Raw genomic sequence first — 115343 nt, forward strand, 5'->3', positions numbered from 1 at the left:
TTGGCAGAATGTGAAAGTCGCATAGGAGACTGCATTTTGGCAGGGTGTGTCGTCGTGATAATGCGTCGTGACGCAATTACGCTACTTAAGCAGATTATCTGTCGCGATACTGCCCGCCAATGAGTTGGTATCCGAAGCAGGCTCAACACTCAGGAGATACGGAAAACCTGTGTCCTGAAAGTAGCCCGCGGGTGAACTAGGCCGAAGGAAGCGCGAAGAGGCGCTTTGCTTCCGATCTGTTGAAGAGGAATGAAAAATGTCAGCATTTCCTGACAAGGCAAAGGTCGTCATCGTCGGTTTGGGTGGCATTGTCGGAGCGTCGGTGGCGCACCACCTCATCGAACGCGGTTGGGACGACATTGTTGGCATCGACAAGTCCGGCGTTCCGACCGATATCGGTTCAACGGCGCACGCCTCCGACTTCTGTTACACGACGAGCCATGACTATCTGACCTGCTGGACGACCCAGTATTCCATCGACTTCTTTGACAAGATGGGTCACTACGCGAGAGTTGGCGGTCTTGAAGTCGCGCGAACAGGCGACGATGTCTGGATGGAAGAAATCAAGCGCAAGGTGACTTCGGGCAAGGCGTTCGGCACTCGCATCCATCTTGTCAGTCCCGCTGAGATCAAGGAAAAGTTTCCACTGATCGAAGAGGACATGGTGCAGGGCGGCATGTTCGATCCCGACGCCGGTCTGGTGGTGCCTCGTTCGCAGACTGTTGCCGGCAAACTTGTCGATGCCGCCGAAAAGACCGGCAAGCTGAAGGTTTTTGGCAACACGCCCGCCCAGTCGCTTCTTGTCGAAGACGGTCGCATCAAGGGTGTCGTGACCCATCGCGGCACGATCCTGGCCGACCACGTCATCGTTTGTGCCGGTCTTTGGGGGCGTCTGATTGCAAACATGGTCGGTGAAGATCTGCCTGTCATGCCCGTCGATCACCCGCTGACTTTTTTCGGTCCCTACAACGAGTTTGAAGGCACCGGCAAGGAGATCGGTTACCCGCTGATGCGCGATCAGGGCAACTCCGCATATATGCGCGACACCGGTGATCCGAAAACGACCGAAGGCGGTCAGATCGAGTGGGGCTACTACGAGCCGACCACACCGCGCATGTGCCACCCGCGCGACATTCTGGAAAAAGAAGAAGCTCGCCTCTCGCCTTCGCAGCGAGATCTCGAGATGGAGCAGGTAATCGAGCCGCTTGAGCGCGCAATGGAACTGACGCCGATACTCGGTGAACTCGGCTACAACGAAAGCCACTCGTTCAACGGCCTCTTGCAAGTTTCAGCAGCTGGAGGTCCATCCTGCGGCGAAAGCCAGAAGGTGCGCGGTCTATGGTATTGCATCGCTATCTGGGTCAAGGATGGTCCTGGATTCGGCAAACTGATTGCAGACTGGATCACGGATGGACGCACTGAAATCGATCACGCGTCAATCGACTATTCGCGATTCTATCAGCATCAGTTGACGGAAGACTTCATCGAGGGCCGTTGTGGTGAGGCCGCAGAGAAGATCTATTATCCGGCAATTCACCCACGTGAACCCTATTTGACAGGCCGCAACATCAAGCGGTCGCCATTCTACGAGCGCGAAGTTGAGCTTGGCGGTTACTTCATGGAGCTGGGCGGTTGGGAGCGTGCTCATGGGTACGCGGCCAACGAGCATCTGCTGGAAAAATACGGTAACAAGGTTCCGGTTCGTGAAAACGAATGGGACAACCGCCATTTTTGGCGTGTCTCGAATGCAGAACATCTGGCACTGAGTGAAGACTGCGGTATCATCAACCTGTCGCATTTCTACATGTTTGATGTCGAAGGTCCGGACCATGTGGAGCTGATGGAATGGCTGTGTGCCGCCAAGATCGGTGGCGACAAAAACATCGGCAAAGGCATCTACACCCACTTCCTAGACGACGAAGGCAATGTTCGTGCAGATTTGACCGTGATCCGCATGGAAGATCGTTGCCGTGTGATCGACGGTGCCGATGCCGGCCCGCGCGACTTCCACTATGTACGGCGTGTTGCCGAGGACAAAGGCTTCGACGTCACCGTCACTGATGTGAACGAGGAATACACGACAATAGGTATCTGGGGCCCGAACGCCCGCGAGAACCTGAAGAAGGTTGTTTCTGATCCGGCTGCTCTGGATCCGGAAAACTTCCCGTTCGCTGCAATCCGGCAAATTGAAATTGCCGGCAAGGAAATTACGGCCCTTCGCCTTTCCTATGTCGGCGAGCAGGGATGGGAGTTGCATATGAAGTATGAGGACGGGCTTGCCGTCTGGGATGCTCTGCGTGCAATCGGTGTTATGGCAGTTGGCGTTGAAACCTATGCCAATTCGCGCCGTATGGAAAAGAGCCTGCGGTTGCAGAACGCCGATCTTCTCACGCAGTACAATCTGTATGAAGCAGATCTGGCTCGTCCAAAGGTGAAGGAAGCCGATTTCCGGGGCAAGGCAAAGCATCTTGAGTACAGGGCTCGCGAGCAACAACCTGCAATGCTTTGTACTTTGGTGATGACGGAAGATACCGATGCCAATGGCGTTCGTCGCTTTCCGGTCGGTACGATGCCCGTCATGGATCCGGAGACAGGCGAAACGCTCGTTGATAGTCTTGGCCGCATCTCGTACACGACTTCGGTCGCTTATGGTCCAACGATCGGCAAAAACATTGTGCTTGCCTATCTGCCGCAGGAATACTGCCAGGTTGGTCGCAAGCTGAATGTCGAGTACTTCACCGAAACTTATCCGGCGGAAGTGGTTGGTGTTGGCTATCAGCCACTCTACGATCCGGAAAATCTGAAGCCGAGAACGTAATTGGAGAAACCCTGGCGGGATTTTGCCGCCAGGGATTTTGTACACTGAGGCTGTTCTTCAGAGACACAACCTCAATCGGGGAGCTGAATCAGGATCGGCAATTTCTCTCTTGTCGGAGTGAAACGCCAACCCTCAATTGAAGTGGATACCGCGCTCCAGCTTGCTGAAACGAATAAGACCCGCGTAGACATCTGCGCGGGGTCTGCTATTGCAGGCAACGCACCAGAGTCGTGGTGTTGAAGCCTCAGGAAATGAAAGACCGCTGCATGTCCAAACTTGAAGACCTTCTTGCCCGTAAAGGGGCTCTCCTTGCAGACGGAGCAACGGGTACCAACCTGTTCGAGATGGGACTTGTGTCCGGAGACGCTCCCGAACTGTGGAACACGGACGAACCGGAAAAGATCAGGGCACTGCATCAGTCGTTTGTTGATGCAGGATCGGACATTATTCTGACCAACACCTTCGGCTGCAATCGCCATCGCCTGAAGCTCCATAATGCGCAAGGGCGGGTCAAGGAACTGAATATTGCGGGCGTAAAGCTTGCCCTTGAAGTTGCCCAGACAGTTGACAGGGAAGTTCTTGTCGCCGGATCAATCGGCCCGACTGGTGAGTTGTTCCAACCGCTAGGCGCCTTGAGCTATGAGGAAGGTGTTGCGGCCTTCAAGGAACAGATGGAAGGGCTCGTGGAAGGTGGCGCCGACATTCTATGGGTTGAAACCATGTCGGCCGTTGAAGAGATGAAAGCTGCTGCCGAAGCGGCTCAGGATTTTGACCTTCCACTCGTGATTACCGCCAGTTTCGATACGGCCGGCAAAACCATGATGGGGCTGCCGCCGAAAGGACTTGGAGAGTTGCAGTCACAATTCGCATGTACGCCGGTTGCCATCGGCTCGAATTGTGGTGTCGGTGCTTCAGACCTGCTTGCTGCGATCATGGAAATCACGGAAGCGTTCCCCAACGCAATTGTGGTTGCCAAGGGCAATTGCGGCATTCCTCAGATCCAGGGCGATGAAGTTGTCTACACGGGAACACCGGAACTCATGGCCAGATACGCGCATATGGCTCTCGATGCCGGAGCGCGGATCATCGGCGGGTGTTGCGGCACGTCTCCGTCTCATCTTGTCGCCATGCGCGGCGCGCTCGATGATCACAAGGCTGGAAAACGTCCGACGCTAGAGGAAGTTATTTCCGAGATCGGGCCGTTGGTTTCGCCTCCCAACAAGGAGGCGGATGCTGCCCGGGCGGAAGGCGAAGGAAGCAGTTCCGGTCGTCGTCGCGGACGCAGGCGCGGCTGATCCTGAAGATTTCGATGAAAGGGCTCCCCGCATTCGGGGAGCCTTTTTCTATTCTGGGGGCATTTTGTCAGTCAGACGAGCAATTGTCCGGTGTCACCTTGTCGAAGGGATCGCCTGTTTCTTTCAAGGTCGCGGAATTGATCCCCATAGGCTGATAGGGAGGGTCGGTCTGCATACCGATATTGGTCATATGGATCTGATAGCACCCGACAAAAACCTTTGTGGTTCCATCCGTTTGCTCTGCTGATATTGCGACCGGCAGCGCCCAGTTGATCTGGCCCGCACCCGCATCCGGTTCGGTCGGACCGAACTTGACGATCACTTTCTTTGTGGACGCATATCCTTCAGACCATTTATGAAAATCCTTTGGTTCCCAGCCTTTGGAAAAGTAGCTGTATGCCTGAGTGTATAACTGGTTGCTGATTGCGTAATAGTAGCTTTGCACGAGCTTCTGAGGCGTGGAGCGGTCGTCGATGTAGTCCCAGCTTCCCGCCATGCTTCCTGAGGGAAACTGCAACCCACTAGTCAGGGCAACAGCGGCACTGAGATGGAAGAGTTTGTGTGAGATCATCTTTGGCAAACTCTCTCTACGAGTTCGGGGCTTGTCACGGCAATCAGTCCGGTTTCCTCTTCCGACCTGAATTTCTGCTGATAGCGGCATTCAAAGTCCCTCTATCTGTTCCGGAGTGATGATCTTGACGTCCTTCTTCGTGATCAGCGGTTTGGCGGCAATGCGCCAGGCGGCCAGGTGCGGGGAGGCGAAGTGCTTTTCCAGAACATCCCGGTTTTGCCAGTGTTCGACGAAAACAAAGGTTTGAGGATCTGAGATACTTTGGTGAAAATCGTAGGACAGGCATCCTGGTTCCTTGCGCGTTTCGGCAATGCAAAGTCGGGTTGCCTCGACAAGGGCGTCTCGGTTTTCCTGCGTTGTCTTCATGGTCGCGATGATAAAGATCATAAGAAATTCCGGAGAGGATTAGGTCGGTTGAGCGCCTCAAGAGTTACACGTTTTGCGGCGTGTGGCATCGGAAAATTCTGAAAATCTATCGAAAGTTTATTGAACTTACTCCCTTTGTTGATACCCAAAGCTGGCCGATTCTGATCGGGACGGTGCTTGAGGGACAGCTTTGGAGAGAGCGTTGCGGATTATCGGACTTGTATTGATCGCGGCTGCGTGCCTGGTGCCGGTTTACTGGTTCATGCCTTTGGCCGCGACAAGAGACCCCCTGGCGGTCTTTAGCCAGTATCTTGGTTCCGCAGCACTTGTTTTGATGGGCATCAACCAGTTCATCGCAACGCGCCCGCCGGGTCTGGAAACTGTATTCGGATCTCTGGACCGCATTTATGTGCTGCACAAATGGCTTGGCGTTGTGGCTATGGTGGCCCTGGGGCTTCACGATATCGTCGATGCAGAAATGAACGGACTTCGGGGCGGCCCCCTTTCCGGTATCGCGGAAGATATCGGTGAAGTCAGTCTCTACGGGCTTTTGATTCTGGCGCTGGCGTCGGTGATCACGTTCATTCCTTATCACTTGTGGAAATGGAGCCATCGGCTCATTGGAATTTTCTTCTTTCTCGGAGCGTTCCACTTTTTCTTCATCGAGAAACCGTTCTCGAATTCGGATCCGCTCGGGCTCTATATTTCGGCATTCTGTCTTCTCGGGATCTTTAGTTACCTCTGGATGTCCCTGTTGAAGCCGTTGGCGCCGCGCGGACACCCTTATGCCGTTTCTTCCGTGAAACACCTCGGTGGTTTGACCGAGGTCGAGTTGACGCCAAAGGGGCGGGGCTTGAAGCACAAAGCGGGTCAGTTCGCATTTTTGTCGTTTAAGGGAAACGGACTGACAGAAGAACATCCCTTCACGCTCAGCTGTGCGCCTGCGCAAGACAGAACACTAAGGTTCTCGATCAAGGACCTTGGCGACTACACTCGGCGTTTGCGCCAAGGTGTGCAGGTGGGGGCTGAGGCATTGGTTTCCGGCCCTTATGGACACTTTTCCATGCCATCGGGGCGTGACCCGCAGGTGTGGGTCGGCGCAGGGGTCGGCATCACTCCATTTCTTGCGTTTGCGGAAAGCCTCAAGGGAAAACAGACCGGGCCGGTCAAGCTCTATTACTGCGTGCGCGAACGCGACGACATTCCCTACGCTGTCGACCTGGAAAAGATTGCAGAAGAAGTTGGCAACCTTGAAGTTATCATCGTCAATTCAGCGGAAGGGGTTCGTCTGACGCCCGAACGCATCATAGCTGATCTCGGTGGAAGTGTTTCGCAAGCGCACCTGTTCTTCTGCGGGCCTGTCGCCATGCGCAAGGCCTTGAAGAGCGGACTGGTCCTGAAAGGACTTCGCGCGAGCCGGTTTCATTTTGAGGAATTCCAGATGCGAACCGGGATCGGCTTGGCAACTCTGGCTGCCTGGCTGTGGGACCGGGGCATTTATGCCGTTGAAAAGCGCCGGGCAGAGAAGCCGCAAGCCGCTGAATAGTCCCGGCCCGCATCGGCTGTCGATCAAGCGAGAATTCAAAAGGACGATTTCTCGACAGGAACCGGCTTGCCTTTCAAAGTCTTTTGACGTTTACGTAAAAGCAAGCCGGATATGCGGCGCATTTTGAAAACCATAAGGGAGCGCCGATGCAGCCACTAATGACTGGTCAGGAAATCATGGAGCTGCTGGACAAGGAGTTCCCGCAGATTCATGCCGGTGGACGTGTGTATTCCATTGACAGTGTGTCGCCAGGCGAAGCAGTTGTTCGATTGAGCGCAAACGAGCTTCATTTGCGTCCCGGAGGGACCGTGTCGGGACCTTCCATGATGGCATTGGCGGATCTGGCGGCGTATGTTGTGATCTTGGCCCATATTGGGCCGGTCGCCCTGGCGGTGACAACAAATCTCAACATCAACTTTCTCCGCAAGCCCGAGGCGGGGGACCTGCTGGGAACGTGCCGGTTGCTCAAGCTCGGAAAGCGACTTGCGGTCGTGGAATGCGGGATTGCAGGAGAAGGGGATGAAGACCTTGTTGCGCACGCGACGGCGACCTATTCGGTGCCGCCGCGATGAAGGCACTGTCTAAGCTGGAACCTTCGTTTCCTTTTGGCTGAACAAGCTTTCCAGATCTTCCGAATACTCAACGACGCGATTTCTGCCCTGCCTTTTGGCTGCATAGACAGCAAGATCGGCACGGTGCAGCGCCGATTGCCGGGTGTCGGCCCCGGAAGTGACGTACGCCCCAACACTCAGGCTGGGAACATAATCGGTGTTTTCGCGTCGGCACGGCTCGTTGGCTGCCTCCATGACATGCCGGTAAAGGCGACGTAACTCCCCTGGCGTCGTGTTCGGAAACATGATTACGAACTCGTCTCCGCCGAATCGACCGACAATGTCACTCTCGTTCCTGGTGCTTGAGCGTAGAATGTCGGCAACATGTTTCAGCAGCTTGTCACCGCACGCGTGCCCGAACTGATCGTTGACCTGCTTGAAGTGGTCGACGTCTACAAAAAGAATGCCAAGGTTTCCGTTTTCTGTTTCGTTAGCGAAGTGTTCGTCCAGAAATTTCGACACGCTTTCGCGGTTCAAAACACCTGTCAGGTGATCGTAGCGGGTCAGTTCAAGCAATTGCTTGTCCTTGCGCATTAATTGACGCGTTCTGCGTACATAGGCCAAGGCAGGCAAAAGCAGGACGGCGATTGTGCCGACGATAAGATAACCGCTCATCCACTGAAACGACTCTTCCAGCGCTTCCTCAAAGTCGCTCACATCGACATAGACCTCGAGGGCGCCGATCCGTTCACCGGACGGCAGGTCGGCGGGCAGGTAAACCTCAACATAGGTATCGACGGTTTCTGCCGAGGCCTCTTCATCGTCGTGGTCGTGAAAGAACACCGCGGATTGGCCGGTCTCAATGACGCCTAACGCCTTGGCATTGAAGAGCTTGGTCGGTTCAAGGACGCCTGAATCCGACAGCAGGGTTTGCATTCCGTCCTTGTTGAACATGACAAACCGAATGACGCCGACCAGCGCAAATGAATCTTTGAACCGGTTGATTTCCGAAGGCGTCGCAATGCCCTTCTCGACCATGCGCCGCGCGGAAGGAGTTGTTTTGAGAAAATTGCTGGCCCAGGACTGCGCGCGAATTTCCGCGCTTTTTCGAAGGGCAACCTGTGCCTGCCAGTCTATCAAGGCGTCGAATGCGACGGTAAACAGAAACACAAGCGCCGATGCGCTGGCCAGAGCAAGCAGAAGGGGATTCCTGTATTTGGGTTTGAGGCCCGCTAGACCCATATGCCGCTCCATCGCACCAAAGTGCCGTGAAATGTAGCGCTCAGGATTTAAATCTGAGTAAAGCAACTGCCCCGTGTTGATTTGTGGGATGCAGCTTTGAGGCGGAGAAGAGGGCCCATAAAAGCGAACAAAATTGTGGTAATATAATACCGTTTTTGTAAGTCGTTGAAATATATAAGGAAAGTGTTAGAATACTGAAAAATTGCTTCTTGACCAGGTTTTTGGGTGAGCGTATAAGCTGCCTCGAACGAATTTGAGGTCCGTTCGCTGGCTTTATCAGCCGCGCGGGCCTTTTCTTTAACGTCCAGAAACGGATCAGTCTCATGAAGACCTTCTCTGCCAAGCCGGCTGAGGTCGAGAAAAAGTGGATCTTGATCGACGCAGAAGGCATGGTTGTCGGCCGTCTCGCCGCATACATTGCCAATCACCTGCGCGGCAAGCATCTGCCGACCTACACGCCTCACATTGACACCGGTGACAACGTCATCGTCATCAATGCTGACAAGGTTGTGCTCACCGGCCGTAAATACGACAACAAGAAATACTACTGGCACACCGGTCACCCGGGCGGCATCAAGGAGCGCACCGCGCGTGCAATCCTGGAAGGCCGTTTCCCGGAGCGTGTCCTGGAGAAAGCCGTTCAGCGTATGATGCCGGGCGGTCCGCTGTCCAACAAGCAGCTGAAGAACCTCAAGGTTTACGCTGGTCCGAACCACCCGCACGAAGCTCAGTCGCCGGAACTCGTCGACGTGAAGGGCCTCAATGCAAAGAATGACGGCAAGAGGGCTTAACAATGGCTGAGCTGCAATCCCTGGAAGAACTGGGCGGCGCGGTCGAAACCGCAGCCCCTGAAGCTCCGGTCCATGTCCAGAAGCTGGACGCACAGGGCCGTGCATACGCTACCGGTAAACGTAAAGACGCGATCGCTCGCGTCTGGATCAAGCCGGGCACTGGCAAGATCATCGTCAACAAGAAGGACTTCACCGAGTATTTCGCTCGTCCGGTTCTTCAGATGATCCTGCAGCAGCCGATCATGCTGACTGATCGTGCTGGCCAGTATGACGTCATCGCGACCGTTACCGGTGGTGGTCTGTCCGGTCAGGCTGGTGCTGTGCGCCACGGCCTGTCCAAGGCTCTGACCCACTACGAGCCGGAGCTGCGTGCCGTCCTGAAGAAGAATGGCTTCCTGACCCGCGATAGCCGCGTTGTTGAACGTAAGAAGTTCGGTAAGCGCAAGGCTCGTCGGTCCTTCCAGTTCTCCAAGCGTTAATCGCTGGACCAACTGGTACTCCAAATTCGAGAAACCCGCTGGAGCGATCCGGCGGGTTTTTTGCTGGCGAGGTGTAAATCGCAGAGGAGTTCAAGGCTTCTGCAACGAAATGATTTCCGGTATAGCGTTTCGTGAAAACCTTGAAACAAAGAGCATTGCCCATCGTGTTGAAATCTCTGATTTCAGATAGCGATAGCTGATCCTGTCTTTTAACTAAGTGCTCTGGCAAGTCCTCCTCTAGCGAGGCAGATTTCAACAACCCGTTGGTCTCGTCCGGGACAGAACGGCCAAGATCAATCAGGTGGAAATGAGCCAGGCGAAGTTTCTCGAAGGCAATCTGTTCAAGCATGTCAGCGTGATGTCGTTGACGGCATCTGTCGGCCTGATGGCGATCTTTGCAGTCGATTTTGTCGACATGATTTTCATATCGATGCTTGGCAAGGACGAACTGGCTGCAGCCGTCGGCTATGCGGGCGCCATCCTGTTTTTTACAACGTCCTTCAACATCGGTGTTGCGATTGCGGCTGGAGCTCTGGTTGCCCAGGCACTAGGGGCAGGGGACCGATCCAAAGCTCGCAAGAGGGCGTCGAGCGCTCTTACCGTTGGGATCCTGTTTTCTTCCGTATTTGCGCTGTTTGTCTGGCTCGGGCTCGGGCAGCTGGTCTCGCTGATCGGAGCGCGAGGTGTCACTCATGAACTGGCAGTCCACTATCTTGCGATCATCGTCCCGACATTGCCTTTACTTTTGCTGGGAATGGCTGGCGGCGCGATCCTGAGAGCGCATGGTGATGCCAGGCGCGCGATGATTTCAACGATTGTCGGCGGTGTGGTCAACGCGGTTCTGGATCCCATCCTGATATTCGGTCTCGACCTCGAACTCACCGGGGCAGCCCTTGCAAGTGCTGCCTCGCGTGTCGCTATCGCGGCCTACGCGCTCCTTCCCATTTTCCGCTATCACGGCGGGCTCAGTCTGCCGCGCCCCAAAGATCTGGCAATGGATCTGCCTCCGATATCAGCCATTGCTTTTCCCGCCATCCTGACGCAGTTGGCAACACCCGTCGGGCAGGCCTGGGTCACAAGGTCGATGGCCGAGTTCGGAGAAGATGCCGTTGCCGGTATGGCAATCGTCGCGCGTATGACACCGCTTGCCTTCGGGACGATCTTTGCTCTCTCCGGAGCGGTTGGTCCGATAATCGGCCAGAATTACGGGGCAGGGCAATATGACCGCGTGCGGGGTACGCTCCGGGAAGCTCTGCTTTTCACTGCCTTGGTGGTCGGTTTTGCCGCGCTTGTACTGTTTGTCCTTCGAGAGCCGATTGCACGCCTCTTTGAAGCCGATGGCATGGCCCTGACCTTGATCTACCTGTTCTGCGGTCCTCTGGCGTTGGCCTTCTTCTTCAACGGGATGCTCTTTGTTGCCAACGCGTGTTTCAACAATCTTGGGCGGCCATTTTATTCCACATGGATGAACTGGGGCCGGCACACGCTCGGAACCATTCCATTTGTCTGGTTGGGAAGTTCGCTTTATGGAGCTCCGGGCGTCCTGATCGGACAGGCGGCAGGTGGCGTTGTCTTCGGTATTGCAGCCATTCTGCTGGTTCGAGTGGTGATCAAGGATGTTGAGGTTCATCACGAGGTGCCAAAGCGCCCCGGACTATTCCAGCGGCAGGCCCGTCAGGTTATCCTGTTCTTTTCCAGGAGGTGAATTGGCTTCGCTAGCCAATCGCCTTGCCTGTAGATCCCTTTTCATTTCGAAGTCGGCTGCTCAACCGAAGCATCTTTCGAAATTTCGGGCATTCCATGTGCGATGGAGCCGGACATTCGGCAACATGATGGATCAGGTCCCGCAGGTGTGAGAGCCGTTCAATCTGACGGTCGAGGTCGTCAGCCTTGTCAAAGAGCACTTGTCGGGAGAGGGCGGGGCGACCGTCCGGGCCAAACATGCCCTTTACTTCATCAAGAGAAAAACCGGCAGCACTTCCAAGCGTGATGAGTGCCAGCTGGTCGAGGATTTCCGGCCCAAACAGCCGTTTCAATCCGCGCCGGCCGACAGAGGTGATCAGCCCTTTTTCTTCGTAATGCCGAATGGCCGACGCAGCGATACCTGTTTGCTGCGCCACTTCTGAAATATCCAATAATTTCATCTCTTGACCTCAAGTCGACTTGAATTTGTAGGCTGGCCGTCATGGTTCAAAAAGGCAAGGGAAATATCGTGTCGGATACATCACAAAGACATCGTCCGATCTGGATGGACGTTGCGGCTATCGGTCTGCTCATGACGGCGACGTTGAAGATCATGGCGAATGCCACAATCAGTCCCGCTCTGCCGGCACTGGAAGAGAGTTTTGCAGGCGAACCGGGGGCAGCTTACCTCACGCGGTTTCTGGTCTCGGCACCATCTCTGACCGTGGTTCTGGTTGCACCGCTTGCTGGCGTTGCGGCTGATCGCTATGGCCGCGGTCCGTTACTGATTGCGGGCATTCTGCTGTTCGTAATGGCCGGTACGGCAGGTGCATATTTGCCGGACCTGACGTCGATACTCGTCAGTCGCCTGGTGCTCGGTGTTGCCGTGGCGCTGGCGATGACGGCGCAGGTTGCGCTTGTTGGGGATCTGTTCAGCGGGTCCCGGCGGAGTGCCTTTATGGGATTGCAAACGACCGCAATCAATTTGTGCGGGCTCTTGTTCATCGGACTGGCCGGATATCTCGCCGGTCTGTCTCCAAGGTTGCCGTTTCTGGTCTACGCATTGCCTGTTCTGGCGTTGCCGTTTCTCTTGTCGATACATCGGCGGGAGGATCATTCTGGTCAGGGGGAGGCCGGGAAAGGCGATGCAGGTTTGCCGCTCGCCTCGAGGGCGCATTGGTTGATGCCGGCTCTCCTTGTCGGGGCGCTGACAACGGTCACGGTCATGTTGTTCTTTCTCATGCCGAGCCAGTTGCCATTCTATCTGGATGCAAATGGGTTTGACAGTGCAAGCGCGACAGCGATTGGTCTTGGTACCTTGATGTTGTGCGGCGCGGGTGTGGCGATGACGTTCAAGCGTTTGAGCGAAAGTCTTGGGTTGGCGTCCACTCTGGCTGTCGGCTACGCGATGATGGCGGCGGGATTTGCCGTTCTGGCGCTCGAGGTAAGCTGGCTGTTCGTGTTGACTGGGGCGGGAGCAATCGGCGCAGGCTACGCGCTGGTTCAACCGGGCTTCCTGTCTCTTGCTCTTCAAGTGGCGCCCGTCGAACGACGTGGGAGCGTGTCGGGAATCGTGACGACGAGCATGTTCCTTGGACAGGTCATCTCTCCATTTGCGCTGACACCGTTCATTCAGACGGTCGGATTTGCCTATGTCTACTTTGGCACATCGCTGTCTTTCGTCTTGTTGGCTCTGGCTGTTGTCCTGTTGATGCTGCCTCGTGCCCGGCCGCAACGGGAAGTCCGTTAGGCTTGGTAAACTGCATGTCGAACGTTTTCCGAATGGAAGAGCGGACGCAATGTTCTCGCTTGCTGTCTAGTTTGGAAACACCAGTATCTTGACTGGAAGCAGCAGTGACTGTGCTCGGATCACGATGGCATTGGCGATCCCCATGCCATCGACGATCCGGGACAGAAATGCGGAAAAGCCGGATATTTCGCCCGCCTTGATTGCCTTTTCGTGACTGGAATAGGCGACGCCGATGCACCGGCTGCCGGGTGGCACGTGGTCCGCATGACCAGCGTATAGCGGCTCAATGATGGTCAGGATCGTTCCCGGCCTGGCTCGGTCCTGTATGTCGATCAACTGGTCGGAAGGGCGAAGCTGACCGGAGGCGATGACGGCCTGGACCTCAATGACTTTCATCGGAATGACGCTGAGCGGTTTTGAAGCGCAGGTGATTTCAACGATGGTTCCGGGATGAAGCACCTGTGCCGAAATCTGACCGAACCCTGCCTGAAAACGGCCTCGTCCCGAGCCTTCGGGTATGAGAATACCCGCTGGACGAAGAATGGGATTGACCAAGTCTCCCGGTTTCAGTTTGAACTGCCTCACTGTCCCGTTGGTTCCGGCATAAACCGTTGATTTCTCGATTTCGGTTTGAGCCTGGGCAAGAGCCGCTTCCGCGCTGGCTCTTTGGGCCGGAAGGAGCGTGTCCAGCCTTCCTGCGATCGCGTCCCTTTGTGCTTTGCTTGCCTGCAGTGTTCCCTGAAGCCCTTCGACTGTAAGGCGCAGACGTTCGATTTCCTGTTCGCTTACGACATTCTGGTTGCGTTCTGAAAGGCTTTGCCGGCGATTGAGCTCATCTTCTGCCTGGCGCAACTGGCTTTCAGCCGCTGTGATGTTTCCTTCTGCTGCCAACAACTCGGATCTGGCAACGGTCACAGCGGCGTCGACCTCCGCAATGCGCCGGCGGGCGGTTTCGGCGGCGGCGCGCTGGCGCTGTGTGTCGAGACGGAAAATGGCATCACCAGCGCGCACAAATTCATTGTCCGAAACATAAACTTCTTCAACCCGACCGGGCCTGTCGCTGAGAATGGAGACCGTCCGGAACAAAGACGTGACGTTTGAAGTGGTCGGGTGGAAATAGAAGATGATGGTAAGAAGAGAAATGGCCAGCACCGCGCAAGCCGTGATCCCCCAGCGCAGTTCGTACCAGACCGTAAACAGGTTGATTTCGTGGCCGAGCCGTTTGCCCTGCTTGTGTCGGCGGTAGAGATAATCCGGCACGATGGTGACCAGAGCGCTGAAGAAAAGTTCAAGCATCGCTTTGCCCCGGCTTCTTCAATCGTCTCCTGAAACTTCGAATATGTACCGGAACAACGATCTTGGAGAGTGGTATGGCTGCCAGCAGAAGGGCAGCAATCCAGAAGGCGTTGTTCATGAAGAACAGCGAGAGAAGTCCCAAAATGCCGACAATCTGCAATTGGGTTTTACCCAGTCCGGACGCCATTCGATCCGGAAGAGCCTGAATTGTGAAATAGAGCGCACCGAACCCAAGAAGAATCGCAACCAGGGCAAATGCGACGGCGATGAAGAGAAGATCGGTCGCTCCAGGTCCCGTGACGAAAAAGGGTGCCGGGTCGGGTTGAATATCGCTACTTAGAAATTCCATATCGCAATGCCTCGATATGTTCGAGCATCGCGATAGTAGACAAGGTTGGGAAGAGCGAGACAATTCGCATTTTTTGCGAGTTTTCCTTGAGACTTACGCTCGCACACCGTTTCGAGCAGTACCTTATGTGGGTTTGGAGGCTTTTCCAGCCACGTAGGTTTCAACTACGGCCCGGTCATCGCCCAGCGTCTGCAGCACGAAAAGTTCCTCGGAAAGGGAAGTGGCCGTTTCCATGCGAAGAGCCATTGTTGGAGTTGCTCTGGAATTCAAAACGACGAGGTCGGCATCGGTTCCGACGTCCAGCGTTCCAATCCGGTCAGAAAGGGAAAGTGCCTTGGCGTTGCCCAGTGTCGCCCAGTAAAAGGTGATAAGCGGATGCAGGCGTTGACGTTGCATCTGCAGCACTTTGTAGCCCTCGTCGAGGGTTCGTAGCATCGAGTAGTTGGTGCCACCGCCAACATCTGTCGCTATGGCAGTGCGAACTCCGGCAATTTCAAGGCGGGCCTTGTCGAACAGGCCGCTGCCGAGAAAGAGATTGGACGTCGGGCAGAAAACGGCGACTGACCCCGTTTCCTTCATGACGCCGAGCTCACGCTCATTCATGTGAAGACAGTGTCCGAGCAACGTCTTGTGACCCAACAGACCGAAGGTCTCATAAACATCCAGATAGTCATCCGCTTCCGGAAAGAGCTCCCTGGTGAAGGCGATCTCGTTGTGGTTTTCGTTGATGTGCGTTTGCAGGTGACAATCAGGATGTTCCTTCATGAGCGTTCCTGCGGCTTCCAGCTGAGCGGCCGTCGACGTGATCGCGAAGCGCGGAGTGACGACGTAATGAGCACGGCCCTTGCCATGCCATTTTTCCAGCAAGGCCTTGCTGTCGTCGTAAGAGTTCTGTGCGGTATCACACAGGCCGGCAGGGGCGTTGCGATCCATCATGGTTTTGCCACCCAGCATCAACATGCCCCGTAGTTCGGCTTCTTCGAAATAGCTGTCGACTGAATTCGGATGGCTGGAGCAGTACGCGCTTGCTGTGGTTGTCCCGTGGGCGAGCAGGGCGTCGTAGAACTCTCTGGCGATTCTTTTGCCGTGATCTTTGTCGGCAAACTTCATTTCTTCCGGGAATGTGTAGTCGTTCAACCAATCCAGAAGCTGGTCCGCCCATGAAGCGATGACCTGAGCCTGCGGAAAATGAATGTGCGTGTCGATGAAACCGGGCAAAAGCAGATGAGGCCGATGGTCGACAACTTCTATGCCTTCCGGGGCCACTGCAGTGATTTCGGCAAAGGACCCTCGTTCAATGATCCTGCCTTGTGAGACGAGCAGTGCCCCATCTTCCTCATAGGTGTAGGCGGCTGTGTCTTCAGGGCCCTCGGGAGCCGATGCGAAGGTGAGCAGCCTGCCGCGCAGGATCTTGGATTTCAGGTCTGCCAAAGGTCGATGTCCTTGTTATTTGATCAGCGGTCGCCGAGAGGTAGGGTCAATTTGGTTTCTTGAAAAGCTAATCTCAAGTCAGAGACAAACGCTCAGCGGAGAAGAAGCCGCTTGGGGCGAGGTTGTGACAATGACTTGGCCGATCCTTGCGCAGGCTGTGTCAATCGGGTCCCGGCATGCTTGAACTCGCATCAGGCGGAGGTGAAGCCGGATCGGAATGCGAAGACATTTCGATGGTCACATGCCCGATTCCATGCACTGCCTTCAACCGCGTACGCATCTTTTGCACGATTGCCGGGGACTGGTCGTCGGCAAGAACAACCGCATGCATGGTTGCGTTGACCTTGCCTTCGGCCAGAGACCACAGATGAATGTGATAAACATCTTGAAGTTCAGGAATTTCGGCCAGCAGATCCCGCCGGATCTCCTCGCGATCGATTTGTGCAGGTGCGCCTTCCAGCAGGATGTGAGCGGACTGGCGCATGACGGTGACGGCTGAGCGGACAATGAGAAGGGCGACAAACACCGACAGGATCGGGTCGATCGGGTACCAGCCTGTGAAATAGATTATGACCGCTGCGGCGATCGCGGCGACGGAACCGAGCAGATCTCCCAGCACATGCAGGATCGCCGACCTCATGTTGAGCGATCCGTCGCCACCTCGCTGGAGGATCAGGAAGGCGCCGATATTCACCAGGAGGCCCAGAACCGCGATAGTGAACATCGGTCCTGCAAGAACGGTCTCCGGTTCCATGAGCCGCCCTGCAGCTTCCACACAAATCCAGATAGTGACGACAAGCAGGAAGATTGCATTGGCAAACGCAATCAGAACAGGAAGACGATCACGGCCATAGGTCAGGCGGGCATCTGGCGGTTTCTTGGATTGCTGAAAGGCCCACCAGGCAAGTCCCAGTGACGCGGCATCGGTGACCATGTGGATGGCATCGGCCATGAGTGCCAGCGAACCGGCAAGCCACCCGCCGATGAGCTCGGCAAACATGAAGCCTGCAATCAGAAGCCCGGCCCATGCAACGGCACGCGCATTCTTGTCCGTTACCTCGGGTGTGTGGTCATGATCGTGCCCGTTCTCATGATCATGAGCAGCCTCTGGGCTGCCGGCGCGTGGTGAAGAAAGATGTTCTGAATGGGACATTGATCAACTCGATTTCTTCAGCAGCGCCTCTGCGCAGGTCTGATTTCCGTGCCGCGTTGTTTGTGCGATTGGGACCAATCGGCAGACAAAGTGCCTTGGGGCGTTCTTAGGAACTGACAGACCTCCGGTTCCTCTGATAAGACCAATTCCGTTTTAACATTTGGTGTTTGTCCTTGTGGTTGGAACAAGCTGCAACCTGGTGTTTTGCAGTTGACAGGCAGACCCACTCGAAACCGGGGAACAGTTGATGTCAGCAGACTTACCGCGCTCTACCGACAACGCGTTTTTGGGAACATCCGTCAAGGGCGGATCGCATGAACCGACATATGCCGGCGCGCTGTCTTTCATGCGACGCAGATACAGCCGCGATCTTGAGGGCATCGATCTTGCTGTCTGGGGCATTCCGTTTGATGCTTCAGTGTCCAACCGTCCAGGTGCGCGTTTCGGTCCGCAGGGTGTGAGGAGGGCGTCGGCAATTTTCGACGGGGACCCGCAATATCCATTTCACATGGACCCGTTTGAAACACTCGCCTGCGTGGACTATGGCGACTGTGTTTTCGATTACGGGCGAAATCCGGATATTCCCGGACATATCGAAGCCCAGGCCGCAGATATTCTGGCAACCGAAACACACTTGTTCTCAATCGGTGGCGACCATTTCGTCACTTACCCCCTCTTGAAGGCGCATGTTGCCAAACACGGGCCGGTCGCCCTCGTTCAATTCGATGCGCATCAGGATACATGGTCGGATGAAGGAGATCGGATCGATCATGGAACTTTCACTGGACGAGCCGTTCGTGAAGGGCTGATCGATCCTGAAAGGTCCATTCAGATCGGGATACGCACACACGCGCCGGAGACCTGTGGGCTGGAGATCATTTATGGCCACGAGATGGACGATCTCGGAATAAGGGGTGTGGTTGAACGGATCAAATCAAGGGTGGGGGCAGGGCCTGCCTACATGACATTCGACATCGATTGTCTCGATCCGGCTTTCGCTCCTGGAACCGGGACACCGGTTTCCGGAGGTCTCTCGTCCCGAGAAGCGCTTTCGATTCTTCGGGAATTGGGTGATCTTGACTTTGTTGGTGGAGATGTCGTTGAAGTGGCGCCTGCCTATGACCACGCGGATATCACATCCATCGCCGGTGCCAGCGTGGCGCTGACCTACATCGGACTTCTGGCCGAGCGACGCAAACGCTAGTTTCGCTGCCTGGCTTGCCCATGCATGATCTGCTTCGGTAAAAAGGGGCAGATCTTCAGGGTTTTCTTTTGCGGATCAGTTTGTTGTCGTTGACTGGTTTTTCTGTCCAGAAACGATAGAGCGGTGCCTTGTCCTTCATCTCATTGTAAAGGCCAATGAGTTTTCCCAGACAAACAGCCTGAGCGGCATATGCAACCAGCAGACCGGTTGCCGTGAGCAGCAGCGAAGACGATACCGCTCCAAGCATTGCAATCAGTGTGCCCGTCCAGAACACCAGATACAGGATTGTGATTTTCTGATTCACATCTGCCGGAATGGGAATGAGCAATCTGTTTAGCCAGATCCGTTCTCCGTAGCTTGCACGTCGGGCCCAGCTATCGGCCTGTTGCTTCCCGGAAAGCAAACTTGGCAGTTTGAAAAGAAGCAGTAAGACGCCGGCAAGCAGCACCACCGAAAAGAGGCCTCCCACAAGAAGCTTTGCCCAGATTGCAGCCGACAAAAGGGCAGGCGCGACAATTTTGGCATATGTGGACACGGACCCGACCGGGCCGGCAGCACGGCTTTTCAGAAGCAGCAAGGGCGTATTGATACCGGACGCATCATTTTGCGTGACATGGGCGTTGGGCAGTTGGTGGCGTTGTGTGATTTGCATGATCTGATTTGTGCTAACGGGTATCTCTCGATCATACCCGTGTGGGGCGGGCATTGGCAAATGTATACTGCGGGCCCTGCTGGTAAGAAATATTTGAAACAACCTGTGGGAAGTATCGGTTTGATTAGTAATTAAACCAGTATCAATCAGTACTTCTAAAACTTTAGTGGGGGTTGTTGGGTGATCGAGCTTAGTCGCGCCTGAATATTCAAAAATAGATGTGAACTCAACGTAATTTCAGGTTGTATTAAGGGTTGATTAGTTTGAAGTTGGCAAAAATATTTTGTTTTTCGTTGATCGTTTAAAGAAAATCGAGTCGGGGCATGATCTCAAAATGGGGCAGGGCTGCTGGGGATGACTGCAAAAATGATAATGAAACATCTCTCGCGGACGAGCTAACCCGTCTGAACAGGACGGTGCACCTTCAAAGGGATGACGAGCTTTCAATCAGTGGTGAATGGCTTCAGACCCTGGTGAATCAGGTTTCGGACTACATCTTCGTAAAAGACAGGCAGTTCCGCTTTGTGATGGCAAACCAGCAGGTTGCCCGCGAGTTCGGAATTGAGGATCCGGCCGAACTTATCGGCAAGACCGACCTTGATTTGCACCCGCTCAAGGCCGGAATGAGGTTTCAGGCCGTCGAAGTGGAAATCATCGCTACTGGAAAGCCCAGGATCGACTTTGAAGAGTTTTCCTTTCTGTCGAACGGAAAGCGAAGATGGGTGTCGTCTTCGAAGTATCCAGTTCTGGGAAAAGACGACGAAGTGGTCGGAATTGTCGGAATCTCTAGAGACATAACAGAACGAAAGAAAGCCGAACTTCTTCAGGAAGGGCAGAATAAGGTCCTGCAGGAGATTGTTTCGGGAAAGTCGCTCAATGACGTTCTGGAAACACTTGTCCTGACGATCGAGAGCCAGCTTGATGGCGTAATGGGTTCTGTCATGCTGGTTGACGAAGCCGGCGCATGTCTAAGGTCTGCCGTTGCTCCGAATTTGCCAAAGGACTTTTTTGAAGGGGCAGACGGAATACCCATCGGGCCGAAAGTCGGGTCTTGTGGCACTGCGGTCTTCAGACGAGAAAACGTCTTTGTTGACAACATTCTGGAAGACAAACTCTGGGAAGACTACCGGGAATTCGTCGAGCAGTTTGAAATGCGCTCATGTTGGTCGGTGCCCTTTTTCGGCAATGACGGCAAGGTTCTTGGAACCTTCGGGCTTTACTCCATGGAAGTTCGGGAACCGACGGAACATGAACGCAACCTTGCCATGGAAGCAGCACGCCTCGCGTCCATCGCCGTTGAGCGAGACCGGGCAGAAAGCCGGATCAGATTTCTTGCCCACCATGACGTGCTGACCGGATTGCCCAATCGGCAGGAGTTCAAATCCCGGCTTGAGGAGAAGGTTGAAAGCTGCAAGCAGACGGGAGATCCCGTTGCCGTGGTGTTTGTCGATCTGGACAACTTCAAATTCGTCAATGACAGCTTCGGTCATACAATCGGAGATCAGGTCCTGACCATCGTTGCAGAGCGCCTCATGACTGTTCACGACGGTGAGCATCTGGCAATCCGTTTCGGAGGCGACGAGTTCGTTTTGATCGTCGATGGCGAAGTGGCTTCGGAAGCCAAACTTGCGAGTTTCATGACGCAGTTACGAGAAGAAGTTACCAGGACTATTCATATTGGCGACCTTTGCTTTCACGTAACTTGCAGCATCGGAGCCGCGCGTTTTCCTGAAGATGCGTCGGACGCCGGTCAGCTTTTGAAGAATGCCGACAAAGCGATGTTCGAAGCCAAGTCCTCAGGTAGGGACGGTTTCAAGGTTTTCGAACAGGAAAGGCCGGAAAGATCCGTCAACAAACTGACCTTACTAGAGGAGATGCGGTCAGGTATCGAGAATGGCGAATTTTTCCTTGAATATCAGCCACAATACAATCTTGTCAGCGGCCGCATCATTGGTGCAGAAGCGCTGGCGCGCTGGAACCACCCGGTCCTTGGAAGGATGATGCCGGGAGAGTTCATCACGCTTGCCGAGGAAAGCGGACTAATCGTTCCTCTTGGACGTTGGGTTGTTCACGAAGCCTGCCGTCAGAACAAGGAATGGCAGGATGCAGGACTGTCTCCCATAACAATCGGGGTCAATGTTTCGGCGAGGCAATTCAGAGATTCGACGCTCGTGGCGGATGTTCGCGGCGCACTCCAGCAGACAGGACTTCCTGCAAACTTTCTGGAACTGGAGTTGACCGAAAGCCTGTTGATGCAGAATGCAGATCAGGCAGTCGGGGTGATGGATGAGTTTCGCCGGATTGGCGTCAAACTTGCCATTGATGATTTCGGCACAGGATACTCCAGCCTGGCCGCCCTGAAGAGTTTCCCATTGACCCGCTTGAAGATCGACCAGAGCTTCATCCGCGATCTCGATTTTGGTGAATCCGACCGGTCAATAGCGCGTGCCATTATTTCGCTCGGCCGTGAGCTGGGTTTGAATGTGGTTGCCGAAGGTGTCGAGACCGCGAAACAGCAGGCCTTCCTGGCCAGCTGCCGCTGTGAGACCGTGCAGGGGTTCCACTTTGGCCGCCCGATGAAGGCGGACAAGTTCGGCAAGTTGCTGGGAATGACGCTCACACCGTTAGCGGCGCATTTCGGTTAGTCGAGATCCGCGGCAATAGTCGAATTTCAAATCCAGTCGAGCGGCTGTTGATGGTTGCTCGGTTAGATCCGCAGGGTTTGGGGACTCAGACCTTTTTCATCACATAGGAACCTGGGGCGTCTTCCAGAATTTTTACTCGATTGGCCCCTGGCTTGCGCGCTTTTGCAGTCGTGTCGTCTTGAGACCGGATCCACTGATCCCAATACGGCCACCAGGAACCTGGATGTTCTTCGGCTTTCTTGAGCCAGTTCTCGAGCGCGCCCTTGGCTTCCCCGCCAGTCCAGAATTGGTACTTGTTCCGTGCCGGAGGATTGACGACACCGGCAATATGACCGGAGCCGGCAAGAACATACTCAACCGGTCCACCAAAGCAGCCAGAACCGAGAAAGACCGACTTTGGTGGAGCGATATGGTCTTCCCGGGTCGCCAGGTTGAAAATCGGGATCTTGACCTCTGAGAGGTCCAGCGTTTCTCCGTCTATTTCCATCTCGCCCTTGGACAGTTTGTTGTCCAGGTAACAATTTCGCAAATAGAACGAGTGGTTTGCCGCCGGCATGCGGGTGGAATCGGAGTTCCAGTAGAGCAGATCGAACGGGAAGGGCTCCTGACCCTTGAGGTAGTTGTTCACCACGTAAGACCAGATCAAGTCATTCGATCGCAACATGTTGAATGCTGAGGACATCTTGGAGCCGTCGAGATATCCGTGTTCGGCCATGCGTTTTTCGAGAAGAGAAATCTGCTCCTCGTCAACGAACACTTTCAAATCGCCCGCAAAAGTAAAGTCGACCTGAGTCGTGAAGAACGTTGCGGACTTGATGCGCTCGTCGCCGACGCGCGCCATGTAAGCCAGCGTAACGGCCAGGAGCGTTCCGCCAACGCAATAGCCAATCGCATTGACTTCTTCCTGGCGCGTGGCGCGTTTGATCACATCGAGGGTATTGAGAATGCCCTCTTTCATATAGTGCTCGAAACTCTTCTGGGCTTGGCGTTCATCCGGATTGACCCAGGAAATCACAAACACGGTGTGTCCCTGGTCAACGCACCATTTGATGAAGGACTTCTCCGGATTGAGGTCCAGAATGTAGAACTTGTTGATCCACGGCGGGACAATCAAAAGAGGTCTTTTGAGAACGTCAGGTGTGGTCGGTGTGTATTGGATGACCTGACAGACATCGTTCTGCGCAATCACCTTGCCGGGTGTATTTCCGAGATTTTCCCCGAGATTGAATTTGGAGGGATCCGTTTGCCGGATCTTGAGCTCGCCCTTGCCCGTCCTCAGGTCCTCGACAAGGTGCTGCATGCCTTTGACAAGATTTTCGCCGTTGCTTTCCATGGTGAGGCGCAACAGTTCAGGGTTGGTCAGAACAAAATTGGATGGTGAAACCGCGTTGGAGATCTGGGTGACATAAAACTCGGCCTTGTGGCGGGTATGTTCATCCAGCCCCTGCGCATCATGGACCATGTCTTCGGCCCATTTGCTGGTGATCAGGTAGAGCTGCTTGATGAAATCGAAGAACTGATTGTTTTCCCAGTCCGGGTCGGCAAATCGTTTGTCCCGTGGTGGTGTTTCAACCGCCGGTTCCGCTTGTTCTCCCATCATGCGCTTTAGGGACGAATTCCAGAGATCGATATAGCCGCTCCATAGTCTGGATTGGGCTTCGACGGCACGTTGCGGATCGGAGGCCCAGTATTCACCAACCTGAGCGAGTGTCTTTACCACACCCGTCAGTTCGTCCGTCGTGTCGTCCTTGATCTTGCCCTGTTCACGCGGCTCGATATAGGCAGCCATCGCCTTGCCAGCTTGTTCCAGGGTTTTTGCCAGGTTTTGGGCAAAAGCCTCCGGATTGTTGATTATGTATTGCAACATCGGATGCTGGCGGTCATCAGCCATAGGCGGGCGTCCCTCCGGTTTTCTAGCCCCTTCCAGTCCGGTCAAGGCCTGAAAGTCTCAGTCATTCAGCAGCGTTATCTTGTTCTATTTGCGCTGGTATTTTTGAACTATCAGTTATTTATGACACAACGTTCAAGCTCCGTCGATTGGCATTTAGGCAAGGCTGATATGCACAGATCGAAGCATTCTTGTGGCCGGGAGAATCCTGTTTGCAGCCGGCCTCTCCGATACCAAGCCGTGATTTCAAAGTATTCGGCGAAAGGCCATCGCCCTACCTGCGGATTTGAAGTCTTTGGTCTGAAGTCCAATGCAAGGAGGTCCGGCGAAGCGGCCCTTGGTAAAGGCAGCAAAGATCAACTTGCTTGCCGCAAGAATTGAGACAAATCCCGATCAAACGTGTTGTAATGACGAACAGAAAGGGAATCAGCTTCCGACAATCCGGAACAGGTTTGTTTGTCAGGCTGAGAACAACGACCTGGGGAAGGGCATTGTGAACGTCATGGGCAAGGTAAAAGCAACCATAAGCACTGTCCTTCTTGCGTCTGGTTTGGCGGCATGTGCTGTTGGTCCCGGCACGCCGTTGGTCGATGCCTTGAAATCGGGACGCGGTCCCAACAGCGCCAATGTTCCGGCACCTAAAGGGTACGGCGCTTACGTTAACGCAGGGGAATCAAGTGGTTTGGTCAACCCTGAAGAGCGCGAGGCTACCGAGGAGTATCTGGAATCTTTGGCACTGCAGTAATTGTGGTTGTTAAAGTTTAAAGTAGTTTCGCTGGAGTCGTGCTACAAAGAAATCATATCGAATGAAAATAATATTCACAAAAACATAAGTGTTCTTTTACACATCAATCCCTATCTTGCTACGGGCTAGGGGTTGGACTTTATATTTTATGACACTTGATACTCCGACATTGTTTACATGTCTGATGATTGCGGAACTCGCTGGAAGCGCTGTGCTGCTCTTGTTCTTCCTGTTCTGGAAGCCGCGCGGGGGAGCGTGCTCAAGAAGTTTGCTGATTTGGGCACTCGGTCTGTTCTGCATTGGATGTGGGACAGCCTTGCTGGCAATGCGCGGTGAGATTTCTGATACCCTCAGCATCGTTACAGCCAACGCCTTCGTCCTAACCGGTGTCGGATTGCGGCGAAGTGGCCTGGCGACTTTCTTGAGGAAGCCAAGCCATCCGTGGTTGATCGTCATTCCAGCAGCTCTCTGGACCGCTCTTTGCTTTTACACGCCTTTTCGCGAAAGCCTGATCGCAAGGGTCAACTATCTCTATGTTTTCTTCCTGTTGAACGGCCTCTGGATCGTGTGGCTCGCAATTCGGGAAAACCAGGAGAATCTCTTGTCCGTCAGGCTTCTTGGCCTGTCGATGTTGCTTGAGTGCTGTGCATTTGTCTGGTTCACACTCAATCAGAATTTACATGACTTCCCGAGATTTCTTGACGCGTTCCCCGAAGATTTCATGACCATCTATCTCGTAACGCTTCTGTTCTCCAACATCATGACCATCATTCTGCCAGCCTGCATGGTCATCGAGAGGAGTTTGCAGCGTTTCAAGGAGCAAGCGTTGCAGGATCCGTTGACCGGACTGCCGAACCGGCGTGCGTTTTTGGACAGCGCTGAAGCCTGGGTGTCACAGAACGATGCCAATGAAGAAACCTACAGCATCATCGCCCTGGAGCTGGACGGCTTCAACGCCGTGAGAGAGACGTTTGGTAACGCTATGGGAGACGTGGTGTTGCAGCTTTTCGGACGCGTCCTCAAAGATAGTGTCGGGGAAACAGCCGTCTTGGGGCGAATTGTCGATGAGCAATTTGTCGTGTTTTTGCCAAAGGGCGACAGGGAGTTTGCTGCTCTGACCGCTCAACGGATTTGCAGGAAATTTGGCATCGCATGCCAGGAGGCTTCTGAAGGCAAATTGCTGGTAACCGCCAGCGTCGGGCTCCTGACGACACATACCGGGATTGGATTGGACAGGGCCATGGAAGTTGCTGATCGCGGACTTTCACAAGCAAAGCAGCAGGGTCGGGCGCAGGTGGTAACGATGGACCTTTCGCCAGGTGGAGGAGCCGTCAAGAATCCAGGCAAGGCGGGACTTTCGTTCCTAAGGAAGAAAGTTGCTTAAGCTGGAGCGCACATGCTGATTGCCTGCAGGGCGGTATGAGAAAATCGTCTGGTGGGTGAGGACGAAACGAGAGTTCTTGAAGGGGGAGGCAAATTGCTCGACGCAAAAACATTGTTTGCGTGTTTGATGGTCGCCGAACTGGCAGGTGGCGCAATTCTCGCCTTTTTGCTCCTGTTCTGGAAGCATCCCAGTTCCGGATCAAGGTGGTCGGCCGGTCTTTGGAGCATGGCTTACATTATTGGCGGAATAGGCACCTTGCTTCTCGGACTTCGCGGAACGTTGCCGGACGCGGTCACGCTTGTTCTCGCTAATTTTCTGATCCTGTTCGGAACCGGACTTCGTCGCAGCGCAATTGCTTCTTTCTTCGATGTCCCAAAACGCTTTTGGGTTGCCATGGCAGTTGGGGGATTGTGGCTTGTGTTGTGTCTTGTTCCGCAATTCAGGAACAGCCTCGTTGCGCGTGTGAATTTCAATGAAGCCATGATGGTGTTTCTCGTCGCCTGGACCATATGGATTTCCATCAGGCTGAATGGTGAAAAGCTCTACACTCCAGTCATTTACGTGATCAGTTCAGCATTCGAGTGCTGCGCATATGCAGGTATGGCGCTCTATTTCAGCATTTCGACTTATCCTGATTATCTGACTTCGTTTCAATCCTTCGCACTGCCGTATCTTCTGCTCGCGGTTCTCGTATCAATGGTTCTTTCGATGATCAGCGTCGTTGCCATGATCGTCGAGCGATCGCTTCGGCAATATCAGCAGCAGGCCCAGGAAGACGCTTTGACCGGTTTGCCGAACAGGCGTGCGTTCTTTCAAAGATCGGAAGCATTGAAAGGCAAGTTGGCCAAAGACAAACAGTTTGCGGTTGTCGTCTTCGATCTGGAAGAGGTGAAATCGATCAAGCAGACATATGGTCGGGCCATGGGTGATGCGATTTTGAAACTCTTTGGTTCTGTTTGCCGCGAAGCAGAAACTTCAAACAGGGTTCCGGGCCGGCTGAGCGAGGACGAATTTGCCCTGTTCTGTTGCGGGGCTGAGGCTGAGGAGATGGAAACCCTGGCCAACCGCCTCATGCGCCGCTTCTCTGTAAGTTGTCATGAGGCCGCAGATGGCAAGCTCAAGCCCGAGGTCAGTACAGGCATTGCTTTGGCGAATTCGGAACAGACCGTGGAACGGGCTTTGGAGATAGTTGATCGGGCTGTGCGCGATGCAAGGAAAGATGTGCATGCCAGGGTGAAGTTGTTCAAATTGGATGAAAACGGCCGGGTGCAGGCTACCCAGAGCAGCGGGTATGCGCGTCTGACACCAGGGCATGTGTCCGCATAAATCGATTGAATAGCAGGGCCTTCAATCCTCTTGGCTTTTTTCTAGGAAACTTGTTCTAAAAAACTTCCCAAATTTAGGTGGCTAGTGACGTAAAGACGGGTGTGCATTTTTTTCGTTGCTGCTAAAAGGACCCCGCTGCACTCACTGCGCCTGGTGAGAAATGCGGCAGGTTTTGTCAATTCACAAGGATCCGCGCCATGGAGGAATTCCATAAGATCAAACGGCTGCCGCCGTATGTGTTTGAACAGGTCAACCGTCTGAAGGCGAAGGCGCGCGCGGCGGGAGCCGACATTATTGATCTGGGAATGGGAAATCCCGACCTGCCGACGCCGCAACACATCGTCGATAAGCTGACGGAGGTGGTTCAGGATCCTCGTACCCACAGATACTCGGCTTCCAAGGGAATTCAGGGCCTTCGCAAGGCACAGGCCGCCTACTACGGGCGCCGTTTCGGCGTTAAGCTTGATCCCGATACGCAGGTGATCGCAACTCTCGGCTCCAAGGAAGGCTTTGCCAACATGGCCCAGGCAATTTCAGCGCCTGGCGATGTCATTCTGAGTCCAAATCCGAGTTATCCGATCCACACTTTCGGCTTCCTTATGGCGGGAGCCTCGATCCGCAACATTCCGGCTGAGCCCGGGACTGCCTTCTTCGACGCGCTGGAAAGGGCGGTGATCCATTCCGTTCCCAAGCCCATTGCAATCATATTGTGTTATCCGGCGAACCCGACCGCTTATTGCGCTGATCTTGAATTCTACAAGGATGTTGTGGCGTTCGCCCGCAAGCACAACATCTTCATCCTTTCAGATCTTGCATATTCAGAGATCTACTTCGGCGACACGCCGCCACCTTCCGTTCTCCAGGTGCCTGGAGCGATGGATGTCACGGTCGAATTCACCTCCTTGTCCAAGACGTTTTCGATGCCCGGTTGGCGCATGGGCTTTGCGGTTGGCAACGAACGACTTGTCTCGGCGCTTTCAAGGGTCAAGTCGTACCTGGATTATGGAGCTTTCACGCCAATTCAGGTCGCTGCAACCGCTGCTTTAAATGGGCCAGAGGACTGCATTGCCGAAACGCGTGCAGTTTACAAGAAACGCCGGGATGTCGTGGTGGACAGTTTTGGCAGGGCTGGTTGGGACATTCCTGCACCCGATGCCAGCATGTTCTGCTGGGCGCCAATTCCTAAAAAATATCGGCCTCTTGGAAGCCTTGAATATTCGAAGCTGCTGCTTGAACGCGCGGAGGTCGCGGTCGCGCCAGGAATCGGTTTTGGCGAGCACGGCGACGAGTATGTGCGCATCGGGCTGGTGGAAAATGAACAAAGACTCCGTCAAGCCGCCAGAAATATCCGCCGCTTCCTTGAAACTGCAGACCAAAAGCTGCACAACGTCATCCCGCTCGAGAAATCTGGCTGAATAGAACTGGACCTTATACCCAATGTCTGAAGCATTGAAAGTTGGCATCGCTGGACTGGGCACCGTCGGTGCATCGGTTGTGCAGCTTTTGGCGAAACACGGCGAGCAGATCGCCCGGAAATCCGGACGGGCTGTAACAGTGACAGCCGTCAGTGCACGCGATCAATCCAAGGATCGCGGTTTCGACGTTGCCAACTTTGACTGGTACACGGATCCGGTTGAACTGGCCGAGAAGGCGGATATCGACATCTTTGTCGAGCTGATCGGCGGAGACACTGGTGCAGCTGAAGACAGCGTCAGGGCGGCACTGTCGCGCGGCATTCACGTTGTCACGGCAAACAAGGCGCTGCTGGCCAAGCATGGTGTCGATTTGGCGGGATTGGCGGAAGCAAACAACGCCTGCCTGAACTATGAGGCTGCGGTTGCGGGCGGAATTCCAATCGTCAAGACGCTGCGGGAATCCATGGCGGGCAACGACATCAGCCGCGTCTATGGCATTCTCAACGGCACTTGCAACTACATTTTGACGCGTATGGAAGCAGACGGCATTGGCTTCGAGGAATGCCTCGCCGATGCGCAGCGCCTTGGCTATGCCGAAGCCGATCCGACCTTTGACATTGAAGGAAATGATACGGCTCACAAACTTGCCATTCTGACGAGCCTTGCTTTCGGCACAAAAATCTCAAGCGACGACATCTATATGGAAGGCATCACTTCCATTACGACGGCCGACATTCAGGCTGCTGACGAACTCGGGTTCCGTCTCAAGCTGCTTGGCGTTGCGCAGCGCACTGAAACAGGTATCGAGCAGCGCGTGCATCCGACGATGGTACCCAAGACTTCTGCGATTGCCCGCATTGACGGTGTGCTGAACGCCGTCGCGGTTGATGGCGATTACGTTGGTGAAGTTGTTCTGGTGGGGCCGGGCGCAGGTGGCGATGCCACGGCCTCTTCCGTTGTTGCGGACATTGCCGACATCGCGCGGGGCGACGAGACCCCGGTATTGGGAATGCCGGCTGTCGACCTCAAGGACTACCAGCGCGCCCGTATGCGGCTGCATGAAGGCGGCTATTACATACGCCTTTCCGTCTATGATCGACCGGGAGCCTTCGCGGAAATTGCTCACTGTATGGGCGAAGCCGGGATTTCGTTGGAATCGATTGTTCAAAAACGGCACGCGGATGGTGAGGCTCCGACACGGTATGACGAGGCCGTTCCTCAACCTGTCATCCTGATCACCTACGAAACCACCGAGGTTGCGATCAAGGAAGCGCTTGAAGTGATCATGTCGAAAGGCGTTGTTTCCGAACAGCCGCAAATGATCCGGATTGAAAAACTGAATTGACGAAAAATTACCCGCCGAGGCCTCTTGCGGGGGAGAGACTGGAGATGTTGATGTCCGATACTGAAAATCAGCCGGGAAGCGGCCTGGACCGTATTCTGACGCTCGAGCTGGCCCGCGTCGCCGAAAGAGCTGCGGTTTCCGCGGCGCGGTTGCGCGGTCACGGTGATGAAATGGCGGCAGACCAGGCAGCTGTGGACGCAATGCGGCGCGAATTGAATCGCTTGCCGATTGACGGAACGGTTGTGATCGGTGAAGGAGAGCGCGACGAAGCGCCGATGCTTTATATCGGCGAGAACGTTGGGACAAAACAGGGCCCGAAAGTCGACATTGCACTCGACCCGCTGGAAGGCACGACCATCTGCGCCAAGAACCTTCCGAACTCATTGGCAGTAATTGCGTTGGCTCCGGAAGGGGATCTGCTGAATGCACCCGACAGCTACATGGACAAAATCGCCATTGGTCCGGGTTATCCGGCCGGCCTGATAGATCTGGACGCTCCGATTGCTGACAACATTGCAGCAGTTGCCAAGGAAAAAGGCGTAAAGGTTCAAGAAGTAACAGCTTGTGTGCTGGACCGTCCGCGTCACGCCCGCCTGATTGAGGACATTCGTGCTACCGGTGCCGCGATCCGCCTTATCGGTGACGGTGATGTGGCTGGGGTCATTCATACGACTGACCCTGATGAAACCGGGATCGACATCTACGCCGGCATCGGTGGTGCTCCGGAAGGTGTCCTGGCAGCAGCGGCTCTCCGGTGTATCGGTGGTCAGATGCAGTCTCGTCTCGTGATCACCCGGGACGAACAGGTCGATCGTGCGCATCGTATGGGCATTGAGGACATCAAGAAGAAATACACGCTTGAGGAAATGGCTGGACCTGACGTGCTGTTTGCGGCAACCGGTGTCACCGATGGCAACTTCCTGCAAGGTGTACGCTTCGGGCGCAACCACATCACCACGCACACCGTGGTCATGCGTTCTTCCACCGGAACTGTCCGTTACATCAAGGCCCAACACACGGATCTTGAAAAATTCCATCTCGACTAAGACGGGACTGAATGCTCGGGACTTCAGGCGAAGAGGAACGGCGGCTCGTATTGGGAGTCGCCCGTTCCGCAAATGACAATGCCTGGCGGGAACGCCTGAGTGGTGCTGACGCGCGCGCCGCAATGGCGATTTCCCAATCACACGGACTGCCCGACGTACTGGCGAGGGTTATGGCCGCGCGCGGCGTTGCGCCGGAACTGGCGCAGGAATTTCTCGAGCCTTCGCTCAAGACGTTAATGCCGGATCCCTCCGGTCTGGTTGATATGGATGCAGCGGTCAACCGAATTGCCGATGCCGTTCAGTCAGGGAAGAAAATCGCGATCTTCGGCGACTATGACGTCGACGGCGCGACTTCCTCGGCCATTTTTGCCAAATATCTTCAGTGGCTTGGTCTCGATCCGATCATTCACATTCCCGACCGGATCATAGAAGGCTACGGCCCCAACGGACCGGCGATTGAACATCTCCGGCAAGGTGGAGCAGACCTGCTCGTCACGCTCGACTGCGGCAGCACATCGTTCGAAGCCTTCGAAACCGCAAAGCGCCTGGACCTCGATGTGGTCGTTATTGATCACCACCAGGTGGGTGAAACGCTTCCTGAAGTGAATGCTCTCGTAAATCCCAATCGCCAGGACGACCTTTCCGGCCAGGGGCACCTGGCTGCGGTAGGGGTGACGTTCCTGTTTCTTGTCGGGTTGAACAGGGAACTGCGTCGGCGAGGGCATTTTCAGACCGGGAAGCAACCGGATCTGATGGCTTTGCTGGATCTGGTGGCGCTCGGGACAGTGTGTGACGTTGTGCCGTTGCAGGGGCTTAACCGTGCCTATGTCACGCGTGGTCTTGCGGTGATGCATCAGCGTCGGAACTATGGATTGACCGCGTTGGCGGATGTGGCCCGGGTGAGTGGCAAGCCGGTCCCTTATCATCTGGGATTTCTGATCGGGCCACGGATCAATGCAGGTGGCCGGATTGGGGATGCAGCCCTGGGCGCGCGCCTTCTGACGACCGAGGATCCGTTTGAAGCCCGTTCAATTGCGGAACGGCTTGACCAGTTGAACTCCGAACGGCAGGCAATGGAAGCCGTCATGCTGGAACAGGCCGGAGCCGATGCGGCGATCGCGTTGGAAGAACGGGACCCAGCCGTGTTGCTCACCGGTTCGGATGACTGGCATCCGGGCATTGTGGGCCTGATCGCCTCGCGTTTGAAGGAAGCACACCGCCGCCCCGCCTTTGCGATTGCTTATGATCAGTCTGGCAAGGGAACGGGGTCAGGACGCTCTGTCTCGGGTGTTGATCTCGGAAAGGCCGTTCGGCAGGCTGTTGAAAATGGACTTTTGGAAAAGGGCGGCGGTCATGCAATGGCGGCAGGTCTCACCGTGCTGCGAGAGAAAGCAGCCGATCTGGAAGCCTTCTTCAACGAAACTCTTAAGGAAGACGTGGAAACCGCTACAGCTCATAGGGAGCTGAAAGTCGACGCCGCGTTGACCGCAACCGGTGCAACCCTGGACCTGCTTGAGCTTTTGGAAAAAGCCGGTCCCTATGGTGCCGGGCACTCCGAACCTGTTTTCGCTTTTCCCGCTCACCGCGTTTCTTTTGCCGATGTCGTCGGAAAGGGGCATGTGCGGGCGACCCTGGCAGCCGGAGATGGCACGGCCTTGAAGGCCATTTGCTTCAAGGCAGATGACAAGCCTCATGGGCAAATGCTTCTTGAGGGGCGTGGAAGGAACCTGCATGTGGCGGGAACGCTGTCCATTGATACCTGGCAGGGAACGCCCAAGGTGCAGTTGCGAATTCTTGATGTCGCCGATCCGCAGAAGACCAGGCTGTAGCTCCTGTCGTTAGCGCTCGATTAACCAAAATCTAATCGTCTTCACCTAACCTTTGATCACTCGAAGGAATCGTGAGGGACAGGAATGCGTGCTCAGAACGAGCTCTCGCCGTATTTTGCAGAGATTGATCGCCGGACCGACATTGCGTTGAAAGGTATCCGCGAAGTTCGCCGGTCTGCCAAGTTGAGCGCACTTCCCAAAGAACCCAGAACCGAAGCTGTCGGAACCGCTTTTCTCGTAGCCCTGGCAGCTTTTGTCGGCCTTTTTATCGATTGATCCGACTGGCCCGGCATTGGGCTTGATCTTTTTCAAACATCTCCTTTATGTCTGGCGCTCACTTTTGCTGAAACTGGCGTGGCGCAATGACGGATTATCAAATCGCTCTCTGGTCTTTCAATCTTGGACGAGCGCCAGCTTCTGTGGCGGCTTTTGCAGATCAGATTGATCAGGGCATGAAAAGTGCCGCTGCTCGCGGTGTAAAGCTGCTGCAGCTTCCAGAGTACCTCATTGAATGTTGCCTTGCATTCAAACCGGATGGCCTGCAGCCTGATCAGGAAATGAGCTTTCTCGCCGACGTTGGCAAAGACCTGCTGGAAAAATTGGCAGGCCTGCCGGAAAAGCACGGTGTCTCGCTGCTTGCTGGAACCATGCCGGTCAAGAACGAGAACGGAATAACCAATACGGCGGTTCTGCTGACAGCAGATGGGCGCAACATCCGCCAGGATAAGCTTAGCCTGACACCATTTGAGCAGAGCGCAGATACGTGGCAGCTGACACCCGGCGACAAACTTCGTGTGTTTGAACTCGATGGTTTGAAGATGGCAATCCTGATTTGCCTTGATGTGGAGATGCCCGCACTAAGCAGCCTTCTGGCGCGGCAGGATGTCGACTTGTTGCTGGTGCCTTCGATGACGGAGAAACTCTCCGGCTATCATCGCGTATACGGCTGCGCGAAGGCGAGGGCGGTTGAGTTGATGTGTGCCGTTGCAGTTTGCGGAACCGTCGGGACTTCGAAGGGCACGACGCAAAACGATACCAACGTTTCCGGGGCCGCGCTCTATTTGCCTTGTGAAGAGGAATTCGGTTTTACCGGAGTGGGGGCGGAGCTTCTTCCAACCGACGGATCGAACCGGGAAGAACCCTTGCTGTTTGCTTCTGTTCCACTGCAGCAATTGAGGAAACTCAAGGAAGGAAACGCCGAAGTCTGGCCGGGAGCATGGACGGCGGATCATGTATCGATTGTTGTGGAATAAGAATATTGTGAAGTCTTTAAATCATACATAAATGTGCACAAAGTGCACTTTTTACTGGACGCTGTTCGTAGAACCTCTTATATAGCCGCCTAACTAAAGTATTAGGTGTGGAGATGGGATTCGCTAGGTCATTACACTTTCAGGATGTCTCGTGGTTGCGGGGACTGGGAGGCTTGTTCGTCAAGCCGGCCAGACTGCAAATCGCGGCATTGTGTTATCGGCCTGGTGATGTCGAACCGGAAATTCTTCTGGTCTCCACGCGTGACACCGGACGCTGGATTCTCCCCAAGGGTTGGCCTGAAAAGGACAAGCCCGCGTTCGAAACTGCATCAATCGAAGCTTATGAAGAAGCTGGAGTTGTTGGCGAAACTGATCCCAAGGCAATCGGAAGCTTCCGCTCATTCAAGGGATTGGCCGACGGCCTGAGAATTCGAACCAAAGTGGTGGTTTTCAAGATCAGCTTTGAAAAGCAACTGAAGAAATTTCCGGAAATGGGTCAGCGAAAGTGTGCTTGGCTGCCCTTGTCCGAAGCCGCAGAACTTGTGGATGAAAACACGTTGAGGCGCTTCCTGCATCATCATCGTTCAAGTCTCGTATAAGCCAGCCTCGCAAAGGTTGAATTTTGATCGTCACTGACGTGTCAGTGTCGTCCTCTTGTGTGAGCTTTGGCTAATAGTCACGGACAAAGGTTCTCCGACGCGGAAACCGGCTGCAGCAAGACACAAAAAGAAAGAGACAAACTGCGTGCTGACAAACAAGGACTTGAAATCCAAGGCCCTGGACAAGGATCTCGACAAGATCGGGTTTGTCAGCGATGCAGCCGAAGCCATGGGACGCAGGTTGAGCGGGCCGGGGCTTGCGATCATCTTTCTTGTGCTTTGCGCTGCTGTTGCAGCGACCCAGGTAGTGTCCTCGGGGCTTTCGGACGCTCTCCTGTTGATTGCAGCCGGTGTGATTGCCGGCTACATGGCACTGAACATCGGCGCAAATGACGTTGCCAACAATGTGAGTCCGGCTGTTGGTGCGCGGGTCGTCAGCCTGACAGGGGCACTGATAATTGCAGCTGTCTGTGAAAGTGCAGGGGCGTTGCTTGCCGGCAGAGATGTTGTCACGACCATTTCGGGAAACATTCTCAGTCCCAGTGACGTACCCGACAACTTTTCCTTCATGCTGGCCATGATCACGGCCATGGCTGCGTCTGCGCTCTGGATCAATTTTGCAACGATTGTCGGCGCACCGGTTTCGACCACTCACTCGATCATTGGCGGCGTAGTTGGCGCAGGCATTGCAGTCAGCGGATTTTCGGCAATCAATTGGACGACGATCTCCACGATCGCCGCGACCTGGGTCATCTCACCGGTTCTTGGCGGTGTAGTGGCTGCTATGGTCATGGCCTTTATCAATGCCAGACTGATTTATACGGAAAACAAGCTTGAGGCGGCGCGCTTCTGGCTACCGGTCTTGCTGGGGCTCTTGGCGACAACATTTACTGCCTATGTCCTGGTAAAGACCAGTGATCTCTTCTGGGGTATGCCTCACTGGGCTGCGTTACTTCTTTCGCTCATGACCGGGATCTTTATCTGGCGGATCTACGGAAATGTCGTGTCCGCGCAGACCGTAGTGCTTGAGAACAGCTCCAGGTCTCTTCGCCAGCTGTTCGCCATCCCGCTCATGGTGAGCGCAGCATTGCTCTCGTTTGCCCACGGTGCCAATGACGTTGCAAATGCCATCGGTCCACTTGCTGCCATCGTGCTCAGCCAGTCCAACGACTTTACGGATCTGAGCTTTTGGTTCATCGGAACGCTCAATCCGGAAGTGCCGATCTGGGTGAGTGCAGTCGGAGCATTCGGTATTTCTGCGGGACTGTTGCTGTTCGGCCGTCGCCTCGTAACCGTTGTCGGCAAGCAGATAACGAAGTTGAGCCCGGTGCGTGCGTTCTGCATTACCCTCGCGACGGCGGCCACCGTGTTGACGGCTTCCGGATTTGGCCTGCCGGTGTCTTCGACCCACATTGCTGTTGGGGCAGTCTTTGGCGTTGGTTTTTACCGGGAATGGCACCGGAATCGCTTTGTCGCTGAAGGTGGGCAACTGAAACCGCGAAAGATGCTGAGAAACCGCGAAGAACGCAGGAGGCGTCTGCTTGTTCGACGCGCGAACTTTGTAACCATTATTGCAGCATGGGTGGTCACTGTTCCCGCGAGCGCTCTCTTTGCGGCGCTCATCTACAACCTCCTGAGCTACATTCTTACCTGAACCGAAGGCCGAACTCGCCGGCTTAATCGGGAAAACTACGGAGATTGGTCCATAGCCGGGAAAATAATTTTGGCTATTTTGACCAGCGCGGTTGACGTTTCAGGCTGATCATATATGGCAGGCGCCGTCAAATACCTGCCATTCCTTGCTGCTGGATCTGCAAGTTGAATGCTGACCAGCGAAACAGCTATGCAAAATCTGAAGAAACTGACCCTCGACAAGGACCTCAACAAGTTCAGCTCGATGGAAAAGGCCGCCGGCTCGCTGAGCCGCGGATTGATTGCTCCGGGGATCGCTCTCGTATTTATCGTGATCTGTGCGGTAGCTGCCGGCGCCTCCATGTCGAGCTCGCCCGGCGGTATCATGATCGTCGCCGCGGCCGCAATTGGCGCCTACATGGCATTGAACATCGGTGCCAACGATGTTGCCAACAATGTCGGACCGGCGGTCGGCTCGAGAGCGATGACCCTGGTCACTGCATTGATCATCGCCGCAGTGTTTGAAAGTGCCGGTGCCCTGATTGCCGGGGGGGATGTGGTCGGTACCATTTCAAAGGGCATCATCGATCCTGCTGCTGTTTCCGACGCCAATGTTTTCATGTCCGCGATGATGGCAGCGCTTGTCGCATCTGCTCTCTGGATCAACCTTGCGACGTGGATTGGTGCTCCGGTTTCGACCACCCATTCCATTGTAGGGGGCGTGATGGGGGCAGGCATCGCGGCTGCCGGATTTAACGCCGTCAGCTGGACAACTATGGCAAGCATTGCTGCAAGCTGGGTCATTTCACCGTTTCTTGGTGGGGTGATTGCGGCAATCTTTCTTGCCTTCATCAAGGTCTTCATCATTTACCAGGACGACAAGATTGCTGCGGCCCGGCGCTGGGTTCCGGTCCTGATCGGGGTCATGGCGGGAGCCTTTGCCAGCTATCTCGCCCTCAAGGGCTTGAAAAAAATCATGAAAATCGACATGCCAATGTCACTTCTGATTGGTGCAGCAGTCGGATTTGCTGTCTGGTTCCTTGTTCGTCCTCTCATCCGCCGCCAGTCGGAGGGACTGGAAAATCGAAACCAGTCCCTGCGTGTTCTTTTTTCGGTTCCGCTCGTGTGCTCGGCTGCCTTGCTATCCTTCGCTCATGGCGCAAACGATGTTGCCAATGCCGTTGGGCCTTTGGCAGCGATTGTGCATACCGCTGAACTTGGAGATGTTGCCGCAAAGGTCAGTATTCCGCTTTGGGTCATGGCCGTCGGTGCCTTTGGTATCTCGTTCGGTCTTCTGCTTTTTGGCCCCAAGCTCATCAACATGGTCGGTCAGCAGATCACGAAACTCAATCCGATGCGGGCATACTGTGTTTCGTTGTCAGCGGCGATCACGGTCATCATTGCGTCAGGATTGGGATTGCCGGTCAGCTCAACGCATATTGCGGTGGGAGCTGTGTTCGGCGTCGGTTTCTTCCGGGAATGGTATACTGAGCATTCGTCCCGGCGGCTGGACTATGTGAACAAGCGTCAGGCAAACGATCAAACGAAGGTTCGTCCGGTGAAAAACCGGGAAGAGCAGGCGCGCCGGCACCTTGTCCGCAGAGCCCACTTCATGACGATTATCGCGGCCTGGGTTATCACCGTGCCGGCTGCAGCGATACTCTCCGCAGTTCTTTACTTCGTCATTTCGGAAGTGATTTTCTAGAGATGTGACGTACCAAGACGCTCAGCCAGGAAGGTGACCTGAAGGGTCGAGCGTTAGATGGGCCCAGACGGGTAGGTGATCGGACGCCACCCGGGCCGTCTTTGACTTGTGGACACCGGCCTGCCGGACCGTGAATTCAGGGCTTGTTATGATCCGGTCCAGACTGCCGACAGGCATGGGGCTCGGAAAGCTGCGCCCCGGTGTTGTGACCTCATAGCGTTCCTCGAAAAGTTTCAGGCTTTCCGCAGAGTTTCGCCACTCGTTCAGGTCTCCGATGAGCACGGTTGGCAGATAGTCGAGATGTTCGTGCAGTTGATGCATGAGAGACGTGATCTGTTTCTTGCGAAAGTGACCGACGAGGCTGAGGTGCATCGCTGCGACGCGAATTCTTTCGCCCGCAATTCCAAGGTCGACAGCAACAGCGCCCCGTGGCTCAAGCGTCGGCAGGTCTATCCGCCGATGGCTGAGTATCTCGATATCGCTGCGCACCAGTATGGCATTGCCGTGCCAGCCAAGGCTTCTTTCCCGTGTGGCAAACGGAACCGGCCGATAATCGGTTTGTGCGAGAATGCTCTCACGGTCCAGGGAGCTTTCTCTCGGACCGAACCTTCTGTCCGCCTCCTGCAACGCAAGAACATCGCAATTGAGTTCCTGGATCACTTTCAAGGTCCGGTCGGGACGGCGGCGCGCGTCAACGCCAATTGCCTTCTGAATGTTGTAAGAACCGATTTTGAGCATAATCAGGAAATTGTCGTGGTTTGGTGTGGTTTTGCAAGAGCGAGAGCCGACTGCGCAGAAATTTGATCTATCGGCAGCTTCAATCGCAGAAGAAGCGCAGATGTGCAATGGCTTGCACTGCTGAACGTAACTGCCATAATTCCTTAAGCGAAAGAGAAAGCAATCCAATGGTAAGCGCTTGCTCATTTCAGAGTTTGGTGCGGTGGCGGTTGTTGAGGCCGGCAGCAAGTCGGGCGGTTTTGGCAGTTGCCATCCTTCTGATGATTTTTCCGCTACCGGTCAGGGCATGCGCTCTTGCGCTGGTGATCGCAGTCGATGTTTCAGCCAGCATCAGCGAAACTGAGTACGATCTGCAACAACGTGGCATCGCGACGGCGCTGCAGGATGACGATGTTGTGCAGGCGATCGAAACGGTTGGTGGTATCTGGCTTCACAGTTTCGAATGGAGCGGCAGATACCAACAGAACACCTTGCTGAATTGGCGCTTCCTGGCGGACGAACAAAGCATCAGAGCTGCCGCAAAAGAGATTTCGGGAAATATCCGAGACAGTCGGGAATTTTTGACGGCCTTGGGGCACGCGCTCGCCCACGCTTCCAAGGTGCTCGACGGTGCGCCTGCGGTATGCGACAGGCAGGTAATCGACGTTTCAGCAGACGGCATAAACAATGAAGGTTACGACCCTCACACGGCCTATTTCGTCAACGACTTTGCGGATGTGACCGTGAACGCGCTTGTGATCCGCAAAGAGGAGCGGACCTATACCTACTTTGAGAACAAGGTCATCAGAGGCCCTGGAGCTTTCATCCAGGCAATGAACAGCTACGAGGATTATACAGAAGCGATGATCCGCAAACTCCTGCGGGAAATCCTCGGCCTGCGCTATGCACACACGCCGTTAGCAGGTTCAGCCAGGACGGAACGACGGTGATATGCGTTTGATAGCTGGGTGACTTTGCGGGGATTTGTCCCCGCAAAGTTGTAAGTGTCTCCGAAACAGCCCGGTCAGGGTAACCTTAGGCTGCTTCCAGTTCCTGCGCCGACTGCACCAGCAGACCTGCAACATAGTCCATGAAGGAAACCCAGGCCTCGACGACAAAGGTGTCTGGTCCCGTGCGCCAGATCATGACCGGGGACTTGTGAAACACGGTGCGCGTCACAGTGCCAACCGGAAATGCTTCAACGGAGAGGTCGATGAAAATGCCGGTGTTCAGCAGCCAGACAGCCTTTTCTCCACTGACGATAATGGCTTCCGAACGATCCGAAACGTCGACAAGCGCGTGAGGGGTTTCTGCAAGCTTGCTCTCAATGCCGTCGAAGACGGATTTGAGCTCGTCTTCAGGTGCGAGAAGTGTCCATTCGTCCGGACCCATCCAAAGCGCAGCTCGTTTTGCGGCTGTTTCTGAAGCCAGAGCCTTTACAGGAAGGGCCACGCCGAGTGCGGCACCGGCATCCTTCAGAGCAGCTTCACGAGCCCTGAAAGACAGGCGGGTCACCGGAGCTGCTTTCAGGATCGAGACGTTGTTGAGGTTGAGGAGCGGGTTCTCGCCCGCATCCGGCGTAATCAGGTCGCTCGCCAGAAGATCAGACATTGATGCGCGCTCCTTCCTTGTCATAGAACACGGTACCGGTCACTTCGACCGGTATGCTGCCGTCCGGCATCGGGACGTAAAGTGTCTTGCCTTCCAGTGCGTGGCCGTTCTTCACCATTGCCAGAGCTATGGTCCGGTCAAGCGCCGGGCTGTAATAGGACGACGTCACATGTCCTTCAGCCGGTGTGCCGATTGCAGGATTTTGTGCGGTCGTGATCTGGGCACCTTCCTCAAGTTTTACCTTGGGGTCCTTGGTCAGCAGGCCGACGAACTGCGGGCGGTTGTCTGCAGTAAGGTCAGATCTTTCCAGACCGCGTTTGCCGACGAAGTCGAACTTCTTCTTGCCGATTGCCCATGTCATGCCGGCATCCTGAGGTGTTACGGTGCCGTCGGTGTCCTGACCAACGATGATGTAACCCTTCTCGGCACGCAGTACGTGCATGGACTCGGTGCCGTAGGTGGTGCCGTTGTGTTTCTCGATTTCCTTGGCCAGCGTTTCCCACATCATCTTGCCATGACGGCGTGGAACGTTGATTTCGAAGCCGAGCTCTCCGGTGAAGGAGATGCGGAACAGACGGCAAGGAACACCGCAGAAAGTGCCTTCCTTGACACTCATATGCGGAAATGCATCTGCTGATAGGTCGATACGCTCGATGAACGGAGCAATTACCTCGCGGGCTTTCGGGCCCTGGACTGCGGCCACCGCGTATTGCTCGGTCGTGGAGGTGATCCACACATCAAGATCCGGCCATTCCGTCTGCAAGTAGTCTTCCATGGTGGAGAAGACACTCGGTGCGCCGCCAGTGGTTGTTGTCACGTGGAAGCGGTCTTCCGCGAGGCGACCGATGACGCCGTCGTCGGTAATGAAACCTGCATCATTGAGCAACAAACCATAGCGGCAGCGGCCCGGCGCCAGTTTCTTCCATGGGTTGGTATACATCCGCTCCAGGAATTCTGCCGCGTCCGGTCCGACAACTTCGATCTTGCCGAGGGTGGACGCGTCAAAGAGACCGACACTTTCGCGAACCACTTTGCACTCGCGCGCAACGGCAGCATGCATGTCTTCACCGCCTTTGGGGAAGTACCATGTCCGCTTCCATTGGCCGACATCTTCAAAAACACCACCCTGTTCAACGACCCAGTCATGCGACGGTGTCTTGCGAACCGGATCGAAAAAGTCACCGCGGGAAATACCGGCAAAGAGCCCGAACGTTGTTGGCGTGTAGGGCAGGCGGAATGTTGTCAGGCCAACATCGACGACTGGCCGTTCCAGCGCACCGGATGCAATCTGCAACGCGTTCATGTTCGACAAGCGGCCCTGGTCTGTCGCCATGCCTGTTGTCGTGTAGCGTTTGATGTGCTCGATCGACTGCATGCCTTCGCGAACCGCCAACTTGACGTCTTTCGCGGTGACATCGTTCTGGTAATCGACCCAGGCTCTGACTTTGGTTGCGTTGCGGTCGTGAGGGATCGCTCCGAGCGTTCCACCATTTCCAGCTTCGCCACCGGTTGCCTGAGCGTATGTAACCTTCGCAGACTTACCGATCGCCGCCTTAGCGGCTTCTTCGCCCGCAGCGTAGCCGTTCTCCAGGCTTGCCTGAAGACCGTAAAGACCCTTTGCTGCGCCGACAGACCGTTCGTTTTGAACGGATTTACCGGGTACATAGGCACCTTTTTCAGCATCCCAGACAACCTTGCCGCGGGACTGCGAATAGAGACTTACGGTCGGTGTCCAGCCACCTGACATCAGCAGTGCGTCGCAGGCGATCTGGCCGGCGGATGCAACCTGACCGGAGGTCATCAGTCGTCCCAGAAGAGCTGCCTTGACGCGCTTGCGACCTAGAGTGCCAGTGACGACACAGCCGCTTTCAACGCGAATACCGCGCGCCTTTGCAATCGAGATCAGGCTTTCTGGCGGGTTTTCACGCATATCCGCGATGGCGACGACTTCCACACCATGATCGGCCAGGTCAAAGGCGGCCTGCCAGGCTGTGTCGCAGGCGGTTGCCACAAGAACCTTGTTGCCAACCTTCACGCCGTAGCGGTTGAGGTAGGTGCGGCCGGCATCCGCAAGCATGATGCCCGGACGGTCGTTTTCAGGGAACACCATCGGGCGTTCGATCGCGCCGGTTGCAATCACAACTTCCTTTGCGCGAACCTGCCAGAGACGCTCCCGCGGTAACTTCGGATCGGGATTGGAAACATGCTCCGTAACCCGCTCGGCAAGCGCAATGAAGTTGTGCGCGAAATAACCGAATGCTGTGGTGCGGTTCAACAGGGTGACGTTATCCATCGCACGAAGCTTGGCAATGGTTTCCGCTGCCCAGTCCGCAGGATCCTTGCCGTCGATGCTGGCGCTTGCCTCGCTCAGCAGCGAGCCGCCGAACTCGGCTTGTTCGTCACAGAGGATGACCTTTGCGCCTGTTTCGGCCGCAGCAAGAGCCGCAGCCAGGCCGGACGGTCCGGAACCGGCAACCAGAACATCGCACAGCGCATAGATGTTGCCGTAGTGGTCGTGGTCCGGATTCTTGGGAGGCTTGCCGAGACCTGCTGCCGCACGGATGACAGGTTCATAAACCTTGTCCCAGAAGGACTTCGGCCACATGAAAGTCTTGTAGTAGAACCCGGCGGGGAAAAACGGCGAAAGCCAGTCATTTACCGCGCCTACATCGAAGCCGAGCGACGGAAACCGGTTCTGCGAGATGGATTGCAGTCCCTGGTAGAGTTCGACCTGGGTCGCGCGCAGGTTCGGAGTCTGGTCGCCGTTTCGATAGATACCGACCAGTGCGTTCGGCTCTTCGGAACCTGCGGTGACAATGCCGCGCGGACGGTGATACTTGAACGAGCGCCCAACAAGATGCACGCCATTGGCAAGAAGCGCTGAGGCGAGGGTGTCGCCCTTGTGGCCCTGCATCTGCTCCCCGTCGAAGGTGAAGGACAGCTGTTGGCCGCGGTCGATCCGGCCGCCTTTTTCAGTACGGAATGGCTGGCTCATTTGCCGGCCTCCTTAGCAATCGCTTCAAGATCCGGCATAGGTTCACCGGCCTTGTAGAATTTCAGGAATTTGTCGCTTACGGTGTCACGCACTGCGTTGAAGAAACGTCCACAGCCGTTGTTGTGGCGCCAGCGCTCAGCCGCGAGGCCTTTTGGGTTGTTACGCATATAGAGGAATTCCACCCATTCCTCGTCGCTGGCCTTGCTTGGATCGGCCGGGCGCGCGATGTGAGCTTCGCCTCCGCAGTGAAATTCGGTTTCTGCCCGCTCAACCTGGCAGTAAGGGCAATAAATCAGCAGCATGTCGATGATCTCCCCTAGTGCGCCACAGCGGCTGCTGCCGCTTCGTCGATAAGACGTCCGGTGCGGAAACGGTCGATGGTGAAAGGTGCATTGATCGGATGTGGTTCGTCTTTTGCGATTGTGTGCGCAAAAACATGTCCCGATCCCGGCGTTGCCTTGAAGCCGCCTGTTCCCCAGCCGCAGTTGACGTAAAGCCCCTGAACCGGCGTCTTGGAAAGGATCGGTGAACGGTCCGGAGTCGTGTCCACGATACCGCCCCAGTTTCTCAGCATGCGCATGCGACGGAAATGCGGGAATAGCTCGCAGATTGCGTCGATGGTGTGATTGGTGATGTGGATGCCACCGGCCTGCGAATAGGAAACGAACTGATCCGTGCCAGCGCCGATAACAAGCTCGCCCTTGTCGGATTGCGAGATGTAGGCGTGGATGGTGTTGGACATCACCACGCAAGGGAAGGCCGGTTTGACGGGTTCGGAAACGAGAGCCTGTAGCGGGAAGGATTCCAGCGGCAAGCGCACTCCGGCCATATCCATGACGACCGAGGTATGACCTGCTGCGACGACACCGACCTTCTTGGCCTTGATGAAGCCCTTGGCTGTTTCCACACCCTCAACAGCGCCGTTCTGGCCCCGGCGGATGCCGGTAACGGCACAATTCTGGATGATGTCGACACCAAGGCTGTCTGCACCCCGGGCGTAGCCCCAGGCCACCGCGTCGTGCCGGGCTGTGCCGCCCACGCGTTGAAGCGCGGCACCCATAACCGGATAACGGATGTTCTTTTCGATGTTGAGCGGCGGGCAGTATTCCTTCGCCTGCTCAGGTGTCAGCCATTCGTTTTGTACTCCCGCGAGACGGTTTGCGTGAATGTGCCGCTGCGCCACCTGAACGTCGTGAACTGTATGCGCCAGCATCATAACGCCACGGGCTGAATACATGACGTTGTAGTTCAGCTCCTGCGACAGGCCCTGCCACAGACCGATGGCGTGATTGTAAAGGCCGGCGCTTTCTTCCCAAAGGTAGTTTGAACGCACGATGGTCGTGTTACGGCCCGTGTTACCACCGCCCAGCCATCCTTTTTCAAGCACGGCCACGTTGCGGATGCCGTGTTCCTTGGCAAGGTAGTAGGCTGTTGCCAGGCCATGACCACCGGCACCGACAATGACAACGTCATATTCGGCCTTGGGTTCAGGAGCACGCCATTGGCGACCCCAGTTCTGGTGCGCGGAAAAGGCGTTTTTCGCCAATTCCAGGAAGGAATAACGCTTCATAAATCAGCGGCTCCGCACGTTTCAGGCTCTCCATCCCAATGATCGAGAATGATCCTGATTTGTTGAATAGGTCAGGGCGGGACCTTAGCGAATTTGATCAGCGCCCGTCCATTTCCGGCATAATCCCGATTGCACGCAAGCTTGCGTATAAGGTTTCAGTCGCTTGTTTGTCAGAATACGACATAGGTGTCAGACAGGGCGCAATCAGGCGCCTTGGTGCGCCCGTAACGCCGGGAAATCACAAGAATCTTTCCTCGTGTGCCAGCATTCGTTCGTTTGGATTTTTTCGCGCAATAGCGCAAACCCGACACGAGATGCCGTTTCGGTTCTTGCAATTGACGCGGGGCGCGGTAACTCTCCATCAAACACTAGAATTGGGAGATCCATCCATGGAAGTTCGTGCAGCTGTGGCCGTCGGTGCCGGAAAACCGCTCGAAGTCACCACCGTGAACCTGGAAGGTCCGCGTGCGTTCGAAGTACTGGTGGAAGTCAAGGCCACCGGCATCTGCCATACGGATGAATTCACCCTTTCAGGAGCGGATCCTGAAGGGCTGTTTCCGGCAATTCTCGGCCATGAAGGGGCAGGCGTCGTCGTCGAAGTCGGTCCCGGTGTGACGACGTTGAAGCCCGGCGACCACGTTATTCCGCTTTACACGCCAGAGTGCCGGAACTGCGAGTACTGCCTGAACCCGAAGACCAATCTTTGTCAGGCGATTCGCTCGACACAGGGACAGGGCTTGATGCCCGATGGATCCTCCCGTTTCACCACACTCGATGGCGATCCGATTCTGCACTACATGGGCACGTCAACCTTTGCCAACTATACGGTTGTGCCTGAAATCGCGCTGGCAAAGATCCGCCCGGACGCGCCTTTCGACAAGGTTTGTTACATCGGTTGCGGTGTCACCACCGGCATCGGGGCCGTTATCAATACCGCAAAGGTTGAAGAAGGATCGCGGGCAATCGTGTTCGGCCTCGGCGGCATTGGTCTCAATGTCATTCAGGGCCTGCGTCTTGCGGGTGCCGACCAGATCGTCGGTGTCGACCTCAATCCGGCGAAGGTTGAAATGGCAACCCGTTTCGGCATGACCGATTTCGTCAATCCAAGCGACGTTGAGGGCGAGCTGGTCCCGTATCTGGTGGATCTCACCAAAGGGGGCGCCGATTACACTTTCGATGCGACCGGAAATGTGAACGTCATGCGGACGGCGCTGGAATCAGCTCACAAAGGCTGGGGTGAGAGCATCATTATCGGTGTCGCACCTGCAGGAGCCGAGATCGCGACCCGCCCGTTCCAGCTGGTAACCGGTCGGGTGTGGAAAGGAACTGCATTCGGCGGCGCAAGAGGCCGTACCGACGTTCCAAAGATCGTTGACTGGTACATGGACGGCAAGATCGAAATCGATCCGATGATCACTCACACGATGCCGCTTGAGGACATCAACAAGGGCTTCGATCTGATGCATGCAGGTGAATCGATCCGTTCGGTCGTCGTCTATTAAGTCCTGAAAAACGTCCGGCACACATATCCTCGATGATGCGGCCGCAGGCCTCCACCGTCCTGACTTCTCTTTTCGAAGATTGGCGGAGGAGGCCTCGGCCAATTACGTTCGAAGTGAACGGCATCTGAGGCAAGAGAAACTCAAAAGGACTTATTCCGATGAAAACCATTTCGGAAAACAAGGCGTTCGGCGGGGTGCAGGGTGTTTACAGCCATGCGTCAGAAGCATGCGCTGGCGAGATGACATTTGCGGTTTTCATGCCGCCGCAGGCCGAAAGTGGACCAGTGCCGGTGCTCTGGTATCTTTCCGGCCTGACCTGCACCCACGAAAACGCCATGACCAAAGCGGGGCTGCAGGCTCACGCTGCTGAGTTTGGCATTGCAGTTGTGCTTCCCGACACCAGTCCTCGGGGCGACGGCGTTGCCAATGATGATGCTTATGATCTGGGGCAGGGAGCAGGGTTTTACGTGAACGCAACCCAGGCACCCTGGAGTTCGCACTTTCAGATGGAGACATACGTCGCCAGCGAATTGCGGGACCTTGTGACGGAAAATTTCGCGGTATCCGTTCATCATGGCATTACCGGTCATTCCATGGGCGGCCATGGTGCTCTTACTTTGGCAATGAAGTATCCCGGGCACTATCAGTCACTGAGCGCCTTTGCACCGATCGCAAACCCGACCCAATCCGATTGGGGCAGAAAGCAATTGGGCGCTTATCTTGGGGGTGCCGAGGACGGTTGGTCGGCGCATGACGCTTCGCTTCTGTTGAAGGAAAAAGGTTGGAGTGGCGATATCCTGATTGATCAAGGCGCGGATGATCAGTTCTACGACCTGCTTAAACCAGAAGCGCTGGTGACTTCGCTGGTGGAGACCAAAACTGCGCACAACTATCGACTGCAGAAGGGGTACGACCACTCCTACTACTTCGTGTCCACGTTTGCGCGTGACCATGTCGCCTGGCATGCAGAACGATTAAAAGGCTAGGGGTTACCAGCCTCATTCAGCCGCCTTTGGGTATTTGCTTCAGCAAGGGACTTTGAAAAAGTTCCTTGCTCGAAGTTCTTCGGCAAACGCAGCTCTCCAAGCATGTACCATTCTTCAATGTGGCCCAGCACGATCGGCTCAAAGACATCGTTGAGCGCTTTGATCGTTTTCCCGACATCGTAACCAGTGGTCGCGTCTTGGCCTTGAATGGCCGGCAGGATGACCAGCTTGAAGCGTGCCGGGCCAGTGCGCTTCAAGTAAGTCGGCACAAGAACACCGTCGCAGGCATTGGCAATCTTTGCCGCAACAACAGCATTGCCTCTATCCGGTGCTTTTCTACCGAACAGGGGCAAATGCACCTGCTTGTCGCGAACCTCATCGATAAAGATGGTCATGGAATATCGACCGGTCTTCATCAGCCTGTGCAGTCGGTAGGCGGAGCGCTGCCCGGGAGGGAACAAATACTGGTCGCGCTTTCTCCGGATGGCGTGAACAATGCGGTTCTTGAAACGGTTTGGCTCCGGTTGAAAGGGGCCAATGCTGGGTCCCGCAAGCCCGTCGTGAATAGCAACGAACAGCGCTTCCCAGGTGCCAAGATGCATCGAGGTGAATATCAGTGGTCGACCAGTTCGGCGAGCCGCTTCAAGATGTTCAATTCCTTCAACTGAAATACGAGCATCTTTCCATAAGTCGTTGACAATACAAAATTCAGAAATTGTTCGTCCGATGTTTTGCCACCAACGGTTCAACGCACGTTTTTCTTGTGCTGGGTCGTGCCACAAGCCTCGTGTCAGAATTGCGAAATTTCGCTCGATGCGTGAAGGAAAGATCTTTTTTCGATAGGACCAACGGACGAGTGGAACGAGCGCACGCCCGATTTCGGATACAAACCAATCGGGGCAATGCTTCAAGACAACGTGAAAGATCGTATTGAGAAATCCGTCTTTCGTGTGCCGAAACCAATGCAGGTGCGCTGTTTCACGCGAGGCAGGATCGCGCGCGACAATATCACGAATTGGCGGAACTTCAGGCTCTTCCGCCAAAGTCTCCTCGAACGGAATATCTTCCAGCTTGAATGGTTTGTTCATGAAGCCCGGGGATGCAGTGTCATTGGCAAATTGTCACCGGGGCGCAGCGTAAGGCGAGCCACAGGTTGGACGTCAGTGCCGTCCTTCAGTCGCAAGTCGAATTTCTGAGCAAGTATCGCAAGGCTCAAGATCGATTCGGTCATGCCAAATTGTAACCCTGCGCAAATACGCGGTCCAATGCTGAAAGGAACATACCCGTATTTGTTCGGTTTCTTGGCTTTCGGATCCGTGAAACGCTCCGGCACAAATGCATCGGGCTTTGACCAGAGCACCGGATTGCGGTGCATGAGCCATGGCACAACCATGACCAGAGAGCCTTTCGGAACTGGCTTGCCTCCGATTGTCGTGTCCGACATAGTCTCGCGCGCCAGGATTGGAACGGGTGGATAGAGACGCAGGGTCTCTTCTATGATTGCCTTTGTGTAGGGCAATTTGGCGACGTCCTGGAAGCCAGGTGTTCGCCCGGCCAGTACGGTGTCCAGCTCATTTTGAAGTTTTTCACGGCACCGTTTGCTTTGCGACAATAGAAACCACGCCCATGCGAGCGTGTTGGCAGTGGTTTCGTGGCCGGCCATGAATATGACGGCGGCTTCGCTTCGGATAGCTTCCCTGCTGAGCGGATTGCCATCATCGTCGCGCGCTTCCAGGAGACCTCCAATAACGGATGCTTCACCCTTCTGTTTTTGGGCTTGATAGCTGTCGATAATCTCGTCAAGAACGCTCATGATGCGGTCGACCGGTTTCTTGATAGCTCGCCCACGGAAGCGAGGCAGCCATTCAGGCAGTCCGAGAAGTGACAGAATGTCTATTTGGTCGATATGGCGCTGGTAGTCGGAAAAACCTTGTACGACTTCAGATGCGTAGTCTTTGCCAAGTTCGCGCCCGAAAATGGTTCTGCAGATGATTTCAGCAGTAAGATGCGCCATTTCGGCAAGGGCATCTATTTCGGCGCCGCTGCCCAAAGCCGTCCATTCGTCGCGTTTTTCTTCAATCGTATCAGTCATGATCGGGGCGAAACCCCTGACGCGTGAACCGTGGATAATGGGAGCCACAATCTTGCGCCGCTTCGCCCAGGTTTCCGTGTCGCTGATAAACAGGCCATCCCCGAGCAAGGGTTCCAGCGCATGGCGCATTTGTGGGCTCTTGCGCTGAAGCACGTCATGATTTGCCTGAAACGCCTCGCGAACAACATCAGGGCGGTTGCAGATCACCAGCTCGCGCGTGAACACCTTCTTGCTTCTTAATCTGCTTTGAAAGTCATCGAGCCCCCAAATAGACAGGAAATTCCTTTTCGCCATGCCGATCAGAGACCAGACAGGCGGCATCTTTTCGTATCGGAAAGGGTAGGGAGGAATGAAATCCTCGGACGGCGAAGATTGGGGCTGCCCGGAATTTTGCAATTCCACAGGCCGGTGTGGGGAAGCGGTCACTAAATCAATCCAAATTCACGAGGTTTGTTACTCGGAATAACCCGGAAAGTGACTATTAGTCACTTGGGCTTAACACGTAAAGCGCTCAAAGCCAGTCCGACCCAACTTGCGATAACCAGCATTCCGCCTATCGGGGCGGACATGGGAAACAGTCGCTGACCGGTCAAGACCCTGCTGAAAAGGTCTCCGCAAAAAAGAAGGAGCCCGAGTCCTAGAAAAATCGACACGAAGGGAAGAAGCGGAACTTTCCTTATCTGAGCAACAACCCCAATCGCTAAGAAGAGCGGCGCGTGAAACAACAGCATTTGAGCCGCCGTGCTTAAAAGAGCTGGCGCCGACGAATGCGCAGACAATGCAAGGCTGATAACGCCGAGAGCGCCTGTCAGGCCTGCCACCACAAGGCAAATTCGTAGAAGAAGCGCCGTTTGTTCGGCCGGTGGAGACATCGGTTTGATCATGACTTCCTCAGGCATAGAGCGCGGCCGATATTATCCGGCCGCTTGATCTCAGGCTGCAAACCCGCGTTTTTCAAGAAGTGCATCAATCTTTGGAGCACGCCCGCGGAAAGAAACATAGGTTTCTTCCGGGTCCGGGCGGCCCCCAGCCGCATAGATGAACTTCAGAAGTTTCTCTGCTGTCTCAGGGTCGAAAACATCGCCAGCCTCCTTGAAGGCGTCAAAGGCGTCGGCGTCCATCACTTCCGACCACATGTAGCTGTAGTATCCAGCCGAATAACCGTCTCCGGAAAAGACGTGTTGAAAATGCGGAATGCGATGACGCATCGTGATGGCGCTCGGCATTCCAATCTTGTCAAGTTCACGCTTTTCGAATTGAGCGACATCGATGTCTTTTGGGTCATCAAGGAGATGCAGTTCCAGGTCGATCAGTGCAGAGGCGGTGTATTCAACCGTCGCAAATCCCTGATTGAAGTTTGCTGCTGCCAGCAACTTCTCCAGAAGAGCCTGAGGCATCGGTTCGCCGGTCTTGTAGTGGACTGCGAACCTGGACAGTACTTCCGGCTCCGAAAGCCAGTGCTCGTAAAGCTGTGAGGGGAGCTCGACAAAATCGCGCGCGACACTTGTTCCGGAAATCATTGGGTACGTTACGTTGGACAAGAGGCCGTGCAACGCGTGGCCGAATTCGTGAAACAGAGTGCGAGCATCATCGAAGGTCAGAAGCGTTGCTTCACCGGGAGCGCCCTTTGAAAAATTCATCACGTTGACGATGATCGGCGCGACGTCTCCGTCTGTTTTATGCTGGGAGCGGAAGGCACTCATCCAGGCGCCTGATCGCTTGGAAGGGCGCGCAAAGTAATCGCCAAGGAACAAGCCGACATGCTTGCCTTGCCGATCCATGACTTCAAACACTCGGACGTCTGGGTGATAGATTGGAAGGTCTTCAAGTTCCTTGAAGGAAAGACCGAACAACCGATTGGCGGTGTCAAACGCCGCATTAATGATGTTGTCGAGTTGCAGATATGGTTTTAGTTCGGCTTCGTCGAGATCGTGTTCCGCCTTGCGAACTTTTTCCGAATAGTAACGCCAGTCCCATGCTTCGATCGCATGATTGTTGCCGTCTGCTTGCGCCATCGCAGCCAGCTTGGCCTCCTCGTCGCGGGCCTGCGTGACCGCCGGTTGCCAGACTTTTGTCAGCAGCTCGCGTACGTTTTCTGGAGTTTTCGCCATCGTGTCATCAAGCTTGAAGGAGGCAAAGTCGGCAAACCCGAGCATCTTCGCCTTTTCGGAGCGCAGCAGCAGAGTTTCCTTGATGATATCCCGATTGTCGGTGTCTCCACCATTTTCACCGCGCGCGGACCAGGCCCTGAATGCTTCTTCTCGAAGCCTGCGATTGGTGGAGAATTGCAGGAATGGCTCAATGGAAGAGCGGGAAAGCGTAATGACGTGCTTTCCATACAGGTCTCGTTCCTTCGCAGCCTCTGCGGCAGCAGTCAACAGGAAGTCAGGCAATCCGGCCCGGTCTTCTTCACTCTCGAGCACCAGCTGATAGGTGGCTTCATCCTTCAAGACGTTTTGTGAAAAGCTGGTGCCGAGGGTCGCAAGGCGTTGGGAGAGCTCCGCCATGCGAGACTTTCCGCCGTCATCCAGACCTGCTCCGGCGCGTTGAAACATCTTGTAGTAGCGTTCCAGTACTTTTTGTTCCTCTTCGCCGAGGTCAAGCGTTTCACGTTGGTTCCAAAGAGTTGAAATTCTTGCAAACAACTTTGCGTTCAACAGCATGTCTGATGAATGCCTGGCGAGCTTGGGGGCAATGTCTCTTTCGATTTTCTGGATTGCGTCATTGGTGTCTGCACCAGAAAGGTTGAAGAAAGTCCGGGCGACTTTTGTGAGTTGCTTGCCCGATCTTTCCAACGCAGCAACCGTGTTTTCAAATGTGGGGTCGGTTTCCTGGTCCGCGATCGCGTCGCTCTCCTGCCGAGCTTCTTTCATACTGATGTCGAACGCTTCTTCGAAATGCGAGGGCTCGATCTCATGAAACGGAGGCAATTCAAAAGGAGTGGTCCAGTCGGCAAGGAGCGGATTGGTGGTCATGGGTGTCCTCGATTGAGAAATTTTGTGTTCGCCAGATATGGCGTCGGAGTTTGGCGGTTCAAAGAAAAATGCTCCGAATAGGCTCAAAGAAACCAGATCCCTGGCCCCGGACATTTTCCTCACAATAGGCTTTGTGCCGGGTGCGCGACTTAGGAATGCGCAGGCTGGTCACCACATGCTCTTGGCTGCACGTTGCGGCCATTCCTGATCATAGGATACACCATCAAAGCTTTCCTTGATTTCCTGCATGATCATTCCTGGAGAGGGCAACTCGCCGAGAGCGACTTGCTTCTCAGCGTTCCAGACATCCGCACGAATGATCGCGCGCGCGCATTGAAAATAGACGGTGTCAACTTGGACGACGATAACGGACCTTGGCTGCTTGCCTTCTTTCTCAAAAGACAGAAGGAGATCAGGGTCGACTGAAATTTGTGCGTGTCCGTTGATTCTCAACACATTGTTCCAACCCGGAACCATGAACATCAGAGATACACGAGGATCGCGAATGATGTTGCGCAGGGAATCGAGTCTGTTGTTTCCACGTCTGTCGGGCATCAGAAGAGTTCGGTCATCCCGGATCCGGACGACCGGTTCATCGTCACCACGCGGTGAGCAATCTGTTCCTTCGGGACCGCAAGTCGACAAGGCGCAAAAATTCGACGCTTCCACGATCTTCCTGTAGGCCGGGCAAAGATAGTCGATTTCCTTGATCAGCGAAGCCTCTCCTGCGGTGCCGTAATGGGCGTGCAGTTCGTCCAATGACGCCAAAATGGTCATGAATCAGTATCCCGGTGTTTGAATGGGGCAAGGTGTCGAAGGCAAAGGGACCATATATTTCGTGGCTGGGAGCCGTCAAATTCGCTTTGGCGGTCATGAGAGCGGGTTCTCTATGCAACTTTCGTATAAGTGACTGATAATTGTGATGTTTTTTGACCATTACGTTCACGGAACTTTGCGCCGCGGAAATGCAAAATATTAATCATTTGGATTTGCAGAAGATTTTTAATGGTGCAATGCAAAATAATATTCAGGTAAATGTAGATTATTAGCCGTGAATACTTCGAAAGTATAATAAGAGTGCTCAAGTGCCCGCGCCGATAGTCGTATTGCTGTTTTGTAATTGCTCTTTTTACAGTCGACGTAGCTTGCAGTTTTGGCAATGAGGAACCGGGTATCCGGTCGGGGAACAGGTCAGTGCTGCTTGCGGCTGTACAGCTATAGCAGGCGCGTCCGAGGTGGACCGCCATGCCTTTCTGGGAGGAAAGTATGAGCTTAATTCGTAAACCCCTTAACCGCCGTTCGATTCTTCGCGCCGGTGCGATGGGCGGGGCAGCTCTTGCCACGCCGACTATCTTTACCAGCAAAGCCTGGTCCGCAGGTTATCTGAACGAGCCGACAGGGGCCGAAGTCATCCTGGGTTTCAATGTTCCGCAAACAGGCGCATACGCCGATGAAGGTGCAGACGAACTGCGCGCCTATCAGCTTGCGGTCAAGCACCTCAACGGTGAGGGCGACGGCGGCATGCTGAACACGTTCTCGTCCAAGGCCCTGCAGGGCAACGGTGTGAATGGCAAGAAAGTCGCCTATGTGACCGGTGACACCCAGACCAAATCCGATGCTGCGCGCGCATCCGCAAAGCGTATGATCGAAAAAGACGGTGCGGTCATGATCACCGGCGGATCGTCGTCCGGTGTGGCCATTGCGGTTCAGTCTCTGTGTCAGGAAGCCGGTGTTATCTTCATGGCCGGTCTGACGCACTCCAACGACACCACAGGCAAAGACAAGCGCAAGAACGGCTTCCGTCACTTCTTCAATACCGAGATGTCCGGTGCTGCACTGGCTCCGGTGCTCAAGAATGCATTTGGTACAGACCGGACCGCTTATCACCTGACCGCAGACTACACCTGGGGCTGGTCGCAGGAAGGTTCGATCAAGAAGTACACCGAAGGCATGGGCTGGAACACAGCGGCTGCTGTTCGCACACCTCTGGGTGCAGGTGACTTCTCGCAGTACATCACACCGGTTTTGAACTCCGGAGCTGACGTGCTGGTCCTGAACCACTACGGCAAAGACATGGTGAACTCCCTGACACAGGCAGTTCAGTTCGGGCTTCGTGACAAACAGGTCAACGGCAAGGACTTCGCGATTGTCGTACCGCTGTACTCGCGCCTGATGGCCCAAGGTGCCGGTGAAAACGTCAAGGGCATTTTCGGTTCCACAAACTGGCACTGGTCGCTTCAGGACGAAGGCTCCAAGGCATTCGTTAAGTCCTTCGGTCAGGAATACGGTTTCCCGCCAAGCCAGGCTGCGCACACCTGCTACGTTCAGGCTCTGCTGTACGCTGATGCCGCACAGCGCGCTGGAACGTTCGAGCCTTGCGCGATCGCAGCTGCACTCGAAGGCTTCGAGTTCGACGGCATGGGCAATGGTCCGACCCTCTACCGTGCGGAAGATCACCAGTGCTTCAAGGACGTTCTCGTCGTGAAGGGGAAAGAAAACCCAAGCTCGCAGTTCGACGTTCTGGAAGTTGTTGAAGTGACCCCGCGTTCGCAGGTCGAGTATCCTGCAGACATGCTCGGTGGCGAGCTGGGTGCCTGTAACAACGGCGCTTAAGGTCTGATGAAAAACAGCCGCCGGAGGCCCGGCCACCGGCGGCTGTCGTTTTTTGGGGGAAGGCTCTGCAGCTGGCGGCAAAACCATGGATGTGATTCTACTTCAATTGCTCAACGGGTTGGACAAGGGCGGCGCCTACGCGCTGATCGCTCTCGGATTGACCCTGATTTTCGGGACCCTTGGGGTCGTCAACTTCGCCCATGGGGCGCTGTTCATGCTGGGCGCGTTCTGCGCGGTGTCTTTCAACGCATTGCTCAGTCTAGAGCTGGTGACGGTTGATCCGACACAAACCACTGCCTGGGGCACGCCTCTTGAAGTCCGCACCCCATATGTTGAAGCGTATCTTGGCGATTTCGGAGCCTGGGTTCTCAACTACTCGGTGCCTGTCTCCATACTGATCGCCATTCCCGTGATGTTGCTGGTCGGTTTCATCATGGAACGCGGGCTGATCAAGCATTTCTACAACCGGCCGCATGCGGATCAGATCCTTGTGACGTTTGGTCTTGCGATTGTTTTACAGGAAATCATCAAGTCGATTTTCGGTGCGAACCCCATTCCTCAGGCCGCTCCCGGCGCGGTGCGCGGTGCCGCTGACATTGGAGCTGCTTTGGGCTTCGATCCCGGTGTGATCGTTTATCCCTATTGGCGAATGGTCTATCTCGGCTTTGCCGCCGCGGTGATTGCCGCTGTCTTCGCGTTCCTTCAATTCACGACATTCGGCATGGTGGTTCGAGCCGGTATGGCGGACCGTGATACTGTCGGTCTCTTGGGGATCAATATTCAACGCCGTTTCACGATCGTTTTCGCGATTGCCGCCGTTGTCGCAGGTCTTGCCGGCGTCATGTACACGCCGATCCTGCCACCTGACTATCATATGGGTATGGACTTCCTGGTGCTCAGCTTTGTCGTGGTAGTCGTCGGTGGGATGGGATCCTTGCCTGGTGCTGTCGCAGCTGGTTTCCTGCTTGGTATTCTCCAGTCATTTGCTTCCATGAACGAAGTAAAGGCGATCTTCCCGGGCATCGACCAAATCATCATCTATCTCGTAGCAGTGGTTATCCTGCTCGTGCGGCCGCGCGGGTTGATGGGCCGCAAAGGCGTCATGGAGAACTAAGAACATGACAACGACTTCATCTCCTACGCGTGACGCTATCTACTTCGTGATTTTTGCCGCCGCGGTCCTGACAATGCCAATCTGGCTGGCGCCGATCGGTGCCGGATATCCGGATCTTTTGCAGAAGTTTGCCATCTTCGGTCTCTTTGCAACCGGGTTTAATCTACTGTTTGGCTTGACGGGCTACCTGTCATTCGGACATGCAGCATTCCTGGGGGTTGGTTCCTATACCGCTGTCTGGTCGTTCAAGCTGCTTGGCATGAACCCGATTCCGGCCGCAGTTCTTGCAGTCGTTACTTCCGGTATCTTCGCGCTGGCAATTGGTTACGTGTCCTTGCGTCGATCTGGAATCTACTTCTCTATCCTGACACTTGCCTTCGCTCAGATGTCCTACAATCTGGCCTATTCGGTTCTCACGCCGATTACCAACGGCGAAACCGGACTTCGCGTTCTGGAAAGCGATCCCCGTATCTTTGATGGTTCATCGCAGACAGACGGGCCGTTGATCTCGTCATTATTCGGGATCGAAATGACGGGATATGCAGGGTTCTACTTCTGTGCGGTTGTGCTCCTGATCGGTTTCTTTGTTGCGCAGAGGATCTTCCGTTCTCCGTTCGGCATCATGTTGCGTGCTGTAAAGACCAATCAGAACCGGATGAACTACACCGGACTTAACCCTCGTCCCTATACGCTTGCGGCCTTCGTGATTTCCGGCATGTATGCAGGGCTCGCCGGTGCGCTTATGTGCATCACCGATCCGCTGGCCGGTGCGGAACGCATGCAGTGGACCGCATCAGGTGAAGTGGTTCTCATGACCATTCTTGGGGGAGCCGGTACTCTTCTCGGCCCGATTCTTGGCGCCGCCCTGATCAAGTACTTCGAGAACATTTTCTCGGCGTTCAATGAACAGACTTTGCATCAGATCTTTGGTTTCCTGCCGGACTTCCTGGAAACCCCGGTCGTGGCTGTTACTGGTCTGTTTGTTGGTGAAGGCTGGCATTTGACACTCGGCGTGCTGTTCATGCTGATCGTGATCTTCCTGCCTGGTGGTCTCATGGAGGGCATCTCCAGGATCACGCGTCTGTTCACTCGTTCTTCACGCAAATCCGCGCCGACCGGCGCGACCGCCCCAGCTGAGTAAGGATGTAGAAATGGAAATCTTACGTGTCGAGGGTGTGAACAAGTCGTTCGGTGGTTTGAGAGCCCTGAACAACGTGAACTTCTCGGTGGAAGAGGGAACGGTTCACGCAATCATCGGTCCCAACGGAGCAGGGAAATCAACCTTCCTGAATTGCATGATAGGTCGTCTTGCTCCTGATACCGGGACCGTGATGTTCGGTGACATCTCACTCACCGGCATGAAGCCCTATGAAATCAACCAGGTAGGCGTTTCCCGCGTGTTTCAGACGCCGGAAATCTTCGCCGAGTTGACTTTGCTGGAAAATGTCATGATCCCGACTATGGCGAAGCGGGACGGTGAATTCGCCCTGCATGCCTTCAAGCGTCTGGATCGTGATGCGGAAATCCGGGACAAGGCACTTCATATGCTGGAAGATGTCGGGCTCGCGGAGAAAAGGGAGATCATTGCCGGATCTCTTTCGCGTGGCGACAAGCGGAGGCTTGAGCTTGCCATGTGCCTGTCTCAGGATCCCAAATTGCTGCTTCTTGATGAACCGACCGCCGGCATGTCTCGCGCCGACACCAACAACACGATCGATCTGCTGAAGAGGATCAGCGACCGCGGCATTACCAAAGTCGTGATCGAACACGACATGCACGTCGTGTTTTCGCTGGCAGAGAAAGTGACGGTTCTGGCTCAGGGTGCGATCATTGCAGAAGGCAGGCCGGAAGACATAAAGGGTGATCCTCGTGTGCAGGAAGCCTATCTTGGAGGAGCACACCTGTGACCATTCTTGAAGATCAGTTTGCCGGCAAAACTGCACCGTCCATCAAGCCGCAAAAGGCGCGGGGCACTGCGCCCGCCTTTTTCTCCGCCTGGGATATCCATTCCTACTACGGTGAGAGCTACATTGTTCAAGGTGTCAGTTTTGATGTCCGTGAAGGTGAAATTCTTGCGCTTCTTGGCCGAAACGGCGCCGGCAAGACGTCGACCCTGCGGACAATCGCCCGCATGGACGATCCCAATCTCACACATGGCGAGATCTGGCTGGATCACAAGCCGCTGCACGAGATGAAAAGCTTTCAGGCTGCGCGCGTCGGAGTTGGGCTGGTCCCTGAAGACCGACGCATCATTCCGGGGCTCACGGTTCAGGAAAACCTGGAACTTTCACAGATTGCGGAGCCCAAGGGGTGGTCCATTGAACGGATCTATGATCATTTCCCGCGTCTGGCCGAGCGCAGATCCCAGGAAGCCGTGACCATGTCGGGTGGCGAACAGCAGATGCTCGCCGTTGCACGGATTCTTGCACGGGACATCAAGCTGCTCCTGCTCGACGAACCCTATGAAGGGCTTGCACCGGTCATTGTTCAGGAAATCGAGCGCATTCTTGAAGGTGTTAAGGACCTGGGAATCACGACCATCATCGTTGAGCAGAACGCTATCGCGGCGCTTCACCTTGCTGATCGGGCTGTCATTCTCGACATGGGCGAAGTGGTCTTCGACGGCGTGGCGCAGGAGGTTCTCGACAACGCGGAACTGCGCCAGGAATATCTGGCCATCTAGGCCAAGCCTGTCAAAACGGAACGAAAGCCGGCGCTCAGTGCCGGCTTTTTTCGTGCGCAACCTGAAGTGAATCTTCGTGTTGCGGGAAACCTTTGCAGCATCCTATAGTTTCGGCCGATATCTTTCTTTTCATTTGCTTCAGTGGTGTCTTGTGTCCGTTCTAAGATCTGAATTGCCCAGCCTTGTCGGCTTTCTTGTATTCGCGGTTTTTACTGCCGCCGGAGATGCCCTGAAGCCTGAAGAAATGGGTGTTGGTGTTTCGCTAGGGTTGCTGGCAGTTATCTTTCTGACCGTTATGTGGTGCGCGTTTTCTGTCGTAAGGCACGCTGAATGCCTGGCGACAATTCTTGGAGAGCCATTCGGAACACTTATTCTTACTCTGGCTGTCATAGGCATAGAAGTCGCACTGATTGTCGCGATCATGCTTTCCGGAGAAGCTGCGCCGGCCATGGCACGCGATACCATGTTTTCCGTCGTCATGATTGTATTGAACGGTTTGGTCGGGCTTTGCCTGTTAGCAGGAGGACTGCGTCACCGGAACCAGACCTACAACCTGCAAGGCGCCAACGCCTTCATGTCGATCCTTGTGCCCCTTGCTGTTTTTGCACTTGTTTTGCCAAGAGTGACACACTCTGCTCCGGGAGGAGAACTGTCTCCTCTACAAGCTACATTCGAAGTCATAATGTCGATACTGCTCTACGGCGTGTTTCTGGCAATCCAGACCGTCACGCATAGTGACATTTTCCGCCAACCGGATGACACCGACGATGATCACGGCCATCACAATGTGGTTGTCAGGTCGATTCCCTTTCATGTTTTTGGACTGTTCCTGGCGTTGCTGCCGATCATCCTCCTTTCCAAGAAACTGGCGCTCTATGTTGAGTTCGGCATTGCCGGCGTTGGGGCTCCGCTGGCGTTGAGCGGATTCATCGTGGCGGCGCTTGTGCTGATGCCAGAAGGATTGAGCGCGCTTCAGGCCGCGCGGGAAAATAAACTCCAACGTGCCGTGAATATCTGCCTGGGCTCAGCGGTTGCGACCATCGGCCTGACGGTACCAGCAGTTCTTCTTGTTGGCTGGGTAACCGGACACACGATCGAGCTCGGGCTGAAATTTGCGGATATCATCATGCTCGTCCTGACACTTTTCGTCAGTCTCATCACCTTTGGTTCGAGAACGACCAGTTACCTGCAAGGGGCCGTACATCTGGCTCTGTTCGCGGCCTATGTCATGATGATTTTCGATTTATCCTGAAGAATCCGCAAGATATCCCGTGCTCAAGATGTCATTCGCTTGGTGCGCAAACGCGAATGTGCTTTGGTCCGTTTCACAAAATTCCAAAACTAAAAAAGGTGGCAAATGCTGCTCCTGTCCGAAGAACAAACCCGCGATGCACTGCCGTTTTCCGATCTGATTGATTCCTTGGCGGACATGTTCCGCTCCGGTTGCGTGATGCCAACGCGCCATCATCACGATGTGGAGATCCCGGGAGAGGCGGATGGAACCATGTTGCTGATGCCGGCCTGGTTGCCCGGAGAATACTCGGGAGTAAAGGTCGCAAATGTTGTTCCGGGAAACTCCGGTCGAGGCCTGCCGGCGGTCTCAGCCCAGTATCTCTTGTCCAACGCAGGCACTGGCGAAATGCTCGCAATGATTGACGGTGGAGAACTGACAGCACGCCGGACTGCCGCCGCATCAGCCCTTGCTGCAAGGTATCTGGCACGCGCCGATGCAAGTCATCTTCTGGTCGTTGGCACAGGTCGCCTTGCGCCCAGCCTGGTCGCTGCCCACATGGCGGTTCGACCGATCAGGAAAGTCTCGATCTGGGGCCGTTCAGTGGCAAAAGCCGAGGCGCTGGCCAAGGAACTCGAGACGCAATTCCCCGCCAAGTTTGATGCTGTTGAAGATCTTGAGAATGCGCTTGGCGAAGCCGATATCGTGAGCTCCGCAACATTGTCCACCGAACCCCTGGTTCTTGGACGCAAACTCAAGCCCGGTGCACATGTCGATCTGGTGGGCGCTTTCAAGCCGAACATGCGGGAAAGCGATGATGATGTGATCAGACGAGCCGATGTATTTGTCGATACGCGCGATGGTTGTCTTTCCGAAGGCGGCGACATTGTACAACCGCTTCAGTCGGGCTTGATAACCGCGCAGGACATCAAGGCCGACCTTTACGAGCTTTGTAGGGGCGACCACCCCGGTCGCGAAAGCGATGACGCCATCACCATGTTCAAGTCTGTTGGTGCGGCCTTGGAGGACCTTGCCGGAGCGATACTTGCTTATCGAAACGCTGAACAGTAGCGGCTGATCATTGGTACCGGTCAGCCCAGTTAAGTTCAGCCCAGTTCAAATGTGGTGATGCCGTACATCTGATCGAGGGGAAGATCGGGCACCGATCCCCGGTACATACGGAATGTCTCAAACTCCGGAGACAGCTCGTACTTCTCGGCCAGAAGCAGCGCTGCAGCGTTGGGTTCCGGTGTGTCCAGCATGATGTATTGCCCCTTCACCGGCCCGGCGAGGGCCCGAAACAGGGTGTCTGCGATCTCTGGAGTGTCTGCGAACAGTGGACCGATCTTGTAGCCTTCGTAGCACTGCCGGATAACGCCGTAGCCTTTCACTTCACCGTCCTCGACAAAGACAAATCCTCTCCGCGTTTCAAGCATCGGTGCCGTCCACAATTGCAGGAACTCCGTGCGTGGGGCGGGAAAAAAGCGTCTGTCATAGTCTCTGACAGACGGAAAGATACCTTGTCCGAGCGGCGCCACACGGGAATCCATCGGAGTATCGCAAATAGAAATCCCGTATTGGCGTATGTTGCGATAGATCTTCCTGAAACCGTGTTCACCATAGCTGGCGGTCTGCTCATTCACGGCGTCCAGGCCACAAACCCGAGCGCCAAGATATTTCATGGCGTGATCCCAGATCTGGTGACCATATCCCCGTGTCCGGAATTCACGCTTGCAGATGTACAGGCCGATGAAGCCGAATTCATCCCCGTAGCGGACCGCTGAAATGACGTTGATTAGCTGTCCGTCGATTTCCCCGGCGAAATAGCCGTTTGGATCAGCCGCATGGAAGGGCGGGCCGTCGTCCACGCCGGGATTCCAGCCTTCCTGCATCGCCATCTCCAGAGGAATGTGCATTTCAACATCTTGGAGGCGGCGGATTTTCAAAGTTTCAGACATCTGACTTCCAGCTGCTGCAATCTCGTCATTACGTCCTGCAACCTAAATCGACTCGTTGAAAATAGAAATCCGGTCATTCGAAATTCAGGTTTCTGCTTCCAGCTCTACAAAGACCCTGTCCGGTTTCGTCGATGTGTGGCTTGCGTCCCGACGACAAGTATGCATCACTTTACTCAACGTTATTTTTAGAGATTCAACGCTGCCTCGATTCCGTTTGAAGCAGCTATCATGTGTGTTTCGTCACAGACACTTATTTGTTCCAAAGCAAAACTGCAGTGCAAGGTAAGGCGCTGAGGACGCTATGAAGAAACGGAATTATTTGTCAGCTGTCTTGCATTCGGCAAGGCAAACGGTTTCCGCTCCGACGTCAGGTTTTTGTCGGGCGATCCATGTCGGCCTGATCAGTCTGCCACTCGGCTTTGCCCTGACATCATCACAAGCGTTGGGGGCGACGACTGATGACGCGGGCCGGCGCATCGCGCTGGTCATTGGTAACCAGGACTATCAATTTGTCGAGCCGCTCGAGAATCCGTTGAACGACACTGAGGAGATCTCGAGGGTCCTGCGGGAAGCGGACTTCGAGGTCACGATCGGTACCAATTTGAGCAAGAAGGAACTCGAAAAGGTCGTTCGCAAATTCCTTCGTGAACTCAATGATGGCGATACCGCGCTGTTCTATTATTCCGGCCACGCGCTGCAGGTTGGCGAGTCCAATTTCATTCTGCCGGTCGATGCACAGCTGTCGTCGCAATACGATCTCGAATTCGAGAGCCTCAAAGTCTCGCATCTGCTGGATTACATGAAGGCCGCTTCCAGTCTGCAAATCGTGATGCTGGACGCTTGCCGGGACAATCCGTTTGAAATCGGCAGTCTGTTCTGGGGCGAACAGGAATATGCGCTCGGAAAGACACGCGGATTGCGGCGCATACCGAACAAACTCGGATCCTTCATTTCCTACGCGACGCGTCCTGGGCAAGTCGCGTATGACGGGGAAGGACCGATGAGCCCTTTCACAACGTCAGTCGTCAACAATGCCCTTGATCCCACACTGGAGATCAAGGACCTGATGACGAAGGTTCGCGATGAGGTGGTTCGCAAGACTGGCGGTCAACAGATCCCTTATGAAGATTCCACGCTGGTAACCAGGTTTTACTTTGTGCCCCCAAAGCCGGAACCAATTGTGATGGCGCATCATCGCGTCAGCGTTCCGGCCGGTCAGGAGGCATTTGCGCTTAATATTCCCGAACCGGTACAGCCGGAAGGCGGCAAACTGCAGGCAACGCTGACCCTGTCGCCCGAAAAGGGAATGCTGCGAACTGCAGATGGCAAGGAAGTTGCTGAAGGTCACGTGATAAGTGCTGCGGAACTCGCATCCATTGAGTTTGTTCCGGGCGAAGCGGCTGCCGGTGATGTCGAGCTGATAGGTTATCAGGTTGAGGATGAGTGGGGCGGAACAGCCTCGGCGATTGCTTCCATAACGATGGTGCAGGCAGACACGCCAGTTGCCGACAATGCCTCGGAAGCTGACAAACAGGAAAAGCTCTCAAGACTGCTTGCCTGGTTGACCGACTTGTCCACAAAGGGAGCTGTTGAAGCTGATATCGGTGTCGGGCCCGTGCCGATCTATCCGGAGGCGCCAGTGACGGGATTGCCTGCGACCAGCGACTGGCTCAAAGTTGTCTCGGTTGATCCGGACCTGCAGCTGTCGTCAGAAGGACGCTTGCTGCAAAACGGTGATCGGCTTCCGGTCTCTTCCCTGGCATCACTCACGGTGCGACCGCAGATCGGCAGCGAGACTGAAGCACGTCGTTTCCAACTCGAGCTGCCGGCACAGTCAGGGCATACACCGGAGACCATCACGCAGATTGTGCAACCTCGGGTCAATCAATGCGATCAGCTGGCAACGCAGCCATTCGATTTGCAGGCAGTGACAGAAGGACGGCTGGCGAACGAACTTGATCCGCAAACCGTCGACAAGGCGTGTGCTGAAGCCATGGCTGCATACCCGGAATTAGGTCGGTTCGTGTTCCAGCGTGGTCGCGGAGCGTTTGCTGGTGGAGACCTCGATAGCGCCATTTCTTATTTCGAGCGGGCCTATCAGATGGGCCATGTGCGGGCCGGGCAGGTTCTGGGCCGCATGTACTACCTGGGCGCAGGTGTGGACCGCGATCGGAAAAAAGCCGTCGAGCTTTATCGCAAAGGGGCAGAAAGGGGAGATGCCTATGCGCTTCATTCTCTGGGCATGGCCGAAATAAAAGGGGAAGGAACAAACCAGGACGAAAAAGCCGGATTGGAGAAGCTGCTGCAATCCGTAGAGGCGGGGCATACTTTTTCCTACAATGCCATCGGCGGATTTTATCTGAGCGGGCAGCACGTCTCGGAGAACGTTGATCGGGCGGTCTACTACTACAATCGGTCTGCTGCTCGAGAAGACATCTATGGCTTCCTCAACATGGGCACGCTTTATCGTGACGGCAGAGGCATCCCGGTTGATTACGATGCTGCGCTGGGCTGGTTCAAGAAGGCGCATGACGGCGGCCACCCTGCGGCAGGGACAGCAATAGGCTTGCTCTATTTCAATGGTCAGGGCGTGGAAAAGAGTTCTGATGAAGCCACAAGATGGTTCCGTGAAAGTGCCGAGCGAGGAGATCCCTGGGGAGCTTACAACACCGCTTTCATGCTCGGAAAACAATCAGGTGAGAATGCCCAGCGCGATCGAATCCGCATGTTGGCCATGTCTGTCGCAGTGGATCCGTCTTCTCCCGCAGCCGAGAAAGGCAAGGAGGGGTTGGCAAAAGCATCCTCCTCGCTCAAGGCAAAGGTGCTGCAACAGGCTTTGACCGATCTCGGATTTGAACCAGGGCCCGTAGACGGACAACCCGGACGCAAAACACGCGAAGCCCTGACAAGATTTTTTAACTCCTCGGACCGCGCCCCGGAAAAGGGGGACGAGGCTCTGATCGCCCTGGTGAAATTTCAATGGGAACAGAGCCGACCCCGGTACGATTTATTCTAGGATTTTAAGGAGAGGTAAGATGAAATCAGATTTGAAGTTTCTGTCGGCGCTAGGTGCTGCGGCGCTGTTAATCGCGGGTTGCCAGGCTCAATACAAGCCCGGTGTAACGCAAGCACCGCTGGCGAGCACTCCACCCACTCCTGCAGCATCGTCTCCTCAGGTTGCCTCGGCCTCTCAAGCCGCACCAGCCGTTATTGACCCGATCAATGATCCGAGCCTTCGCGACAACAATAACGACAGCGGCGGCGGCGGTGGCGGCGGTGGCGGCGGTGGGGGAGGCAACGACAGCCCCGGCGGCGGTGGCGGCGGTTCCTGGAACTAAGCTCTAACGCGCCGGCGAGGCTCCTGATGAGTATTCGAAACGGGTTTGGTTCTCTGCGACAACTCGCTCGCGGCCTGGCTTTTGCTCTTGGCTTTCTCCTGCTCACGGCAAATGCCCGGGCAGGGGAATGGCGTGCGCTGGTTATCGGGATAGATGCGTATCAGAACGTTTCCAGATTGAACGGTGCGGTAAACGACGCACGGGACATAGCAGGCACATTGAAGGCAGCAGGTGTTCGGGATCTCACGACCCTTTATGACGAAGCCGCCACGCGAAAGGGAATACTGGATGCGTGGCAGGCGCTTGTCGCAAGATCGGATTCAGAGGATGTTCTTGTTTTGTCCTATGCAGGGCACGGGGCACAAGAAGAGGAATGGATCAAGGGTTCAGAAAAAGACGGATTTGACGAAGTCTTTCTTCTTGCGGGGTTCGACACATCCGCTCCAGGAAATGCGGAGCGCCTTCGTGACGATGATGTCGCGGCGATGTTGCATGCTGCAGGTGAGAGAAACGTTTTGGTGCTCGCCGATAGCTGTCATTCCGGCACCATGACACGATCGGTCGATCCTCGTATCAAGAAACTGGGAACGAGGCTGGTAGGGCTTCCTCCTCTGGAGAACGATGTCCTGCGTCAACAGTCAAAGCACCCGATCCTGGCTGATGTCGGCAAGGCGCAACCGGGTGAAGAGCAGCTTCCAAACGTCATCTATGTTGGAGCAACGATAGACGGACAAGTCATACCGGAGCTTATCATTGCCGGAGAACCTCGCGGTGCGTTGAGTTGGTCTTTTGCACGCGGCGTGGAAGGGCGGGCAGACCTGAATAGAGATGGTGGTATCTCCATGGAGGAGCTGACACTGTTCCTTCAGGAAACCGTTCGTGTTGCAACGGAAGGGCGGCAAACTCCGAGTCTGCGTATAGGTGGCGGTTCAAGGTCTGCAGTCTTGCCACGGGTGAATGACGACATTCTCAGTCAGACAAGTTCCGGCTTGTCCATTTCAGCCAGCACGGCAACTGCAACACCATTGCTCAACATCCTTTCAGAACAACATCAGGGACGCCTGAAGATCGTCGAACAGGAAAGCGCCGACCTGTTCTGGGACGTGGAAAACGGTGATGTTCTGACCAAGTTCGGTGATGTTGTGCTGCGCAAGAATGCGGCAAACGCGGACAGCTTTGCCGACGTCGTGACCAAGTGGATGTTTCTTGCGGACCTCTATGCGCTTTCAAGAGACCGTCAGCCGATAGAAGGAACGTTGCAGCCGGCCGTCGGCCACATCCCTGAAGGCTCTGCGTTCAAGGTTGGTCTCAAGTCCGATCAGAGCGGCTTCATGACCGTGTTTGCGTTGGAAGCGGATGGAACCTTGCGCTTGCTGGCCCCTGACAAGACGTCTGACCCTCTCGGCAATGATACCTCCCTGAACGCCAACGTTCCCTATGTTCTGAACCTCCGGGCCGCGCTGCCCTTTGGAGCGGATCATATTGTCATGGTACGGGGCAAGGATCCCATGCCACAGCTCGTGGGCGTTCTTTCAGCGCTGGACGGTCAGCAACCCGGGACCAAGCTTGCCGCCAAACTGGTGGAACTGATTGGCAAATCGGGTGATGCAATTGGTGTTACCGGCGTCTATACGGAACCTGCCGGATAGATGTTTCTCCGCTGGGAGAGGCAGGTATCCTGTTGCGGTATAAAGCTCTTTTGTGTGACCATAGCCACATTCAGATCGACTTCGCTCGATAATAATAATGTTTGAACAGGAGCGCTGGGCTCATATGAGAGTACGTGGCGCAATGACCAAAGAATTGGGAGACCGTCATGTCTTTTTTGTTTAATCGTGCCTGCGTCTACCGAAGTTTGCTGAAAGCCGGTACTGCAGCAGTTTTCACTATAGGGCTCTCGGCCGGGGCCGCACTGGCAGAGCCGGTCGCGCTTGTGCTGGACAAGTCAGACGGCGTGGACGTTTCCGCATTTTCGGAGTTGATGCCAGGTGATGTGATTGACCTTGGCTCGTCCGGGCATATTGATCTGCTCGACTATGCTGCATGCCAGGAGGTGCGTATCAAGGCTGGCACAGTATCCGTATCGTCATCAGGGTTCAGTCTGGAAGGCGGACAGGAGAAAGTTCTGCGCGCCGGAAATTGCCTGCAGGCTGACAGCGGAACGGATTCTGAAAAGGCTGACAAGGGTCTGACGGTCACGCTGCGCGGTCTGACTCTGGAGAACAAGAAAGCTGCTTCGCTGATGCTGCGTTTCGACGATGCTGTCCGGGATCAATACGGATCGGTGTTTGTATCCTTTGGTGGGGGAGAGCCGAAGCGTTTTGATTTGCTCGACCATGTTGTCACGGACATGCCGGACCGGGAAACGGACGGAGAAGCAGTTGAAGTTGAACTCTTCTTGCAAGGCAAAGCTCCGGATTTCGGTGTTGAAATGCGAAAGATCGTCATTGATCCATCCAAGGTCGGCCGGAAAACAGCTGTCGTCGTTGTGAAATGAATTCAAGCGGCCGGATTGCGGAAACAGCGCTGGGCCGGAAAAAGCTGATTGCACTCATCGCAATCGTTGCCATCTGCGCCGGAATTGCCGCGGGCTATTCTGCGAAAAGGGCAATATGGGAAGGGTGGGTCACCGACCGACTGTTCCAGATCCGGGCCAGTTTTGGAGCTGTGCCACCGCAGGAAAGGTCACCCGTTGCCGTTATCGGGCTCGACCAGACTGCGCTGGATTCCGACAAGTTGTCTCCAATTCCCCGCGTGTTGATGACACCGGTACTTGCCGAGGCCGGGCAGGGACTGCTTGATGAAGGGGCTCTCGCGCTCGGATATGATTTTGTTTTCGCCTATAGCGCGGATGCCTTCGTCGATCCGATTACCGGCGAGGAGAGGCTTCGCGGGTTCGACGCGCCTTTTCAGAAGTTCATGTTCCGGAACCGGGAAAGGGTTTTCATATCCCACACGGAAATAGGCGTCCCGCACAGAAAGTTCTCTGCGGCAGCCGGAACTGGTGGCGTTCGCTCCGTGGTGATTTCTACCGATAACGATGGTGTCGTGCGGCAGCACCAGCCAATCTTGCCTCTGTCGGAGTCTCCCTATCTCATCGACGCACTGCTCAGCGTGACCGGCTCTGATATCTCTGAGCAATATACCGCTCTTCCCGGTTCAAGGCTTGCCAGCTCCATCCCCTATTTGTCTCTCATCGATGTCCTGCGAATGCTGGAAAGCGAGAGCGGCAGAGAGGATTTGAAGGAGTTTGCGGATGGTCGGATCATTCTGTTCGGCGGTTTGCTGCCATATGAGGACGAGCATCTTTATTCCGACCGTTTCCTGCCGGTCATGTCGCAAGGCGAAGCGGAAACCGGTGAAAGCGGGCGTCCTCGGGTTCAGCAGCAGACTGCCGGCGTTCTGATATTGGCAGACCTGATTGGTTCTGTGCTGTCGGACCGGATTGCTGTTTCACCTCCGCCAGGTTTCATGGCTGGTGTGACGGTCTTATTTGCCGTTGCGGGCGCACTTGCAGGACTTTTTCTCCCCATGATGCTGCTGCCCCTCGTAGCTGCAAGCGGCGTCTTGTTGGGGCTTGCACTCAGTCTGCTCGGGCTTGAATTCGGAATGGTCGTTGCGCCTGGAATGGCGCCTGTTGCGTGCGTCAGCGCTATCGTGGTTTCGGCGGTCGGCAAGATCGGTATTCTTCAAAGAAGACAGCGGTCTCTGGTGCGCCTGTTCGGGCATTATCTCGCTCCGGATGTGATCAAGCAGATGGCACAATCCGAACAGCTGCCGGCACTGGGTGGTGAAACCCGGCATGTGGTCGTTGCATTCATAGACATTGTCGGCTTCACCAAGATGTCCGAGAAGCTTGCTGACAGGGATGTGGTTCGTGTCGTCAATTCCTGCTTCGATGCCATTGGTCAGGTCATCACAGCGCATCAGGGATACATAGACAAGTACATCGGCGATGCGATCATGGCCGTATGGAACGCTCCGAATACCGTCGACAATCCCGAAAAGGCAGCAGTGGATGCCGCCGAAAAGATTATCGGGCTCCTCGAGAAGATGCGTGACCTGACCGGTCAACCGGCTCTGGACCTTCGAATTGCACTCAATGCAGGACCTGTTCTCGTGGGAGATATTGGCGGGGAACATCGTCGCTCCTTTACCGTCATGGGAACGACGGTCAACACGGCCAGCCGGATCGAATCTGTTGCCAAAGACCAGAAAGTCCGTCTGGCGATCAGTCAATCGGTTTGCGATAACCTGCCGCGTTCATATCCGGTGAAGGAGATCTGGAAAGGGCAGCTTCGCGGGCTCAGCACAGACATGACCGTCTTCACGCTGGATGCCCCGCAAATGTATATGGAAAACGAGATTTCGGTTGCCCAAGACAAGCGGAAGCGCGGCATAACCAATCTGCTGAAGTTTCCGCGTTGAACAGGCAAGATCACGTTTCCCTCCGAGCCTTTTGCAACTTTCGGACCGCTCCTGCATGATCAGAAGATGCGTGTCGCGGAAAACCTCACAAGAGCGCACGCCAGCAAGGTGCCAGTATGAGCAGCGGGTTGGACAAGGAAAAACCTGGAGCGCGTCAGCCGGAATTTGACCGGACCGTGATACGCGCCGGTGGTCCTGCTGCAAAACAACCCAGCTCACAAAGTCCGGGAAACAAACCCAAACTCTCCAAGGAACGATCGAAGCGTTCACCTGTCCTTGCATATGCGTCGCTCGCCATCGGATTTCTTGTTATCGGAGGCGGTGTGGGAGGACTGATACACCTCATCAATTCCGGCGCGATTTCCCTTTCCGCACCAGGTCCTGCAGAAAGAGTTGTGGCTGAAACCGAGACAACTGATGTATTGGAAACGGAGGCGCTGCTGGGTGCTTCAGACGAGGAAAACTCGGCACAATCGGCCACGGACACTCTCCCTTCCATACCTCGGGAAAATGCTGCGATTGATGAAGAAGAAATCGATGTGCCTGCGGATCCGTTTTACGACATGGCGGTTTCGCCGGTCATTCCACTGGCTGGAGATCCGGTTCTGCTGAGCAATGCGGCAGCGGGAAACCGCATCGACCTGACCGAACGTACTGTCCCGGAAAAAAGCACCTCTGGAACTGTCACCAGCATACCTGGACTGACCGCCTTCGTTCTGGATAGCGAAATGCTGAATCAGGACGGTGAGCTTGTGATCCGGGCACCCGGTAGTGAGGCAGATTTTCAGTTCGGCAATTTTGGTGGTGGCGAAGACGCGGAACGCCTGGAAATCGAAGAGGAAGAACAGGTATCCGGCAGTTCGAGCTCAAAGTTGCCGACCTTCCTGAAACCTCCCACGGATACACTCAATCTGTTCCTGACCGAGCGGCCAATTGGGCAAGGTCCCAATCGATTGGAAATCAGAACGGAATTGTCGAAGGCTGTCTCCATTGAGGAGTTTTTGAAGAAAAGTGGATTTGATGAAGACGCATCCAAGCCATTTTTGAAATTTGTGAAAAATGATCTCGGAAAGAACGATTTTATCGCGGGCGATAAAATCGCAATCAGAGGCGTCAGATTGCCGAACAAGTTGGGTCGGGTTGGTGATTATTACCGCCCCGTCCAAGCGTCCTTCTATTCGGACGGGGGGTACGTCGGAACCGCTGCGTTTGCCCCGCAGTCGGGTGAAGAGCGCTACGTGCAAGGTGCAGATCCTTGGTTTGGTGTTTCTATTGGACGGGACAAGGTCGCAAGCGATATGTCTGGCGGCAGTGAGAAGAAACATCGGTTGATTGATGGTCTCTACGCGACCGCGATCAGGAACGCTGTACCAGCTTCAATAGTCGGGGAAGCGATTGCTTATCTGGCGCCGACGACAGACCTGAAACGTGCTGTCGAACCTGGCGAGCGTTTCACACTGATCTTTACGGACCAATCCCGAGACGAAAAACGTGGAGGCGGCAGGGTGTTGTTTGCGGGTGTCCGCAAGGGAGACGATTGGTCGGTCCGGTGCTACGTCTTGAAGGCTCCTGGAAATCGTGGATTTGCATGTGTCAGCGAAGGTGGAAAAATCAGTCTGTCAGGTGCGATGCTTGTGCCTGTGAAAGGCGTACTTACCTCCAAGTTTGGAATGCGATTTCATCCGATCAAGAAGACCGAACGTCTTCATGCCGGTGTTGACTGGGCAGCCCCGACAGGTACTCCGATCAGAGCGGCATTTTCCGGAAAAGTCAGCTATCGGGATGTTCGAGGCGGCTATGGCAACTTTATCGAGCTGACTCACAAGGGCGGCATAACAAGCCGGTATGCGCATATGCATGAATACGCGGACGGCATTGAACTTGGGTCTGTCGTCCAGGCCGGAGATCTGATCGGCTATGTCGGAACAACAGGCCTTTCCACCGGGCCGCACCTTCACTTTGAAATTCGGCAGAGGGGAGAGCCAACGGATCCGCTCGCGTTTGAAATGGAAACGGGCACAGATGCGCCGAAGTCCGTCGCGGGCAAGGACTTGAAAGACTACCGTGGCACCATTGGTGAAATCCTGAGTTCGCACTAAGTCCCGGATTTGTGACGGAAATATCGCACACGATGTACGAGGGCGCTTCCAGTTACATCAAACGCCAGGTTGAGGTTTCGCGGGAGCTGCCGCGAAACCTCAAGGGGGCTTTTGACTGTGCACCGGATTGATTTCTACTTCGTAGAGACCTCAAGGCCTTCGCCTGTTGCAACAATCGAGGCGCTCGCGATTTCCTCTCCGTTCATTTGCGCTGTCAGGAATGCGCGGGAAAGTTTGGGCAACAGGTCGTTGGTCAGGATATTGTCGATCATGCGGCCGCCGCTGTCCGGATCTCTGCACAGGGAAACGATGTGAGCGACGACATCGTCGCCAAACACGAGGTCCGCATTCCTGTTCTGCTTCACGCGTTTCACGATCCTGTTGAGTTGCAGTCGAACAATGAAGCCCAGCATGGAAGGTGAAAGCGGGTAGTAGGGTATGGTGACAATCCGGCCGAGCAGAGCCGGAGGGAACACATCCAGAAGGGAAGGGCGAAGCGCCTCGGCAAGCTTCTCCGGATCGGGGGCATTCGGATCAGTCGCGGCAAGATTGGCATCGCTCGAAACCGGCGCGTCCAGCATCTTGCCGGCAGCGTTCATGATGATTTCGGTGCCGACATTGGATGTCAGCAGAATGAGAGTGTTCCGAAAATCGATCTTTCGACCCATGCCGTCTTCCATCCAGCCCTTGTCAAAGACCTGGAAGAAAATTTCATGCACGTCGGGATGCGCCTTTTCCACCTCGTCGAGCAGAACGACAGAGTATGGCTTGCGTCGAACCGCTTCAGTCAGACGTCCACCTTCACCATAGCCGACGTAACCTGGAGGCGCGCCCTTCAGGCCGGAAACCGAGTGGGCCTCCTGAAATTCGGACATGTTGATGGTGATGAGGCTTTCTTCTCCTCCGTAGAGTGTCTCTGCAAGTGCCAGGGCGGTTTCGGTCTTGCCGACGCCGGACGGACCACAAAGCATGAAAACCCCGATCGGTTTGTCGGGATTACCCAGTTGAGCGCGGCTGGTCTCGATCCGCTTTGAAATCATTGCCAATCCATGAGCCTGACCGATGACGCGCGCATTGAGGCTGTCTGTCAGGTTAAGGATGGTCTCCATTTCATCCTGAACCATGCGTCCCACCGGAATGCCGGTCCAGTCCGAGATGATGCTGGCAACCGCCTCGTCATCCACATAGGCATAGACCATGCGTTCGTCTTCAGGAATTTGGGACAACTCGGCGCGCATGTCGTGCAAGGCTGTGCGAACTGCTTCTTCGTCTTCAAGGTCTATCTCGATATCCAGTTCGATGTCGTCGATTGGCACAAGCGCGGCAGCGTCGGCGTCGGTTTCATCATTGGACACGGCGTCCGGATGAGGGGCGGGCGTACCGCCTTTGAGCTCGGCGAGTGCTGCGTTCAGCCGTCGGATACCTGCAACGAGTTTGCGCTCTTTCTCCCATTCTTCTCGAGTGGATGTAATTTCACTTTCTGTGTCCTCCATGGCTTTGGCGATCGCATCCAGTTGCTCCTGGTTCTCCATGCCAAGTTCGCTGTCATTGGTCAGGGCCTGTCTTTCCGTTTCAAGAAAGTTCTTTCTGGCGACAAGATCTGAAAGTTTTGCCGGTTGTGCCGCCTGAGAGATGTTTACCCGTGCAGATGCGGTGTCCAGAACGCTGACGGCCTTGTCCGGCAGCTGGCGTGCAGGAATGTAGCGATGTGACAGAGACACGGCTGAGGTGACGGCACTGTCCAGAATTCGCACCTGATGGTGATCCTCCATTGGCCCAAGCAGACCTCTAACCATCGCAAAGCATTTTTCCTCGTCCGGCTCGTCAACCTGGACAGGTTGGAAGCGCCGGGTGAGGGCTGGATCTTTTTCAAAATGCTGCCGGTACTCTGACCAGGTTGTTGCCGCAACAGTGCGCAGGGTTCCTCTTGCAAGAGCGGGCTTCAGGAGATTGGCGGCGTCACCAGTGCCAGCCGCTCCGCCTGCTCCAATTAGGGTGTGGGCTTCGTCGATGAACAGAATTGTCGGTACGATGGAGGCGTGGACAGCGTCGATCACCGCACGCAGCCGCTTTTCGAACTCGCCCTTCATTGAGGCGCCTGCCTGCAAAAGCCCAAGGTCGAGCGCGCATAAGCGCGTACCAAGAAGCGCTGGAGGAACGTCGCCTGCAACGATTTTTTGGGCAAAACCCTCGACAATCGCCGTCTTTCCGACCCCCGCTTCTCCGGTCAGTATCGGGTTGTTCTGCCGCCGGCGCATCAGAACGTCGATGACCTGCCGGATCTCCTCATTCCGGCCAACGATGGGGTCAAACTCCTCAGCCCGTGCTCTTGCCGTGAAATCAACGGTGAATTGAGACAGGGCATCTTCCCCAACCCCGCTTCCGGGCTGGGCATCCGGTGCGTCGCCAGTTGCAGCGCTGGCAGCGGTTTTCGGACCGGAGCCGTCGATCGGCCGGGCGCCGGTTTCTGCAGAGGCGCCCGCAATTCCGTCCAGGTTTTGGACAAGTGCATCCCGGTTCAATTTACTCAAAGCAGGCGAATAGCTGAGAAACTGACGCCAGGAGGTCCTGTCGCCCATGGCGGCAATCAGCACATAGGCTGAACGGATCTTGTAGTCGCCATATCGCAAAGTGCCTTCAAACCATGCGCGTTCCAGAGCTTCCTGAAACGGGGCTGCCATGGAAGGCAATTCGGTCTGATTGATCTTCAGCGCTGCGATTGCCTTTTGAAGATCTTCATGGACCGTTCCGACATCAATGCCGAAGTGGCGCAGAATATGAACGAAATCCGTGCTGTCGTCCCGGGCCAGATAGTAGAGCCAATGCAGGATTTCCAGATTTCTGTGTCCGGAGCTCTTGGTCAGTCGCATGGCCTTTTCAAGGCAATCGTAGCTCACTGTCGTCAGCTTATTGGCAACTGTTTCAACGAGAATGTCACTCATGGGATCGGCCTTTCAAACTGGAGACCTATTGGTAGACGGCGGTGTGACGGCGCAGCGGCCTGAACCGGGTGTCCATCAGCATCTCTTCTTCATCGGTGTCTGCGTCTTGCTGAGAAATTTCGGTAGCCGGTTTCAGCCAACCGATGTGACCAAGGGTGGCTGAACTGCTTGAATTCAAGTTGATTGCAGAAGCGCATCTCTTTGGAAGGGCGAGCTCGATTTCATACTCAATCTCCAGCCCCAGGTAGAAATCGATCAGATCGAACAGTCTTTCAGTCCAGGGATTTGGTTTTGTACGAGTGGGGGGCAGGAACGTCCGGTACTCTTCCAGGGACCGTGTAAAGATACGAATTCGGATCTTGTCGCTGACGCTGTAGACCTTAGCTCCTACAATCGTGTCCAGGCCGAGCTGACCAGCGCCACCTCCACCGAGGCCGCCAAGGCTGAGTTGGTCGTCCGGTTCAAGATGCAGCCAGGTGCCGACGCATTGATCGATTTCGACCCTTACTTCAAACACGCCGGTAATGAGCGCCTTCAGCCGAGACGCACTCTTCGCCTTCGCAGATGTCAGGCCCGCGTAGAGCAGTTTCAATCTGTCGTCGATCAGGTCCAGATCGCGGTAGATCGGTGTTCCCGTGCCGATTGACGAACCGACATAGTCCATAAACCTGTCGTCATCAGGCCTGTCGTGCTGAACTATCGGTCGAGCGTCCGCCCAGGCCCGGTAGAATAGCTGAACGAAGCGGTTGTTGAACACATCCAGAAATCTCGGAAAACTATCATCGCCGCGCAAGCCTCGCATGATGGCTTCGTCGGTCATGGCAGCCGGAAGGGCTCCCTGAGGACCCAGAAGCCCCAGAAACCGCTCCAGCAGAACAAGTCCATCATCCTTGTCTCGCATCGCGCGTTCGACAGTCGATGTGGCGAACTCGCTTGACGGATCCTGTCCAAAACGCACGATGTCTTCGATCAGCCTGCGGCTTTTTCCGATACGTGGTGGAGTTTGTCGGTCTGTATCACCGTCCAATCTCTGATTTGCGTTTGGCGCTGTCTGTCCTTCCAGCATGCGCAGCACCGCCAGCAGGTCATGGCCGCCCGGATGGTCCTGAATACGTTTGCTCAACTCCTTGAAAAGCGAGACGTATTGTTGCTGAACCGGGACTTCTATCGGGGCAATCTCAGCTTTGGCTTCTTCTTCAGGTTCGTTTGGTTGGATTTCTTCGAGCCAGATCTCCTTATGCTCCTGAACTGGAGGAGGCATTATCTCGGGCGATACAATCGTGGCATCAGCGGTGTCTTCGATTGCTTTGTCCTGGGCACCAATCTCGCTTGCCGCTTCTTCAACCTGGCCCGCGGGCTCATCCGGTGAAGTTGTCGACGGCCAGGGAGCTGGTGTCGGGGTCGGAGCACGCACAATTGTCTTGTCTCCCGCACCAGAAACATCTTGCGCGACTTTTTTTGTGGCGACTTTGTTGTCCTCCGTCTCGCTCATAGGATACCTTTGGCTCCTATTCTTGGCGGCCACTTCATGATTGCTCCGCGTTCTGTCGTCGCGATAACGCATTGGGTGAAATGGTTGATCGAGGCGTATTCCGCCAGGAAGCGGTCAAGGACCGCTCCCATCAGAAAAGCGCTTGCCCCCTCGAATGCCTTGTCATCGAGCGTGATGGTAACTTCCAGTCCGCGCGCTACTCCGGTTCCGGATTTCTGTTGAAGCCTGCGAACCACGGGGCGGGTCGAAACGGAGCGCACAGACTGTGCCTGACGATCGGCAGCATTGTCAGACAAAGGAGCAAACACACTCAGGATGTCTCGAAACGAGCGTCCATCTTCGCCAGCTGCGTCGTGAACAAGCCCGGTGTGGTTGAGTGCAAGAATGTTGATCAGCCGCCACGCGATGGCTCCGGTATGTCCTTCCTCGCCGAGTCGTTCGTTGTAGGAAAGGAGTGGAGGCCTTGGCGAAGTTGGTCCTGCCACGCAATCAACTTTCAAACCAACATCCTCAAGGAGCCGAAAGTCTCCGACTGCGGATTGGTCCTGATTGGAGCCGACAGGAAGGTCGGCGGCCAGCGCTCTGTTGGATGCCATGACTTTTAGCGAGAGTTCGGAAAGCTTTTTGTCGCCGCTCTGGAGAAGGGCTGCGGCTTGGGCTCCACTCGAAATTGTAATGAAGGTTTCGGTGCCGATGTAGGGGCTTGGTTGCATGCGCCGAAGTTCGGACGAAGACTGGCGGCGGGGAAGGCGGCGCACCGTGTAAAACCACTCATGTCCAGCCTTTTCCGTGTCTGGTGCAACGCTATAGAGAGGTTCGACAGCGCGTTTGTCACCGCCGGAAAAATGCGCATTCACTTCAGTCACCGAATGAACTTCGTAATCCAGTGGTCGCGTTCTGTCGGTAATCACCGGAAACTCATGTTGCCCTTTTTTGATGGGGACTCTGTCCGTCTGCCTCTCGAACAAATTGACAGCTGGAGCGCAATGAAGGGCGAAGATCTTTTGGTCGACATGGGCAGGCAGACGAGTGTCTGTTTCGTCGAACACAAAAACCAGTTCACAGGATTTGGTGTTAATCCGATCCAGATACCGTCTGAGGCCTTTCAACCGAAAACCGAGAAAGCTTCGCGGGAAATTGAAATAGTCCCGAAGATAGTCAAATCCGATGAACAGTCTGCGGTCATTTCGTAAAAGTGCATCATCCTCGTCGAAGCCAAGCTGCTCCACTGCGCTGATCGGCAACCGCTGCAAGGATACCTGGCCGAACGTGTCTTCTGTTCTGATGTAAAGCGAAATCGTGTGGCCGAAAACCTGTTCATAGATTTTCGCGGCAAGGTCCAGCGGTCCGATCAGCCGGATAGGCAGGTCATCGACCTTGCATCCGGCAATCTGAAGTTCCGGTTTTTTCGAAACTTCTTCCGCTGACGCTTCATTTTCAGGATCTTCCGCCATTCGGTGCGTGAGCTTGATTGCAAGACCTGCTCTTGTTCGCCGGTCTTCCGCCATTTCAGCTCCAAGACCGGAGACCTGCGCGGCGGAACTCAGATAGCGGGCTCCGGTCAGTTCAAGAGGAGTTAGAGTAATCGGAGCTGCCAAAGTGAACCGGCATCTGACTTCTCCTCGGCGTTCTCGAAAGACCGCTTCCAGGGGAGCATGCCGGTCGATCTTGATGCCCGCACGCAGGTTTGCATCACCATACTTGGGGGAAACGCGGGCAAGTACCATGGAAGGAATGGGAGCCAGGGCTGTCGGATAGAGCTGCTCAAGAAGGCTGGATGTGAACTCAGAGAATTCATGTTTCATCTTGAGTTGAACGCGGGCTGCAAGAAAGGCGGTTCCTTCCAGGAGGCCTGACAACATCGGGTCCGATCTGTCTTCCAGAAGTCCGCCAAGGCGCTCAGCGACCGCTGGATAGGCTTCCGCGAATGCAGCGCCTTGCTCACGCAGATAGATGAGCTCCTGATTGTACAAATCCAGAAATTCGCGGTTCATGCGGTAGCCCCGATTATCTTAATGCGGCCGAAGGAGGGATCAACATCAGCTATGAACTCACTGCCGACCCTGACCGGGTCGCAGCGAATTTCGGCCTTGATCAGAAAGCGGACCTTGAAGGTTTCATCGCTCGTGTTTTCATCGCGTGCGACCTGAAGGGTCCTGGGGTCCATTCTCGGCTCGAAGCGTATGAGAGCCTGCCGGATATCCTCCGCAAGCTGGTCAATGCGAATGGTGTCGACGACATGAACGGACAAGTCCGGCAATCCGTAATTCAAAATGGAATTTTCAACTTCGGGAAAATCGGAAAGCGACTGTGTGGAGTTGAAATTTACTGTGTTCAAAAGAGCTTGCAGGTCCCTGCGAACCTCGGCGATCAATGTATGTTCTGAAATACCGTGCGCGCGCGATAATCGGCGACCCGACTTGAGTTTCTCTCCATCTTTCGTTTCCTCTTGGCGGGACTGTGCGGCCTTGTAGTCCGGATCGTCGAGCGCCCGGAATGCCCACATCAGTGGCGACTGCATTTTGACTTTTGATCTGGCCATTGGCTAAGCCCCACCTGGAACGGAATGGATCGGGAATGAAGGGGCGCACCCAGGTTGTGTTCTCTCTCTTGAAGCGCGTCTCGGCATTTCCGAAATGGAGTTGCCGCCGCGCTGAGCGCGGCGGCTGAAACCAGGTGTGTGTTTACTTTTTCTCGTTTGACGCGATGTCCCAGGCGAATTCAGGTGCTGCGCCTTTGGAACCGTCCGGTTTCTGTTCCGTGTAGATGTATTTGTACTCACCGAAGTTCAGCGTCAGATTTTCAGTGATGCGATCTTCTGAGCCGGCGCCACCGCTCGAGATGCTGGTGACAATGATGTCTTTCATTTCGATCTTGATGTATTCCAGCGGGCTGTCACCAGCCGCTTTGCGAACGAAGAGCGTGCACTTGCCGATGTGCTTCCCGGTTGACAGGTGTTGCAGAAGAGCCGGGGTCGACTTGTCGACGTATTTTGTGAGGCTCAAGTCCTGAAAATGTGCCTTGCCGGAGCCGGAGCCGCTGCCCATATGCGTCGTGCCGGACTGCGATGCTCCCCAGGACCAAGCCAGAACGTCAATCTCGTCCTTGTGGGTTTTGTCTTGAGCTTCGCCCGGAATGCCATCAATTTTCAGAAAATAGTCTACAGCCATTGTAATAGATCCTTATGGTTGCGTCTGGCCAAGGATACGCTCTTGGCGGTCTTCAGTTGTTTTTCACAACTAACTAGGACCGTTCGGTCCAACCCTTTGGACGTATTTGCGTCTCGTTAGTACCTCCACCCGGTGAACCCGGGTTGCATCCCGAGAGATGCCTGCCGGTGGGCGAGAGCCGCCCGACCGGCAATCCTCACACTCAGTTTCCGTCTTGCGGAATTCTGGAAGCCAGGCTCATGCCGATATCCATGCCTTCCAGCTGGTAGTGGGGTCGAAGGAAGAACTGGGCCCTGTAGTAACCGGGGTTTTCCTCGTCTTCGACAATGGTGACTTTTGCTTCCCGAAGCGGTTTGCGCGCTTTGGTTTCTTCGGTGGAATTGTCCGGATCACCATCGACATAGTCCATGATCCAGTCATTGAGCCACCGCTGCAGCTGTGCCGTTTCCTTGGTGGAGCCGATCTTGTTGCGCACCATGACCTTCAGGTAGTGGGCGAAACGGGTTGTTGCGAACATGTACGGAAGACGCGCGGACAGGTTGTCCGATGCAGTGGCGTCTTTTCCGTCCGGACCCGAGAACTGACGCGGTTTGAAAACCGACTGTGCGCCAAGGAAAGCTGCCTGATCCGTATTCTTGCGATGAATGAGCGGTATCAGTCCAAGTCGGGAAATTTCGTGTTCTCTCCGATCTGAAATCGCAATCTCCGCCGGACACTTCTGGTCTACGCCACCGTCGTCGGTTTCAAAGACATGCGTGGGCAATTCTTCTACCAGTCCGCCACTTTCAACGCCGCGGATGCGGACGGTCCAGCCGTATTCCTTATATGCACGGTTGATGTTCGCAGCCATGGCATACGCGGAGTTCATCCAGGAATAGTTGTCGTGATTGTCTTCGCTGAATTCCTCTTCGAAGGAAAACTCCTCGACCGGATCAGACTTCGCACCATACGGTTGACGGGCAAGGACACGCGGCAGCGACAGACCAAGATACCGGGCGTCTTCGGATTCCCGCAAAGTCCGCCATTGGGCATGGATTTCCGTGTCGAAGATTTTGGACAAGTCGCGTTTGGCGGGAAGTTCTGTCCAGCTCTCCATTTGCATCAGCTGCGGGTTTGCCGCCGCCAGGAAGGGGGCATGCGCCGCCGCTGCGATTTTTGCCATACCGCGCAATATGGTGATGTCCTGCGGTTCGTAGGAAAATTCGTAGTCGCCAACGAGGCAGCCGTAGGGCTGTCCACCTAGTTGGCCGAATTCCGCCTCGTAAATCTGCTTGAACAGAGGGCTCTGATCCCACTTCGCGCCGCGATAGCTCTTGAACACTCCAGCCAGTTCAGACTTTGAAATATTCAGGAACTGAAGTTTCAATGTCGCGTCCGTTTCGGACTGGTGAACCAGGTAGTCCAACCCGCGCCAGGCGCTTTCCAGTTTCTGAAAGGCCGGGGCGTGGATGATTTCATTCACCTGGGAGGTCAGCTTTTCATCCAGTTTGGCAATCATCTCGTCGATAGTGTCGTAGACATCGTCCTTGATCAGCGCCTCGTCAGACAGAGCCTCTCCAAGGAAGGTTGACATGGCATTGTCGACAAGCTGGTTAGCCGTCTCATTTTCGCTCTTGATCCTGAAGTTCTGTTTCAGGATTGACGCGAATTCCTCAGGGCTTTTTTCCGTCGCTGTGCCGGCTGATTCACTGCTTTTCTGGGCGTTGGTGTCTGTGTTGCTCATTTACGCCTCCTGGGTGTCGCCGTCTGTTTCAGCGCCATCTTCGGACTGCGCTTTGTCGGCATCCATTTTCTGGGCAAGGGCCTGCATCAGGGCCGGATCTCTTGTCAGCTCTTCAAGCTGGCTGATTGCCTGTACGCGGCCATCCATCATGGTGCGAAGGGCCGCGAGACTTTTGCGAGCGTCGAGGAGCTTCTTCAGAGCAGGCACCTGTTCAGCAACCTTGCCCGGTGTGAAGTCATCCATGCTCTTGAAACGAAGCTGAACACTTAGCTTGGTGTCGTCTTCGCCAGACAGTGTATCTTTTACGGTGAAGGATGTACCTGGCTCGATAGCTTCCATCCGCTTGGTGAAGTTGTCCATATCGATATCCAGCAGTTTGCGTTCATCGATATCGGATTTTTCAACCCCGGGACTGTCACCGGACAGGTCCGCCATGACGCCCATGACAAAGGGCAGTTCAACCTTCTGCTCCGCATCAAACGGATCTTCATAGAAAATGTGGACCCTGGGTGGTCTATTGCGTTTGATAAAGCTTTGCCCGCTATTCGATGCCATTGTACTTGCCTTTCATGTTTTTGACCTAGGAATAAACTCGGTCAAACTCAGTCAAATACTCGCGCAAGTCGCTATGCTTTTTATTTATATTTCGAATCTGCGCTTTGTTTTGTTGCTAATTATGTACTTCTAAAATTCGTGATGAGAAGTGATCGCAGTCACACGATCGTTGGTTTGAAAAAATCTTTAATTATTGAGGACCTGTTGGACGCTTATGTCAAGGAAGAAGCAGGGAACTCTAGGTGAGGTTTTTCTTTTTGTTGTTCCGGTATTTACGCTAATCGTCCTCCGGCCTCAGGAATAGGTTGAGGAGACCGGTAAATGATCCGGAACTCATGTTTTGAGCTTCATCCAGCAAAAGTGGGATAGGGCTCGTCGGTTCGTTCGAGGAAAAATAACCTTTAACGGAAGCGATGCCCTTCATTGCGTCTGAGCGGTTTTCGATCACCATGACTGAAAAGTCATCGATATCACCCAAATCGCCTCCAGAGCCGTCATTCAGGTCGATGAGGCGGTCGTTGGAGAGTTGCAGTCCGCTTGTACCTAACAAGAGCGCGACCTCGTCGAAGCGTCTGGGCATCAAGATCTTCAATGCGTCCAGATAGGATTTGCCGACCAGTCCACGAGCTTCTCTCACCAGAAACAGGGCAGGGTGAGAGGGTTCACGCGAAGCGAAATAGTCCTCGACAGCTTCAAGAATGAGCTTGGCCTGCGCGGCGTTTCGAATGTCAGCCGGCGCGGCTGTTTCGATCTCCGTCTCCTGGCCGGCGCCATCGTCCGCTGTGTCTGGGGCGTCTTCGGCAGTCTCGTCGGTCTGGCGGCCCAGTCGTGTCTTCAATTCGCCGTTCATCTCCTGAACGAGAATCTGGATTTTCTCATAGTCGGGGGCAGTTGCCTTCGCGTCTGCCTCCTTGAGTTTCTGGGCGCAAATGTCGGAAATGGCGTTGAGTTCACTTTGCAGGTCCGCGAGATCGGTCAGAACTTCCTCGATGACATCCTGTTCCAATTCCCCGGAAGTGAGGGCAGCTTCAATCGCGCCGAGCGAAATGGTGGGCTCGTCATCGCGTGGTGTTGCTGCTCCTGTCGCTATCTGAAGGCTTCTATAACTTATGGGGCCGCTTCGTCTTGTCTTTAGGAGTGGTGCAGCTTCCAGCGGGAGGACCACAGTTGGCCTGTTGTTCAGGGCTTCCAGAGCGCCCATTCTTTCCATGTGTCCGAAATCGGCATCAATCGGGTGAACGTCGTCCCAATGGTTTTCAAGCAGTTTGCGGATGATTCTGACGGCATTGGAAAACAGGTGAAGCTGACCTCCGAGGATGCCGAACTGGGCAAGCATGACAAGCAGGCGCAAATCCCTGGATTGCTGCAAGAAGCGATCCATCTGCTGAAAAATATCGGTGAAGTCGATTTCAGAGCGATCGAACTCGCTGAAACGTTCGGGGAGCGTTTCCTCGCAAGAATCCAAAAGGGCAGCGAATGCGGGTTCCGTGTCATAAAGATCAGGTCCGCAGCCACCGCCCGGAGAGATTTCCGTGCCGAATTTTTCAGGATCGAAATTCATTCCTGCCCCCAACCAGCAATTCTCTTCAACCGGCCCATCTCAGCCGTGCTGCACGCGTAGTCCTATCTCCTATTCAAGAACCAGCTTGCTTTCCACGCGACGGTTCGACGGGTCGTTGATGTCCGCGACTCTGGGGCGTGTTTTTCCGTAGCCCACGGTCTTCAGCCGGTTTCTTTCAACACCAAGACCGACAAGAAACTCGGTTACCGCTTGCGCGCGGTCTTCGGATAGGCGCTGGTTATAGGAAAGCGAACCGATACCGTCGGTATGACCTTCAATAACAAACGTTGCGTTGTTAAGATCCGGGTCAGCGATGCCCTTGGCAAACTCCCGAAGATTGGCTTTCGCCGAAGGGCTGAGGCGAGCGGACGCGTACTCAAACGAAACCAGCAGATTGAAACCCTCATCGATCGCCTTTGTCTCGGGGTCTACCACCAGTGTTTCGGTATCAGGCTGAGACGGTGTTACGGCAACCTGACCACCTGAATTTCGGGATTCCTTGGCGTTGCATTCGTCGCGCGTACCAATGCAAAGGGCACGGGTCGTTCCTGTCGGTTTCAAGGACCGGGTTTTGAGTTGCTTGAAGTGCTTGCTGACTTCATCCGCCGAGTAGGTTGCATCCTGGGCGAAGGCCGTATCCATCCCGGTTGGAAAGGCGACAAGTGCGAGCGTTAGTGCGGTCGTTACAGTTCCCGTCCAGAGTGCAGACCGGTGCAAACGGGCGTTTTCGATTCGGTGAAAAATTCGGGTCACGATTCAGTTCCTCCTGTTTGGAGTTGCGAATTTTGTTTCGCATCAAGTTTCAAAAATCATCGTGCCATATCTGGAAAATATTTATGTGGCGAAAGTCACTAAAGTGCGATTTGATATCAGTATGGCTTGTTCAATGAAATTGGCAAGTGAATATGGCTTATACGACTATAATGAGCAGGTTAAATAGTTCAGTTCGAAAGATATAAATTAACTATACAATTGCGGAAAGATGAGTTCTACGCTTGGTCGTGAGTGTGGATGGTGTTTAAAGTATTTGCAACAATTGTGTTGTTGAGCACATTATTTTTTGCGGAGACGCCTTAGGAACTGTCTGGAGAACGCTGTTTTATCGTTCCTGGACAGAAACCGTCGTACTTCCGAGGAGAACTTCGTGGCCCTAGGACAACTCAGACAAGCAAACCGGATGGCCGAACTGAATTCGGTCTTTGGCAAGGATGAGCTTTCGTTGGTCACAGTGGAATGCGACGAAGGTTTGAGCGATGATTTTGAAATCCGTCTCGAAGTCGTCAGTCAGCAGGAAGACCTGGATTTCGATCGTGCGATTGCCACCCATATGACGGTGAAGGTGGCGACCAACAAGGGAGATACCCGCTACTTCGACGGATTGTTGACCGATGCCAGGTGGATGGGACACCGCGGCGCTTACTACGTCTACAAGCTGACCTTGCGTCCATGGTTCTGGTTGCTGACGAAAAACGCCAACTGCAGAATTTTCAAAGACAAGTCCGCGCCAGACATTATCTCGGAAGTTCTGGGCGCGCACGACTTTGCCGATCACCGCAAGAAACTCACGGAAAGCTACGATCCGATTCACTATTGCGTGCAGTACAGGGAGTCGGACTACGACTTTTGCCGGCGCCTGATGGAAGAATTCGGGATCTCGTATTTCTTTGAGCACAAGGACGGCAAACACACGATGATCCTTGCGGACGCCAAGTCGTCCTACAGTGCGATAGAAGGCGATCCATCAATTCCGTTCATCCCGATCGGAGGTGAGAGCCAGAGGGACGAGGAGCATCTTTACCACTGGATACCGAGCCGCAAGTTTCGCACCGGCAAGTTTGCAGTCAACGACTATGACTTTGAGAAGCCGAGCGCGTCTCTGGAGGCTGACAAGGATGCCGGATCTGCATACAGGGCAGGGTCGTTGGAGCACTATGACTATCCAGGCCGGTATACGGAAAAAGACAAGGGAACAAAGTACAGCAACATCCGCCTGGAGGCGGAACAAGCTGCCGACAGACGTGTCGAAACTGCTGGCGAAGTTCCAAGACTTTATGCAGGTGGCCTGTTCACGCTGAAAGACCATCCCCATGGCCCGCAAAACAAGGAACATCTTGTTGTAAGGGCAAGCCATCAGATCATCGCCGAACAGTACAGGACCGGAAGCGGCGGCGCACAGGGCGAAGCCTATACCGGAACCTATGATGTCCTTTCAGTCGACATCCCGTTCAGGACACCTGCGACCACGAGGAAACCTTATATTCCCGGTCCGCAAACGGCGAAAGTCGTTGGCCAGGGAGAGATCGATGTCGACGAGTATGGTCAGATCATGGTCGAATTTCACTGGGACCGAGACAAGACCCAGTCCCGGCGTGTGCGGGTCGCTCAGGTCTGGTCGGGCAAGAACTGGGGCGGGGTCTATATCCCGCGTGTCGGACAGGAAGTGATTGTTCAGTTCCTGGAAGGTGATCCGGACCAGCCGATTGTGATCGGCACAGTCTACAATGCAGAAAACATGCCGCCTTACTCTCTTCCCGGAGACAAAAACAAAGCCGGTATAAAGTCCGACTCGACGGTTGGCGGTGGCGGGTACAACGAGTTTGTCCTTGATGACTCGAAAGGTCAGGAACAGATCGGAATTCATGCTCAAAAGGACATGGATACGGTCATCGAAAACAACGAAACGCTTCACGTCAAGAACTGCCGGGATACCAAAATCGACGTCGATCGAACTGAAAAAGTCGGCATGAATACGACAGAGCAAATCGGCATGAACTGGAAGGTGACCGCGGGAACCAAGATCGAGTTCATTTGCGGCGCCAGCAAGATCGTCATGACACCATATTCGATCAAGATTTCTTCGCCGATGATTGACGTCGTTGCCTCGGGTAAACTGACGGCCAAAGGTACAATGACCGATGTGAAAGGCAGTGCACTTTTGAAATTGAGCGGTGGACTTGTTCTGATCAACTGACGAGGAAGTAGAGCGTAAGTGAAGGCTAGGGAATGAATCTGATGGGATCTCGTATCCGCTTTACCAAGGCAATACAGGTATTTGAAGCCTACCCGGACCTGAATGAATCGGTTCATGCGCCGTCAGCGCTGGTCGGCCCGGAAGATTATGTCGTGGAGCTGCAAAAGAGTGATGCCCCGCTAATGGCGCTCGACTATTTCGCGCACGCGCTCCCGAAGCGTGAAGCCGTCTGGTGGGGAATGAAATGTGTTTCCGGGCTGGACCGGAATCAGAGCGAAAACGACAAGGAACTTCTCGCTCTTACCGAGAATTGGGTGCGGGAAGGAGATGAAGAGGCCCGTGCAAAGGTGCATGCGGCTGCGGAGGAAACCAGTGCAGACAGCGCTTCAGTTTGGATCGGCCGGGCAGCAGGCTGGTCGGGCGGATCTTTGTCGCCCCTTCCGGAGCAAAGAGTTGAGATGCCGGAAGGCTTGACAGCGAAAGCCGTGAATGCAGCCATTTTGATCGCTCTTGGCGCCCTCATGCCGGAAGAACGCGACAAGGCTCTCGGTGATTGCCTTTCGGCAGGTTTGTCCTTCGCTGGAGGCGGAAATATGCCGTCTGTCAGTGTTGCTGGACAGCCTTCGGCTCAGTCCTAGATATTTGGGGGGGAACTGCGGGAATGCGCATCACACTCCAGATAGAAAACGTGGACCGGTTAGAGACTGGTGGTCAGGTGTCTTACAGCTGCACCGACCGGGGTTTCGATATTGGCCGACATGAACATCTCGACTGGAGTTTACCGGACCCTCAAAGAATTATCTCCGGCAAGCATTGCGAGATCCGCTTCGAAGACGGTCAGTTTGTCCTTTACGACATTTCGACAAACGGCACTTTTTTGAACGGCAGTCCAAACCGCCTGGACAGAGCGCACGTGTTGAGGTCAGGCGACCGGATCATGATCGGTGACTATGTCATCGCAGTTTCCCTGGAAGTGGAGGAAAACGCTGGTGCTGGCTCAATCGGTCATCATGCCACTTCACATCAGTCCCAGTCTCAACCTTGGGATAGTCCTGCGGCCGTAGCTCCGGCACCGCCTATGCAATCGTCCTGGCCCGAACCGCCCTCAGCGGGCTCACCAAGCGAAGGAAATCCCTGGGGGGCACCTTCCGTCGGCATGGAAGGGCGCCATGCGCCACCTTCAGCTACGCCAGGTGTCGGCACTCCGGCTGATGATGTCTGGGGCTCTCAGGGACACGGCTGGGGTCATTCTGACCCTGCGCTTTACGATCCACAATCTCCCTCGGCCGCTGGCAACGCTCCGCGACCTGCTCAGGCTGATCCCCTCGATCACCTTGCTCAGCAACCGCACCTGCAAGAACCAGCTGCCGTAGTGGATAGACCATCGCCTCAGCGCTCGGGTGCGGTGTCCGCAGATCAACCGGCTTCTGATGTCAATATCGGTGGAGCCAACGCACCTGAACCCCTGTTCAAGATGCCGGACCTGGCGGGCGAGCCTTCCGAGAGCAAAGAGGTCTTGGTCGATGTCGTGAACGCAGAGCCGCCGTCTCGCGAAGTCGCATCACCGTTTCCGGAAGCCCCCGACTGGTCGCGCCCCGAGAACGTTGAGCAATCTCCTGAAGACGAACCATCTGCAGCACATACTGAAGAAGCAGGTGTGTCACAAAGCGCTTCCGCAATGCCGCCAGTCTCAGTCGTGCCAGAGAAAAATTCGCAACCGAATGCTGAAGACGAAACGCCGAACGAGCGTGTTTCTGCGGGTAATGTCGACATCCTGAAGGCATTCGCGGAAGGAGCCGGAATACCGGTCAGTGTCCTTGATGGAAGAGAGCCTGAGGAATTTGCGCGTGAGCTTGGCGGCATACTTCAGGAGATGACGTCGGATCTGATGGGTCTCCTGCAGGCGCGCAGTCAGGTCAAGGCAATGACGCGCAACGCCAACCGCACGCTGATCAGCCGAAGCGGCAACAATGCTTTGAAGTTCTCGCCAACACCTCAAATGGCTCTCCAGACCATGTTGGGGCAGAACGCGGAAGAAAACGGTTACCTGCCGTTGGCAAAGGCAATGACGCTGGCCTTCAAGGACATACAGAAACATCACGTGTGGACCTACGCAGCCATGCAGAAGGCAGCAGCACGGTTCGACGCGACACTGTCGCCCAGTGCAATCGAAGGTGAGGGCCAGATTTCGAAAAGTGCGTTCGGCAACCAGAAGGCAAAGCTCTGGGACCGGATGCAGGAGCGCTGGACATCTCTGTCGGGGGCCTATGACGACGGGTTGGTCGGCGTATTCACTCAGTATTTTACCGAAAGCTATGAGGAATTGAGCAGCGACGGCGCGGAATTGACCGGCGGTGAGATTGAATAAGGAAGTTTGAACTGAAATCGCGCGAAAGCGCGTCATGAATGAGGAGCAGTGCCTTTATGTCGTGGTATAGCAAGGTTGCATGGACCGAAGGCCTGTTTTTGCGGCCGCATCATCTTCAGCAGAGTGACCGGTATGTGGAACACCTGCTGGATGAGAGAGTGCGATTTGCTTCTCCTTATCCCTGGGGTTTTTCCGACATCGAAATTGATCAGGATGTCGGCCAGCAATGCCGGTTTGCGCTTCGCCACGGCCGGGGGATCTTTCCGGATGGAACGGCGTTCAATTTCCCGGCGGATGGTACACCGCCGCCTGCAATCGATGTTCCCGAAGACGCGGCCGGGCAGATCGTCTGGCTTGGCATTCCCGAGACTACGGTCAATGCTGTGGAAGTAGCCAACGGTCGAGATGATGCGGCTACCCGATATGTTCAGGGGAGGGAAACGATCATCGATTCCACGTCTGCGATAAGACAGGAAGAGGAAATCGATGTTGCACATCCGCGTTTGACCTATTCCATTCGTTCGACGCCGCATCCCGGTCAGGTGTGTCTGCCGGTTGCCCGAATTACTGAAATAAAGGATCGCATCGTCATAACCGACGGAACCTTCGCGCCGCCGGTGCTTGCGTGTCACGTCCATCCCGTTGTGACAGGATGGATTGATTCCGTGATTGGCTGGGTTGAGCGCAAGCTGAGCGAACTCGCGCGCTACGCCGCGGACACATCGGCGGGTGGTGGGTTGCAGAATTTCGACTACCTGACCCTGCAGATGTTGAACCGGATTCATCCTCAACTGATGCATTTGCGGAAGTCGGGATATGTGCATCCGGAGAGGCTTTACTCAGAGTTTCTTCAGCTTGCCGGAGAGCTCGCGACATTTGCAACGGAAGAGCGCCGCGCCAGAAATTATCCGATCTACGATCACGACAAGCTGCATGAGGTTTTCAAACCGGTTCTGGCCGACATCCAGGCATTCCTTTCCGCTGGCTATGATCGCAGGGCAATTCGCCTGCCGCTCGAACAGCTCGCGCCGAATGCATTCAAGTCGACGATCGTGGACCGCAACCTGTTTACACAAGCAAGTTTCGTTCTCGAGGTCGCAGCCCGGCGTCCGCTTACCGAAATTCAGAACGAGTTTCCACGGCTGTTCAAGGTCGGGCCGTTCGGCCAGATGCGCCAGATCGTTTATTCGAATCTGCCCGGAATTCCCTTGATCCATATGCCGGTTCCGCCTGCGCAAATTCGTGCGTTGACTGACCGGGTCTATTTCAGATTGGACAAGACAACGCCACTGTGGCGTGAGTTCAGTCAGGACTCTGCCGTCGGATTGCAGTTTTCCGGGAACTGGCCCGACCTGCAGCTCGAGTTTTATGCCATTCGGGAGGGGCGCTGATGTCGGACAACGACGATCCCTTTGGTGTCTCCAAGCGAAAGGGCAAGACAATCGTCCGACCCAACCCTGGTGGGCGGTGGAGCGAGACTCAGCCGGCAGATGCGCCTCAACCTCCACAGCAAACTCCAGTTCCGCCCGCTCAATCCACTCCTGGAAACGTGCCTCCCGGACAACCTTCTGCCCCGGCATCCTCGCCGGATCCCTGGCAACGTGGCAACGCGGGACAGGATCCATATGCTCCGACCCCGACGGGTTACGAGTACGGGCAGCAAAAAGCGCCGGACTTGAGAACACCTCCGGAGAGTGGACAGCAAGAACCTCCGCCAGCGGCACCGGGGAACGCCGGTCAATTGGCGCAAACTCCGGATATCAACCAGATCCGTGTCGCAAACAGAAATCCCGTCTCCCGTGCAGCAGCACCGCTTCTCCTTCTGCTTGGAAGATTGCATCTGACCATGACGGATGCGCAGTTCGATGCTCTGATGCGAGACGTCTACAACGCCATCAAGACCTTCGAAAAGGAGTTGCGCAGCGCCGGAATCACTGATGACCAGATCCGCTCTGCTGCCTATGCCTTGTGCGCAACCTCGGATGACATTGTTCAAAACCTGCCGTCGGCCGGGCGTCATCAGTGGACACAGTATTCGATGCTGACGCAGTTTTTCGGTCAGGCAACTGGAGGCGTCGAGTTTTTCCAGTTGCTGGAAAAGGCAAAGCAGGATCCGGGAAGGAATTACGGCGTCCTGGAAGTCATGCATGCCTGTCTGTCTCTGGGCTTCTACGGCAAGTACAGGGCCATTCAGGGAGGGCAACAGGGACTGGAAAGGGAACGCCGGGACCTTCATGAAATCCTGCGACGTGTCCGTCCCCGCCCCGGAGATGACCTGTCACCGCATTGGCGCGGCCTTGAACTGCTGCAGAAACGGACGCGATTTTCCGTTCCGGTCTGGTCAGTGGCTGCTGTCGCGGCTGCTCTGTTGCTTGGCGGTTATGTGACCTTGATGCTGCTGCTTGCAAGCGGCAGCGAGGTTGTCGCCAGCCGGGCCACCGCGCTCTATCCCACGGGGCCGGTCGAACTGGCCCGTGAAGGCTATCAACCAAAGCCACCCCCGCCATTGCCACCTGCTGATGATGCTCCGATCGATACGCTTTCAGCGCAGCTCGCGGGCCTGGAGGGTCTGGAGATTGCGCAGGCTGGTCCGGCAATCATGTTGCGCATGCGGGCGCAGTTTGATGTAGCGGCCGCAACGCTGCGTCCCGAATTCCAGTTGCTGGTGGAACAAGTCGGCAAGACACTTGATGAAGTCGATGGTGAAATACTCATTGTCGGTCACACCGACAGCGACCCGATCCGCAACAATCCGCGATTTCCTTCGAATTGGCATCTTTCCGTTGAACGGGCGAAATCTGTGGCTGCAGTGATGCAGTCCACCTTGCAGGCACCTGATCGCGTTCAGGTCGAGGGGCGGGGAGCGGACGAACCGATTGCTCCCAATACAAATCGGGAGGGCAAAGCGCTCAATCGTCGTGTGGAAGTCTTTTTGAAACCGCCGCCCAAGGGGCTGGTGATCGATAATTGAACCAATTCCGGGGCAACCGAGGAACAAGGCAACATCCATGAAATTCTGGCTCGGAAATACGGCGGTTCTGATAGGCATTCTTGCCCTGGCTGCATTGATATGGTTCGGAGGACCATTCCTTGCGATTGCCGGTGTGCGCCCATTTGAACCCTTGTGGGTGCGTTTGCTTCTGGTCCTGCTCATTGTCATCACAATCGGTGGATGGACCGCCTACCGGATTTACAAACGAATTGCCGCCAACCGTGCGTTGGAGCGCGAAATTCTGGAACCCAAGGCAAGTGAGGAAGACCTTCAGATCCTGTCTGAACGCATGAAGGACGCGCTGAAGACGCTCAAGACCGCAAGTGGCAATACAAGAACCTATCTCTATGATCTGCCCTGGTACCTGATGATCGGTCCTCCAGGGGCCGGCAAAACGACAGCCTTGATGCATTCCGGTCTGAAGTTCGCAAATGCCAGAGGCAAAGGCGAAGCACAGAAGCTGGAAGGCCTTGGCGGAACACGATACTGCGATTGGTGGTTTGCCGAAAATGCTGTTCTGATCGATACGGCCGGACGTTACACCACTCAGGATTCCGACCAGGAACACGATCGCGAAGCCTGGCTTGGTTTTCTCAACATTCTTCGAAAGGCTCGCCCGCGCCAGCCGGTCAATGGTGTGATGGTCTCAATCAGTCTGGAAGATCTGATGACGCTGTCTGATGCGGAGCTGAAACAGCACACAGACGCCATTCGGTCACGTCTGATTGAGCTCTACAAGACGCTGAAAATCGATTTCCCGGTTTATGTCATCTTCACCAAGGCAGACACGGTCGCCGGATTTATGGAGTTTTTCGGGTCTTATCCGGAAAGCCGTCGGAATCTCGTCTGGGGAGCTACCTTCCAGACACGGGAAAAGACCAAAAACATGGTCGCCGACACGCCTGCGGAATTCGACCTTCTGGTCGAGCGGTTGAACGAGGAATTGGCGGACAGGCTTCAAGAAGAGCCTGACCCAAGAGCGCGTTTGATGCTGTTCGGATTTCCGACCCAGATTGCGGCGTTGAAGGACCGGGTCTCGGGGTTTTTGAATGCGGTCTTCGAGCCAAGCAGGTATTACCCAAACGCCGTTCTTCGCGGGTTCTACTTTACCTCAGGCACGCAGACCGGAACCGCAATCGACCGGGTGATCGGCTCAATGAGCCAGGCATTTGGGACCGCCTATCAGGCAGCGGCCTTGTCGGGTCAGGGCAAGAGCTATTTCCTTCGAGACTTGTTGAACAAGGTGATCATCGGCGAAGCCGGTTGGGTAACGCACAACCGTCAGGCGGTGCGAATGGCGACGGCCGCGCGAGTTGCGGCATATGCGGCGATTGTGCTGATCACTGTTGGTCTCGGCAGCCTTTGGGGGATCAGTTATCTCAATAACCGGGCCCTAATAGACGAAACCGCGAAAGCTGTCGCTTCTGTCAGTGCCGAAGGTGAAGGTGTTCTGGATCAAAGGATCGTGCGCGATGATAGCCTGCGCGATACGGCGTACATTCTGTCTCTCTTGCGGGGACTGCCGGCCGGTTACGATAGTCGGAACGATCCGACGCCCTTGATGGAACAGTTCGGTCTCAGCCAAAGAGAACGGTTGGAAGCAGCGGGCATCACTTCCTATCGAAGCGGACTGGAACGGTTGTTGCGCCCGCGCCTGCTGCTCAGGATCGAAGAGCAGATGACCGAAGTTCTGGACAACCGGACGGGGCCGGGCGGTCAGGATGTCGATACCCTCTACAACCTCGCCAAGCTTTACAGAATGGTCGCCGGAGATGCGCCCGAAATCGATAAGGATCAGATCAGGAATTCGTTCCGGGCAGACTTTTTGCAAAGTTTCCCGAGCGCTCAGGGGGAAGTGCTGCGAAATGAACTGAATACCCATGTATCGGCCATGTTGGACATGGATTTCGGCGGCAATGTCCTGACCGATCAGTTGGATGGAGTGCTTGTTGCTGAAGTCCAGCGGGAACTTGCCCGGGTTAGCCTGGCCGAGAGAGGTTATGCGCTGCTGAAGTCTCGGGCGAAGGGCCTCGCAAGTGAGGACTGGATAGCTGAACAACGCGGTGGGCCGGACATGGAGACCGTGTTTGAAACCGAAAATGGCGATACGCTCGATACGGTCGTGGTCGACAAGTTTTTTACATATCCCGGTTTCCACTTGTCCGTTCTTCCCAACCTTGCCGGAATTCGTGAAGAGCTTGAACGCGATCAATGGGTGTTCGGAGACATAGGTCAGGCAGATGCCTTTGCCGATCAGTATCAGTCGCTTCCTGCGGAAATTCTGACGCTCTACACGAGAGATTTCATTGCGGCATGGGAGCAGGCACTTGGAAATCTGAAATTCAAGTCGATGCGCAATGACAAGCCGCTTTACACCACATTGCAGGCCGTTTCAGCGCCGACGTCACCGGTTGTGCAACTTCTTGAAAGTATTCGCGGTGAGACACTTCTGACACAAGATGTGTCTGCTGAAGGGCTCGCCGGTTCTCTTTCCGGGACCAGTGCCAAGGACGCCGGCACGGAAGCTGCCCAAAAGGTCTTTCAAAGATATGTGCTGGATACCTCCGGTGGCCTGAAGCGGATCGGATTGGAGGCGGGGCTTAAGGCCCTTGCGCCCGATGGTGTATCAGGTGCGTTGGGAGCTGCGACAGGGACAGGTGGGCCAGGCATCATTCCCGGTAAGTCGATCGAAGACCACTTTCGGCCCTATCACGTGCTGGTGGAGGGCGAGAACAGTCGCAAGATCGATGCCTTGTTACTCAACTTCAAGAACATCCTGGACAACCTTCTGATTGTCGCCAACAACCCGCTGCAAAGCGAGACCGCCAACTCGAACGTGCAGATCCAGGCATCGCTTCTGAGAAGCAACGCAACCCGTTTCCCGCAGCCGTTTGACAAGCTGTTGCTGCGAGCATCCAAGGAGTTCGACGAGGAGTACAAGGAAACCTCGATTACTCAACTCAACGAAAAACTGAAGTCGCAAGTCGTTGATGCATGTCGGAGCATCGTTGGCCGGAATTATCCGTTTACGAATGGCCGGTCCGAAGTTGCGATGACTGAATTCGCAAAGCTGTTTTCGCCCACGGGCATCATGCAACAGTTCTTCGATCAGAACCTGAAGGGATTGGTTGATACGTCGACCAGGCCCTGGAGCTGGAAACCCGAAGTCACGCAGGCGGATCGCCTTTCAAACGCGACATTGAGACAGTTTGAAAGAGCGGATCTGATCAAGCAGGCGTTCTTTCCAACTGGAAATGCGTTTCCTTCAATAGGATTGCAGGTCGTACCGCGGGCGTTGTCGCAACAGGCGGATGCGGCCAGTCTCGAGGTGAATGGCAATCTGGTGCTTGTCACCCGTGGCCCCGGGTTCAATGCAGAGATCGAGCCGCTTCCTGCGAGTTTCGATTGGCCGAGCAACACAGCAACGCCACGCGTCGTGTTGGTGATACAGCCCGAAGTGCCCGGTTATCGTTCCCGGCAGGAAATTCACGGAGACTGGGCGTTTTATCGGTTCGTGCGCGCGAACAGGGTCAGTTCCGGTCAGAACAAGTTTGTCGTCCGCAAGACTTTGGGAGGGCGGCAGGTCGCATTCACGGTGACGCTTCGTACCAAGCCCAATCCGTTCTTCCTGTCCGCGGTCGGCGACTTCAGCTGTCCAACGAGTTTTTGACATGACTGCCGGATACTTTGGCAAATTGCCGGCGCGCTCAGATTTTGTGACCAAGGGGTGCCCGGCTGGTTTTTTGAAAGCGTGGGAACCGTTCCTGATGGAGGGGCTCGCTCGCTCTCGGTTCGATCTGAAAGACGCCTGGCAGGAGGCATACATGACCATGCCCGTCTGGAGGTTCTGGTTTTCATCTCCTGAACCCGGTGGATCTTTTAAAGAAAGAGTGACCGGTGCCCTGATGCCGTGCGTGGACAAGGTAGGCCGCGAGTTTCCCCTGACAATTGTTGTACAATTGGCAGGAAACGGAGACGAGTGTGTTGCACCGGAAGAATGGTATTCCAGCGCCGAGGCCATTCTCCTGCATACATTGGAAGAAGGCGTCGACCTTTCCGACTTTCAAAATTTGGTGGCAGGACTTGCGCGTCCTGAAGCTGCCGTACCCCTCATGAATTCACGACAGTCGACTGAACTTAGTGCCAGGCCGGACGAGGTGCATGTTTTGCGATCCGTCTTCTGGTGCAAGTCGGCCGATGTTCAATTCGCATTTGAGTGCTCAGGTCTGCCTCATGCGGAGGAGTTTCAATGGTTGTTGTTGCCTGAACATCATCCAGAAAACAGCAGCCAATCAGAGGCGGCAGGAATCCACGACGGGCAATTTCAGTCGGAGGACCATCGGACATGAACCAGACGGCGAGTGAATTGCTTCGTGGGTATGCCGTGGGGCTCACCCATGTCGGAAGGGTGCGCGAGGAGAACCAGGATGCTTATTTTGTCGATGAGAGCAAAGGTGTCTTCGCGGTCATGGATGGGGCAGGTGGGATGAAAGATGGGGCACTTGCCTCCGGTCTGGTCAAAAATGCCCTCAATACGATCCATGTCCCCAGAAGCGCCGAAGACCTTCTTGAGCAGTTCGAAGGTCGGGTTATCCTTGCCAAGGAGCAGATCGAGCACGCATCGCAGCAAGCCAATGGCGCAGCCATGGGAACGACCATTGCCGCACTTCTGACATTTGGCGGCAATTTTGCCTGTTTGTGGGCAGGGGACAGCCGCGTTTATCGCCTTCGCAACGGCCGACTTGAACAGTTGACGACAGACCACACGGAAGCACAGGAACTTGTGGACCAGAACGTTCTGACGATCGAAGAAGCAAGAAACTACGCGCGCCGCCATGTCATCACTCGGGCCATTGGATCAGGCATTGACCTGGAGCTGGAACTGGTGTCAGGCAATCTGCGTTCAGGCGATCGCTTTCTGTTGTGTTCCGATGGTCTGACGGGGCACTTGGACGATGCAACGATAGGAACGTTCCTGATGACTGCCGCGCCAAATTCGAGTGCCAGAGACTTGTTGAATGGCGCGCTGGAGTGCGGTGGGTCGGATAACGTAACCGTGGTCATTGTCGATATCGATGGTGTCGGTTCAGGAGAAGGAGCCATTCTTCGATGAATGTTTCAGACCATCTCCTTCCTCCCGGTACGCGTCTGAACAATCTGTACGAGATCGTTGAGCATATCGCCGACGGTGGCATTGGTACGGTGTACAGAGCCAGGGATATTGAGAGCGGAGATCCGGTTGCGATCAAGGTGCTGCTTGCCACCTTCGCCAGGGACGCAATGATCTTGGACCTGTTCAAGCGCGAAGCCAAGATCTTGCGAAAGCTGAAACACGATGCCTTGACGCAGTACTTTGTTTTCGCGAAGGAACCGGACCTGGGCATCTATTACCTGGCGATGGAGTTCGTTGAAGGTCCGTCGCTCAGTACGCGACTTGAATCAGGCCCGCTGGAACCAGAAGCGGTTTATCGGCTTCTCAAGCGCCTTGCCTCCGCCTTGCAGGCTGTCCACGACAGGGAAGTAATTCACCGCGATCTGTCGCCGGACAACATCATTCTCCAGAACGGAGACGTCGGTCAGGCGAAGATCATCGATTTTGGCATTTCCCGAGCGAATACGGGTGGGCCGACGATTATCGGAGACGGTTTTGCCGGCAAGGTGAACTACGTCTCTCCTGAACAGGTCGGAATATTCGACGGCAAGGTGACGCAGCGAAGCGATGTCTATTCGCTTGGTCTGGTCATTGCGGAAGCCCTGACAGGCAAGCAGATCGATATGGGGGGATCGCAGGCACAGATCGTTGAAAAGCGACGCATGATTCCGCCCTTGGAAGGAATAGACAATCGGTTTCGCCCGCTTCTTGAGGCGATGTTGCAGCCGGATCCCGCCAACCGTCCCTCATCCATGTCCGCAGTCGCTGAGTGGACACTTGGTGCGCCCATGAGCAGCGGCATTACGGATCGGACGATCATCAAAGCCCCATTGCCGATGCAGGAAGATAGGGAGACTGAACTGGAGAGACCTCCTGTCAGATGGGGGCGCCGAATTCTCGTCGCCGCCTCGCTGCTGGGGTTTGCCGGGCTGGGCGCTGGAGGAGTTTATTTCCTGGCGGATCAGACCGTGCCGCAACAGGATTCAAAACCTGTATTGGTTGCAGAGCCACGTGAAAACGCACCTTCTGCACCGGAAATATCGGCCAAAGAGGAGCAGGCTCAGGAGGGGGGAGGTACTAGCGAACCGGTGATCACCTCACCGACACCTCCAAAAACTGAGAAGCCTGAAGAAGATACACAGCTTGCCGCGAAGGGTGATCAGGCAGAAACAGAACTCGCTGCTGTCACCCCCAACGAAATCAAGGTGGAAGAGCCGCTTTCCCCGGAAGATCGAATTCGAAAGTTCATCAGTAGCTATCAGGCAGGAGACTGCATGTATCTTCAGCCGATCGAGATTGCGAGTCGCTCGGCCGAAATCGAGGGTTTTGCCTCAAGGACGCCCCCCTTTATCGCGTTCGATAGTGACTTCACGCAGTCACAAGGCTTCGAAGCCAAAATTCAGGTCAACCTGGTAAGCGATGCCCAGTGCCCGGCAATCGCCTTTTTGCGTGCAACACCGCAGGGAAGCGGCAAAACCAAGTTACAGTTGGATATGCAGCGCACCGTTGTTCCGAATGGCAGCAACATGGCCGGCCGAATTTCGGGCTTCAAACCGAAGGCAGGCGAGCTCGGTCTGCTGTTTGTCGGTAGCAAGGGAGAGGTTGTGAACCTGTCTCCCTTCCTCCAAACCGATAACGGCGGAGCGGGGTTTGTCGTGCCCTTGAACCTGACAACGCCAGTAGAAGAAACCGGTCTCGTCATCGCTTTGGTTGGGCCGGATATGCCTTCGCAGATTGCCGCGAGGAAGGAAAAACAGGCAAAAACTTTCTTCGGTGACTTGATGCAGAGCGCAACAGTCTTGCGAGCAACCGCGACGACAGTCAAAGTAACCCCTTGAACATCTTGAGTTCCGAAGTCGGTTTAAAACGACGAACAAGGCATGAAGCGCTACACAAAACCGATACACCTTCCGAAACCGTTGGCTCATCGGCCCGCAGACAGTTCGCTTGCGTTGATCAACGTGGTGTTTCTGTTGCTTCTGTTCTTGCTTGTAGCCGGAACATTGAGACCACCGCTGCCGGAGGATTTCGAGTGGGCGCAAACAACCGTTGACGAGGGAAGTGGGGACATCCAGCGCACCTTGGTTTTGACCAGGAACGGTGAACTTTGGTTTGAAGGCGTGCCACTGGATCGTCAGGGCATTACAGATGTTCTGGAGGACCTGGGGAGCGACGCGGGCAATCTCTCGATCCAGGTCGACAAACGTACGAAAATGGCGGAAATCGCGGGTTTGGCCGATTTCCTGCAGGCGAACAGTGTCAGGCGATTGACGCTGGTAACCGTCGAGAAGGAACAGCCGTGACGGCGGCTGTCTACAACCAGGGCAGCAGTTGGGCGATTCCGGCTTACATTTGGCCGGCGGTTCTGGGAGTTTCCGTCGGCATTCATCTCGCGATCCTGATGTACGGTCTTCCGGACTTGTCCCTGACGATTGATAAGCAGAAGGAGCAGCTGGAGACTGAAGTTGTCATAGAAAGCGGTGGCCTTGAGTTTGATCGAGTGGCGGTTGTCGAAAACGTCGTGACCGAGGAATTGAAACCGGAGACGGCATCCGTCGTTCCGCAGGCGAGCACCAGTTTGCCTGTGCAAACTGAAACCACTGCTGTTCCGGTTCGTCCCGGAGAAACGCAGGTTGTCCGGCCCACAAAACCTCAGTCTGAACCTACAAACGTCGTTAAATCCTCCGCAATAGACAGCGTATCTTCCGATGAAATCATCGAAGTTCCGGCAGAAGTTGTCGCCACGCCAAATGTCGTTGCAGCACCGCAAAACGTCGTGAGTGTCACCTCATCGCAACCGATTGAAGCAACTTCACAGGCATTGTCGCCATCAGCATCATCACAGGCTGTTGCAGTGGTTGACGCTCGTCCGGTTAGAGTAGAGGAACACGCAGCAGCAGGCGTCCCGGAGGCTGAAGTCGTGACTGCCATCTCTCCGATTGGCGAGATTCAGAAACCTCAGAAACTGGTTCCAACTTCTGTTTCAAAGCACTCGGCAAGTGTCCCGGTCGTAACTGGCATTGAACAGGCACCTGGCCAGACTGTGCCGACGGTGAATGCCGCCTCAGGCCCATCCAAGCAACCGGCAATACAGTCCGTCACGACAACCGTCTCGCCAGTGGTTGCTGTTCCTGCTGCGTCAACCAGTCAGCTAGCAGGCGGTCCTCAATCGGTAGCAACACCATCGGCACAGGTGGTGCAGAGCTCGCCCGGACCTTCTGCATCGATTTCAAGTCCGGATGCCGAACGGATTTCGGTTCAATCGAAGTCAGACACCGTGGAGACGGTCCAGCCCTTGCAACAACAGCTTGCCGCCGTGGCACCTGCGGAAATCGAACTGCCGTCGCTCGGACCATCAGAACCTGAAACGTCCAACGTGCCTTCCGCTCCGATCTCGGGTGAACCGACGCAAAACGTTGGACCGGTTGAAGTTGCCAGCATTGATCCGCTTGCCAAGGTTGCTGCCTATGTCGCCGGTTATGATGCCGGTGAGTGCTCACATCTGACCGTGATAGCAGCCGGACCGGACAGCGCGGCGGTTACTGCGTTTGGGTCTTCAATTCCGGCATTCGTGCAGTTCGACAAGAGGTTTTCCGCCGATCAGGGGTATGAGGCCAGTATTGAAGTGCGATTGGTCACGCCCCAGCAATGCGCTTTACTGGATGCGCCCGGTCTGCTTGCCGGGGTTGAGGCTGCGGGTCTGGTGAACCTTGATGCAACAGTCGTAGCAAGCGGTACCCGTGTTTCAGGGGTCATCCAACGGGATCTGCCGCTTGGCAGAATCGCGAAGGCAGAAGAGGTCGGACTCGAGTTGAACGGCAAAGGGCCGCCAGAACTCTATGTGATTGACGACGCAGGTCAAATTCACGATGGGCGCAGATACATTCTACCCGAAACCAACGCCGTAACAGCTGGCGGCTGGCGTTTTTCCGTTCCTGTGACACTGATTTCGTCCGAGCAGCAGGAAACGGCACTGGTTCTGGCAATCTGGAACCGGCCACATAAAAACCAGCCTCAGCGGTTTGGTTCGTTGCCCGCCAGCCGAATTTCCGATGTTCTTCACAACCCCGGCGTCTATTCGCTGACAGCATTCAAGGTGTCACGATAGGTGCTTGCTGCGGGGCAACGTTTGCGGTGAAGACACCCGTCAGGAGAACTTCGAGCGCCGCGCGTTCTTTCTCCAGTCTGGTTTCGAACCAGGTAACGGCAACGGAAACCGGAATGGCGACTGCCAGTCCACTTGCTGTGGTCAAAAGGGCAACCCAGATACCACCGGCCAGGGTGCCCGGGTTCGCGGTAGCCCCAGATTCCTGCAGGGCCTGAAAAGTTTCGATCATGCCGAGCACTGTTCCGAACAGGCCGAGCAATGGAGCGATCTGCGTGACGAGATCCAGCGCTTTAAGCCAGCTGGCCAGTGCGAAAAGTCGATCCGCGGCTCTCGCCGAAATCTCTTCGCGCAATCGTTCCTCCCGGATATCACGGTCCTGAAAGGCAAGGGGCTGCTGGTCGAGTTGTTGGATGGCGTCCATGGCACTGCGCACCAGGGCACCGCAGAGAGACCTGTCTTTCAGCAGGATCTGGGTTGCTTTGGCACGTTCACCCGTTCTCCACAAGGTGACAGCCTGTCGGGTGAGGCCGTGCCGACCGACACGCGCGCTTGAAAACTGGAATGTCTTTGCGAGTATGACGGCGAGTGCTGCGATGGAAATGGCCAAGAGGACAAGGACAACAGGCCCGCCCAACTGAAGAAGGGAAGAAGACGACTCAACCATTCAGGTTCTGTTCCTCCATGCTCTTGAGGACAATCTTCAGTCACCAAATTGAATTGAAGTGCGATTCTTGAGTTCCAGCAGGTCCGGGCAGTAGACATCCGTGATGCTTGGCGGAACGCAGTTCAGCACATCGTTTATGTGAAGTCGGGAAATGCTGTCGCATGCCTTTCCGGAAAGATCAAATTGGAGAACCTTTGTTTTTCCCGCAGAAATTCTGGAAAAGTCCAGCCTCAGGAATTGATCGACCAGACCCTCGGAATTGAAGGCAACCATTTCGAGGCCAAGTTGGCTCATCGGGCGTTCCAGTCCATTTTTTGCAATGACCGAGAGGCGGCAGCCGCCGTCTTGAGTTGGCTGAACATGGTTGAGTTCCAGCCCGATTTTTCCAGACAACTCCTGCGCCTGAACCGGCGCGGCCGTCGCGGCAAATAACAAACCAATGACAAAATTACGAAACCTGTAGCGCATTAAACTCCCCCAAATGATGTCAGTTGCTCTGGCGGAACGGGGTGGCGGACAGTTGCTCAGCCAAGTGTCTCAACTCAGTCATAAGACAGCAAAACGGTCCAGTCTTCTGCACCGTCTGTCTCGACCTGGAAAAAATCCGCTTCAATCAAACCCCGTTGCCAGCACTGATCTCCATCATACAAAACGAATTTTTCTTCGCGAATGCAAAGGGTAATGTCACCTGCAAGGCGGCTTTCGCCAAATCCGTCCGCGACATGAAGATAGTAACGGGTGTTCTTGAGCGGGTCCTGAAGGATCTGGCTGCACGCGTTTGACGTGATCGTCCACCACCCTTCTGTGCGCAAACCATTTTCGGTTTCATAACCGATCGCAATATTCACCAGGTCAACCGAACCGTTGCAAACCCTCAAACCTGCATGTGCAAGAGCAGGGTTCAAAACATAGAAGACGAACAGCATGTATCCGGCGATTGAAGCCCGGTACGTCAGCCTGTTTGGTTTGGCTCTTGCGCTGAGAAGGCGTGCATGCTCCATCAATCGGCTTTCATTCAGACAGTGCTGGAGATCACGCTAAGGAAATGTGGTCTGGCGGTCAATTTGCCATAAAAGATTGAGGTTTAGCCATTTCTAAGCGACATTGAACAGCGAAGCTGCGTTCTGGCAACAGAAGACATGACGAATGATCCTGATTAAAAATCCGATCAGAAAACGCCGGCGAATACCGCTGATGCCATTGATCGACGTTATTTTCATTCTTGTCATGTTCTTCCTGCTTTCCTCTACTTTTGGTGTTTGGCGACCACTTGAAGTCTCTCTTAACGAAGAGGGAAGCTCGGAGGGGAAGGCTCAGCAAGAATTGGGTGTGCTTCCAATCCTGATTGCTTTCCGGCCGGCCTCGACTACGTCGCAACAGATGCTGACCGTAAACGGAGTTGATGTTTCTCTGGAGCAGTTGTCCGGCGAGTTGGATCGCCTCGCGTCCCTAGGCGCCGAGAATGCGATCCTGGTTCCCGCTGAAGGAACAGAGTTTCAGCAAGTGATCGACATTCTCGACGAGGCGAGATCCTCACGTCTCAGGAAAGTGAGTTTAAAGCTTGAGTGATGCTTTTGGCGGTTGGAGAGTGAAAAGAAAAAGGCCCGGCGAATGCCGGGCCTTTTGCCGTAGGTCTTCAGTTTCGGTCAGCGTCCGATCGCTCCACCGAGAATACCGCCAACGACACCTCCGATGAAGGCTGCGCCTGCTGGATTGATGCCTCCGCCGGTGTTGTTGTTGTTGTTGGCGGGGACACGCTGCGGGGCTGTGCCGGCAGTGCCTGGCTGTCTGGTCGGGGTCGTGCTGCGAGAGGCTTGCTGGCGGCGCTTGGCAGCTGCTGCAGCTGCCTGCTTGCGCTTCACCTCAGCTTCATAGGCCGTGTACTGGACTGCTGTTTGTGTCGTCAGAAGGGCATATTGAGCGGCAGTGAAATATCCTGTCGGAACAATGCCATTTGCAGTCTGCCAGGCGGTGATGCCAGCTCTCGTTTTGGGACCGAATGCACCGTCAGCGCGGCCGACATTCTGACCGGAGAGGTTCAGGCGTGTCTGGACCTGTTTGCGTGCCGTGCGGTTCCACCCAAGAGTTGCTTCGGTTTCAGGAGTCCCCGGAATAGCCTTTTGCGGGTCCGGTAGCGTTGAAACAACACCGGTCGGTGCACCAGTCTGAGAGGCCGAAGGCGTCGCCGCAGACGGTGTGACCGCCGGATCTATCGAAGCCACCTGGCTCTTGGCTTCCAGGCGCTTGATCGAGTTGCGTGCGAAATCCGCGAAAGTACCGGAAGGATATGCAGACAGGTAAGCCTGATAGTCGGCAACTGTGTTGCTGGATTTGGCCGTTTCCCAGATCAGTTTTTCCCGTTCCCAGGCTATATTAGACTGGGTTGTGGTATTAACTGCCGCAGTGCTTGCTGCCGGCTGCTGGGGAGCTGATGTCGCGGCATTGCCGAGAGCGGCAACTTCCGTACCGGTTTCAGTTGCACGTTTGTTGAGGAACACCTCACCGATCAGCGAAGCATTGACCCAGGGGCGCTGGCGCTTCTCTGTCGCATCATAGACATCGCCGGTAACGCGGGTCATCACGGTCTGGATCGAAGCGTTGGGTGTGTCGATGTGGCGGATGAGGGCGGAAGTGAAAGGCGAGTTGCTGCCATCGCCATCAAGTGCAACGTCGCCGGGGCTGGTCGCGAAGGCAATGACGGACCCTTCACCACCCGTTTCCTCAATCTTGATTTCTGCGAGGCCTGAACCGAGGTTGCCCGAACGGCTTGGTCCCATGCGGCGGGCAAGCGTGCGCGCCAGCGGATTATCACGGCACGCGTCGAGAAACACCATTTGCACTTTCACGTCCTTGGACATCTGGCGCATGATGAAATCAACGGAGATGGTTTCGAAGTCGAGAGAGGTTTCGTCTTCAATCTTTGCGTCGATCGGGACGAGAAGGTTCTGTCCACCGACCTGCATGCCGTGTCCAGCGTAGAACAACAGGGCAATCTCGGCGCCATAGGCCTTCTTTGCGAACTCCATGACAGAGCGTCGCATGTCGCTATAGCTCTGATCCTGTCCCGCCACGACATCGAAGCCGAGGCTGCGAAGCTTTGCGGCCATAAGCGTTGCGTCGTTCGCCGGATTGGGAAGCTGCACCGTGTGTTCGTAGGAACCATTTCCAATCACCAGCGCAACCCGCTTGGCCAATGCCGGGGCTGTCCCTGCAATGAGAATTGCCAGCACGGCGATCATTCGTTTGAACATTCTCTGTCCTCTCGTCGATCATTTCTTGCCTGTCGGTTGGCCCGATCTTGTTTCAAGGTAAAACTCTTCTTGTAATAAAGAAGTACCTCGAACGGCTGTATGCATCTGTAATACGCGTCACAGGAAGGATAATTCGGTGAAATCAGCCCCATGACCACCGGAACCGGTCGTGGAATGGACCGGCATACGCACCCCTAGAATCTGCCGAATACTATAGCCAATCGCATTCTTGAACACCATGAGAAGTCGCGAGAATCCGCACTTTTTTTGAAACGATGGTTTAAAGGAGATTGATATCGACCCGAACTTGATCGGGCATTGAGTAACCAAATGCCGATCCTGGCAAGCTCGCTATCAGCCACCTTGTTCCGGTCTGCCGCTGTGATGAGAATCACGCGCATTCCGAATGGGCTCTGTTAGAATCCAGATGTCGCGGGCCGAATGAAGGTGGACGGACCAAGGTTGCCTTCCGGGAGATCTTTCATGGTTGGAAAAGCAGACATACTGAGACATATGCGCCCCGAGCATCTCGGTGTTTTTCAATCTGCGGCAAGGCTCTACAACGTTGCCATACTGGTTCGGCGAACAAATACTGCATCGCTCCAGCACATCGGAGAAAACTATGCCTCGCCGAAGCGTTTGGATTGCAAGGCAAAAACCGCGGATTTCGACATAGCGCCTCGGGGAAGCCGTCTTGCTCCTGCCAAACGAGGATGCATTGCCGGGCTTGTCGTTGATCCTGCCATGGTGGGAGAACAGGCCTATACCGATGGGAAATATGCCAAGGCTGTCCAGGCATGGGCAGATTTCTCCGGTCAGTTGCGGCCCGAAATGTCGACCCATGAACGCCAGAAGCAGTTCACATACATCCCCAATGGAGGGCTCTATTTCGTCGAACGTGACCCGGAAGATCCCTATTTCGGGTGTGTGAAGTTTTCCTCAAGCTCTCTGATCACGGCCGGAAAATGTGTTCACGGCGATTTCGACCTTTACGGCATCGTTGATATGGAAGCTCCAAGCGAAGTTGTTCGGGTCAAGGAAGAGCGTTTGGGTCAAACGCATGCAAGATCACCCAAGTTTTTCGACGTGCAGAACTTCGTCAACAGCAGGATTGGCGTGCCGATGATCTTGCATGGTTCGCAGGAAACATATGCCTCCAGACACGAGGATGATGACCTGGATGTGTTTTTCCCGGACGGCAGGGTGGAATTTGCCGGGCCAAGCGCTGCAAAGATTGCTGAATTCTATGAGCGGAATTTTCCAGGAAGGACGCTCTTCAAGAAGGATGATCCGGCTCAAAAGATCAAAGGGCGATACGTGTCACCAAATACGAAGTAAAACACGCAAGCGCAACAGCGCTGCCTGACCAAACAAATGATATCCAAGTGCCGGAAAAAAATGGCACGCCCAACGGGACTCGAACCCGTGTTTCCGCCGTGAAAGGGCGGCGTCCTAGACCGCTAGACGATGGGCGCGCGGTCGACGCGGCTGCGTCGTGGGGAGGCTTATAGGCGGGAATGGACTTGCCCGCAAGAGCCTTTGTGACAATTTTTTGCAAGCCCGGATTTCCGGGCCTGCGCTTGTTGAAAACTTGGTTGTTCTACCACTCGCCGACATTCGGCATGGAAGCCCAAGGCTCTTTGATTTCAAGAGCTTCGCCCTTTTGCAGAACCTCAAAGGAAATGTTGTCCGGTGAACGAACAAAGGCCATTCTGCCATCGCGAGGCGGGCGATTGATCGTTACGCCCTTCTTCTGAAGGTTTTCGCAAAACTCGTAGATGTCATCCACTTCATAGGCCAGATGACCGAAATTGCGGCCGCCGGAATATTCTTCAGGATCCCAATTGTAGGTGAGTTCGAGCAGGGGAGCCATTGTCGCCTTGCCTGCTTCCAGGTCGTCGGACCCGGCAAGGAAGATCAGCGTGAACCGGCCTTTCTCGCTCTCGTGACGGCGGATTTCCGTCAAGCCCATCTTGTTGCAATAAAAATCCAGAGAGTCTTCAATGCTGGTTACGCGAACCATCGTGTGCAAATAACGCATATCTTGTCCTTTTCCTCGATCGAGGGACATTCCGGAAGGCGCCCGATCGGACCATGACTACTATCACCTGCTTGTCCGAAGCACGAGACTTTGTCCAACAAATTTCCAGGGAGCCGGACCAGCGCATCGTGGCGCTTACCGGAGCGGGAATATCGACTGAATCCGGGATACCGGATTTCCGGTCCCCGGGAGGGATATGGACAAAACGGCAACCGGTTCAATATCAGGACTTCGTTTCTTTTGAAGAAAGCCGCCTCGAAGATTGGGACCGGCGCTTCGAGATGTTGGAGTTCTTCAGAAAGGCAGTGCCCAACGCCGCGCATCTTGCATTGGCATCCCTTGGGCGTTCCGGACAATTGGAAACACTCATTACCCAGAATGTTGACGGCCTGCATCAGCTCGCCGGTTTTCCTCAGGAGCGGTTGATCGAAATCCACGGCAACTCGACCTATGCAAATTGCCTGTCTTGCGGCAAACGGGCGGAACTGGAAGATCAACGCAAGCATGTGGATGCCGGTCGCAGCCCGGTCTGCCGACATTGCGGAGGGTTGTTGAAGGCTGCGGTGGTCAGTTTTGGACAGCAGATGGAGGAGGCAGACCTTGTGAGGGCTGCCGAGGCAGCTCAGACTTGCGACCTCTTCCTGGTTCTCGGGTCGTCGCTTGTTGTTCACCCCGCGGCACAGTTACCTGCTATTGCGGTGCAGAGTGGGGCTGAACTTGTGATTCTGAACGGCGAAGAAACACCGCTGGATTCCATGGCATCCACAGTTATCAGAACGCCATTGGCGCAAACTTTTTCAGGATTTCTGCAAGAAATCGCACAAAATCCCTAAATGGTCTGTGGTTAGTTAAAGAATTTCGCTTCTCGCTTTAGTGCGCAATGTTATCCTTTTGTTAGGAATCGGTTGAAAGGTGAGTCGCAAACTTCCTTCAGCCGGATGATGCGGACCAGAGACGGGACAAAAAGGCTATGGGGGTTAAGACCGCACGGGAGCCCCGCGCGCTCGACACATTGACTGACGACGTTGCCGTTGATGTTTTCGAGGTTGCCGGAACAATAAAGTGGTTCGATGTCGGCAAGGGCTACGGCTTCATTGTGCCGGACAACGGCGAAGAAGACATCCTGCTTCATGTGACCTGCCTCAGGCGGGACGGATACCAGACTGCCTATGAGGGCGCACGCGTCGTGTGCGAAGTGCTGGACCGGCCACGTGGCTTGCAGGCCTTCCGCATTCTTTCGATGGACGAGTCCACCGCGACCCATCCTTCCCAACTGCCTCCTTCCAGAACACATGTACAGGTCGTACCCGAAAGTGGTTTTGAAAAAGCCACCGTCAAATGGTTCAACCGAGTGAAAGGTTTTGGCTTCCTGACACAGGGCGAAGGGACGGAAGACATTTTCATTCACATGGAAACCTTGCGACGCTTCGGTATTACGGAACTGCGTCCGGGCCAGGATGTGATGGTTCGCTTCGGGCAGGGGCCCAAAGGGCGGATGGCAGCAGAGATCCGGCCGGTCGGTTCGGGAACACACATTCCCGCATCTCACTGATCGCAAGTCATTTCTTTTTGATGACGTTGGAATTGGCCGGACTTGCTCCGGCCAATTTGTTTGTTATGGATTTGACGATCGAAATTTGCCGGGGACGCAGAAACACTGGTGCATTCAGATGTTTCTGCAAAACTTGATGTTTTCCCTTGAGGCCAGAAGTTTGCATTTAGGTTTGTCACAATGATTTCACGCTTGGTTTCCGGTTCTCTTCTTGCAGTCACGCTGGCCTTTTCCGTAGTGATGACAACCGTGTTTGCCAACGCTGCCAATGGTCATGAGCCGCTTCCCCAGGAAACGCTTCTGGTCAAGAGCGATGAAGTCGAACATCGTTTTTTGGTCGAAGTTGCGGCGACCGACATTGAACGGGCCCGCGGCCTCATGTTCCGGGAAGAAATGGCGGCCGATCACGGCATGCTCTTCATCTTCGAGGGTGAGGGAGAGCGTTTCTTCTGGATGAAGAACACACCGCTTCCGCTGGATATCATCTACATCGACAATACAGGTCAGATCGTCAGTATTGCGGCAGACACGACCCCGTTCTCGGAGGCAGTCATACCGTCGGGAAAGCCAGCCAGGTTTGTACTTGAGGTGAACGCCGGAATTGCGGAAAAACTCGAGATCAAGGTTGGTGACCGGATATCAAGCCCATCCATGAAAGCTGACTAGGTCAGCTGGATTGGTCACGTCATTCGATTGCAGTCCATTGCGTGGGATGTTGCAGTTTCCACAAGAAGCGAAAGAAACACATTTCGATCGCACTTGACGCACGTCTCGAACGCGGATACACCGCAACCCATCAACGGCTCGGGGTATAGCGCAGCCTGGTAGCGCATCTGGTTTGGGACCAGAGGGTCGCAAGTTCGAATCTTGCTGCCCCGACCATTTTCTCTCCCTTCAAAACTTAAAAGATCGACACAGCAGCCGCTTTCTGGTGCTGGGTGTTTTTTTGCGCCGGGCAGGTTAGGGAAACTGGACTTCAAGCCGATCTGCGTTGCGTGCCGACTGGCATACCTTTTGGCGGAAGCCTGATCCAACTTGGTTATATGGCACCGTTCAACATAATTTGTCGTGAATTCTGAGAAACTTGTTTCCTGGTGAACTCAAGCGATGACACCATAGGATAACTGAAAGCTGAATTTCCTCAGGAGGCTGCGATGGATGAAAGATGTCTGATAATTACCGGAGCATCTTCTGGTATCGGGGCGGCATTGGCAAAACGATTTGCCGGTGAGGTGGCGGGTCTGGTGATACATGCCAGACGCTCGAAGACAGAGCTTGAAGGCGTTGCGGAATTCATCGAGCGTAAAGGCACCAAGACCGAACTGGTATTGGGAGATCTTGCGGTTCAGGGAACTGCAAGCGAACTGGTGAATGCAGCCGAAAGACGTTTCGGCAGACTGGACGGCATTGCCGCCAATGCCGGGTTCCCGGTCTTGAAATCGCTCTCTGAGGGATCACTGGAAGACATTGAATATGCATTCAAAGGCAACCTTTTCAGTTTCTTTGAACTGGCAAAGGCTGCCGTACCGCTTTTGAAGAAGGCGCCGGAACCCCGGATCGTGGCGGTTGGCAGTTTTACCTCTCACGTCTTTCGAACTGACATAAGACAGTTTCCCATTTCAGCGGCGTCCAAGGGTGGACTGGAAACAGCCGTTCGAAGCCTTGCTGCCTCTCTCAGCGGCGACGGCATCACGGTCAACTGTGTCGTGCCCGGTTTCATCCGCAAGGACGAGGGCACACGTGATGGAGTTCCACAAAAGGAACTTGTTGAGATGATGCGCCAGATTCCGCTGGGGCGTGTTGGTGAACCCAATGAGGTGGCGGCAGCTATTCGCTTCCTGATGTCAGCGGAAGCCGCCTACATCACGGGGCAGTGCCTGCATGTTAATGGTGGCCTGATCTGATCGTCTGAGACTGTCTTGACCGATGGGAAGTCTGTGTCTGGTGAACCTCATGGTCGACCACAATATTCGTAATCCAGTCGCCCCATGAAGAATTAAAGCCGGCAACAAGCCAAATGGTGCTTATGGGCTTCAATCGTCTGCCCACTTTCCCTTAAGGTAAAGGTGAGTTGGGACGCGAAGTGGATGGGAGCCCCGGATGCAGCCGAGACAACCGATAAGTGAACTGGCAACGCACCAGGTCACAAACATGCCTCCTTACATCGGAGATCAAAATCTCTGGCAGGACGACAAGGCGTTGCGCGACTGGGTCAACCTGTTCGGCGGAGGCTGGGCACAAGAACAATTGGCACGCGCCGGTGTTGAGGCAGGGGCCGCCCTGACATTCGAAAAGGCGGATGCAGCAAATCGTTTCCCGCCTGAGCTGCGTGCATATGATCGATACGGGATGCGGATCAATCAGGTAGCGTTTCATCCGGCCTACCATGACCTGATGGACCTCGCTATTCGCCACGAAGTTCCGAATTTCGCCTGGAATCACAAGGGCCCCGGCGCGCAGGTGGCGCATATGGCGCTCACCTATATGTTCTCTCAGCCCGAAGGCGGCGTCATGTGCCCAATGGCAATGACTTACGCGATCGTTCCGGTGCTAAACGCGAACAAGGCAGCGGGAAATGCCTGGGTTCCGAAGTTGCTTTCAACCACCTACGACGGTCGAGACATTCCGGTAGAGGAAAAGAGTGGCGCGACCGTGGGCATGTTCATGACTGAAAAGCAGGGCGGGTCGGACGTCAGGTCCAATTCCACTCAGGCTGTGCCGATCGGAGGGGAGAAAGGACCGAACTCGGCCTACCTGCTGAGTGGCCACAAGTTCTTCTGCTCAGCTCCAATGTCCGATGCATTCCTGACACTTGCCTACACGGAGGTCGGTCTGTCGTGCTTTCTTGTGCCTCGCTGGAAGCCGGACGGAGAGCGCAACAACCTGGCGATACAGAGATTGAAGGACAAGCTTGGCAACCGGTCAAATGCATCGTCGGAAATGGAGTTTCAAGAGACCTGGGGCATGATGATCGGTGAGGAAGGTAGGGGGATTCCAACGATTATTGAGATGGTGAAGGGAACGCGGATCTACTGTGCTGCTAGTTCAGCTGCAATGATGCGACAGGGCCTTGTTCAGGCTCTTCACCACACAGCTCATCGCTCGGCATTCCAGAAGCGTCTGATACAGCAACCATTGATGAGAAACGTTCTCGCGGACCTGGCAATTGAAGCCGAAGCGGCGGTTGCGCTGGTGATGCGCATTGCGAGTGCTCTGGACAAGTCAGAAGAGAACGAAGACGAGGCCGTGCTTGCACGCATCGGAACAGCGATTGCCAAATACTGGATCTGCAAACGCGCGCCTGCACACTTGTTCGAGGCAATGGAATGCCACGGAGGGGCTGGCTACATCGAAGAATCGATACTTCCGAGGCTTTACCGCGAGGCGCCGGTCAACAGTATCTGGGAGGGGTCCGGCAATGTGATCTGCCTCGACGTCTTGCGAGCGCTGCACCGGGAACCTGCGGCGATCTCGGTCATCCTGAAAGAGTTGGAAGGTGCAAGAGGCAACAATGATCTGTTTGATCAGGCGGTTGTGGCGCTGAAAGACGAATTGTCAAACAAGGAAGATCTGGAACTCCGGGCAAGAGGCTTGACTGAACGCCTGGCCATAATCCTGCAGGCAAGCCTGTTGTTGAAATATGGACCGGCGTCAACGGCAGAAGCTTTCTGCCTTGCCCGACTTGGAACCACATGGACCGGTTGCTATGGCACGCTGCCAGCGACTGTCGATATCGACCCAATCCTGGAAAGAGCAATCCCGGCTAGTTGATGCCCCAGACACCGTCTCAAGGGTTGAACCGGCACTGGCCTGCCCGTCCTGATATGATACGATCAAACAATCAAGTGGTTGAAATCGCGAGATGTCCGTGCGGGGAGTCTCGCGATGCGCAGGAGGCGCTCCAAAATCGCAGGTTAGGGGGGAGTACATGGATACTTGGGTAGCTCAGGCTGTCAGTAAAATCAGCGCCGATTCCCACCGGTCTGCGGATACGCACCTGTTCAAACTGCTGGTTCCGCGGCTTGAAGGCATCGACATTTATCTAAAGGATGAAAGTACCCATCCCACCGGCAGTTTGAAACATCGCCTGGCCCGCTCTCTGTTTCTGTATGCTCTTTGCAACGGCAAGATAACGGAAGGCACGACTGTCATCGAAGCCTCTTCCGGCAGCACGGCGGTCTCAGAAGCATACTTCGCCCGGATGATTGGTGTTCCCTTCATCGCCGTCATTCCGAAAAGCACGGCGCAGAGCAAGATCGAGCAGATCGAGCTTTATGGCGGTCAGACCCATTTTGTCGACAGTGCACCACAGATGCACGCTGCCTCGGTGGAGCTGGCGAATTCCATTGGCGGATATTTCATGGATCAGTTCACCTACGCCGAACGGGCGACGGATTGGCGTGGCAACAACAACATTGCCGAGAGTATTTTCAGGCAGATGGAGTTCGAACCGTATCCCATTCCGAAAATGCTTGTCATGAGTGCCGGCACGGGCGGGACATCCGCAACGCTCGGCAGGTACATCCGGTACAAGGGGCACGACACGGAACTGACCGTAGTTGACCCTGAAAACTCGGTTTTCTATGAAAGCTACATTTCCGGCGACACCTCACTGACGTCGAACAAGTCCAGTCGTATTGAAGGGATCGGCAGACCCGAAGTGGAACTTTCTTTTCAACCGGACGTCATCGACCAGATGATCAAGGTTCCTGATGCAGCGAGCGTAGCCACGATACTCTGGCTGGAAAAACTGATCGGAAGAAAAGCCGGGGCTTCTACTGGTACGAATCTCTGGGGTACTTTGAGCATTGCGAAAAGAATGATGGAAAGGGGTGAGCAGGGCTCCATCGTCACATTGATGTGTGACAGTGGCCAAAGATACTTGGACACTTATTATCGCCCTGAATGGGTTAGCGAACACATTGGAGACACCAGCCTCTACGAGGCCGAGTTGAATGACTGGCTTTAAAAAATTTCGAAACTGATCGACGATCTGAGAATTCGGCTTTGTCGGTAACAGTTTATCTGTCGATGGCTTTCAGCAGCAGTGACATGACATTCAGGAACTCATCCTGTTTGTCCGGCGACAGCCTTTCCACTTCGGATGTTCCGTAATCCAGATTTAAAATCATGTCCCAGATCTGAGTCAGATTGGCTGCATCGATCGCAGATTTCAGACTTGAGGGATCAGGGGAAGACGGTTGCACATGTTCCGGTAGATATTCACCCAGACCCTTGTGAATGTTGTGGTACATGCGCTGTGCCTTGTTGTTCTTTCGTGGAATGCGGAGGTTGGTCCGGCATTCTTTTGCAATTGTCTTGCTCAATATCCGCTCTGCAAAGAGAAGGTATTGATCAGCATTGGTTGTCCAAAACGCTTTTGTCCCGAATTAGTAGCATAGGACACGGAGGTCTGTCAGGTCACCAATTTGTAATGCAAGACGTGTTGGAAAACACCGTTAATGCGACCTGAGTGCGGACTTTAAAGGCTTTTGGATTTGTGTAACGGTAGAAACATCTTCAACAACAGTGTTGACTTCGCGGAAAAAGACGGGAAAAAGCTCTTCTTGATCGCGAAGCGAAACTTTGCAGTTTGATTTAGAGGCACCTTCAAATGGTTGCGCGCATTTACCGCCCGGCAAAGACAGCCATGCAATCGGGAAAAGCCAAGACTCAGCGCTGGGTCCTGGATTACGAACCGGAAGTCGCAAAATCTGTTGAACCGCTGATGGGTTACACATCCTCTTCCGACATGAAGCAGCAGGTTCGCCTGTTCTTCGAAACACAGGAAGAAGCTGTTGCCTATGCAAAGCGCCATGGCATTGCGCATAGAATTGAAAAGGCGCACGAAAGAAAGGTCCGCGGGTCAGCCTATGCGGATAATTTCAGGTTCAATCGTGTGGCGCCCTGGACCCACTGACCTCTAAGATTAGCTGCTCATGATTAGAGCAGAAAATTAGCTGGATTGCCTGTTGAAACCCGGAATTGCGGATCGACACGGCAGGTGATTTCAGCGCATTTAAGACGAAGCGGACTTGTTGAACGGCCCGCTACGAAACAAACGGCCCCGTAGCTCAGCTGGATAGAGCACTCGCCTTCTAAGCGAATGGTCACAGGTTCGAATCCTGTCGGGGTCGCCAACTCCCAAATCAAGCTGCATGTTAAGCTCCATCACCAAGTTGCGGATGGTATGGAGCTGTGGAAATGGCGCGGTTCTCGGGCGCCAGGGAATTTTTCTCTTTCAACGAAGTCGGCAGCTCAAAGAAATGGCGGCGGCGGATTGCTCCACCACCACCAGCGTGTCTCGCTCTTTGCCCAGATTCACATCCGGAACAAAAATCTTCTGTGCAAAATGAATGTTTTGCTCAAACTGTTTCAGCCTTGGCGGCTTCAGCGACGGGCTGACCGACCATGAGCGGCGTGATTTTTGTTCTCAGAATCGAATCCAGATCTTCTGAACCGTCTTCCAGAGACTGTAGTGCCATGTCGAGGCAGTACGAGCAGAATGTGCGACCGTCCTTGTCGGCTTCCTTCTTTGTGTAGCGGATCATGCGCTTGATCGCTTCGACCGCTGGTTCCTGTTCAACCACTTTGCGATCAGGTTTGCTAACTGTCTTAGACATAATACTACCCACCAGTATTCTAATTGCCGTTTGCAGCAAGGCTGCCGTAACCATCCACAACAAGCATGCTGTTGCAGCGTGAAATGAGCGTGATAAGGTGTTGTTGTGTTACAGGTTGTATGGCATTCGCGGTTGCGAAAACCCACGCCTGAATATGTGTGTCTCGAATACGGGGAATTGATGGCAAACGCTTCCTGCTTCGCTTGTCTGGGGCGGCCCTTGCTCTTGAGCAAGGCTCAAGAGCCGGTGGCGGTAAAGACCCGAAAGGCGCTGGCCA

The 115343-nt window shown here is 54.9% G+C and carries 96 protein-coding genes and 3 tRNA genes (1 of these 99 only partly in view); 61 read left to right on the top strand and 38 right to left on the bottom strand.

Annotated elements, in window-relative coordinates:
- Window positions 1-256 precede the first annotated feature (256 nt).
- On the top strand, window positions 257-2818 hold the full coding sequence (locus tag ABLO27_RS03885) for a GcvT family protein (protein ID WP_353030571.1): 2562 nt from the start codon (window positions 257-259) through the stop codon (window positions 2816-2818).
- Between the two features lie 266 nt (window positions 2819-3084).
- Window positions 3085-4113, top strand: a complete 1029-nt coding sequence (gene bmt, locus ABLO27_RS03890; protein WP_353030573.1) for a betaine--homocysteine S-methyltransferase — start codon at window positions 3085-3087, stop codon at window positions 4111-4113.
- 67 nt (window positions 4114-4180) lie between these two features.
- Here bmt and ABLO27_RS03895 read toward each other — a convergent pair whose 3' ends face one another.
- Together ABLO27_RS03895 and ABLO27_RS03900 are read right to left on the bottom strand one after the other, a co-directional pair.
- Entirely contained in the window at window positions 4181-4684 is a 504-nt protein-coding gene (locus ABLO27_RS03895) for a hypothetical protein (protein ID WP_353030574.1), read from the bottom strand.
- A 90-nt stretch (window positions 4685-4774) separates the two neighbouring features.
- Window positions 4775-5071 (bottom strand): putative quinol monooxygenase, encoded by a 297-nt coding sequence (locus ABLO27_RS03900; RefSeq protein ID WP_353030576.1) that lies wholly within the window; start codon window positions 5069-5071, stop codon window positions 4775-4777.
- Window positions 5072-5252: 181 nt separating this feature from the next.
- Here ABLO27_RS03900 and ABLO27_RS03905 point away from each other — a divergent pair, with 181 nt between their 5' ends.
- Window positions 5253-6596 carry a ferredoxin reductase family protein gene (locus ABLO27_RS03905; RefSeq protein ID WP_353030578.1) on the top strand — a complete coding sequence of 448 codons (1344 nt, stop codon included), beginning with the start codon at window positions 5253-5255 and terminating at the stop codon, window positions 6594-6596.
- A 146-nt stretch (window positions 6597-6742) separates the two neighbouring features.
- Window positions 6743-7168: a PaaI family thioesterase gene (locus ABLO27_RS03910; RefSeq protein ID WP_353030579.1), complete on the top strand. Its 426-nt coding sequence runs from the start codon at window positions 6743-6745 to the stop codon at window positions 7166-7168.
- 9 nt (window positions 7169-7177) lie between these two features.
- Here the strand turns inward: ABLO27_RS03910 and ABLO27_RS03915 are convergent, their stop codons facing one another.
- Entirely contained in the window at window positions 7178-8389 is a 1212-nt protein-coding gene (locus ABLO27_RS03915; RefSeq protein ID WP_353030581.1) for a GGDEF domain-containing protein, read from the bottom strand.
- Window positions 8390-8712: 323 nt separating this feature from the next.
- Here ABLO27_RS03915 and rplM point away from each other — a divergent pair, with 323 nt between their 5' ends.
- From rplM to ABLO27_RS03930, 3 genes are all read left to right on the top strand, one after another.
- A complete protein-coding gene (rplM, locus tag ABLO27_RS03920) occupies window positions 8713-9180 on the top strand; it encodes a 50S ribosomal protein L13 (RefSeq protein ID WP_297586347.1) in 468 nt (155 codons plus the stop codon).
- Window positions 9181-9182: 2 nt separating this feature from the next.
- A complete protein-coding gene (gene rpsI / locus ABLO27_RS03925; RefSeq protein ID WP_353030583.1) occupies window positions 9183-9659 on the top strand; it encodes a 30S ribosomal protein S9 in 477 nt (158 codons plus the stop codon).
- A 307-nt stretch (window positions 9660-9966) separates the two neighbouring features.
- On the top strand, window positions 9967-11364 hold the full coding sequence (locus ABLO27_RS03930) for an MATE family efflux transporter (protein WP_353030585.1): 1398 nt from the start codon (window positions 9967-9969) through the stop codon (window positions 11362-11364).
- 10 nt (window positions 11365-11374) lie between these two features.
- Here ABLO27_RS03930 and ABLO27_RS03935 read toward each other — a convergent pair whose 3' ends face one another.
- A complete protein-coding gene (locus ABLO27_RS03935) occupies window positions 11375-11803 on the bottom strand; it encodes a helix-turn-helix domain-containing protein (protein ID WP_353030587.1) in 429 nt (142 codons plus the stop codon).
- 68 nt (window positions 11804-11871) lie between these two features.
- On the opposite strand from ABLO27_RS03935, the gene ABLO27_RS03940 reads away from it, so the two are divergent.
- Window positions 11872-13092, top strand: a complete 1221-nt coding sequence (locus ABLO27_RS03940) for an MFS transporter (RefSeq protein ID WP_353030589.1) — start codon at window positions 11872-11874, stop codon at window positions 13090-13092.
- A 66-nt stretch (window positions 13093-13158) separates the two neighbouring features.
- Here ABLO27_RS03940 and ABLO27_RS03945 read toward each other — a convergent pair whose 3' ends face one another.
- The 4 genes from ABLO27_RS03945 to ABLO27_RS03960 form a co-directional block, all read right to left on the bottom strand.
- On the bottom strand, window positions 13159-14388 hold the full coding sequence (locus ABLO27_RS03945) for an HlyD family secretion protein (protein WP_353030591.1): 1230 nt from the start codon (window positions 14386-14388) through the stop codon (window positions 13159-13161).
- Window positions 14381-14737 carry a hypothetical protein gene (locus ABLO27_RS03950; protein WP_353030592.1) on the bottom strand — a complete coding sequence of 119 codons (357 nt, stop codon included), beginning with the start codon at window positions 14735-14737 and terminating at the stop codon, window positions 14381-14383. The genes ABLO27_RS03945 and ABLO27_RS03950 overlap by 8 nt, the downstream gene beginning before the upstream one ends.
- Window positions 14738-14860: 123 nt before the next feature.
- Window positions 14861-16159 carry a guanine deaminase gene (gene guaD / locus ABLO27_RS03955; protein ID WP_353031702.1) on the bottom strand — a complete coding sequence of 433 codons (1299 nt, stop codon included), beginning with the start codon at window positions 16157-16159 and terminating at the stop codon, window positions 14861-14863.
- Window positions 16160-16328: 169 nt separating this feature from the next.
- Window positions 16329-17321: a cation diffusion facilitator family transporter gene (locus ABLO27_RS03960; RefSeq protein ID WP_353030594.1), complete on the bottom strand. Its 993-nt coding sequence runs from the start codon at window positions 17319-17321 to the stop codon at window positions 16329-16331.
- A 247-nt stretch (window positions 17322-17568) separates the two neighbouring features.
- Here ABLO27_RS03960 and speB point away from each other — a divergent pair, with 247 nt between their 5' ends.
- Window positions 17569-18525, top strand: a complete 957-nt coding sequence (gene speB, locus ABLO27_RS03965; RefSeq protein WP_353030596.1) for an agmatinase — start codon at window positions 17569-17571, stop codon at window positions 18523-18525.
- Between the two features lie 55 nt (window positions 18526-18580).
- On the opposite strand, the gene ABLO27_RS03970 is transcribed toward speB, so the two are convergent.
- A complete protein-coding gene (locus ABLO27_RS03970; RefSeq protein WP_353030597.1) occupies window positions 18581-19177 on the bottom strand; it encodes a DUF6653 family protein in 597 nt (198 codons plus the stop codon).
- A 416-nt stretch (window positions 19178-19593) separates the two neighbouring features.
- Here ABLO27_RS03970 and ABLO27_RS03975 point away from each other — a divergent pair, with 416 nt between their 5' ends.
- The gene (locus tag ABLO27_RS03975; RefSeq protein WP_353030599.1) at window positions 19594-21822 is read left to right on the top strand and encodes a sensor domain-containing protein; all 2229 of its coding nucleotides are present in this window, start codon (window positions 19594-19596) and stop codon (window positions 21820-21822) included.
- A gap of 85 nt (window positions 21823-21907) precedes the next feature.
- On the opposite strand, the gene ABLO27_RS03980 is transcribed toward ABLO27_RS03975, so the two are convergent.
- Window positions 21908-23713, bottom strand: coding sequence for a PHA/PHB synthase family protein (locus tag ABLO27_RS03980; protein WP_353030601.1), 1806 nt, complete (start codon window positions 23711-23713; stop codon window positions 21908-21910).
- A gap of 334 nt (window positions 23714-24047) precedes the next feature.
- Between ABLO27_RS03980 and ABLO27_RS03985 the strand changes: the two genes are divergently transcribed.
- From ABLO27_RS03985 to ABLO27_RS04040, 12 genes are all read left to right on the top strand, one after another.
- Window positions 24048-24455: a hypothetical protein gene (locus ABLO27_RS03985; protein ID WP_353030603.1), complete on the top strand. Its 408-nt coding sequence runs from the start codon at window positions 24048-24050 to the stop codon at window positions 24453-24455.
- 148 nt (window positions 24456-24603) lie between these two features.
- Window positions 24604-25839: a GGDEF domain-containing protein gene (locus ABLO27_RS03990; RefSeq protein WP_353030604.1), complete on the top strand. Its 1236-nt coding sequence runs from the start codon at window positions 24604-24606 to the stop codon at window positions 25837-25839.
- A 93-nt stretch (window positions 25840-25932) separates the two neighbouring features.
- A complete protein-coding gene (locus ABLO27_RS03995; protein WP_353030606.1) occupies window positions 25933-27165 on the top strand; it encodes a GGDEF domain-containing protein in 1233 nt (410 codons plus the stop codon).
- 197 nt (window positions 27166-27362) lie between these two features.
- On the top strand, window positions 27363-28580 hold the full coding sequence (locus ABLO27_RS04000; protein ID WP_353030608.1) for an LL-diaminopimelate aminotransferase: 1218 nt from the start codon (window positions 27363-27365) through the stop codon (window positions 28578-28580).
- A gap of 22 nt (window positions 28581-28602) precedes the next feature.
- Window positions 28603-29925, top strand: coding sequence for a homoserine dehydrogenase (locus ABLO27_RS04005; RefSeq protein ID WP_353030609.1), 1323 nt, complete (start codon window positions 28603-28605; stop codon window positions 29923-29925).
- 50 nt (window positions 29926-29975) lie between these two features.
- Complete coding sequence (glpX, locus tag ABLO27_RS04010) at window positions 29976-30971, top strand: class II fructose-bisphosphatase (RefSeq protein ID WP_353030611.1); 996 nt, start codon at window positions 29976-29978, stop codon at window positions 30969-30971.
- Between the two features lie 11 nt (window positions 30972-30982).
- Window positions 30983-32800: a single-stranded-DNA-specific exonuclease RecJ gene (recJ, locus tag ABLO27_RS04015; RefSeq protein WP_353030613.1), complete on the top strand. Its 1818-nt coding sequence runs from the start codon at window positions 30983-30985 to the stop codon at window positions 32798-32800.
- Window positions 32801-32884: 84 nt separating this feature from the next.
- Window positions 32885-33076 (top strand): hypothetical protein, encoded by a 192-nt coding sequence (locus ABLO27_RS04020; protein WP_353030615.1) that lies wholly within the window; start codon window positions 32885-32887, stop codon window positions 33074-33076.
- Window positions 33077-33162: 86 nt separating this feature from the next.
- Entirely contained in the window at window positions 33163-34053 is an 891-nt protein-coding gene (locus ABLO27_RS04025) for a nitrilase-related carbon-nitrogen hydrolase (protein ID WP_353030616.1), read from the top strand.
- A 155-nt stretch (window positions 34054-34208) separates the two neighbouring features.
- Window positions 34209-34652 (top strand): NUDIX hydrolase, encoded by a 444-nt coding sequence (locus tag ABLO27_RS04030; RefSeq protein WP_353030618.1) that lies wholly within the window; start codon window positions 34209-34211, stop codon window positions 34650-34652.
- A gap of 145 nt (window positions 34653-34797) precedes the next feature.
- Complete coding sequence (locus ABLO27_RS04035; protein ID WP_353030620.1) at window positions 34798-36306, top strand: inorganic phosphate transporter; 1509 nt, start codon at window positions 34798-34800, stop codon at window positions 36304-36306.
- 168 nt (window positions 36307-36474) lie between these two features.
- Window positions 36475-37989, top strand: coding sequence for an inorganic phosphate transporter (locus ABLO27_RS04040; RefSeq protein WP_353030622.1), 1515 nt, complete (start codon window positions 36475-36477; stop codon window positions 37987-37989).
- Between the two features lie 21 nt (window positions 37990-38010).
- On the opposite strand, the gene ABLO27_RS04045 is transcribed toward ABLO27_RS04040, so the two are convergent.
- The gene (locus ABLO27_RS04045) at window positions 38011-38727 is read right to left on the bottom strand and encodes an endonuclease/exonuclease/phosphatase family protein (RefSeq protein WP_353030624.1); all 717 of its coding nucleotides are present in this window, start codon (window positions 38725-38727) and stop codon (window positions 38011-38013) included.
- 260 nt (window positions 38728-38987) lie between these two features.
- On the opposite strand from ABLO27_RS04045, the gene ABLO27_RS04050 reads away from it, so the two are divergent.
- Window positions 38988-39656, top strand: a complete 669-nt coding sequence (locus ABLO27_RS04050; protein WP_353030626.1) for a DUF1194 domain-containing protein — start codon at window positions 38988-38990, stop codon at window positions 39654-39656.
- 85 nt (window positions 39657-39741) lie between these two features.
- Here the strand turns inward: ABLO27_RS04050 and ABLO27_RS04055 are convergent, their stop codons facing one another.
- Genes ABLO27_RS04055 through ABLO27_RS04070 form a run of 4 tightly spaced genes read right to left on the bottom strand, consistent with a single transcriptional unit; the run spans window position 39742 to window position 44882 of the window.
- Window positions 39742-40317: a sarcosine oxidase subunit gamma gene (locus ABLO27_RS04055; RefSeq protein ID WP_353030628.1), complete on the bottom strand. Its 576-nt coding sequence runs from the start codon at window positions 40315-40317 to the stop codon at window positions 39742-39744.
- A complete protein-coding gene (locus tag ABLO27_RS04060) occupies window positions 40310-43312 on the bottom strand; it encodes a sarcosine oxidase subunit alpha (RefSeq protein ID WP_353030630.1) in 3003 nt (1000 codons plus the stop codon). The genes ABLO27_RS04055 and ABLO27_RS04060 overlap by 8 nt, the downstream gene beginning before the upstream one ends.
- Window positions 43309-43614 (bottom strand): sarcosine oxidase subunit delta, encoded by a 306-nt coding sequence (locus ABLO27_RS04065; RefSeq protein ID WP_353030631.1) that lies wholly within the window; start codon window positions 43612-43614, stop codon window positions 43309-43311. The genes ABLO27_RS04060 and ABLO27_RS04065 overlap by 4 nt, the downstream gene beginning before the upstream one ends.
- Before the next feature lie 14 nt (window positions 43615-43628).
- Window positions 43629-44882, bottom strand: a complete 1254-nt coding sequence (locus ABLO27_RS04070) for a sarcosine oxidase subunit beta family protein (RefSeq protein WP_353030633.1) — start codon at window positions 44880-44882, stop codon at window positions 43629-43631.
- Between the two features lie 389 nt (window positions 44883-45271).
- Between ABLO27_RS04070 and ABLO27_RS04075 the strand changes: the two genes are divergently transcribed.
- Complete coding sequence (locus ABLO27_RS04075) at window positions 45272-46384, top strand: S-(hydroxymethyl)glutathione dehydrogenase/class III alcohol dehydrogenase (protein ID WP_353030635.1); 1113 nt, start codon at window positions 45272-45274, stop codon at window positions 46382-46384.
- 158 nt (window positions 46385-46542) lie between these two features.
- Entirely contained in the window at window positions 46543-47370 is an 828-nt protein-coding gene (fghA, locus tag ABLO27_RS04080) for an S-formylglutathione hydrolase (RefSeq protein ID WP_353030637.1), read from the top strand.
- On the opposite strand, the gene ABLO27_RS04085 is transcribed toward fghA, so the two are convergent.
- The 5 genes from ABLO27_RS04085 to ABLO27_RS04105 form a co-directional block, all read right to left on the bottom strand.
- A complete protein-coding gene (locus ABLO27_RS04085; protein WP_353030639.1) occupies window positions 47367-48458 on the bottom strand; it encodes a lysophospholipid acyltransferase family protein in 1092 nt (363 codons plus the stop codon). The genes fghA and ABLO27_RS04085 overlap by 4 nt on opposite strands.
- Window positions 48455-49783, bottom strand: a complete 1329-nt coding sequence (locus ABLO27_RS04090) for a cytochrome P450 (RefSeq protein ID WP_353030641.1) — start codon at window positions 49781-49783, stop codon at window positions 48455-48457. The genes ABLO27_RS04085 and ABLO27_RS04090 overlap by 4 nt, the downstream gene beginning before the upstream one ends.
- A gap of 164 nt (window positions 49784-49947) precedes the next feature.
- Window positions 49948-50346 carry a DUF423 domain-containing protein gene (locus ABLO27_RS04095; RefSeq protein WP_353030643.1) on the bottom strand — a complete coding sequence of 133 codons (399 nt, stop codon included), beginning with the start codon at window positions 50344-50346 and terminating at the stop codon, window positions 49948-49950.
- 48 nt (window positions 50347-50394) lie between these two features.
- Window positions 50395-52437, bottom strand: a complete 2043-nt coding sequence (locus ABLO27_RS04100) for a M3 family metallopeptidase (RefSeq protein ID WP_353030645.1) — start codon at window positions 52435-52437, stop codon at window positions 50395-50397.
- Between the two features lie 168 nt (window positions 52438-52605).
- Window positions 52606-53214 (bottom strand): pyridoxamine 5'-phosphate oxidase family protein, encoded by a 609-nt coding sequence (locus ABLO27_RS04105; protein ID WP_353030647.1) that lies wholly within the window; start codon window positions 53212-53214, stop codon window positions 52606-52608.
- Between the two features lie 489 nt (window positions 53215-53703).
- On the opposite strand from ABLO27_RS04105, the gene ABLO27_RS04110 reads away from it, so the two are divergent.
- The 7 genes from ABLO27_RS04110 to ABLO27_RS04140 all read left to right on the top strand — a co-directional run bounded on the left by ABLO27_RS04110 (window position 53704) and on the right by ABLO27_RS04140 (window position 61149).
- Window positions 53704-55050 (top strand): substrate-binding protein, encoded by a 1347-nt coding sequence (locus tag ABLO27_RS04110; protein ID WP_353030649.1) that lies wholly within the window; start codon window positions 53704-53706, stop codon window positions 55048-55050.
- A gap of 85 nt (window positions 55051-55135) precedes the next feature.
- On the top strand, window positions 55136-56164 hold the full coding sequence (locus ABLO27_RS04115; protein WP_353030651.1) for a branched-chain amino acid ABC transporter permease: 1029 nt from the start codon (window positions 55136-55138) through the stop codon (window positions 56162-56164).
- 4 nt (window positions 56165-56168) lie between these two features.
- A complete protein-coding gene (locus tag ABLO27_RS04120; RefSeq protein ID WP_417714737.1) occupies window positions 56169-57305 on the top strand; it encodes a branched-chain amino acid ABC transporter permease in 1137 nt (378 codons plus the stop codon).
- A gap of 10 nt (window positions 57306-57315) precedes the next feature.
- The gene (locus tag ABLO27_RS04125) at window positions 57316-58071 is read left to right on the top strand and encodes an ABC transporter ATP-binding protein (RefSeq protein ID WP_353030653.1); all 756 of its coding nucleotides are present in this window, start codon (window positions 57316-57318) and stop codon (window positions 58069-58071) included.
- Window positions 58068-58847: an ABC transporter ATP-binding protein gene (locus ABLO27_RS04130; RefSeq protein WP_353030655.1), complete on the top strand. Its 780-nt coding sequence runs from the start codon at window positions 58068-58070 to the stop codon at window positions 58845-58847. The genes ABLO27_RS04125 and ABLO27_RS04130 overlap by 4 nt, the downstream gene beginning before the upstream one ends.
- Before the next feature lie 172 nt (window positions 58848-59019).
- Window positions 59020-60099, top strand: coding sequence for a calcium:proton antiporter (locus ABLO27_RS04135; protein WP_353030657.1), 1080 nt, complete (start codon window positions 59020-59022; stop codon window positions 60097-60099).
- A 105-nt stretch (window positions 60100-60204) separates the two neighbouring features.
- Complete coding sequence (locus ABLO27_RS04140; protein WP_353030658.1) at window positions 60205-61149, top strand: ornithine cyclodeaminase family protein; 945 nt, start codon at window positions 60205-60207, stop codon at window positions 61147-61149.
- Between the two features lie 35 nt (window positions 61150-61184).
- Here the strand turns inward: ABLO27_RS04140 and ABLO27_RS04145 are convergent, their stop codons facing one another.
- On the bottom strand, window positions 61185-62036 hold the full coding sequence (locus ABLO27_RS04145; protein ID WP_353030660.1) for a GNAT family N-acetyltransferase: 852 nt from the start codon (window positions 62034-62036) through the stop codon (window positions 61185-61187).
- Between the two features lie 301 nt (window positions 62037-62337).
- Here ABLO27_RS04145 and ABLO27_RS04150 point away from each other — a divergent pair, with 301 nt between their 5' ends.
- The 6 genes from ABLO27_RS04150 (at window position 62338) to ABLO27_RS04175 (ending at window position 71901) form a co-directional block, all read left to right on the top strand.
- Complete coding sequence (locus ABLO27_RS04150) at window positions 62338-65052, top strand: caspase family protein (RefSeq protein ID WP_353030662.1); 2715 nt, start codon at window positions 62338-62340, stop codon at window positions 65050-65052.
- A gap of 19 nt (window positions 65053-65071) precedes the next feature.
- Window positions 65072-65374: a hypothetical protein gene (locus tag ABLO27_RS04155; RefSeq protein WP_353030664.1), complete on the top strand. Its 303-nt coding sequence runs from the start codon at window positions 65072-65074 to the stop codon at window positions 65372-65374.
- Window positions 65375-65400: 26 nt separating this feature from the next.
- A complete protein-coding gene (locus tag ABLO27_RS04160) occupies window positions 65401-67023 on the top strand; it encodes a caspase family protein (RefSeq protein ID WP_353030665.1) in 1623 nt (540 codons plus the stop codon).
- 167 nt (window positions 67024-67190) lie between these two features.
- Window positions 67191-67871 (top strand): hypothetical protein, encoded by a 681-nt coding sequence (locus ABLO27_RS04165; RefSeq protein WP_353030667.1) that lies wholly within the window; start codon window positions 67191-67193, stop codon window positions 67869-67871.
- Window positions 67868-69802 carry an adenylate/guanylate cyclase domain-containing protein gene (locus tag ABLO27_RS04170; RefSeq protein WP_353030669.1) on the top strand — a complete coding sequence of 645 codons (1935 nt, stop codon included), beginning with the start codon at window positions 67868-67870 and terminating at the stop codon, window positions 69800-69802. The genes ABLO27_RS04165 and ABLO27_RS04170 overlap by 4 nt, the downstream gene beginning before the upstream one ends.
- Before the next feature lie 116 nt (window positions 69803-69918).
- Window positions 69919-71901, top strand: a complete 1983-nt coding sequence (locus ABLO27_RS04175; protein ID WP_353030671.1) for a M23 family metallopeptidase — start codon at window positions 69919-69921, stop codon at window positions 71899-71901.
- A gap of 134 nt (window positions 71902-72035) precedes the next feature.
- Here the strand turns inward: ABLO27_RS04175 and tssH are convergent, their stop codons facing one another.
- From tssH to ABLO27_RS04220, 9 genes are all read right to left on the bottom strand, one after another.
- Window positions 72036-74843: a type VI secretion system ATPase TssH gene (gene tssH, locus ABLO27_RS04180; RefSeq protein ID WP_353030672.1), complete on the bottom strand. Its 2808-nt coding sequence runs from the start codon at window positions 74841-74843 to the stop codon at window positions 72036-72038.
- Window positions 74844-74868: 25 nt separating this feature from the next.
- A complete protein-coding gene (gene tssG / locus ABLO27_RS04185; protein ID WP_353030674.1) occupies window positions 74869-76335 on the bottom strand; it encodes a type VI secretion system baseplate subunit TssG in 1467 nt (488 codons plus the stop codon).
- Entirely contained in the window at window positions 76332-78329 is a 1998-nt protein-coding gene (gene tssF, locus ABLO27_RS04190) for a type VI secretion system baseplate subunit TssF (protein WP_353030676.1), read from the bottom strand. The genes tssG and tssF overlap by 4 nt, the downstream gene beginning before the upstream one ends.
- Complete coding sequence (gene tssE, locus ABLO27_RS04195; RefSeq protein WP_353030678.1) at window positions 78326-78877, bottom strand: type VI secretion system baseplate subunit TssE; 552 nt, start codon at window positions 78875-78877, stop codon at window positions 78326-78328. Before tssE ends, tssF begins: the two co-directional genes overlap by 4 nt.
- Before the next feature lie 142 nt (window positions 78878-79019).
- Entirely contained in the window at window positions 79020-79505 is a 486-nt protein-coding gene (locus tag ABLO27_RS04200; protein ID WP_353030679.1) for an Hcp family type VI secretion system effector, read from the bottom strand.
- 202 nt (window positions 79506-79707) lie between these two features.
- On the bottom strand, window positions 79708-81228 hold the full coding sequence (gene tssC, locus ABLO27_RS04205) for a type VI secretion system contractile sheath large subunit (RefSeq protein ID WP_353030680.1): 1521 nt from the start codon (window positions 81226-81228) through the stop codon (window positions 79708-79710).
- Entirely contained in the window at window positions 81229-81783 is a 555-nt protein-coding gene (tssB, locus tag ABLO27_RS04210; RefSeq protein WP_353030681.1) for a type VI secretion system contractile sheath small subunit, read from the bottom strand.
- 277 nt (window positions 81784-82060) lie between these two features.
- On the bottom strand, window positions 82061-83344 hold the full coding sequence (locus ABLO27_RS04215; RefSeq protein WP_353030682.1) for an ImpA family type VI secretion system protein: 1284 nt from the start codon (window positions 83342-83344) through the stop codon (window positions 82061-82063).
- Window positions 83345-83413: 69 nt separating this feature from the next.
- The gene (locus ABLO27_RS04220) at window positions 83414-84097 is read right to left on the bottom strand and encodes an OmpA family protein (protein WP_353030684.1); all 684 of its coding nucleotides are present in this window, start codon (window positions 84095-84097) and stop codon (window positions 83414-83416) included.
- A 391-nt stretch (window positions 84098-84488) separates the two neighbouring features.
- Here ABLO27_RS04220 and ABLO27_RS04225 point away from each other — a divergent pair, with 391 nt between their 5' ends.
- Genes ABLO27_RS04225 through ABLO27_RS04275 form a run of 11 tightly spaced genes read left to right on the top strand, consistent with a single transcriptional unit; the run spans window position 84489 to window position 100935 of the window.
- On the top strand, window positions 84489-86315 hold the full coding sequence (locus ABLO27_RS04225; RefSeq protein ID WP_353030685.1) for a type VI secretion system Vgr family protein: 1827 nt from the start codon (window positions 84489-84491) through the stop codon (window positions 86313-86315).
- Window positions 86316-86356: 41 nt separating this feature from the next.
- On the top strand, window positions 86357-86953 hold the full coding sequence (locus ABLO27_RS04230; protein ID WP_353030687.1) for a DUF6931 family protein: 597 nt from the start codon (window positions 86357-86359) through the stop codon (window positions 86951-86953).
- Window positions 86954-86976: 23 nt separating this feature from the next.
- Window positions 86977-88683, top strand: coding sequence for a type VI secretion system-associated FHA domain protein TagH (tagH, locus tag ABLO27_RS04235; RefSeq protein ID WP_353030689.1), 1707 nt, complete (start codon window positions 86977-86979; stop codon window positions 88681-88683).
- 56 nt (window positions 88684-88739) lie between these two features.
- Complete coding sequence (gene tssK / locus ABLO27_RS04240; RefSeq protein ID WP_353030691.1) at window positions 88740-90074, top strand: type VI secretion system baseplate subunit TssK; 1335 nt, start codon at window positions 88740-88742, stop codon at window positions 90072-90074.
- Window positions 90074-91654 carry a type IVB secretion system protein IcmH/DotU gene (gene icmH / locus ABLO27_RS04245; protein ID WP_353030693.1) on the top strand — a complete coding sequence of 527 codons (1581 nt, stop codon included), beginning with the start codon at window positions 90074-90076 and terminating at the stop codon, window positions 91652-91654. The genes tssK and icmH overlap by 1 nt, the downstream gene beginning before the upstream one ends.
- Before the next feature lie 37 nt (window positions 91655-91691).
- Window positions 91692-95345 carry a type VI secretion system membrane subunit TssM gene (gene tssM / locus ABLO27_RS04250; RefSeq protein ID WP_353030695.1) on the top strand — a complete coding sequence of 1218 codons (3654 nt, stop codon included), beginning with the start codon at window positions 91692-91694 and terminating at the stop codon, window positions 95343-95345.
- 1 nt (window position 95346) lies between these two features.
- On the top strand, window positions 95347-96024 hold the full coding sequence (gene tagF, locus ABLO27_RS04255; protein ID WP_353030697.1) for a type VI secretion system-associated protein TagF: 678 nt from the start codon (window positions 95347-95349) through the stop codon (window positions 96022-96024).
- A complete protein-coding gene (locus tag ABLO27_RS04260) occupies window positions 96021-96788 on the top strand; it encodes a PP2C family protein-serine/threonine phosphatase (RefSeq protein ID WP_353030698.1) in 768 nt (255 codons plus the stop codon). The genes tagF and ABLO27_RS04260 overlap by 4 nt, the downstream gene beginning before the upstream one ends.
- Window positions 96785-98665 (top strand): serine/threonine protein kinase, encoded by a 1881-nt coding sequence (locus ABLO27_RS04265; protein ID WP_353030700.1) that lies wholly within the window; start codon window positions 96785-96787, stop codon window positions 98663-98665. The genes ABLO27_RS04260 and ABLO27_RS04265 overlap by 4 nt, the downstream gene beginning before the upstream one ends.
- Window positions 98666-98707: 42 nt before the next feature.
- Window positions 98708-99130, top strand: a complete 423-nt coding sequence (locus ABLO27_RS04270) for a biopolymer transporter ExbD (protein ID WP_353030702.1) — start codon at window positions 98708-98710, stop codon at window positions 99128-99130.
- Window positions 99127-100935 carry a hypothetical protein gene (locus ABLO27_RS04275; RefSeq protein ID WP_353030704.1) on the top strand — a complete coding sequence of 603 codons (1809 nt, stop codon included), beginning with the start codon at window positions 99127-99129 and terminating at the stop codon, window positions 100933-100935. Before ABLO27_RS04270 ends, ABLO27_RS04275 begins: the two co-directional genes overlap by 4 nt.
- On the opposite strand, the gene ABLO27_RS04280 is transcribed toward ABLO27_RS04275, so the two are convergent.
- The 3 genes from ABLO27_RS04280 to ABLO27_RS04290 form a co-directional block, all read right to left on the bottom strand.
- Window positions 100919-101599, bottom strand: coding sequence for a MotA/TolQ/ExbB proton channel family protein (locus tag ABLO27_RS04280; protein WP_353030706.1), 681 nt, complete (start codon window positions 101597-101599; stop codon window positions 100919-100921). The genes ABLO27_RS04275 and ABLO27_RS04280 overlap by 17 nt on opposite strands.
- A 36-nt stretch (window positions 101600-101635) precedes the next feature.
- Window positions 101636-102067, bottom strand: coding sequence for a hypothetical protein (locus tag ABLO27_RS04285; RefSeq protein ID WP_353030708.1), 432 nt, complete (start codon window positions 102065-102067; stop codon window positions 101636-101638).
- 74 nt (window positions 102068-102141) lie between these two features.
- A complete protein-coding gene (locus tag ABLO27_RS04290) occupies window positions 102142-102600 on the bottom strand; it encodes a DUF1036 domain-containing protein (protein WP_353030710.1) in 459 nt (152 codons plus the stop codon).
- Window positions 102601-102745: 145 nt separating this feature from the next.
- Between ABLO27_RS04290 and ABLO27_RS04295 the strand changes: the two genes are divergently transcribed.
- Window positions 102746-103168 carry an ExbD/TolR family protein gene (locus ABLO27_RS04295; protein WP_353030712.1) on the top strand — a complete coding sequence of 141 codons (423 nt, stop codon included), beginning with the start codon at window positions 102746-102748 and terminating at the stop codon, window positions 103166-103168.
- A gap of 77 nt (window positions 103169-103245) precedes the next feature.
- Here the strand turns inward: ABLO27_RS04295 and ABLO27_RS04300 are convergent, their stop codons facing one another.
- Window positions 103246-104850, bottom strand: coding sequence for a caspase family protein (locus ABLO27_RS04300; protein WP_353030714.1), 1605 nt, complete (start codon window positions 104848-104850; stop codon window positions 103246-103248).
- A 483-nt stretch (window positions 104851-105333) separates the two neighbouring features.
- Here ABLO27_RS04300 and ABLO27_RS04305 point away from each other — a divergent pair, with 483 nt between their 5' ends.
- The gene (locus tag ABLO27_RS04305) at window positions 105334-106188 is read left to right on the top strand and encodes a hypothetical protein (protein ID WP_353030716.1); all 855 of its coding nucleotides are present in this window, start codon (window positions 105334-105336) and stop codon (window positions 106186-106188) included.
- Window positions 106189-106249: 61 nt separating this feature from the next.
- Here the strand turns inward: ABLO27_RS04305 and ABLO27_RS04310 are convergent.
- A tRNA-Glu gene (locus ABLO27_RS04310) sits at window positions 106250-106325 on the bottom strand.
- 125 nt (window positions 106326-106450) lie between these two features.
- Window positions 106451-106891: a VOC family protein gene (locus tag ABLO27_RS04315; RefSeq protein WP_353030718.1), complete on the bottom strand. Its 441-nt coding sequence runs from the start codon at window positions 106889-106891 to the stop codon at window positions 106451-106453.
- Window positions 106892-106944: 53 nt separating this feature from the next.
- Between ABLO27_RS04315 and ABLO27_RS04320 the strand changes: the two genes are divergently transcribed.
- From ABLO27_RS04320 to ABLO27_RS04350, 7 genes are all read left to right on the top strand, one after another.
- On the top strand, window positions 106945-107724 hold the full coding sequence (locus tag ABLO27_RS04320; protein ID WP_353030719.1) for an SIR2 family NAD-dependent protein deacylase: 780 nt from the start codon (window positions 106945-106947) through the stop codon (window positions 107722-107724).
- A 137-nt stretch (window positions 107725-107861) separates the two neighbouring features.
- Complete coding sequence (locus ABLO27_RS04325) at window positions 107862-108443, top strand: cold-shock protein (protein ID WP_353030721.1); 582 nt, start codon at window positions 107862-107864, stop codon at window positions 108441-108443.
- A gap of 180 nt (window positions 108444-108623) precedes the next feature.
- On the top strand, window positions 108624-109109 hold the full coding sequence (locus ABLO27_RS04330) for a DUF192 domain-containing protein (RefSeq protein WP_353030723.1): 486 nt from the start codon (window positions 108624-108626) through the stop codon (window positions 109107-109109).
- Between the two features lie 139 nt (window positions 109110-109248).
- Window positions 109249-109325 (top strand) — tRNA-Pro (locus tag ABLO27_RS04335).
- A 272-nt stretch (window positions 109326-109597) separates the two neighbouring features.
- On the top strand, window positions 109598-110347 hold the full coding sequence (locus ABLO27_RS04340) for an SDR family NAD(P)-dependent oxidoreductase (protein ID WP_353030724.1): 750 nt from the start codon (window positions 109598-109600) through the stop codon (window positions 110345-110347).
- Window positions 110348-110543: 196 nt separating this feature from the next.
- Window positions 110544-112214 (top strand): acyl-CoA dehydrogenase family protein, encoded by a 1671-nt coding sequence (locus tag ABLO27_RS04345; protein ID WP_353030725.1) that lies wholly within the window; start codon window positions 110544-110546, stop codon window positions 112212-112214.
- Window positions 112215-112371: 157 nt separating this feature from the next.
- Window positions 112372-113412: a PLP-dependent cysteine synthase family protein gene (locus tag ABLO27_RS04350; protein ID WP_353030726.1), complete on the top strand. Its 1041-nt coding sequence runs from the start codon at window positions 112372-112374 to the stop codon at window positions 113410-113412.
- Between the two features lie 52 nt (window positions 113413-113464).
- On the opposite strand, the gene ABLO27_RS04355 is transcribed toward ABLO27_RS04350, so the two are convergent.
- A complete protein-coding gene (locus ABLO27_RS04355; RefSeq protein ID WP_353030727.1) occupies window positions 113465-113770 on the bottom strand; it encodes a hypothetical protein in 306 nt (101 codons plus the stop codon).
- A 287-nt stretch (window positions 113771-114057) separates the two neighbouring features.
- Between ABLO27_RS04355 and ABLO27_RS04360 the strand changes: the two genes are divergently transcribed.
- Both ABLO27_RS04360 and ABLO27_RS04365 read left to right on the top strand, forming a co-directional pair.
- Entirely contained in the window at window positions 114058-114363 is a 306-nt protein-coding gene (locus ABLO27_RS04360) for an ETC complex I subunit (RefSeq protein ID WP_353030728.1), read from the top strand.
- Window positions 114364-114506: 143 nt separating this feature from the next.
- A tRNA-Arg gene (locus ABLO27_RS04365) sits at window positions 114507-114583 on the top strand.
- A gap of 225 nt (window positions 114584-114808) precedes the next feature.
- On the opposite strand, the gene ABLO27_RS04370 is transcribed toward ABLO27_RS04365, so the two are convergent.
- Window positions 114809-115066, bottom strand: coding sequence for a hypothetical protein (locus ABLO27_RS04370; RefSeq protein WP_353030729.1), 258 nt, complete (start codon window positions 115064-115066; stop codon window positions 114809-114811).
- A 225-nt stretch (window positions 115067-115291) separates the two neighbouring features.
- Here ABLO27_RS04370 and ABLO27_RS04375 point away from each other — a divergent pair, with 225 nt between their 5' ends.
- Window positions 115292-115343 carry the beginning of a BTAD domain-containing putative transcriptional regulator gene (locus ABLO27_RS04375; protein ID WP_353030730.1) on the top strand. Its footprint extends 1898 nt past the window's final position, so only the first 52 of its 1950 coding nucleotides appear in the window; its start codon is at window positions 115292-115294; the stop codon falls past the right edge of the window.

Source organism: Roseibium sp. SCP15 (assembly GCF_040329435.1).
Taxonomy (GTDB): domain Bacteria; phylum Pseudomonadota; class Alphaproteobacteria; order Rhizobiales; family Stappiaceae; genus Roseibium.

What these genes read in the sequence shown, in the direction of transcription:
- ABLO27_RS03885 (WP_353030571.1), top strand. Translation starts at nt 257, where the DNA reads ATGTCAGCATTTCCTGACAAGGCAAAGGTCGTCATCGTCGGTTTGGGT.
- bmt (WP_353030573.1), top strand. Translation starts at nt 3,085, where the DNA reads ATGTCCAAACTTGAAGACCTTCTTGCCCGTAAAGGGGCTCTCCTTGCA.
- ABLO27_RS03895 (WP_353030574.1), bottom strand. Translation starts at nt 4,684, where the DNA reads ATGATCTCACACAAACTCTTCCATCTCAGTGCCGCTGTTGCCCTGACT.
- ABLO27_RS03900 (WP_353030576.1), bottom strand. Translation starts at nt 5,071, where the DNA reads ATGATCTTTATCATCGCGACCATGAAGACAACGCAGGAAAACCGAGAC.
- ABLO27_RS03910 (WP_353030579.1), top strand. Translation starts at nt 6,743, where the DNA reads ATGCAGCCACTAATGACTGGTCAGGAAATCATGGAGCTGCTGGACAAG.
- ABLO27_RS03915 (WP_353030581.1), bottom strand. Translation starts at nt 8,389, where the DNA reads ATGGGTCTAGCGGGCCTCAAACCCAAATACAGGAATCCCCTTCTGCTT.
- rplM (WP_297586347.1), top strand. Translation starts at nt 8,713, where the DNA reads ATGAAGACCTTCTCTGCCAAGCCGGCTGAGGTCGAGAAAAAGTGGATC.
- rpsI (WP_353030583.1), top strand. Translation starts at nt 9,183, where the DNA reads ATGGCTGAGCTGCAATCCCTGGAAGAACTGGGCGGCGCGGTCGAAACC.
- ABLO27_RS03930 (WP_353030585.1), top strand. Translation starts at nt 9,967, where the DNA reads ATGAGCCAGGCGAAGTTTCTCGAAGGCAATCTGTTCAAGCATGTCAGC.
- ABLO27_RS03935 (WP_353030587.1), bottom strand. Translation starts at nt 11,803, where the DNA reads ATGAAATTATTGGATATTTCAGAAGTGGCGCAGCAAACAGGTATCGCT.
- ABLO27_RS03945 (WP_353030591.1), bottom strand. Translation starts at nt 14,388, where the DNA reads ATGCTTGAACTTTTCTTCAGCGCTCTGGTCACCATCGTGCCGGATTAT.
- ABLO27_RS03950 (WP_353030592.1), bottom strand. Translation starts at nt 14,737, where the DNA reads ATGGAATTTCTAAGTAGCGATATTCAACCCGACCCGGCACCCTTTTTC.
- ABLO27_RS03960 (WP_353030594.1), bottom strand. Translation starts at nt 17,321, where the DNA reads ATGTCCCATTCAGAACATCTTTCTTCACCACGCGCCGGCAGCCCAGAG.
- speB (WP_353030596.1), top strand. Translation starts at nt 17,569, where the DNA reads ATGTCAGCAGACTTACCGCGCTCTACCGACAACGCGTTTTTGGGAACA.
- ABLO27_RS03970 (WP_353030597.1), bottom strand. Translation starts at nt 19,177, where the DNA reads ATGCAAATCACACAACGCCACCAACTGCCCAACGCCCATGTCACGCAA.
- ABLO27_RS03980 (WP_353030601.1), bottom strand. Translation starts at nt 23,713, where the DNA reads ATGGCTGATGACCGCCAGCATCCGATGTTGCAATACATAATCAACAAT.
- ABLO27_RS03990 (WP_353030604.1), top strand. Translation starts at nt 24,604, where the DNA reads ATGACACTTGATACTCCGACATTGTTTACATGTCTGATGATTGCGGAA.
- ABLO27_RS04000 (WP_353030608.1), top strand. Translation starts at nt 27,363, where the DNA reads ATGGAGGAATTCCATAAGATCAAACGGCTGCCGCCGTATGTGTTTGAA.
- ABLO27_RS04005 (WP_353030609.1), top strand. Translation starts at nt 28,603, where the DNA reads ATGTCTGAAGCATTGAAAGTTGGCATCGCTGGACTGGGCACCGTCGGT.
- glpX (WP_353030611.1), top strand. Translation starts at nt 29,976, where the DNA reads ATGTCCGATACTGAAAATCAGCCGGGAAGCGGCCTGGACCGTATTCTG.
- recJ (WP_353030613.1), top strand. Translation starts at nt 30,983, where the DNA reads ATGCTCGGGACTTCAGGCGAAGAGGAACGGCGGCTCGTATTGGGAGTC.
- ABLO27_RS04020 (WP_353030615.1), top strand. Translation starts at nt 32,885, where the DNA reads ATGCGTGCTCAGAACGAGCTCTCGCCGTATTTTGCAGAGATTGATCGC.
- ABLO27_RS04025 (WP_353030616.1), top strand. Translation starts at nt 33,163, where the DNA reads ATGACGGATTATCAAATCGCTCTCTGGTCTTTCAATCTTGGACGAGCG.
- ABLO27_RS04040 (WP_353030622.1), top strand. Translation starts at nt 36,475, where the DNA reads ATGCTGACCAGCGAAACAGCTATGCAAAATCTGAAGAAACTGACCCTC.
- ABLO27_RS04045 (WP_353030624.1), bottom strand. Translation starts at nt 38,727, where the DNA reads ATGCTCAAAATCGGTTCTTACAACATTCAGAAGGCAATTGGCGTTGAC.
- ABLO27_RS04050 (WP_353030626.1), top strand. Translation starts at nt 38,988, where the DNA reads ATGATTTTTCCGCTACCGGTCAGGGCATGCGCTCTTGCGCTGGTGATC.
- ABLO27_RS04055 (WP_353030628.1), bottom strand. Translation starts at nt 40,317, where the DNA reads ATGTCTGATCTTCTGGCGAGCGACCTGATTACGCCGGATGCGGGCGAG.
- ABLO27_RS04060 (WP_353030630.1), bottom strand. Translation starts at nt 43,312, where the DNA reads ATGAGCCAGCCATTCCGTACTGAAAAAGGCGGCCGGATCGACCGCGGC.
- ABLO27_RS04065 (WP_353030631.1), bottom strand. Translation starts at nt 43,614, where the DNA reads ATGCTGCTGATTTATTGCCCTTACTGCCAGGTTGAGCGGGCAGAAACC.
- ABLO27_RS04070 (WP_353030633.1), bottom strand. Translation starts at nt 44,882, where the DNA reads ATGAAGCGTTATTCCTTCCTGGAATTGGCGAAAAACGCCTTTTCCGCG.
- ABLO27_RS04075 (WP_353030635.1), top strand. Translation starts at nt 45,272, where the DNA reads ATGGAAGTTCGTGCAGCTGTGGCCGTCGGTGCCGGAAAACCGCTCGAA.
- fghA (WP_353030637.1), top strand. Translation starts at nt 46,543, where the DNA reads ATGAAAACCATTTCGGAAAACAAGGCGTTCGGCGGGGTGCAGGGTGTT.
- ABLO27_RS04085 (WP_353030639.1), bottom strand. Translation starts at nt 48,458, where the DNA reads ATGAACAAACCATTCAAGCTGGAAGATATTCCGTTCGAGGAGACTTTG.
- ABLO27_RS04090 (WP_353030641.1), bottom strand. Translation starts at nt 49,783, where the DNA reads ATGCCGCCTGTCTGGTCTCTGATCGGCATGGCGAAAAGGAATTTCCTG.
- ABLO27_RS04095 (WP_353030643.1), bottom strand. Translation starts at nt 50,346, where the DNA reads ATGATCAAACCGATGTCTCCACCGGCCGAACAAACGGCGCTTCTTCTA.
- ABLO27_RS04100 (WP_353030645.1), bottom strand. Translation starts at nt 52,437, where the DNA reads ATGACCACCAATCCGCTCCTTGCCGACTGGACCACTCCTTTTGAATTG.
- ABLO27_RS04105 (WP_353030647.1), bottom strand. Translation starts at nt 53,214, where the DNA reads ATGACCATTTTGGCGTCATTGGACGAACTGCACGCCCATTACGGCACC.
- ABLO27_RS04110 (WP_353030649.1), top strand. Translation starts at nt 53,704, where the DNA reads ATGAGCTTAATTCGTAAACCCCTTAACCGCCGTTCGATTCTTCGCGCC.
- ABLO27_RS04115 (WP_353030651.1), top strand. Translation starts at nt 55,136, where the DNA reads ATGGATGTGATTCTACTTCAATTGCTCAACGGGTTGGACAAGGGCGGC.
- ABLO27_RS04120 (WP_417714737.1), top strand. Translation starts at nt 56,169, where the DNA reads ATGACAACGACTTCATCTCCTACGCGTGACGCTATCTACTTCGTGATT.
- ABLO27_RS04125 (WP_353030653.1), top strand. Translation starts at nt 57,316, where the DNA reads ATGGAAATCTTACGTGTCGAGGGTGTGAACAAGTCGTTCGGTGGTTTG.
- ABLO27_RS04140 (WP_353030658.1), top strand. Translation starts at nt 60,205, where the DNA reads ATGCTGCTCCTGTCCGAAGAACAAACCCGCGATGCACTGCCGTTTTCC.
- ABLO27_RS04145 (WP_353030660.1), bottom strand. Translation starts at nt 62,036, where the DNA reads ATGTCTGAAACTTTGAAAATCCGCCGCCTCCAAGATGTTGAAATGCAC.
- ABLO27_RS04150 (WP_353030662.1), top strand. Translation starts at nt 62,338, where the DNA reads ATGAAGAAACGGAATTATTTGTCAGCTGTCTTGCATTCGGCAAGGCAA.
- ABLO27_RS04155 (WP_353030664.1), top strand. Translation starts at nt 65,072, where the DNA reads ATGAAATCAGATTTGAAGTTTCTGTCGGCGCTAGGTGCTGCGGCGCTG.
- ABLO27_RS04160 (WP_353030665.1), top strand. Translation starts at nt 65,401, where the DNA reads ATGAGTATTCGAAACGGGTTTGGTTCTCTGCGACAACTCGCTCGCGGC.
- ABLO27_RS04165 (WP_353030667.1), top strand. Translation starts at nt 67,191, where the DNA reads ATGTCTTTTTTGTTTAATCGTGCCTGCGTCTACCGAAGTTTGCTGAAA.
- ABLO27_RS04170 (WP_353030669.1), top strand. Translation starts at nt 67,868, where the DNA reads ATGAATTCAAGCGGCCGGATTGCGGAAACAGCGCTGGGCCGGAAAAAG.
- ABLO27_RS04175 (WP_353030671.1), top strand. Translation starts at nt 69,919, where the DNA reads ATGAGCAGCGGGTTGGACAAGGAAAAACCTGGAGCGCGTCAGCCGGAA.
- tssH (WP_353030672.1), bottom strand. Translation starts at nt 74,843, where the DNA reads ATGAGTGACATTCTCGTTGAAACAGTTGCCAATAAGCTGACGACAGTG.
- tssG (WP_353030674.1), bottom strand. Translation starts at nt 76,335, where the DNA reads ATGAGCGAGACGGAGGACAACAAAGTCGCCACAAAAAAAGTCGCGCAA.
- tssF (WP_353030676.1), bottom strand. Translation starts at nt 78,329, where the DNA reads ATGAACCGCGAATTTCTGGATTTGTACAATCAGGAGCTCATCTATCTG.
- tssE (WP_353030678.1), bottom strand. Translation starts at nt 78,877, where the DNA reads ATGGCCAGATCAAAAGTCAAAATGCAGTCGCCACTGATGTGGGCATTC.
- ABLO27_RS04200 (WP_353030679.1), bottom strand. Translation starts at nt 79,505, where the DNA reads ATGGCTGTAGACTATTTTCTGAAAATTGATGGCATTCCGGGCGAAGCT.
- tssC (WP_353030680.1), bottom strand. Translation starts at nt 81,228, where the DNA reads ATGAGCAACACAGACACCAACGCCCAGAAAAGCAGTGAATCAGCCGGC.
- tssB (WP_353030681.1), bottom strand. Translation starts at nt 81,783, where the DNA reads ATGGCATCGAATAGCGGGCAAAGCTTTATCAAACGCAATAGACCACCC.
- ABLO27_RS04215 (WP_353030682.1), bottom strand. Translation starts at nt 83,344, where the DNA reads ATGAATTTCGATCCTGAAAAATTCGGCACGGAAATCTCTCCGGGCGGT.
- ABLO27_RS04230 (WP_353030687.1), top strand. Translation starts at nt 86,357, where the DNA reads ATGGGATCTCGTATCCGCTTTACCAAGGCAATACAGGTATTTGAAGCC.
- tagH (WP_353030689.1), top strand. Translation starts at nt 86,977, where the DNA reads ATGCGCATCACACTCCAGATAGAAAACGTGGACCGGTTAGAGACTGGT.
- tssK (WP_353030691.1), top strand. Translation starts at nt 88,740, where the DNA reads ATGTCGTGGTATAGCAAGGTTGCATGGACCGAAGGCCTGTTTTTGCGG.
- icmH (WP_353030693.1), top strand. Translation starts at nt 90,074, where the DNA reads ATGTCGGACAACGACGATCCCTTTGGTGTCTCCAAGCGAAAGGGCAAG.
- tssM (WP_353030695.1), top strand. Translation starts at nt 91,692, where the DNA reads ATGAAATTCTGGCTCGGAAATACGGCGGTTCTGATAGGCATTCTTGCC.
- tagF (WP_353030697.1), top strand. Translation starts at nt 95,347, where the DNA reads ATGACTGCCGGATACTTTGGCAAATTGCCGGCGCGCTCAGATTTTGTG.
- ABLO27_RS04260 (WP_353030698.1), top strand. Translation starts at nt 96,021, where the DNA reads ATGAACCAGACGGCGAGTGAATTGCTTCGTGGGTATGCCGTGGGGCTC.
- ABLO27_RS04265 (WP_353030700.1), top strand. Translation starts at nt 96,785, where the DNA reads ATGAATGTTTCAGACCATCTCCTTCCTCCCGGTACGCGTCTGAACAAT.
- ABLO27_RS04270 (WP_353030702.1), top strand. Translation starts at nt 98,708, where the DNA reads ATGAAGCGCTACACAAAACCGATACACCTTCCGAAACCGTTGGCTCAT.
- ABLO27_RS04280 (WP_353030706.1), bottom strand. Translation starts at nt 101,599, where the DNA reads ATGGTTGAGTCGTCTTCTTCCCTTCTTCAGTTGGGCGGGCCTGTTGTC.
- ABLO27_RS04285 (WP_353030708.1), bottom strand. Translation starts at nt 102,067, where the DNA reads ATGCGCTACAGGTTTCGTAATTTTGTCATTGGTTTGTTATTTGCCGCG.
- ABLO27_RS04290 (WP_353030710.1), bottom strand. Translation starts at nt 102,600, where the DNA reads ATGGAGCATGCACGCCTTCTCAGCGCAAGAGCCAAACCAAACAGGCTG.
- ABLO27_RS04295 (WP_353030712.1), top strand. Translation starts at nt 102,746, where the DNA reads ATGATCCTGATTAAAAATCCGATCAGAAAACGCCGGCGAATACCGCTG.
- ABLO27_RS04300 (WP_353030714.1), bottom strand. Translation starts at nt 104,850, where the DNA reads ATGTTCAAACGAATGATCGCCGTGCTGGCAATTCTCATTGCAGGGACA.
- ABLO27_RS04305 (WP_353030716.1), top strand. Translation starts at nt 105,334, where the DNA reads ATGGTTGGAAAAGCAGACATACTGAGACATATGCGCCCCGAGCATCTC.
- ABLO27_RS04315 (WP_353030718.1), bottom strand. Translation starts at nt 106,891, where the DNA reads ATGCGTTATTTGCACACGATGGTTCGCGTAACCAGCATTGAAGACTCT.
- ABLO27_RS04320 (WP_353030719.1), top strand. Translation starts at nt 106,945, where the DNA reads ATGACTACTATCACCTGCTTGTCCGAAGCACGAGACTTTGTCCAACAA.
- ABLO27_RS04325 (WP_353030721.1), top strand. Translation starts at nt 107,862, where the DNA reads ATGGGGGTTAAGACCGCACGGGAGCCCCGCGCGCTCGACACATTGACT.
- ABLO27_RS04330 (WP_353030723.1), top strand. Translation starts at nt 108,624, where the DNA reads ATGATTTCACGCTTGGTTTCCGGTTCTCTTCTTGCAGTCACGCTGGCC.
- ABLO27_RS04340 (WP_353030724.1), top strand. Translation starts at nt 109,598, where the DNA reads ATGGATGAAAGATGTCTGATAATTACCGGAGCATCTTCTGGTATCGGG.
- ABLO27_RS04345 (WP_353030725.1), top strand. Translation starts at nt 110,544, where the DNA reads ATGCAGCCGAGACAACCGATAAGTGAACTGGCAACGCACCAGGTCACA.
- ABLO27_RS04350 (WP_353030726.1), top strand. Translation starts at nt 112,372, where the DNA reads ATGGATACTTGGGTAGCTCAGGCTGTCAGTAAAATCAGCGCCGATTCC.
- ABLO27_RS04360 (WP_353030728.1), top strand. Translation starts at nt 114,058, where the DNA reads ATGGTTGCGCGCATTTACCGCCCGGCAAAGACAGCCATGCAATCGGGA.
- ABLO27_RS04370 (WP_353030729.1), bottom strand. Translation starts at nt 115,066, where the DNA reads ATGTCTAAGACAGTTAGCAAACCTGATCGCAAAGTGGTTGAACAGGAA.